Raw genomic sequence first — 110,588 nt, forward strand, 5'->3', positions numbered from 1 at the left:
GCCGGCGCTGCGGCCATGTGCTCGAGCATGCGGTTGATGCCGCCAAAGGATGCATCGTCGATGAGATGGGTGACTGCGCGGATCATGGCGTTGATCTCCTTTTCAGCGGTTTCAGGCGACGCGACGGCCGAGCATGCTGCGTTCGGCGAAGAGGTAGATGCCGGCGCCGAGCACTTTCAGCGTCACCGCCGCTGCGATGGTGATGGTGGTTTTGACCGGCTCCTCAAGAAGCGGGCGGGGTGAGGCCCGCAGCGACTGGCGGCAGAGGCTCCATGCCAGATTGCCATTGCGCATTGAGACCGCGCGGCGGCAGAGATAGCGAAGCTGATAGGCGGTGGCTGCACCGCCATGCCGCTTGATCAGAGCCGGCGCGATGCGGCCGATCTTGTCGCGCATGCGGGTCCAGGTCTCGAACTGGCGCTCGACATTGGCCGACAAGGCGCCGGTGTGGATCCGGTAGAGCGTCAGCAATCCGGGAATGCCCTCGATCTTCCAGTCCTGGGTCAGGGCAAAGCGCAGCCATCCCTCGATATCGTCGGACTGGCGGAAGTTCTCGTCGAACCACCAGTCGCGCTCGGTTTCATAGACGGGCCGGTAGGCAAAACCGTCGAGCGCCTCACGCCGCATGACGGGCGCCGATCCATTGCCGATCGGATTGCGCTTGAAGATATCGGCCGGCTTCAGATTGCGGAGCTTGGGTCGCTGGTCGATACCGATCGGCCTGCTGTTCTGGTCGATCATGCGTGATCCGGAGAAGCTGATGCCGACATCCGGATTGGTGCGAAAATGATCGATGTGGCGCTCCAGCTTCTCCGGCAGCCACAGATCGTCGGCATCGCAGAAGCCGATGAACTCGCCCCTGGATTCATGAATTCCGGTGTTGTGGGCGCCGGCCAGACCGCGATTACGCTGGGTAATCAGCCGAATTCGTGCGTCTTCGAAGCTGCGGACAATTTCGACCGTCCGGTCGTGGGATCCGTCGTCGACGACGACGATCTCGAAATCGGCGAATGTCTGCGCAAGCAGCGATTGGAGTGTTTCGGCAATGGTCGCTTCCACATTATAGGCCGGAACGACGATGCTGGCGGTTGGGTGGGTCTTGGACATGGTAAGCTCCCTTGTCTCGAAGGTCAGTTTGCAAAGGTTCGGTTGTGGACGGCGCGGGGCAGCAGCGGCGCGATCATCGCGGCCGCAGCGGTCAGGGCGCCGCGCCTTGGATCGGAGAAAAAGCCGACGGGACTCTTGGCCAGCGCGGCCGCGACCAGACGCAGCGCGGTCAGCTTTTCGGCCCGAAGGCGCAGCGCGCGGCGGGCGAGATAGCGAAGATGGATCGCCTCGGCAGCGGCAATCTCCGAGCGCTTGAGATTCGGGTGCATCCGCCGCACGAGGGCAAGCGTCTGGCTCCAGCCTTCATGCATCGCGTCCAGGTTGGACGATAACCCATCCTCGCTCGTCCGGTAAAAGACCAGGAGTTCATCGATCCCTTCGATGCGGGCACCCGTTCCGATCAGCCGGATCAGCCATTCGACATCCTCGCCGTAGCGAAGCGAATTGTTGAAGCCACCGCTTTCCTGAAAGGCACTGCGCAGCACCACGATATTCGACATGGTGCAAACGGCGTTCTCCCGGAGAAGATCGCGCGCGGTCAGAGCGCCGGCGCGGACCGTCGACTGGATACGAACATCTTTCGGTGTCTCGCGGAAAAAGCCAATCCGACCATAAATGGCTTCCGGGCTGTCCGGTTCTGCGAAACGCTCCGCCATCAGCGCCAGCTTCTCCGGCGACCAGATATCATCTGCATCGAGGAAAGCGATGTATTTGCCGGTCGCGTGAACGAAGGCCCCGATATTACGGGCACGGCTCGGGCCGCCATTGGTGAGCGCGACCACCCGCATGCGCGGATCGCTCATGGCAAAGGCGTGGGCGATCGTGCGCGAGGCATCGCTGGAGCCGTCGTCGACGATGATCGCCTCGAAATCAGCGAAGATCTGGTTCGACAGGGAGACCAGCGCATCAGCCAGCGTCTCCTCGGCATTGTAGCACGGTACGATAACGGAAAAGAGCGGCATGACGATTACCTTTCCAGTTGCAGTTGCGGTGTGATGAAGGGGCCGCGCAGCACGGCTGTGGAGGCGATGATCTGGGCCGCGATCGAGGCGGCGAGGATGGTCCAGCAGACCGTGGCAAGCCCGTAGGGGGCCGCGATCACGATGCCGGCCGTGATGACTGTGGCGATCACTGCGGAGTAGGTCAGCTCGACCTCGGCACGGTTGGCGGATCGCAGCCACTGGGCGGCGGCTGACCAGATGACCGCCGGAAGCGCCGCGAAGCAGAGGATCGAGACCAACGGTGCCATTTCGGCCCATTTCTCTCCAAAGACGATCGGCACGTAGATCGGCGCCGCGAGAGCCTGCAGGCAGATGATCGGGAAGAGAACACCGATGGCCATGGTCAGGGCGTTGCGCATCGTCTCGCCGCGCTTCTCGCTGTTGCAGAGCTGCGGGAAGAGGACGGTCGAGAACGCGACCGAGAAGGAATTGGCGATACCCAGGCCGGCGTTCACGGCGAAGAAATAGATGCCCAGTACTTCCGGTCCCATCAGCGCGCCGACGATCAACTTGTCAGCCTGCAGCCGCAGAACCTTCAGAAATTCGATACCGAGGATAGAGGAACCGAAGCGCACGAATGGTGCGGAGGACGCGGGCCGGACGCCAGGTCGCGCGCTCCAGGGACGCAGGTGGCGCATGCCGACCAGCCAGATCGGCGCGGTTGCCAGCCGCGATACGGCGACGGAAAGCGGGCTCGGCCAGATGACGACGAGCACGGCGAGAAAGAGATTGGCGGCGACATTCTGCGCTCCTGCGACTGCCGCGGTTCCGCTGAGGCGCCCCTCACGCATGGCCAGTGCGCATTGAACGATACCGGCCGGCATGAAGAGATACTCGCCGGCCATCAGTGCGATGACCACGGGGCCGGCCGTCTGCCCGTTCCAGATAAAGACGCCGTAAGCGATCGCGATCTGGAGCAGAAACAGGCCCACACACCAGAGCGTGAAGATCCGCCGTCCGGTCCGCGCGACCGCCTCCACTTCATCGGCCCGCGCCGCAATGATCTTTTGAACGATACCGTTTTCAGTGAAAGCCTTGAGCAGTTCGGCCACCGCCATGGCGCCGGCGACGAGGCCGACTTCAGCCGGAGATAGCATGCGCGCCAGGGCAATCACTGCGATCAGGCGCGTCGCCTTGGTCGCCAGTTCGGAGGCGCTATAGGCGACGAAGCCGCGAACGAGCGGTGTGCTCGCGGTTTTCTTCCAACTCTGGGCCAATGCCTCGATCATCGTCCTGCGCCTTTGATGGCAGCTGTGCGCTGCTGTGTTCGATGCAGGAGTTGTAGCCGGTCGCCCGGGGCCTGAATGACCGCGAAGGGGCAGAGAAAAACCGAAGAAGGCGAGACCGACTATCCGAACGGATAAGAGGATGCGCCAATGCGCCAAGGTTCATCCCTTCGGCGCACCCCGCCCTGTCCCCGAAATTGCGATCACTCTTCGCAGGAAACGGGGAAGGACATGAAATGACCAACACGAAACAAAAGCGATATGGAAACTGGCTGCGTTCCGGCGTCAGCCTTTGTATAATGGGCTCGCTCTCGACCGGCTGCGCATCCCTGCAAAATGTCGAGAACAGAGAGCAGGTCGTCGAAGGGCTGAGCTATCAGGCGGAATATCGTTCGCCGAGCCGTTCCGACGGCGGCTGGAAACAGAGCGCCCGAAACCAGAATTTGCGCCGTTGTGAGGGCAGCGGTGCGCCGCAGGCTCAGCAGCCCGCTCCTGCCTTGCCGCAGGACGCGATGTTGCTTTCGACCGGCGATCTGCTGACCATCTCGGTCGGCAACGATCCGACGTTCAGCGGCTCATATGAAGTCTCGCAGGACGGCACGGTCCGCCTGCCGCATCTTCCGCCGATTTCCGCCAAAGGCTCATCCGTCGAAGCGATCGAACGCCAGATTGCGAAAGCGCTGGTTTCGGAAGACATCTACACCGCCGCTCCGCCGGTCTCTGTCCGACTGCAGGATTTCGCAGCGGCCCGGGTGTACGTCTCCGGTGCGGTCTTCAATGCCGGTTCAATCAATATTGGCGGACAGTCGGCCAATGATCGCGACAGCCTCCGCCAGGAGGCGAGCGGCGGCACGATTGAGGAGCGCCGCCTGTCGCGGGCGCTTCAGGTTGCGGGCGGCATCCGTCCTGATGCCGATCTTTCACGTGTTCGCGTCATTCGTGGCGGTGCCAGCACTTCCATCGATGCGCGCGGCGCGATGACGGGAGTCCCTTTCAACGACATGCTCCTTCTTTCCGGCGACCGGATCGAGGTGGAAAGCCGCGGCTGCTTCCAGGAAGCGCTCGTCGCGCCCTCGCCTGTTACCACGCCGGGCGTGAAGGTTTTCATGTCCAACCTGACCCAGCCCGCATCGGCAAATGCGCTTTCGGCGGTCGGGAAGGATGCCCGGGAACTGCGCTACGGCACACGCTTTCTGGAAGCCATCGTCGGCATGAACTGCCTCGGCGGCACCAAATGGGTCAACGCAGACCGCACGGCCGCGCTGATTTCGCGTAACCCGATCACCGGCGAGTCCCTTGTCATCGAACGGAAGGTTGAGGAACTCCTCCGCCACCGCGACCGCGACGACTTCAACCCATACATGATGCCGGGCGATGCTCTCGCCTGCTACGACTCAAAGCAGACCAACCTGATCGAGGTGGCAAAAGGCTTTACCGCCGTTACCGGCGCCTTCACCGCTGCGGTGACGGGTTGGGGCGACTAGATCGAGCCTGATGCGGCAGGCCGGGTCTCCTGGCCTGCCGTAACCTCCAGAATCGAAACAGTCTCGTGGGCAAGGTCGTCGACATCGTCCAGCAGTTCGAGGATCGACTCAGTATCACCGTCATGGGCGAGATCCTGGAGATGGCGAAAGACTTCCGACAACGCGACCGCGCCCATCATACCGGATGAGCCTGCGAGGCTGTGAGCGAGCTTCAGGGCCTCCTCGTTCTCTCCGCTACGGCAGAACCTCTCGAAGTCATGACGCATCGTTGTGAGGTCACCGATGAATTTTTGCAGCGATCGCTGGAACTTCTCTTCTTTCATCAGCGATCGCAGCTCTTCCACCACCGAATGATCGACAATGCCTTCGGACGCCTCGTCGATCGTTTGGCCGGGCGATGTCTCACCCTCCAAGGCCGTGGAAAGAATGCGCCTCAGATTCTTTCGCCGGAGAGGCTTGATGAGCCAGTCGGTGACGCCGGCTCCCTCCATTGCGTCCTGCGTCTCGGTCATCGCATGAGCCGTCAGACAGACAATCGGTACATCGCGGGAGGGGCCGGAGCCATGCCGGATGGCTCGTGAAGCCTCGATGCCGTCGAGCCGCGGCATGCTGATATCCATCAAGATGAGATCGAAGCGCTCTTCGGCGGCCTTTTCGACGCCATCCTGGCCATCCACGGCCTCTTCGACGGTACAGTTTTCCTCTTCCAGCATCGCACGCGCCACGAAGCGGTTCGTCTCATTATCTTCCACGAGGAGGATATGAAGGGACGCCCCTGCCGGCAACGCGCCCTCGCGCTCGCTTGAGACGTCATCGTCCTGAAGAGCTGCGGCAAAGCCCTCTGCCTGAGGCACGCTGACAGTAAAACTGCTGCCGACATGCTCTTCGCTGCGAACCGTGATCTTGCCGCCCATCGCGGCGGCGATCCTTCTGCAGATGGCAAGTCCCAACCCATAGCCTTCAGCTGTCCGCTTGAATGAGGGGTCCAGCGTGACGAAATCGTCGAAGATCCGGTGAAGGTCCTTCTGCGCGATCCCGATCCCAGTATCCTTGACTTCGATAACAAGGCGGGGGCGCCCATCGGGGTCGGGCTGCTCCGACACCGTCACGCATATCTCGCCTTTCTCGGTGAACTTGTTCGCATTTCCGACGAGATTGAGCAGGATCTGGCGTAGCCGGTTGCGATCGAGGCAGACAACGGTGTCATCGATCGACACATCGGTGAAGATCCGATTGCCCTTGGGGGCAGCGGCAAGCTGCATGCTGTTCTGCACCTCATCGACCAGTTCGGCTATGTCGAACGCCCTCGGCCGCAGGTCGATGGCGCCTGCCTCGATACGGGTCAGGTCGAGCACATCGTCAATGTGGTGCTGCAGGATTTCACCCGACGTGATCGCGGTCTTCACGAACTTGCCCTGCCGCTCGTCGAGTTGGCTATGGCGTAGCAGATCCAGTGTGGCCAGAACGGCGTTGAGAGGCGTGCGCATCTCATGGCTCATCACGGCGAGGAATTGCGACTTGGCCTTGTCGGCTTCCAGCGCCCGGTCCCGGGCATTCGTCAGTTCGGCCTCGATTTTCTTTCGGCCGGAAATATCGCGCACATATGAAATGAAGAGAGGCTGACCGCCCTGCCCCGCCGCAACGCCGATGGACAATTCGACCGGAAAGATCGAACCGTCCGAATGCAGCGCCTCCAGTTCGATGCGGTCTCCGCCGACGAGTTTGGACTGGCCCGTCCGCAGGTAGCGGCGCATACCCTCACGATGCGCTTGTCGCAGCGCGACGGGAACGATCAGCTCCGCCATCTCCGATCCGATCGCGCGAGCCTTGGAATAGCCGAAGGTCTTTTCGGCGGCCGTGTTGAAGTCGAGAATCTTGCCTTCGCCATTGGCAACGATAATGGCGTCCAGCGATACATCGACCGTATTGGCATAGCGTGAGCGACTTTCACGGATCTGTTCCGACCGCCGCTCGGCGACTTTTCGCTGCCAGAACAGAACGGCAAGTGCGAGAATAAGCGCGATGATGAGGACGAGTCCGACCCCCGCCGTCTGAAAGACAAGGAGGCTGAAATTCCGACGGCGCTCGTCGGAAAGGGACGCAAATTCGCGCACGCCATTCAGCGACAGATTGCGGACGGCAGGCTGCAATGATTCAAAGCGGGTCTCGAGCTGCGGCAGCGCTGCTGAAAGCGCCGCATCATCGCCGTCAATCAGACCGACGCTCTCATTGAGGGCATCCCGTGCGGACGAAAGACCGCCCTGGAATTCATCCAGGGCGGTCAAGCCGTCGAAAGCACGGCTTCCTTCGATCGTTGCGATGCGGCTGTAGAAGATATCGAACCGCGTTCGGACCTCATCGAGAAGCTGCGGCTCCGGTTCTGCCGCCAATTCCGCCGCTCGTAGGGCATTGAGAAATTTCAGAAGCTCGATCTCGATCTGTGCGAGCGTCCACTGCACATTGTCCTGAGGAGCCGAACGCAGGATCGACACCTCCCGGTACATCTGAACCCCCAGCGTCGTGAACAACGCGCCGAGAAGAAGGATGACCAGCGGAATGAAATGAAAGGGACGCCAGCGTTCGAGCCCGATCATGAAAGCATGAGACCTTATTCCACCTCTAACCTGTTCAACTGCCAGACAGAACGCGAGTAGACCTGCTCCGTTCGATAATCAGCGTTCGAATCGTAAGGATACACGATCCAGAGCGGCCCCTTGTCCCGAACGGACATCGGCTTTCCATCCAGCTCGTAAGCGATGATCGGTCCGCCCTCGACTGCATCGCTGACGGGCAATTCGACGGCATAATCATTCAGCGCGATCGCGTTGATCGTATCGCCCTTCGCATCCAGAGCCTCGAACAGGTCGTCGATGGCGACACCCGTGAAACGGCTTTTTCCGGTCGTCCAGATCGTGGTCGTCTCGAATGTGGTCGCCGGCAGTTCTTTCAGCATCTGCATATCGAACGCTGCCAATTCCCCCTCATTCGTGTTGCCAATGCTGCCGGTGACGGTCAGCACCGGTTCGTTCTGGGGCTGACCCAGATCACCGGCATAAGCCATCGGTGCAAAAAACAAGAATGCGAGCGTACCGGCGATACGCAGTGAGATCGTGGGTCGGTTCATCGGCTTTCCTTCATCTCTGAATCCCGCGTGAGACTGAAAGATACAATGACCGGGGAGCGATGGCGGAGCGCGCTCGTATCGTTCCTCTATACCAAAGGATAGGTCAGGCATCTTGAAGGACGCTTAAAATGCTCTGTTGCTTCGCCCCGATCATGGTCGCCGCCTCTAAAAATGAGGTCAATCCCGATGGACGGGACTTCAAGTTGATGGAGGGTTTGATGAAGAGAATTCTTGTAACGGGTGGAGCTGGTTATCTCGGATCGCATATCTGTTATTTGCTCGCCAGGAAGGGCTATCTTCCCGTTGTCTACGATAATCTCAGCACCGGCTACGCTGCCAATGTCCAGTGGGGGCCTCTTCAGATTGGCGACATTCGCGACGAGAAGCGATTGAAAGAGATCGTGTCGCGCCATCAGCCGGCAGCCGTCATCCAGGTGGCCGGTCAACCGGATGGTTCCGCCGACATTGGCGAGGCCGACGCGTTCGACCATCGCTATGGCGATGTCATCAGCCTGCTGTCCACCCTCATCGATCTCGACGTCACCAAACTTGTCCTGGCGGGCTGGCCGACCGAGATGGACCGGTTGGTCGATGAGCAGCTTGCCGGATCGGTCGGCGCCATGTTCGTTCGCCATCTGCTCTCCGAACTCGACCGCATTTCCGGTTTCCGCTCGGTGCTGCTGCGCCATCTGGATGCAGCCGGCTGCAAGCGCGATCATGACTTCGAACGGGGCCGGCACAGCCGCTCCAATGTCATCGGGCGGCTCGCCGACGCGATCTGCGGGAAACGGCCCTGCTTCAGGATTTATGGTGACGACCTGCCGACCACCGACGGCACTTTCGTCGGTGACTACCTGCATGTGATGGACGCGGCAGACGCCTATGTCCGCGCTGTCGATTACCTTCTCGATGGCGGCGCTTCGGCGACACTCGATCTCGGCACAGGCGAAGGCATCAGCACCAGCGAACTGATCGCAGCCGCCCAGCGAATGACCGGTTCCCATTTCGAGGTCGTACCAATGGCCTCGACCAAGGCCGATCCGAGCGAGATCATCATCGACCCGGCGGCGGCGCGCTCGACACTGGGCTGGGCTCCGCAAAGAACACGCCGCGACATGCTGGCCTCCGCATTCCTCTGGTCGATCCGTAGCAGGGGAGCAATCGCAGCCTGACGTGACTTTCCGGCGCGGTGCCACGGGGCGGCATCGCCCGGCAGACGGCAGGAGCATATGAGAGAAAGGAGGACGATCGGTGATCGGGGATGGGCCTTGCCCGTCCCCGCATCTTTTGTGAGCCACGGCAACTCGAAATGCCCGAACGACCCTCGTGCGATCAGCTCAGTTTGAGATCGAAGAGGCCACCACCGAAGAGCCGGTCCCGCGAATGCTCAAGATGTTTGCGCATCGTGCTGCGCGCGGCGTCGGAATCGTGCAACCGAATGGCATTATAAATATCGGTGTGCTCCGCCAGAACATCTTCGAGACCCTTGCGGCCGTCATTCATCAGCGACTCGCCATGCAGCTTCATGCCGACATTGATATGATAGCGTAGCGCGCCGAATGCCGTCTCGAAATAATGATTATTCGAGGCGCGCGCGATACTGCCATGAAACATGAAGTCGGCGTCTTCGCGGTGTTGCAGCGAACCGGTCGCCGCACGCAAAAGGTCGAGCGCCTGCTCTATCTCGCCCAGCAATTCGGCGTTGTGACGTTCGGCAGCAAGAGCGGCAGCCTCGGTCTCCAGATTGATGCGGAATTCGTAACAGCGCTGGACATCGGCGAGGGTCTCGACCTTGGCGAAGCCGATCGGCACGCTCTTCTGGATTTCCTGCACAAAGGTGCCGGCACCCTGCCGCGAGCTGACAACGCCTTCCTCCCGAAGACGCTCCAGCGCGTCCCTCAGCACCGGACGAGAGACGCCGAGTTCTTCCGCCAGTTTCATTTCAGGCGGCAGCTTCTCATTGGCAGGATAGTCGCCATTGATGATGCGCGAATGCAGCGAGTGGTAAACCTTCTCGGCCAACGGCATGCGGGGTCTGGTCTTGCCTGTCGCCATTGAAATTCCTGCTTCGGGTAAGGTCTTCGAACTAGCCAAACTTCAGCAATTTGACAAGTTTTACAAGGGTGTCCGGCATTCCGAACCCACCCGACTTGGTGATAAGTGTCAGGTTCGGCATGCCGACACATCTGGCGATGGGAACGCCCGGCAGAATCTGCCCCCGAACGTCCAGTTGCCCGATTTCCAATCGCGCGAGCAAAGAGGCCGCGCTCTCCCCGCCACACGCAAAAAGCGTGGTCGGCTGCAACTGATCGAAGGCCGCGGCCAGCGTCGCCGCGAAGGCTGCGGAGGCGTTTTCGGAAGACACTTCTTCCTGGCCAGGTGTCATGCGAACCAGCAGCAGGGGCTCTGATGGAAATTGCGAGCATACGCCATTCGGTGCCGCGACCACCGGCACATCCTCCAGCGCGTCAACCTGAGCTGCCGTAACGGGATCGCGAGAGCCGATAGCGAGAAGAGCAGGAAGCGCGGGCTGATAGGCCGGGACGAGAGGAGCCTTGGGCCAGAGCCGATTGGCCAAGGCTTGCGCAAGACCAGCGGCGCCGACATAGACGGCATCGGACGGTGCCTTTCTTATTTGCCGGTCGAGATCCTGCTGCGTCCTGGTCGGCGCGATCGTCGCCGCACGACCGATGCGCTCGGCAATGGCGATCGGAATATCGACGCCTGCGCCACAGACCGCGCCCTCCAGACAATACCGGCCAAGTTCCGGAATGGCCGGATTGACGACGAGACGAGCGGAGGACGGCAAAAGGGCGTCGAGTTCGGCCGCGATATGACCCTTCATCCGGCTATCGATTTTCCTGAAGAGAACCCCTTCGTGTCCGGCGAGATCGCGAGCCACCCCGCCGACAACCTTGCGGGCTTCGTCCTGCGACAATTCCCGTGTGCCCGTCGCCACCGCAACAACATCGGCGGTAGACGCCAGCGCTTCGGGCAAATTGCCTGGGCGGCAGGCGACGCGAACATAGGCGCCGCGCTCGGCGAAGGTCGCCGCGCTGTCCAGAGCGCCAGTCAGATCGTCAGCAACAATGAAGACTCTGTCGCGCCGCATTCCGCTTCACCTTCAGACGGTTCGAACGTCTGCCGCTCAATAAGCGCGACGGTAGAGCGCCTCGATATCGTCGACCGAAAGATCACGGGGGTTCCAGTCGAGCAAACGCCGAATACCGTGCGCTTCCTCTGCCATGGCCCGCAGACTGTCTTCCGTGATGCCATGGGCGCGAAGCTGCATATCGAGGCTGAGGCCTTCACAAAAGGCAGTGGCGCCGCCGAGTATCTTCGCTTCGTCGCCGGTTTCGAAGCCGAGCGCCTGTGCGACAAGGGCGGTCTTTTCGGCACACACCTCCGCATTTGCGGCCAGCACGTGCGGGAAGATGAGCGCGTTAGCGATCCCATGCGGTAGTTTGTAACGCGTGCCGAGCGGATAGCTCAGAGCGTGGCCCGCCGTTGTATTGACCGGACCAAGGCAGATCCCGCCATAGAAAGCCGCGAGCGACAGTCCCGCCCGCGCTTCGGCATCCGTTCCGTCTTCAACGGCGCGACGCAGATAGCGGCCGACCAGTTCGATACCGGTCAGGGCATAATGGTCGATCAGCGGATGCGATCGCTTGGACGTGAAGGCTTCCACGCAATGGGCCATCGCGTCGACCCCCGTGGCCGCGGTGACATGGGGTGGAACCGTCATCGTGAGATCGGGGTCGATGATCGCCATGTCGGCCAGCATGTAAGGGCTTTCCGTCGCAACCTTGCTATTGGTTTCCGGATCCGTGACGAGGGCACGCGTACCAACCTCCGAACCGGTCCCCGCCGTTGTCGGTATCTGAACCAGCCCGACCTTGCGGGCCGGCGCCCTGTTGGGCCCGCTAATGTCGGAAAGCTGAACGGATTGGCCGACCATCACGGCCACCAGTTTGGCCAGATCCATCGCCGAGCCGCCGCCGAAGCCGATGACGAGATCCGCACCCTTTGCCGCTGTGACGGCCTCCTGAAGATTGTCGCTGCCCGGCTCGGGAACAACGCCCCCGAAACAGTTGACCTCGCCAAGTCCGAGCGCGGAGAGCCGCGCCGCATTGACCGGGTCGGCCACAATGAAGGGCGCTTTGAAGCCCGATGCCCCGACCCAGTCCGACAGCTTTGCGAGCGTGCCGCTACCAAAATGGACCAGAGCAGGACGGCGCAATTCGATAGGTGTCGTCAGATCGTTCATCAGGTGTCCCTTGTCGTTCTTATCGACGCCGAGAGGGATGCGGAGCATCGAACCAAGGCGCGCCTAAGCCCGTCACTTGCAACAGAAATTACAACTTGTCAAATAACTCAATGCTGTTAATTCGACATCGAATTGATCGGAGACAAATCCGGAATCATATAATTTTATGTATTTATATCAGTATCTTGTTTATCGAAACTGAATTGCTGACACTCGGACCCGTCGCATCGTCTCCGGGTCATTTATCTGGTTACATAGCGCAGGATTTTTGTCATTGTTGACATATTGTATTCCGACTGACATGTTGCTGCAACTTCGGCGGGAGCGGGAGACGTTGTGAATGAGACTAAGGCAGGCAAAAGCAGATCTCTGGATCGGCTGCGGACTTCTTGTCCTGTGCGGCTTCGCCGGCTGGCGCACAACCTTCATCAAACCGGGTTTCAACCCCGGCGTGACCGGACCGGATTTTCTGCCATGGCTGGTCATCGGACTGATTGGCTTGCTGTCGTTCGCGCTTATTGTGCGGGCACTTCGGGCAGGAGGCGACGCGACGGACGAGACGGTCATGCCCGGCAAGCGAACGTTGCTGGCCATGGGCGCATTTGCGCTGCTGATGGTGGGTTACGCGGCGGCCTTCATGCCGATCGGCTACTTGCCTTCCACATTGGCGACGTTCGTTATCGGCCTTCTTCTGCTCGGTGAGCGCAACTGGCTTCTCGTGGTGCTGTTTCCCGTCGGTATGACCTTCGCCATCTATTACAGCTTTACAAAACTGCTCTCCGTCTGGCTGCCCTAAGCAACCAGACACCAATCGAAAATCCAGGGAGGAACTTATGCTGAAATCAATCTTTATCGGAGCCGCTGTCGCAAGCGCAGCCGCTACAGGGGCACTCGCCGCGGACTTCCCGCAGCGTCCCGTCCAGGTTGTCGTCCCCTATTCCGCGGGCGGATCGACCGACCTTTCCATGCGCGTCGTGGCTGACACATTCGAACGTCTGTTCGATGGCCAGATGGTCGTGCGCAACCAGCCGGGCGGCGGTGGCGCCATTGGATCGGCTGCCGCGGTGAACGCCCGTCCGGATGGCTACACGCTCGGCGCCGGCGCGCAGGGTCCGCTGGTCATCAAGCCGCTGATCGGCGGCACGAACTACCAACTGGACGATGTCGAATTCATCGGCCTCTACGCTCGCTCGCTTCAGGTCATGGTTGCCTGTGCCGACGCTCCTTTCTCCGACTATGATGCCTTTGTCGAATACGCCAAGGACAAGGCGCCGCAGGTCGGCAATTCGGGCGCTGGCGGCGCCAACCAGATTTCGGCAGAGGCCTTTGCCGATGCTGCCGGCATTTCCATTGAATCCGTACCGTTCAACGGTTCGTCCGAAGCCCGTACGGCCTGTATTGGCGGCCATATCGACGCGATGGTCGCGTCCCCGGCCGAAGCGCTTGCCGCTTCAGAAGCCGGCCAGATGACGCCGCTTTTCGTCATGGAAGACGAGCGTATGGACCTCTTCCCCGACACGCCGACGGCGGTCGAAAAGGGCGTCGATTTCACCTGGTCGTCCTGGAAGGGCGTCATCGGACCGAAGGGCATGGACGAGGAGACCCTCGCCTGGCTGCGTGAGGCGGTCGAAAAGGTCGCCAATGACGAAGAGTTCCGCAAGACGCTGACCGATATGGGCGAGTTCGTCGTCTACGAGGACAGCGAAGCTTTCGAAGCGCGCGCCAGAAAGGACATGGAAACGTCCAAGAAGGTGCTCGAGAAGCTCGACATGCTCGGCATGAACAACTGATCTGGCAGATGCCTGACGGCATTTGACAAATCTTACGGGGGCGGCAAGCCCCCGTTCTCTCGACAAGATGGCGGCCACTCAGGGCTGCATGACAAGGCTTCACGGTAGCCATGGATTCCATCGCCTTCCTCACACCGCTCTTCGAGCCGCGAATCCTGATGACGATCGCCGCAGGTACGTTCGGCGGCCTCATCATCGGCGCGCTGCCTGGCCTGACCGCCACAATGGGCGTGGCGCTCCTCATTCCGCTGACCTTCGGCATGGCGCCCATTATGGGGCTGAACATGCTGATCGGCATTTATATCGGCGGCATTTACGGCGGCTGCGTCGCCTCCATTCTGTTGCGGACGCCGGGTACGCCGGCATCGGCCGCAACGGTGCTCGACGGCTATCCCATGGCGCAGAGGGGCGAGGCCGGCCGGGCGCTCGGCATGGCGACAATCGCTTCCACGGTGGGCGGCCTGATTGCCGCCGTCGTGCTGGCAACGCTGGCGCCGGAACTTGCCGGTATCGCGCTGGAATTCGGCGCGTCGGAATATTTCGCGCTGGCGCTTTTCGGTCTGACGATCATCGCTTCGCTATCGGGCGACCTTTTGAAAGGCGCTATCTCTGGCCTTCTCGGCATCCTGATCTCCACCGTTGGCGCCGATCCGATCTCCGGCGTCATGCGCTACACATTCGGCGTTCAGGGCTTCGCATCCGGCTTCGCATTCACGCCGGCCCTGATCGGACTTTTCGCCCTGTCCGAAGTCTTCACCCAGATGGAGCGCATCGCCGCCAAGGAAGAGCCCATCAAGATCGTCTCCGGTCGCTGGCCGAGCCGGACCGAGATGAAGGAAAGCCGGGGCGCGCTGATACGCGGCTCGATCATCGGCACCCTGATCGGCATCGTACCGGGAACCGGTTCGGGCACGGCCTCATGGATTTCCTACAATGAATGCCGCCGGGCTTCGAAAACACCGGAGAAATTCGGCACCGGCTACGCACCCGGCATCGCGGCGACCGAATCCGCCAACAATGCGGTCTGCGCCGCCGCGCTGATCCCGCTTCTCGCGCTCGGTATTCCGGGCGACGTGGTGACGGCCGTCCTGATGGGCGGTCTCCTGATCCAGGGGTTGGCGCCGGGGCCGATGCTGTTCCAGACCAATCCCGACGTGGTGGTCGGCATTTTCGGCGGCACATTCATCGCCACGATCTTCATGTTCATCTTCGGCATGGCACTGATACCGGTGTTCAGCCGCATTCTGATGATCCCGCGGCGGCTCCTCGCCATGTCCATCGTCATCTTCTGTTTCATCGGCTCGTTCGCCATCAACCTGAACCCGGTGGATCTCTACACTATGGTCGGTTTTGGCGTGCTGGGCTGGGGCATGCAGAAATTCGGCTTCAGCCAGGCGGCCCTCTGTATCGCGCTGATCCTTGGTCCGCTTCTGGAATCCAATTTGCGCCGCGGCCTCCTCCAGACCCATGACGATGTCGTCGCTTTCATCTCGACCCCAATCACCCTGCTTTTCCTCGGCCTGACCGTCCTGTCGGCGTGCTGGCCCATGATCGCGAACGCGCTCGCAAAAAGGCGCGCCGCGCGAACACAACTGCACCAGGAGGCTCAATGAGCTCGCAAAAAGAAGCGTTCGTCGCGCTGGTTACCTGTTTCAACGACGATGAAACCATCAACTACGAAGCCACTCGCAACCAGGTGCGCCGTCAGGTCGCGGCCGGCAACAACATCATGTGCGCCGGCACAAACGGTGACTTCTCCGCGCTGACTTTCGACGAGAAGGTCAAACTGACCGGCGAAGTGGTCGATGAGGTCGCCGGCAAAACGAAAGTCATTGTCAATGCCGGCATGCCGGCCACCTTCGAAACAGTTCTTCTGGCCAAGGAATTCGACCGCATCGGTGTCGACGGCATCGCCGTCATCACGCCCTTCTTCATCGCCTGCACGCAGGATGCGCTCGTGCGGCATTTCTCGACCGTTGCCGACGCCGTCGAAACACCCGTCTATCTCTACGATATTCCCGCTCGGACCCAGAACCATATCGAGCCGGAAACCGCCCGTACCCTTGCAAAACACGGCAATATCGCTGGCATCAAGGACTCCGGCGGCGCGCAGGACACGCTTGAGGCCTACATGGCGATTGGCCGTGAAGAGGACGGTTTCGACGTCTATTCCGGCCCCGACCACTTGGTGCACTGGGCCTTCCAGAACGGCGCAAGGGGTGCGATCTCGGGTCTCGGCAATGTCATGCCCGAGGTATTGGCGCAGATCGTCAACTGCTTCAACGCGGGCGACGAAGCCGGCGCGGCGAAGGCGCAAGAGACCTATGGCAGCTTCCGCACAGATCTTTACAAACTCGGTTATCCGCCGGCTCTGGTAAAGCGCGCCCTCTGGGTCATGGATCATTCTGTCGGCGCCTCACGGCAACCGGCGCTACTGCCGGACCCGGAGCAGGACAAGCAGATCGAGACAATCCTGAAGAAATACGAGCTGATCTGATGGCCGTCGTCATCACCACGTCCCCCGGCTTCGGCAAGCATGGCCGGGTCCCGGATCTCATCGCCGATCGCGGATGGGAATTCATCCGCTGCACGGACACGACGAAAGCCGATGGCGGCGTGTCGGCCGAGATTGCCCGCGCCGATGCGCTGGTTGTCGGTCTCGTTCCGGTGACCGCGGAGACGCTGGCAGCAGGCGAAAACCTCAAGCTCGTCGTCAAGCATGGCGTCGGCGTCGACAATATCGACATTGCGGCCTGCACCGCTGCCGGAGTGCCGGTCTGCAACACGCCCGCAGCCAATGCGGATGCCGTCGCCGAACTGGCCGTCGGCCTGATGTTCTCGATGGCCCGCTTCGTACCGCAAGGCCATATTTCCGTGACATCAGGTGGCTGGAACCGGCAGATCGGTACGCAGCTGGGCGGCAAAACACTCGGCATTGTCGGGCTCGGCAATATCGGAAAGCGCCTGGCGAAGCTGGCGCTTGGCCTCGGCATGAAAGTCGTCGCCACCGACAAATTTCCGGATCAAGCCTTTGCCGAGGAGCACGGAATTTCATTTCTTGCACTCGAAGAGCTGCTGGCCGCCTCCGATTATGTTTCGCTGCATGTTTTCGGCGGAGCCGACAATGCGTCCCTGATCGACGAGAAAACGCTTTCGCTGATGAAGCCCGACGCCAGGCTCATCAATCTGGCGCGCGGCGATGTGGTCGATCTCAACGCGGTAGCCAAAGCGTTGGAAAACGACCGCCTCGGCGGCGTCGCTATCGATGCCTACCGCTCCGAGCCACCAGACATCTCCCATCCGGTCTTTCGGCATCCGCGTGCGATCTTCACGCCGCATTCGGGGGCCGATACGCGAGAGGCGCTCGAGAATGTCGGCTTGATGGTCATTGAAAGTCTCGACGCGGTCTTCGCCGGCAATACGCCTCCCTATTGCATCAATGCCAAGGAACTCGGCCTGCGCTGACAGAGCCGTCATCCGATCGCCCTCAGGAGGGACATCATGTCCGAAAAACCGATTGTCATCACCATGGGTGATCCGTCCGGCGTAGGCGCCGAAGTGACGGTCAAGGCCATGGCCGAGCTGGAGCCGCAAGCGCGTGCCCGCTATGCGGTGATCGGCGACCACGACACGCTCGAACGCGCCGTCCGCGCCTGCGATCTCGACCTCTCGCTCCGACCACAGGGCGAAGGCGAAGACGCAGCCGCTCTTCAGGTCATCAACGTACCGGTCGAGGGCCTGCCCGGCCGTTTCGGCGTCCTTTCGGAGGCCTGCGGCGAAGCCTCCTTTCGCTACATCAAGAAGGCGGTCGACCTGACGCAATCAGGAGCAGCCTCCTGTATCGTCACCGCGCCGATCAACAAGGCGGCCCTCAATGCGGCAGGCCATCATTACGATGGCCACACCGGCATGCTCGCCCATCTGACGGGATGCAAGACCTCCTGGATGCTGCTGGCGTCGCCAACGCTGAACGTGCTGCACGTCTCGACACACGTGTCGCTGACCGAGGCAATCGCGAGGGCGACACCCGAACGTATCTACGAGACCATCCGTACCGGTCACGATCATCTGCGTCGCATGGGGCTGGAAAAACCGCGCATCGCAGTCGCCGGCCTCAATCCCCATTGTGGGGAAGGCGGCCTCTTCGGCACCGAGGATGAAGACCGAATCGCACCCGGCGTGGCCGCGGCGCAGAAGGAAGGGATCGACGTCCAGGGACCCATCTCCGCCGATACGGTCTATCACCGCGCCAATACCGGCGCGTTCGATCTGGTGATCGCGCAATATCACGATCAGGGACATATCCCGATCAAGCTCATAGCCTTCGACACGGCCGTGAATGTCTCGCTTGGGCTGCCGATCGACCGTTGCTCCGTCGACCACGGAACTGCATTCGATATCGCCGGCACCGGCAAGGCGAACCACATCAACATGCTCGCCGCGCTCGACTATGCCGGGCAGCTCGACGTGGCGAAGCGGCAGCCGCGCTAAGCCTCATTTATTGCGGCCTTACGAATCCGGCGTCTCTCGCATGAGACGCCGGGCCAGCCTTCGCGCGGACTTCACTCATCCGCTTCGCAATCCATTCAGCTAGCTGAAGACCGACCATTCCATCCGGTTGGAGAGCTCCTCCAGTGCAGCCGTGCCGAGCAGCGAATTACCGTATTCGTCGAGCCCGGGCGACCAGACCGCTATGGATGCCTTGCCGGGCACGATCGCCAGTATGGCGCCACCCACCCCGCTCTTGGCAGGAATACCGACCCGGTAGGCAAATTCCCCGGAGCCATTATAATGCCCGCAGGTCAGCATCAGCGCATTGATGCGCTTGACGCTCGATTGTCGGACCAGATCATCCTTCTTGCCGAAACCGGCGAGGAACCGGCCCGAGCGGGCCAGTTCCTCGCAGCTCATCTCGATGGCGCATTGGTGGAAATAGGTGCCGAGCGTCAGCTCGCAGGAATGGTCCAGATTGCCATAGGCGCTGAGTAGATGGGCCAGCGCCCAGTTCTTGTGGCCGGTCATTTTCTCCGATGCCGCGATATCCCGGTTGATATGGATATCCTCTTCGGATGCGGCGACGCGCAGAAACTGGAGAATGCCGCCCAGCGCCTCGGCCGGCGATGCGCCCTTCAGCACCATATCGGTGGTCACGATGGCGCCGGCATTGACGAACGGATTGGCGGGTATCCCCTTGCGTACCTCCAGCTCCTGGCTGGAATTGAAGGCCTTGGTTGTCGGCTCACGTCCGACTCTGCGCCAGAGAGACTCTCCATAACGGCCAAGAGCAATGGCAAGCGTAAAGACCTTGGAGACGCTCTGGATCGAAAACGGCGTCCGTGAATCGCCGGTGCTCCATTGCTCGCCATTGGGCAGACAAACGGAAATCGCAAATTTCTGCAGATCGGCGGATGCCAGTTCCGGAATGTAGCTGGCAGCTTTCCCGCGATCTTCGGCACACGCCATCTTCTGGCGGATTTCATCGAGAATAGCCGGGATTGAAGTCATTGGGAGAAAATCACTTTGAAAACTGGCGTCGTCGATCAGCGGTTCGCAATCGGTCGATCGGCATCACGAATAAGGCCGTTTCCATGCGGTAGCGACCCTAAATCGCATCCTTTTCGGCTCATTCACATCTAAGGACGCGACTATTGCCATAGCACGACAAATTGATTGAGCTCTGCCGATGGCTGAGCTGCTTGCTGCAATCACGCCCCCGGACTGAGCCTTATGAGACAGATGGTCTTGCTGGAATGACAGCTGTCCCGACGATGACGCATCACCTCAGCGCGGACCTTATAACCTCGATCGTTCGCCTGATCCGTTCCTGATGGCGCTGCGCGTTATGGGTCACGGACCAGATGTCCCGGGTGATAAGCGGTTCGCCCGATCCCACAACCATCAGTTCGTCCCGATTCGCCGCCAGAAAATCGGGAAGCGCGGCGATGCCGCCTCTAGCCAGAACCGCGGCCAGTTGCAGGTCGAGATCATCTGCATAGCAGGAAAACCTTCCGTCAGCGATCCGGTTGAGCGCGACCTGTTGGGGCATGGCGTCGGGAACATCGCCCTGGCCGATATACCGGTAGTCCTCTTCGGAGGTCTGCTCGGCATAATACCGGTGTCCGTAAAGACGAAACGCAATAGAGCCGACCTTGGAAATAGCTAGATCGCCCTTCTGTGGCCGGGAAAGGCGAACCGCAATATCGGCTTCGCCACGCTGCAAAGAAGCGAACCCGATCTCGCCGGTGATCTGAAGCTCCAACTCTGGATATCTGCGCCCGAGCGACAGGAGGGGATCGATCAATCGGGCTTTGGCAAGAGCCGGTGGGGCCGAGATCTTGAGGCGGCCCCGCATACCAGGGCGCATTCCCGCCGCGCATCTGGCCGCCTCGCGGGCGGCTTCCACCATCGGCCGGGTTGCATCGGCGAAATTGTGTCCCGCCGCGGTCAGGGCCAACCGCCCTCCGCATCGGTCGAACAGATCGAGCCCGGTATCGTTTTCGAGCGCCTGCATGCGCCTCGTGACAGTCGTCCGTTCGACGCCCAACTCCCGCGCGGCAGATGCGGTACTACCCGTCTCCACGAACGCCATAAAGAAGCGGATATTTTCCCAATCCATGTCGTCGTGCCTTCGCGATGCGATTACGCATCAAGTAAATGCGACATTTATGCATTCATTTAGGCTGGAATGTCACGGATGTTTTGCCTCGTGGAACCGAAAGAGGCAAAATATGACCAGAGTTGTGGAGCTATCCGCCACCGGCAGTGTGCAGAACCTGTCATTTGTATCCCGCGACCCCGGCCGTCCCGGCCCCGGAGAAATCCGTTTACGCCAGTTTGGCGCGGGCGTGAACTTCATTGATATCTACCAACGAAAGGGAATTTATCCGCTGCCGATGCCTGCCGTGCTTGGCGTGGAGGGGGCCGGCGTTGTCGAAGCTGTCGGCGAAGGCGTTATTCATCTCTCGGTGGGCGATCGCGTAGGATATGCGGGGATTGTAGGCGGATATGCCGAGACGCGCCTCCTGCCCGCCTGGCGCGCGACAAAGCTTCCCGACGATTTTTCCGATGCGCTGGCCGCCAGCGGCCTGCTGCGTGCCTGCACCGCTCATATGTTGCTCCACAAAGTGCATGAGGTGACGCCGGGAACGACAGTCCTGATCCATGCCGGCGCGGGCGGCCTTGCAAGCATCGTCATTCCCTGGGCCAAGCGCCTCGGTGCGCACATCATTGCCACTGCCAGCACCGAAGCGAAGGCAGAACGGGCTCTGGCGCATGGGGCCGAGAAGGTCATCATCGGTCGCGACGCAGCGATCGCCACCGAGGTGCGAGAATGGACGGACGGGCGCGGGGTCGATTTCACGATAGATGGCATCGGCGAACCGACGTTCAGGGCGTCGCTGGAGGCAACGGCCAAGTTCGGCACCTTCGCAAGCGTTGGACAGGCAGGCGGAGAGCTGACGTCCTTGTCGGCGAAAGACTTCGGCCCTCGGACAAGTCTTGCATTCTACACGCCGAGCGTGATGGCTTATCTCGCGGACGCGGCACGCTATGAGGCGGTGGTGAAAGAGGCGATACAAGCGTTGCGAGCCGGGCCGCAAACGCCGCAGGGACCGCATTTCCCGCTCTCCGATGCCAGCGCCGCACAATCCTCGCTGGAAAACGGCACGACCACCGGCACACCACTCCTCGTCATCTGAACGACATCATCGCATCGCACTATCAGAGGGTGGCCTTGTGTAACGCGACAGATCAGATGGCGTAGAGCGGGATCAGGCGGAATTAAGCGGAATTTCGTGGGACTGGTCTTGAATTCTGCGGGTTTGAGACCCGTTTTACGGTCGCGCGGCTGACGGTCATCGCGTCAATTCATCTGGCATTTTCAAGCGAAATCACCGTAAAAAAACGTCAGATCATCTGGCATCAGATCACAGACGGGAAAACGCACCACGTACGCGGCCGACGATGCGGAGGTCGGGAAGATCGTGCTTTGCGACATGGTGGTCGACGTAACCGGCCGCCGCATTATCGCTCTTTAAAAGAACGCTTCCATCGCGCTGGATCTGGAGCCGTTTGACCATAACCGCATCGCCGTAAACCACGGCATAGAGCGCGTCCGCTTTCACCTCGTCGATCGATGTGTCGATCACGACCTTGTCGCCATCGGCCAGGGTCGGGCGCATGCTATCACCTTCGATATCGAGAAGCCTTGCGAAACTTGGATTAATGCCCATCGAACGGAGGAATGCGGCTTCGAATGCGATGTAGCCGGCGACCGCATCATCTTGCGTTTCCGGGATCAGGCCGCCGCCGGCAGATGCGCGCGCTTCCATGGTCGGGACGAGAACCAGTGCATCCTTCTCGATATCCTGCGCGTTCGGCAGCTGCAGCATCGGCAGATCTCCACGTTCCCGTTGCGTTCTCCCTGCACCATGACTCAGAACTGACGCGGAGTCACGCGGACCTTCGCCGGTGGCGAGCCAAGCTAGCGAGACGCCCGTTGTGCTTGCAATCTGGATGACCTTATCCAGCCCAGGCGTTCCGCCGGCGAGATATTGCCGAAGGCTTGTTTCGCCAATTCCGCATCTTCGTGCGAATCCATTCCGGCTTTCTTCGCCGATTAACGCGCGAAGTCTGTCCGCAAACGTCTCCATTTGAAACTCCGAAACCAATTCGGAGTTCTAGAGGCTGCAATTCTATCAAGAATCTACCATTAAAAACATAATGATAGGCTTGATGAACGCAATATAGCGCCTCTGCGAACTCCGAAATACGAAAATTGCTTAATTGCGCTTGATTGGTTCGCGCTATTATGCAAATCTCCGTATCACCAAACGTTACACACACCCCCAAAAAAGCCGGCGGGCGGCCGGTGCATTGAGGAGCTCTCATGACAGCGGAAGAACAACGGCCACCATCGGAATGGAATCGCCATTCGATCAAAACCGAAGTCCATCGGCGCGGCATGTCTCTTTCCGGAATAGCGCGCGACGCCGGACTAGCGGAGAGCGCCTGTCGGCTCGCGCTGATGGGCATGAACCGTAAGGGTGCCGACGCGATCGCCGAAGCCCTCGAAATTCCGTTCGACACGCTCTTTCCGAAGGACATGTTCGTCCGCTCGCGTTCGAGCCACAGCAAACCTAACAGCAAGGCCTCCAAAAAGTCTCGCCAAAAAGGCAGCGGCATCGCTGGCGACGGAGAGGCAGCGGCGTGAGCATCCGGCCAGCGTTAACCAAGACCGCTTCCTCGAGGTCGCCGAGATGACCGCCGGCGAGTTCATTGCAGCCTGTGCCAGCTTTGCCCGCTGTCATCCCAGCGCAGTGCTCGACATGCCGGCCCCTGAACTCGCTATCGATCCGCGCGCCAGTGCTCATCATGTCCGCTCAACTGTGCTGGCGGCACGCCAGCGGATGAAAACCACTGCCAAGCTCGCACTTCGGCAGCAGGCCAGCGATCCGACCGATCTCTTTACACACACGACCGAAGGACAACTTCACGCATGACAGCCATCACTCTCATTAGCATCGAAAAGGTTGACAGCGGAGATCGCCTTCGCGCTCTCGACCCCGACTGGGTGCAACTGCTCGCCGAAGACATCGAGCAAGACGGCATGACGCAGCCGATCCGCGTCGTCGAACGCGGCGACGGATATCGTTTGATCGATGGTGCGCGCCGTCTTGCCGCTCACATCGCTCTCGAACGTACCGAAATCGAAGCACGTATCGAGCCGAGCAAAGCCCTTGCCGACGACGCCGCAATCCGCCTCGCCGAGATCAAGGGCAATTTGCTGCGCGGCGAACTGACGGCGCTGGATCATGCGGTCTATGTGGCGGCGTGGTGCGATCTCTATCAGGGCGTCCACGGCAAGGCCAAGCGTGGTCGGAGGCCGAATGATGGCTCGTTCACCGGCTCCGATGACGCGCTGGAGGAAATGAGTGCCAAGTTGGCACTTAATTGGACCGAGGCCGCACAGAACACCTTGAACATCAGCCGACGCGGCATTTTCCGATCGCTCAAGATCGTCGATATCGATATCAACGTCCGCAAGCGCATCGCCCTGCATCCCGCCTCGAAGGTGCAGCGAGAATTGCTGCTACTCGCCGATCTCACTCCAGTCCGCCAGAACGCCGTCGCCGATATTCTGATGGCTGACGAGCCTCAAGCCGTCACGGTCAATGAAGCGATCGCACTGCTCGACTACGCACCTGCCGCCGTGCCGGTCCCGGCCTATGAGCGGATCTCCGAACGTTTTTCGCGGTTGAAGCCTAAAGAGCAAGAGAAGTTCTTCGAGCTTCATGCCGAGCGGATTGAAGCCTGGATGGCCGAGCGGACCGCGTCGCGCCGGACAAAGGCGGCCTGAACATGACGCGCCGCGACCTCCTCACTCCCGACCTCTTCGACTGGCAGCCCCCCGAACCTTCGGTTGGCTACAGCGAAGACGTTACCGGCAAGGGAACGCTCGACCTCAGGATCGCACGTATCCTAAGCCGCGCCCTGGAGGAAGTGCGGGATGAACGCGGACTTTCGCGCGGCGAGGTCGCTTCAAAAATCGGAGACTATCTCGATCGCGTCATCACTAAGCAGGCGGTCGATGACTGGACGAGCGCCGCGAAACCGGACCGCCGTATCCGCCTCGATGAATTCGCGGCGCTGATCGCGGTCACAGGCAAATACGAGCTGCTCGGCCTTCTTCCCGAGATGTTCGGTTTCGCGGTCGTCTCGGATCGCTACTGCGAGATCATCCGCAATCACGAAATGAACGAGCAGAGAAAGAAGATTGCGGATTATCAGATGCAACTCGATGCGCAGATTGCGGCCTCCGATGCGCGCCTTCGCGGGAAAGGCGGACGGCGATGAAGGAATGGCTGACCGCGCGAGAATTGGCGGGAGAAAACCTGTCAGAAATACCGTCTACAGAAAGGGCGGTTCAATTGCTCGCCGACCGCGAAGGCTGGAACGAAAACCCCGCCTATGCGCGGCGCCGTTCCGGCCGTGGCGGCGGTATGGAGTATCACTACCGCATCCTGCCGACCTTGGCTCGCGTCGCTTATGAGCAGCGCTATCGGCGGGTCGGTGCCGAACCCGTTCAGGCCGACAATGACGAACCGGCACAGGAGGCTCTATCCGCCGCCGCGGCCAAAGAAGGCGCTGCGCGACTTGCTATCACCAACGCTTTCGAAAACTTCAAAGCCGGCTCGACACTTCGTCAGACAGCTGCTCTCCAGATCTTCTGCGACAAGTTCAATGCCCGCTCCCTTCATGTCGAAGACTGGGTGGTCGAGATCGTGCCACGCCTATCGAAGCGGTCTCTGGCGCGATGGCTGTCGAAGAAAAAGAGCGGCGCAACGCTCGGCGTCGACCGCAGCGCCGCGCGTAAGGGCAGCGGCACACTCGACATTGCCGAAGACGGCCGCGTTCGGGATTTCATCATCGGACTCATTGCTCATCAGCCGCATTTGTCGGCTCATCACGTCAGAACGCAGATCAGGGCCGAGTTCGGCGATGGTTTGAAGGTGCTTCGAAGAGGCGTTGAAACGCGCGTGACCGTGCCGCCGATCCGCTCAATTCAGCGCTTCATTGCCACTTTGAAGGAAGAGAACGCCGTCGTTCTCACCAAGTTGATCAATCCGGATGCGTTCCGCTCACACATGAAGCTGCGCGGCACTGGAACGCTACGGCATATCGGGCAACCAAACGAACTTTGGCAGATCGATGCATCGCCCGTCGATGCGCTCTGCACGGATGGACGGCACTCGATCTATGCCTGCATCGATATCGCCACACGGCGCGTCATCATCCTCATGTCGCGAACGCCGAAAGCGTCTGCGGTTGGCCTTCTGATCCGCAAGGCCATCCTGGAATGGGGCGTACCGACCGAAATCAAGATCGACAATGGTTCGGACTTCAAGGCGCGGGCCACGCAACGCCTCTTTGCGTCACTCGGCATCGATGTCGCTTATTCCGATGCCTACAGCCCCGAGCAAAAGGGTCATGTCGAACGCGTCATCAAGACGTTCCAGCACGATGCTGTCGCGCTCGTGCCCGGCTTCGTCGGACATAATGTCACCGACCGGAAGGCCATCGAGAGCCGGAAGAGTTTTGCCAAGCGTCTCGGTGAAGATGATGCGCAGACATTCGCCGTCCAAATGGATGGCGCTCAGATGCAGGCTGTTTTCGACGAATGGGCGCGTCTTCACTATCAGCACAAGCCTCATAGTGGCCTGAAGGGCCGAACGCCATTCGAAGTCGCGGCCACCTCTAATCATACGATCCGATCCGTCGACGCACGCGCGCTCGACATGCTCCTCGCTCCGGTGCCGGATGGTGGCTACCGGACTGTCACCGCTACGGGCGTCCGCGTCGCTAATTTTCACTACCTCAACGGCGAAATCCTGCCCGGAAAACGCGTCTTCGTCCGGCAGGACCCCAACGATATGGGCCGCATCTTCCTCTTCGATAATGAAGAAGGCGAATTTCTCGGCGAGGCGCTCAACGCCGAACTGGCAGGCCTTCCTCCGGAAGCCTTTGTCGCGGCCGAGAAGGCCAAACAGGCCGAGTTGCTGAAGGACATGTCCGCCGAGATCGATCGGCAACGTCGCGCTTTCCGGAAAGGTCCGGCACTCATCGAACGCGCCCGCGACGTCTGGCTGCGCGATCAGCCGAACGTCACGCCTTTGCCGCGACCCAGCGTCGAACACCGGACCGCCGAGATCGAGGCGGCGCTTGAAGCGAGTGAAGGGCCGAAAGCTCCTCAAAGCAAGCTCAGTGATCAGATCAAGGCCATGCGTGAGACGCTGGCGAAGGAAGCGGCCGAAACGCCAGAGCCGACCGCGAAGGTCACCACACTCAACACCCGCAACACCCGTTTTCGGCGCGCCCGGGACCTGGAAGCGCGCATGGCCGCTGGCGAAACGCTGTCCAACGAGGATGCGCTTTGGCTCGGCGGCTACCGCGAGGACCCGGAATATCGGGCCATGGCGGACATGAAGGAAGTTTTCGGGGACCGGATGAAAGTCTGAGCGTACCGGCGCCCCGCAAAAAAAGACCCGGACGAACCGGGCCTTCTCAAAAGTATCGAGGACTGAAGAATGAATGCAGAAACACCATTGGTCAAGGCCACGTCGATCGCGCCGCTCAGCAACGTCGCCGCGATGATGACCCTGATCCAGACACTCAGACAAAGGCCACAGATCAGCTCGGGGTTCGGGACGTTCAGCGGACCGTCCGGCTACGGCAAAACCTATGCCGCCCGCTTTGCGCAGAACCGTACCGACTGCCTCTACATCGAAGTACGATCGTTCTGGACGCGGAAAACCTTTGCACAGTCGATCCTTGCCGAACTGTCGATCGACAAGCCCCGCGGCACGATTGCCGACATGATGGAGCAGATCGCCTATCAGCTCGGGCAAGACCCCGATCGCGTTGTGCTCATCGATGAGGCCGATGTGCTTGTCGACAAGAACATGATCGAGCTTGCGCGCGACATTCAGGAAATGACGGCAGCTCCGGTCATTCTGATCGGGGAAGAGAAACTGACCGAAAAGCTCAAGCGCTTCGAGCGGATCGACAATCGCATTCTCGACCGAGTGCTCGCTCAACCGTCCGACAGCGATGATGCATCCGTTCTGGCGGAGATCATCTGCCCTAAACTGACGGTCTCCGACAAGTTGCTTACCCATATCGTCGAACGCTGCAAGGGGCGGACGCGCCGCATCGCGAACACCCTTCACAGCGTCGCCGCCAGCGCGCGCCGCGCCGGCCTATCCGAGATCTGCATCGACGGCTTCGACGGCACGATCGATACCGGCGAAATTCCCCGGAGGTCAGTACGATGAGTGCGGTTCTGGAATTCGGGAGACCGCCCGAAAAGCCGATTCTGCGCGGCATCGATCATTTCTGGACAGAAATCCGTAAAATCGCGGCCGCAAACGAGGGTTGCTTCACAGTCGTCGAAATCTGGAACACGACGAACCGGACCGACAGGTCGACCGTCAAGGACTATGTGCACCGCCTCGTCAAAGCAGGCTTCGCAGAAGAAACCGGCGAAGTGAGGGATCTGGCGAACGGCAAATCGCTGACGCCTGTCTATCGGCTTTTGCGGTCCCCGAAAAAGACGCCCCGCCTTAATCGTGATGGTTCGTTGGCGCTTCAAGGAGCCGGCCAACAAGCAATGTGGAACGTATTGCGGGGCCCGGAGAGCCGTGCCGGCATCCGCGCTGCCGATCTGGCGCTATGCGCATCGACCGACATCGTGCCGGTCACACAGCAAACGGCTTCGAGCTATCTGAAGCGGCTTGGCGCGGTCGGGATCGTCGATCAACTCAGACGAGGCGTCTGGCGGCTCAACCCCAAGCACAATAGCGGGCCGCTCCCACCACGCATCCTGCGTACACGGATCGTCTACGACCAGAATCGCAAGGCCGCTTTTGCTCCGATCCTCGCAGAGGAGGACGGTCAATGAGCCATTCCGAGAAGATCATGGAGACCTGGTCGTCAGTTCCGCCCGATTGGGTGGCGGAACTCGCCAGGCTGGCCGACGCAAAAGGTTTGGCGGCTACGGCCCGCAGGGTCGGTTACGGCGCGTCGACGATCAGCCAGGTTCTGTCGAACAGCTATCGGGGAACGCTCGGCAATGTCGAAGAACGCGTTCGCGGCGCCCTGATGGGCGAAACGGTCCAGTGCCCCGTCCAGGGACCGATGCCGCGAAACATCTGTCTCGATTGGCAGAAGAAGCGATGGGCCCCGACCAGCGCGCATCGGGTGCAGATGTTCCATGCCTGCCGGGATTGCCCGCTCTCCTACAAAAACAAGAAGGAAGCCACCGATGAGTAACCGTCAGGTGAACACCTATGTCGGGCGAAGCTATCAACTCATTCGCGATGCCAGCGCGCGGGTCGAAGACGTAAGCCGCTCTTTGGCCGAACGATGCACTGCACCTTGCGCGGATCCCGATGGCCAGTTGCAGCTTTCGGTCCTCACAGCCTCATCCCTCCTGAAACAGGCCGCGTCGGTGCTTCAGGAAAATCAGCCGGCGTCAGCAACTGACCAGGAGCGGGTCGGATCGTCCGAAGTGATGAAAAGGCTGCTCACTGCCGAAGAGATCATCAAGGAAGCATGGCGCGACGTCGCCCGCCAACGGGCCGGCGAACCTATCCGGCGCGATCCAGCCGTCACCATCGCCGATGCGATTGGCGAATTGCTGGCAGCGCAAAACATCCAAAGCCAGAGGAGCAAGTAATGGACCAAACGATCCACGAACTTCGCGACCGCCTTTCGCGGTTTCGGCAGCGCTTCGATGATCATCGCGGCAACCAGGTGAGCATCAATCCCGATGGCATGGAATTTCTGCTGGACGAACTCACCGGCATGATCGGCCTCGCCGACCACGCATTATCCGCAGCCGAGCCGAGCGACTTTCCCGAGAGTGTCTTCGGGACGTTGAAGGCGCGAGGCAGCAACGTTGTCGAGTTCCGGCCCGGTGGAGTGCGGTCATGAAGGCTATCCATGTGATCGCCGCGGAAGTCGCGGAGCGACGCGGAATCGATCCAAAGTCGATCATCAATTCGAACGAAGGAGCGGCAAAAGCAGCCCGTGACGAGACCGCCTATCTCGCCAAGCGTCTGACGAGGTTTTCGACCGCCGAAGTTGCCGAAGCGCTCAACCGAACGCCGCCAACGATCTCGGCCGGTCTTGTTCGGGTTCAGGGCTACGTGGAAGCCGATGTCCACTACGCCGTCGAGCTCAAATCATTTCAAACCCAGCTAGAGCCTATCCTGAAACATCTCGATGTCAGTGATGCGATCGAGGCCAGTCTCGATCTGGCGAACTCGAAGTCACTGGATCGTTTCGAGGTCAGCCTCGACCGGCTCGAGCGCCTCATCAAGCGCGTCCCGGAGCCGGTTATCCGCACCGCGAGACCTTTGCCGGTCAGTGAGGCGATCGCTCCGGTCGCCCAAGCCTATCGCGCCTTCAAGAATGCGCAGTTTTCCATCCACGAACGCCGGGCTTTCGACACTCTCGACAAGGCCCTTCAGAACCTATGCGAACAGGAGACAGCCTGATGAACGAACAGGTTAAAACGGTACCGACAGCCGACGATGAAGCACGCTCCGTCCCCCCAGGCGCAGTGGCCGTCAATGGCGAATTTTATCTGCCAGACAGCAAAGGCAACCTCGTTCCGCTCGATATGGTCAAGCCGCAGGACCAATTGGAAGACGAGATGGTTCGGAAGATCTTCGGCTTCGCCACCGACCTTTCTGCTCAGATCAGCCGGTTCAAGGAACATAGCTTCGCCGATATTGGCGACTTCCAGGCCATGCTCGATCAGGACTACGGCGCGAAGAAAGGCGGCAAGAAGGGCAATGTCACCTTCATGTCCTTTGACGGACTGAAGAAGGTGCAGGTTGCGGTCGCCGATCTGATCGAGTTCGGGCCGCAGCTGCAGACCGCGAAGTCGCTGATTGACCAATGCCTCAACGACTGGAGCGCCGATAGCCGTCCCGAGATCCGGACGATCGTCACCCGCGCCTTCAATGTAGACAAGGAAGGTCAGGTCAATCGGGCCGAACTCTATCGGCTGCGCAAGTGGGATATCACCGATGAGCGCTGGCAGCGGGCCATGGACGCCATCACCGACGCCAGTCGTTCGGTCGGGTCGAAGGAGTATCTGCGCTTCTACGAACGCGACAAGCCGGGCGGTGCATGGCAAGCCGTCACGATCGATCTGGCGAGCGCGTGATGGACGCCGTTCAACTCGCCAGCATTCCGCTGCACAAAAAAACCGGTCGTCGCGTCCTCGCGATCAGCGACGACCAGGTCGTGCATATCGGTGTTGCCGCTGACGGATCAGATAGCGCGCTGACGCAGGCGAGCTTCACCCTGATCGAAGCTGCCGCGCTGGCCGAGGCCGTTCTCGCCGGTAACCCCACAGCGATGACCCAGCCCGGAGCCGAGCGCATGCTGGCCGCCGCGCTGATCATTACGCTTCGGCAGATTGGCTCGGACGGATGAACGCGCTCGCAACCATCCATATTGGCAAGAAGGCGCTTGGCCTCGACGATGATGCCTATCGCGACCTGTTAGAACGTGAAACCGGCAAGCGGTCGGCAAAGGGCCTTTCCGAGACCGAGCGCGGACGCGTGATCGACGCCATGCGCCGGGCCGGCTTTAAACCCGCTTCGAAGGGGCTTCGAAACGGTCTTGAGGGCCGCTTTGCAAAGAAGCTGCAGGCGCTGTGGATCGCTGGCTGGAACCTTGGGCTTGTGCGCGACCGCCGCGATTCCGCGCTGACCTCTTTCGTCAAACGCCAAACCGGCCTTGATGCCGTCCGCTTCTGCCACGATGCGGCTGACGCCCGCAAAGCGGTCGAGGCGCTCAAAGCGTGGCTGGCGCGAGACGGCGGGGTGATGTTTGGAAATACGAATGGGCAGGAATGGCTTGCGGGAGACGGCGGCAAGATCGCTTGGGCCCAGTGGCAGAAGCTGACGCCCGGCGCGGAGCTCTACCCCGACCAGAAGGGCTTTGAGCCGTCAGTATTCGAGCTGGTCGGCGATCGCACATTCCAAGGCGGTCTCATAAGCCTTTCACCGGCCGATTGGCGTCTCGTCATGAACGCTTTCGGCGAGCGGATCAGGGCGACCACATGACCCGGCGCCGCGTCCATGTCACTGACCATGCCGTGCTGCGCTATCTGGAGCGCGCACACGGTCTCGACGTGGAAGCGGTCCGAAACCATCTGGCTGGCCTGGCCGGCAATGGAGCTCGGCTCGGCGCGACGGCCGTCATCGTCGAAAAAGTCAAGCTCGTCCTCATCCAGAGCAACGGCACGACGCTTATGCCGACCGTCCTGCGACCGAGATGGCCTGTCCGGAGGCCGCGCGATGGGTGAAGCCCCAAAAAACCGTGCCATTGCCCATCGACGCGTTGAACCAGCGGAATCGAATTACTTCCCGACGCCGCCCTGGGCGACGCGCGCTCTCTTCGTTCATGTCCTCGGCACCAAGGGCTGGCGCGGTCTGACGGTTGAGGAACCGGCCTGCGGCGAAGGGCACATGGCGTATGTGCTGGAAGAGTATTTCGACACGGTCCGCGCCAGCGATATCGAAGATTTCGGTTACGGTGACGTCCGCGATTTCCTGGACGCCGATTCATGGACCGATATCGAGCGCCCGGACTGGATCATCACAAACCCGCCCTTCGGGAATCTGGCCCTGCCATTCATGCAGATCGCTCTTCAGAGGGCACGGACAGGCGTTGCCATGTTCGTCCGGACAACGCAGATCGAAGGGCCTACCCGCTGGCGGAAGATCTATCGCACCAATCCACCCGAGATCGTCGCGCAATATGTCGAGCGCGTCCCGCTCCATAAGGGCCGTTGGGAGCCTGATGGCGAAACGTTCACGGCTTACTGCTGGCTGATCTGGCGGATCGGCCGGGCCAGCAGCGGGACCGAGTTGGTCTGGATCCCGCCTAGTCGGAAGGCGCTGCTGTTCGCCCGTGACATCGAGCGCTTTGGAGCGGGGATGGGCGAATGACGGCACTCCCCGGCATCCTCGGAGAAATTGAAGACGTGGCGGGGTTGGCCGCAGCCTTGGCCGTCGCTCAGGCGGTAGGTGGCACTCGACAATACATTCCGGGATCCGCGCCTGATGGTCACTGGTTGGTCGACACGGTCGGCCGTGACGCTGCCGACAGGATCTGCGCTCATTTCGCTTTGACCGATGCGCATGGCCGCGCGAGCGGCACACTTTATACGATTCCGATGGGGCCGACCGGATCGGCCCGCGAAGCCAGAAGACGGCTTAGGCAGGCTCTTGCCAAAGGTGCAAGCGCCCGCGATGCTGCGCAGATCGCAGGCGTCCATGAGCGCACCGCTTGGCGCGCCAAGGCGAAACTGAAGACCGATGACGGTCAGGATGATCTCTTCGCCAGCTTTCCCGCGCAGGGCGGAGACTCCTCCCGCTGACATTTGTCAGGCTAATCGGATCGACACGCAGGAAACAGAGTCGGCTTCCAAGCTGGAGCCTTCTTATGCGTCCCATCAAAGAGATCATTCTTCATTGCACGGCGACGCCGGAAGGCCGTCCCGTAACCGTGGCCGAGATCGACGCCTGGCACCGCGCGCGGGGCTGGTCGGGCATCGGTTACCATCGCGTGGTTCATCTTGATGGTACCGTCGAGGACGGCAGACCGATCGAAAAGATCGGCGCTCACGTCGCTGGCCACAACACGGGAACGGTCGGCCTCGTCTATGTTGGCGGCGTTACGAAGGATGGCGTGACGCCCAAAGATACGCGGACCAACGCGCAGAAAGCCTCCCTTGAAAAGGACATCATCGCGCTTCGCGATCGGTTCGATATCAAGAAGATCAGCGGGCATAATGAGTATGCCGCGAAGGCCTGCCCGAGCTTCGACGCGTCTGCCGAGTATGACTGGCTTGTCGACGGCCGTTCGCAGGGCTTCGCGCCATCAACCGACCCGATCCTGAATCGCGGCGATCGCGGTCCGGCCGTCGCGCGGTGGATCGAGGCGCTTGCCGCCTGGCGCCGGATGATCGGCCATGCCTGGCCGCCGACCGGCGACGTATTCGACCACACGATCGAAACCATCACCATCGAATTCCAGAAAACACGGGGCATCGTTGCCGACGGCAAGGTCGGCCCGCAGACCGAAGACGAGATGGCGCGAACTCTTGCCGGACAGGCGCCCTACCAGGCCAAGCCTGAGAATAACGACGAGCCGGATGTTGCGGCCGCCGTCGCAAAAATGCGCGCGGCGCTCGCCGACCTCCGCGCAGCGTGATCCCTTCAAACCTCCATCAAAGGATCTTTGTCATGTTCGACCCTATCACACTGCTCGGAGCCGCGTTGATCGTCGCTGCGGCCGGTCTCATCTGTTCGGCTCTGGTGAATGAAAAAACCGAGGCGGCGCATGCGAATGGAGCTCCGGCCGTCCCCTCGCTACCGGTAGGCCGGCTGGGCATCGGGTTTCTGCTCCTTGCACTCGTGGCTCTCCTCTCGACCATCATGCCGGGGACGGCCTTCGCCCAGGACAGCACGGCCATCGATGTCGGGCCGGCAATTTCCCCCTTTATCCAGACGATCGCCGGGTGCTGCTCGCCATCCTGACGGCGCTCGCCGGTTGGGCATTCAAGATCTTCCGGCAAAAGACCGGCTGGCAGATCGTCGCGCTTCTCAACCCGATCGTCGATCAGGCTCTTCGGGCCGGTGTCGACTACGCGGCGAATGAGCTCAAGGAACGGGCCGACAAGGGCATGAGAATCGATGTGAAGAATGACGCGATCTCACTGGCTGCGGGCTATGCGATTGATCACATTCCTGAAACGCTCGCCCATTTCGGCATCAGGAAGGATGGCGACGACAAGTTGATCAAGATGGTCCGGGCTCGCATGGGTGAATGGCTCGGTGAAGAGAAAGCGGGATCTGTCAAACAGCCGACGCCCATCGCTCAGCCTGCCAGATGAACGCAGCCGCGATGCCTGACACCAACGCCTTTCTCATGAACCTTGTCGAACAGGCTGGCCCTGTAGCGGCAGGCATCGCTGTCGTCCTCCTTATCCTTTTCTTCGGCCTGAAATGGTCGGGCGCATTCGCGATGATCGGGTCAGGCAAATCGGTGATCGACAATGAACGCCTCGATCAGCTGGCAACGGGCATAGAGAACATCGGAGAGCGCCTGGGGTCGATCGAAGGCAGAGTGGCGCATGTCGAGCGCGGCCTCGATGATCGTGTCCGCCGCTCGGAGGTTCACGATCTCGACATAGCGCTTGCGCGTATGGAAGGCCGGCTCGACATGATGGCCGCTGCTTCCCAAGCGACCGGCGCGTCGGTCACGCGGATCGAGGATTACCTGCTCCAGCTTTCGCAGAACGCGAAAAACAAGTGAAGAAAGGAAGCGGTGTGGAATCGCACTTCGCCGGATTTCGGGATCACTATGACGGCAATGCCCGCCTCATCATCCTTCGTGCCCTGAATGAGCAGGGGGATGGGCGATTGAATGACAGTCTCCTCCTGAAGACCCTTCAGACATTCGGAATCAACAAGGGGCGTGACTATCTGCGCCAGCAGCTGGCCTGGCTGGAAACCGAGGCCGGCGTGGTTCGGACCACAGATATCGGCACGGCCCAGATTGTTCAGATTCTCGAAGCCGGTGAGGATCATGTGGAGCAACGGCGCGTTCTTCCGGGTATCGCCAAGCCGTCGCGCCCGAGAGCCTGACCATGTCCCGTGAAGGCCGCGGCCGGCTCTCCTCGATCGATCTTTTGCCGCCAGATGCCGACGGCATCGTGCAATGGGCGGTGGCTGAGCTCCAGGCGCGCGAACGAACGCAGCTCGACATTCTCGTAGAGATGAACGGAAAGCTGGAGGAGATCGGCTGCGATCCGATCTCGCCATCGGCCTTCAACCGCTACTCGACACGCCTGGCTTCGACGACAAGACGCCTGCAGGAGACCCGCGATATCGCCTCGGCCGTCACCGAACGTCTCGGACCGGAGAAGGCCGACGATATCACCATCATGCTGGTCGAACTGATCAAGAGCGCCGCGTTTTCGATTCTTGAAACCGGCGAGCTCGATAGCAAAGCCTTTATGGAGCTTTCGAAGGGCCTTCAGCACGCCCTTAGCGCTCAGAAGATCAGCGCGGACGCTCGGCGGGTTCAGCAGCAGGAGATCGAAAAACGGGTCGCTGCTGCGGCCGAGGCCGCTGCAGACGTTGCGGGGGAGAAAGGATTTTCGGCCGATACGGTTGAGGCGATCAAGGCGCGGATCCTTGGGGTGGCGCAATGAAGCCGATGACAGAAGACGAATGGGCTCAGCTCCGCCGCGACTCCGTCGCAGTGATGCCAGAGGTCATCGATGGATTGCCGGACGTCCTTCTCGACTATCAGCAGGAATTGCTGAGCTCGACCGCGAAATACGCGCTAACCGTCACCGACAAATCACGACGCATCGGCGCGACCTGGGGGATTGGTGCCGATGCTGTTTTGACATCCGGCGCCAAGCGATCGGCCGGTGGCATGGACACACTCTATCTCGGCTACAATCTCGATATGGCGCGCGAGTTCATCGATACCTGCGCGATGTGGGCGCGATCATTCAACCAGATCTGTTCGAGCGTCCAGGAGTTCCTCTTTACCGAGGAAGGCGAGAAGGGTGAGGATCGATCGATCGCAGCCTTTCGCATCACCTTTGCATCGGGCTTCGAGATCACGGCGCTATCGAGTAAGCCGCGCTCCCTGCGCGGGCGCCAGGGCTACGTGATCCTTGACGAGTTCGCCTTTCACGACGACGCGGCCGAACTCCTGAAAGCGGCCATGGCGCTCCTGATCTGGGGTGGCAAGGTGCTTGTCATTTCGACGCATAACGGCGTCGACAACCCGTTCAATCAGTTGATTCAGGAAATCCGCGAAGGGCGGCGACCGGGCAATGTCGTTCGTTGCACTTTCGACGACGCGCTTCAACAGGGCCTTTATAAACGTATCTGTCTCATTCGTGGCAAGGAGTGGTCGCCGGAAGCGGAAGCCGAGTTCCGATCGGAGATCCGCGCCTTCTACGCCGATGGCGCGGCCGAGGAGCTCGACTGTATTCCCGCGCAAGGTTCTGGCGTCTATCTCTCCAGTGCGCAGATCACGGCCGTCATGGATCCCGACACGCCGGTCGTCCGGCTGAAATGTCCGGAAGGCTTCGAACTGCGTTCCGACGAAGAGCGGCGCGCCATTGTCGAGGATTGGCTTATCCAGGAGGTCGATCCGCTGCTTGCGAAGCTCGACCGGCGCGAACGGCACAATTACGGCTTCGACTTCGGACGATCGGGGGACTTGTCTGTCCTGGTTCCGCTTGCCGAAAAGCGCGACCTGACGCGGCGCGCGCCTTTTGTGGTGGAACTGCGCAACGTTCCGTTCCGCCAGCAGGAGCAGATCCTGTTTCATATTTGCGACCAGTTGCCGCGCCTCGGCGCCGGGCGGCACGACGCGCGCGGCAACGGCCAGTTCCTCGCGGAATACGCCGTCCAGCGTTACGGCGCGCTGGCGATCGAGGCGGTGATGCTGACGCAAGGCTGGTATCTGGAGCACATGCCGCCGATGAAGGCGGCGATCGAGGACCGAGCGCTGTTCTTTCCGCTCGATGTCGATCTCAAAGGCGATCTTCGGCAAATTCAGATGGTGCGCGGGATTCCGATGGTTCCGAATGACGCCCGCACCAAAGGCGCGGATGGTGGACAGCGGCACGGAGACTTCGCCGTCGCCCTTTGTCTCGCCAATCAGGCCGCAGCCGCCGATATCATTGAATATGGCTACACCCCTGCGACCGCCGACGATCCTTCAAGCTTTCTATCAGGGGGCGATACATATGTCGGGAGGGTGCTGCCATGAGTGATGCGACCGACAGCGCGGGACGCGAGATCGATACCTCGGTTCTGTCGACCGAGATCGCCTTTCCAGAGGTCGCCGGCATGCGCCGGGTCATCGGCGAAGCGGTCGCGTCCGGCCTCAGCCCGCAGCGGCTTGCGGCGATCCTGCAGGAATCGGCAAGTGGTCACACCAGGCAATATCTGACGCTCGCCGAGGAAATGGAGGAGCGTTACGCCCACTATGCCAGCCAGCTGCAAACGCGCCGGCTCGCCATCGAGGGCCTGGCGCCAACCGTCGAGCATGATGACAAGGTGCCTGCAAAGATTGTCGACGCCGTCACCGCACTCGTGGAGGATAGCGATTTCGAAGAGATGACCGGTACGCTGACCGATGCGATCGGTAAGGGCTATTCGGTCAGCGAAATGATGTGGGAGTATCAGGACCGCGCCCTGAAACCGGTCGAGTTTAAATGGCGCGATCCACGCTTCTTCCAGCGCGACGAAGCGACGCGGACCGAGCTGCGCCTCGTCGACCAGGCCGATCCGCGCGATGGTCTGCGATTGCCGCCCGCGAAATTTATCATTCACCAGCCGCGCACCCGCATGGGTCTGCCGGTTCGCCTCGGCCTGGCGCGGCCAGCGGCATGGGCCTTCCTGATCCAGTCCTTTTCGTTGACCGACTGGGCGAGCTTTGCCGAGATCTATGGCGTCCCGCTTCGTGTCGGCAAATATACCGGCAATGCGAGTGAACAGGACAAGCGGACGCTTCTCACCGCTGTCCGATCGATCGCCAATGACGCGGCCGCCATCATTCCGGCCGGAATGGAGGTGGAGTTCCACAAGGTCGAGGGCCAGCACGGCGCGGCCGTGTTTGGTGGCCTGATCGATTATGTCGACAAGCAGGTTTCCAAGCTCGTTCTCGGCCAGACCATGACGAGCGATGACGGTTCGTCTCAAGCCCAAGCCAAGGTTCATAACGAGGTCCGCCTCGACATTCTGCGCGCGGACGGCAAACAGCTGGCGCGAACGCAGAACCGCGACCTCATCGAGAATTTCGTCCGGCTGAACTTCGGGGAACAGGAGAGCTATCCGCGCATCGCCTATCCGGTCGCCGAGCCGGAGGACATTGCGGCACTGACAGGCGCGGTGCAGATGCTCGTGCCGCTCGGTATGCGGGTCAGCCAACGCGAAATGCGCGAACGGATCGGCCTGGGAGAGCCGGAGGATGGTGAAGACCTGCTAAAGGCACCACAGCCAGCACCGGCTTTTCTGCCTCCTGTCGATTCGAAAGCAGATGAGCCGCCCGCCAAGCTCTCGTCTCACAGGCAGGATTGCACATGTGCGGCCTGCGGTCTCGCGGCGCTCGCGGCAACGATGGACAGTCCAGCCGTCGACGAGGTCGAGCAGCTCGCAGACGCGGCGCTCGATGAATGGGAGACGATCGCCGATCCGATCCTTGCGCCTCTTCGCCGCATCCTGGACGAGGAAACCAGCTTCGAAGGCGTTTTGAAGCGGCTTGAAAGCGAGCATCCCGATACGCGCCGCCTGGTCGCCGCGCTCGCGCGATCGACGGCGATCGCCCGCGGCATTGGCGACGCGGAAGACTGATCGATGGCGGAGATCTCGCGCGGCCTTCAAACGCCCGAAGCGGTGACATCCTATTTCGACGGCAAGATCAATCGGCCGGGCTTCTCCTGGCAGGATGTCTGGGCCGAGGAACACGCCTACGCCTTTACCGTCGCCAAAGCCGTCGATGCCGAGTTGCTCGGCACGTTCAAGTCTTCGATCGGCAGGGCGATCGCCGAGAGCCGCAGCTTCGACAATTGGAAACACGACATCGAGGGCGAGTTGCGCAAGCTCGGCTGGTGGCGACCGCGCAAGGTCGCGGATCCCACTGGCGAGCTGCCGGATCGCGTGGTCGATTTCTCTTCGCGGCGGCGGCTCGAGACGATCTTCTGGTCGAATATGCGCAGCGCCCGCGCGGCCGGACAATGGGAGCGGGCGCAGCGGACAAAGGCGGGACTTCCTTTTCTCCTGTATGTCCGGACGGCCAGCGCTGAACCCAGGCCGGAGCATCTGGCGTTTGCCGGAATCATCCTTCCCGTCGACCATCCCTTCTGGCAGACGCATTTCCCCCCGAATGGGTGGGGCTGCAAATGCTCCGTCCGGCAGATCACGCGGCGAGAGGCGGAATCGCTTCTCGCCGAACGCGATGGGGACGGTCGGCCCATCTACACCGACCAGCCGATTGATTTCGGCACGCGCTCTTATCTCAACCGCCGGACGGGCGAAGTGACCGAGGTACCGGTTGGCATCGACCCAGGCTGGCACACCAATCCCGGCCTCTCGCGCAGCCGGACCCTACTGAACAAGCTGCACGGCGAATGGGAAGCGGTAGCGGAGATGGAGGGTGGTCGGCCGGATGCCGTGCGGATCGCGACAGAACTCTGGGCCGATCCGTTTCTGAAGCTTGCACCGAAGCTGCCAGGCAAGACGTGGCTTCCGGCCGGCGTCTCAGCCAATCTCGCGGCCGTCCTCGATGCGAAGAGCCCGATCATATCGATCGAAGCTGCCGATGTTGCCGCACGGCTCGACCGCATCCCGATCGGAGCGTTCTCGAAGCTGCCGACCGTCCTCGATCGCGGCTATGTGATGGCCGATCCGCGTGAGGAAAGGATGGCCGAAGCCGACCGGGTACGGCTGGTCTGGTGGCGAGAGAACAAGACGTGGTGGGAGGCGATCATCGTCCGCTCTGCGACTGGCCATCTAAGGGTACGCAGCTTTCATGAGCGCAATGGTCGTCGCGTTATCCGCGATGTTCTGGCGGCGGGCGGCGGCGCAGCCGAATTGCGAGCGGCGGGCTTTACCGAAGCAGAGATCGAAAAGGCGATGAAAGGACGGCGGGGGGAAGGAAACAACCCCATCGGCTGAAGCCTGCGGTCCATAATTTACGCACCGCCGCGTATTCAAAATAGTACTGCCTTGCCTATCGGTCAACTAATGGCTGAATTTCGCTTCGGGAAAGTAAGTTCTCAATAGGGCGGAGAAGCGTTCGTAGCCTTGTCGATCACCAAGCGCTTCGTGAATTTCAACGCCTGCCGTTGTTAACGCGATAGCTTTGAATTGAAGCCTCCCTCCTGTCAGGGGAGGCCTATTTACTGCTTTTGGAATTTCTACGACCGGAAGTGTTCCCTTGATTGGGCGCATGGAACGTAAGAAAACTCGGCGATCCCCGCCTACCGGGAGGGGACTCAGGATCATGCTTGTTCCTCCCGCCGCGTGTATGACTAGGCCAGCCGCGGTCAACTGCTGCCACTTATCAAGCGACACGGTTACCTCCATTAAGTCTTGGATGATACGGTTCATCGCGATGGCCGAGAATAGAGACTGAAAAAGATCGGCCAAGGATTTATCGAGCTCATCGACTACGCGCATCGTCGCAGGCGAGATGGAGCCAGGTTTTCGAATTTCCTTCGATAGGATTGCACCCCAGCGTTCCTTCAATTCGTCTGTGGTCGCGCCTTCTGCATAGCGCTCCCACCGGTCCATAAAAGCATCGCTGATTTCGGCGGCCTCATCAGCTTCACCTTCATCGGTCGTGCGATTTGAGAGGTCCTCGATCGCTGCCGCAGTGGCGCCCAGAACATTTTCTTTCCTACGGATTTGGGTACCCAAAGCGCTGTTGAGAAACTCAGCAGCGGCTTCCTCATCGTTTTCTAGTTTTGTTTCGAGCGTCCTAACGGCTGCCATTGTTAATTGGTCGAGCGCGTATTTTTCGCGAGCTGCTTGATCAGTCTCTGTGTACGTCTTTCGAAATCGGCCCATAAGCTTACTGGCGCCGATGAAATCAAGGGCGGCAATCGTTCGTGATTTAGCCCCGAAGGAAATTCCACTTTTGGATAGTTGGGCGCCAATGCTGGTTTCATCGGCAGGTAGCCTATCTTTATCCATCAAAATTGATCCTTGAATCGCTCAAACTCGTAGCGGAATGGTGGAGCAGAAAACCTTCTGGGCGGCATCTTCAATGCCAGCCTCTTCCAACAAAGAAACGATTGCCTCTCTGACTTGTAATGGGAATTCAGTCGGGCCGACAATGACTCTATCGACCAATTGAGGAAGTTCCGCGCCGTAGAAACCCTCGTTGGGATAGTCTTTAAAAGGGATTGTATGAACGAACTGGGGAACTCCGCGGACCAACTCGACCGACTTCTTGATTCGATCCGACGAAGCTAATTCAGGGCTGTAGACGATCCGCCATTCGCGTTCTTCTTTGAAGCCTGGATGCTTTGTGCATAGCAAGGCAAAACGGAAAGTGTCGAAAAGATAAGCGTAGATGCCATCCGCACCGAGCTCGCGGAGCATAGGGGCATTTTGGTGCATATTGTCGGCAATCTCACCAAGCCTCTCCGCGAATTCCTCTTCGTGCAGGTAAGCCACCGGAGATGTGTAGGCATGAATCGCATCCGAAGGACGAAGAAAAACGCCGCCGTTCAGTACAATTGCTATGCCCGTCTCCCCGCCATATGCACGCCACATCGACAATCGACCTAGAGTGTCCTCTGAAACGTCATGCTCGGAGAGCGAGGCAAGATAGGTCTTGCTCGAAAACGATGGAAGCCAATGGTTTAAGGTGTTTTCGAGTTGAGCGATGGTCCCTGGCGCTATCTCTTCGACGATGCCTTTGAAGCGTTTTCCGATCTCGCTGTGGTCCCAAGCATAGGTCAGGCAGGTTCTCCCGTGCTCAATTTCTGAAAAATCGTTCATTAAAGCCGCGTTTCTCAGCCATATACCCTTGGTTGCGCGAAGCATGCCCACCATTGCTCCCGCGCTTGTGTAATGAACGAAACGCGTACCTTCGTTGATAGCCTTTACTGTCTTGTGAAATGCGGTCGGAAAGAAAATCTGATAGATGTCGTAATCGCTCATCAAATACCCCACTTCAATTTCGTTAAAGCGTAGCCCCGTCCCATTCCCATTGAAAGAGAACTGACGCGCCGCTGAGCGCGACGAGGCCGGTTGACGGATCGATGCGCGGCGGAACAAGCTGAACGCGCTCCACGGCCTTTGATGGCCCTTCAACGTCGATTTTAAGATTGAGTGTTCGGGTGCGCAACGCACCTGCTGGGAGATACTGACAACTGTCAGTCTCATTGGCTCCTGAAGCCAAGGCCAATGATGCGGCCATGAACACGCTTTCCGCAAGCCCCGATCTGGCCCTTCTCTCCACACTGGCTGTCGGCGACCCCGCAGCGGTCGACGCCGGCAGCGTCGTCGTCGCGCTGGCCGCCACGTCCGAGGGCAGCAAGGGCTGGATCAAGATCATGCCGCGGGGCCGCGTCACCACCCGCGACGGGCGGTCCTACGCCTTCGACCCCGAAATGCTGGCCGCACGGTTTGCCAAAGACGAGGTGCGCGTGCCGGTCGATTTCGAGCATGGCACGGTTCACCTCGCCTCAAAGGGCCAGAAGAGCGACGCCATCGGCTGGATCGAAGAGGTCGAGGCGCGACCGGATGGTCTCTGGGGCCGCGTCGACTGGCTCGACGCCGGACGGGCGGCGCTGACCGCCAGGACGCATCGCTACGTCTCTCCAAGCTTTCCGCATGACAGCGCCGGCAACGCCACCTGGCTGCATTCGGTGTCGCTCGTGACCGCGCCCGCCCTTGCCAACATGCCGGCATTGGCCGGCGCCACTCTCTCAACCAGTGAAGAGGCTTCCATGACAAAGAAGATCGCGGCCGCGCTCGGCCTTGCCGAGACTGCGGACGAGCCCGCCATGCTCGCAGCCATCTCCAAACTGAAGGACGGGACCGCGACGGTGCCGACAGCGATCCGAAACGCACTCGGGCTCGATGACAGCGCCGACGAGCCGGCCACCCTTTCGGCGATCGCCACGCTGCAGAAAAGCGAGGGCGAAACGGTTCCAAAGGCCGTTCACGAACAGGCCATGGCCAATCTTTCCGCCGCCCAGGGCCGGCTCGACAAGATCGAGGGTGAGCGCCGCGACGAGAAGGTCGAGGCGCTTCTCGAAGGCGCGCTCAAAGACACCCGCATCACGCCGGGCGAGAAGGAGCACTACGCCAAGCTCTGCGCGAGTGATGACGGTTTCGAACAGGTCAAGGCGCTCCTCGCCGCGACTCCGAAGCGCTTCACCGGATCGCTTCTCGATGATGTTCCGGTACCGGCTGGCCAGGTCCAGATCGATCCAGCGGCTCTCGGCGCACGCGCCCGCAAGATTCAGGACGATACGGGCAATGATTATCAGTCCTGCTTTGCCCAGGCGCAGACCGAACTTCAGGAAGGCAAGAAATGAGCTACGCCCTTAATCGCGACATTCGATCGTTTCCGGCCCTGACCGCGCTGACCGGCTACCGCATCGCGGCCGCCGCTGCCACGCTCGGTGCGCTCCGTGATGCCAGCGCGCCCAGCGACAGTCTCGTCGGGGTGATCGAAAGGGTCGGCGCCGAACCCGGCCAGATGGGCGACGTCACCGTCGCCGGTGAAACCGAAGTCGAAGCCGGTGGCGATCTCGACTTTAACGATCCGATTACCGCCGATGCCGACGGCAGGGCGGTCAAGGCCGTAGCCGGGGCCGCAGGCTCCACCGTTCATATCATTGGCTGGATGCGCTCACCCGAAGCGGTCGCCGGCGACATCGTCCGGATCCACGTCAGCCCGTCCATCATCGTCACGCCAGCGGCCTAAGGGGCCGCTCACCACGCTTTTCGAAACACAGGAACGATCATGGCACCGAACCGCCCCTTTCCCGTCGATCCGGCCCTGACGGCCTTTGCAATCGGCTACCGCAACCCGTCCTACATGTTCATCGCCGATGACGTGCTGCCCCGCGTTCCCGTCATGGGTGAGCGTTTTTCCTGGACCGAATATCCGCTGAAAGAGGGCTTTCGGGCACCTGACAACCGTGTCGGCCGGACGGGACGCATCAACCGCGTCGAATTCTCGGGTGAACGCCGCGAAAGTGCGGTCGAGGATTTCGGTCTGGAAGCGCCGATACCGCTTTCGGATATCAACGAAGCCGCGCGGATGCGGGCGCAGGGTCTCGGCAATTTCGATCCCCGCCAGCGTGCCGTGATGGGGATCGAGGACTACAACCAGATCAATCGCGAGATCCGCGTCGCAAAACTCGTTCAGGATCCGGCGTCCTACCCGACCAGCCAGAAGATGGCGCTGTCGGGTACCGACCAGCTTTCTGATTACGACAATTCCGATCCGATCGGTCTTTTCCGGCACATTCTGGATTCGACGCTTGTCTTCCGGCCGAACCAGCTGACGATGGGCCATGAGGCCTGGACCACGCTGTCGGGCCATCCGAAGCTGATCAACGCCGTGAAGGGCGGCCTGACCACCGAAGGCATGATCACGCGCCAGCAGCTCGCTGATTTGCTGGAACTACCACGAGGCATCAAAGTCGGTTCGGCCTATATGGACGCCGCTCGCCTCGGCCAAGACGCCGATATCCAACGTGTCTGGGGCCGCAGCATGGTCTTCCAGTTCATCAATGCCACGGCCGACGCCAATGCCGGCACGATCACGCACGGCTTCACCGCGACCTATGGCAGCAAGATTTCCGGCAGCCTGCCCGACCCCAATGTCGGTCTGGAAGGCGGCGAAACCGTCCGCTCCGGCGAGCGGGTCAAGGAACTGATCTGCGCCCCCGGCGTCAGCTTCCTCCTGCAGGACGCCGTCGCGCCGCGCATCTGATCTACAGCCGGCGGCAAAAGTCGCCGGTCCTCCCCGCTACCATGAGGATTGAAACATGGACGATCTGACCAGGATCAAAGGCATCGGCGCCGCCACCGCCAAGAAGCTCGGAACAGCAGGGCTCGGCACATTCGCCGCGCTCGCAGCCGTCACCGACCTTTCGACGCTCAAGGATATCAGTTCGGGCGATGAACAGTCGCGCGCGTGGATCGGAGAAGCGGCCAAACTGCAAGCGGCGGCCGAAACAACTGCCACAAGCCCGTCGCCGACAGGAGTGACACCGCCCGCCGCCGAACCCCCGCGAAAGGAAACCACGATCACTGCTACCGCGCCCGTCACCGAGACGGTCGACGCGTCGGTCACGCCGGACGGTGAGGTCCGTTCCGCCGAACTGCGCGCCGAGACCGTGAGGCCCGTCGATCCGGCCGTCACCGCGGCGCTTCGGGAACGGCGTGCCCGCCGCGATTATGCCGGCTCCCTGCCGGCAACGTCCCGCGTCCTGCCCGATGGTGAAGAGGTCGAACTCGGCTCGGCAAACGAGGACGGGCAAGAACGTCGGTTCACCGCGTCCGTGCGCATCATGCGCAGCAAGAAGCTCTATGAACCCGGTGCGCCGGTACCGCTCACCTATCGCGAATTTGTCGTCAAACGCGACGGCCGTTCGATCGTCGAAACCGACTGGGCCGACGGCCTCGAGATCGCCTGAATACCAGCGCGTCCGGGCGCGGGTTGGTTCTTCGTCCCGCGAAGGCCCCGAGCGGAAATGGGACAACACCGAAAGACCCGCCGCAAAGCCATCGTCGTCCCGGAGACGGTGGACGTTCTTTTCTGATCCGTCGCGACCCCTCCCGGCGACGGTAAACCGTGCGGTCCCGATAGGTCCCATCGGGGCCGCACACCAAAGGGAGGATCAGGAGGGAAAAACCATGAAGGCTTTGCGATGACCGCGCTTGTCACCCTTGCCGATCTGGAAGAGCGCCACCCGGCCGAGCTCCTGACGCTTGCCGCCGACGAGACGACCGGCTTTCGCGACGATGACCGTATCGATGCGGCGATCGCGGACGCCACGGCGCAGATCCGGGGCATGTTGAAGGCGCGCTATTCCGTCGCCGACCTCAACCGGCTTGACGAGGAAAGCCGTTCGACCCTTCGGATCGACGCGATCGACATCACGCTTTACCGCGTCGCACTCTCCTTCGCCCGCTCATCCGAACGGATCGAGGAGCGCTACAAGGCCGCAATCAAGCGACTGGAAGCCATCGTCACCGGCAAGGCCGCGCTGAGTTTTGCTGGCGATGATGGCGAGACGCGGGACGCCGACGCCTCACCCGCCGATATCCGCATCGATGCGCCCGAGCGCCGCTTTACGCGCCGCACCATGAACGGGCTTTGAGATGACAAGCGGGATCGCGCTCACGCTCAGTCTTTCGGACTTCGATTCCGCTCTCGCGCGGATCGGCGATGTGATCGAGCTCGACACCGGCGCTCTGGCAGCTGAAGTCGCCGCGCTTGGCGAAAGCCAGACGCGACGCCGCATCGACAGTGAAAAGAGCGCACCGGACGGTACTCCCTGGCCGCCAAACCGGGCCGGCACACCAACCCTCAAACAAACCGGCCGCAATCTTCTCGACAGTGTCGCCTCTGTCTCCGGCGCCGATTACGCCGAATGGGGTGCGACATGGGAATACGCCCACGTCCACCAGGAAGGCGCCGTGATCGAACCGAAGACCGCAAAAGTGCTCGTCTTCCAGGGACCGAACGGCAAGACATTCGCCAGGCGCGTCACGATCCCGGCACGGCCCTTCGTCGGCCTCTCTGACGACAACCGGGCGGAAATCTCCGACCTCGTCAGCGACTTCCTTTCCCGTAGCGGCGGGGTTGCACGATGAGCCTTTCAGAACTTGCTGCCGCATCGCCGATCGAGACCCTGCGCGCCGCGATCATCGCCGAACTGAAGCCACGTCTTCCCGGCGTCGAGATTACCAGCCACCCCGGCAAGCTCGATATCAACGACGTGGTCGCAAAGGCTGTCGTCGCCGCGCCTGGCGTCGCTCTTGGCTGGTCGCGCTTCCGGTCCGAGCGGCTCCTGGACGGACGCTTCGACGGCGTGATGGAATTTGCCGCTTACATCGTCACCGAGGATTACGCGGATATGGCCGCCCAGCGCCGTATTCCCCGCGATGCGCTCGCGCACGGGATTGGCTCCCGTATTCTTGAGCTCCTGGCCGACCCTGACGTCTCTGCATGGGAGCAAGCCGGCATCGACCGGCCGATGGCCGATCCCGCCCCGGCGCTAACGCCCATGTTCACGTCCCGGAGCTGGGACGCCGGCACCGCCTATTACGCGGTCACATGGAGCCAACGCCTCCATGGTCTCGGCACATCCTTCTTCGATCGGCCGGGCCTTTCGGGCCGGATCGACGAAGACGGTAACGGCGTCGTCGCACTTGGCGAAGACAGGGAACTGCCTGTCGAGCTCGCCGCCTTCCTCAAGGACGAGGAGGCTGGGCAATGATGGATGGCACATCGCCCATCGGTTCAGCCTTTCGCCGCCAGGCCCGCCAGATCGAGCGGCTCAACCGCCGCATCGCGCAGGCCGACATTCCAGGCAAGGTGCTTGCTAGCAGCCAGGACTACGAAACGCGGACGCTCCGCCTTGATCTTGGCCGCTCGGCCGATGGCCGCGTGATCAAGAGCCCGCCCGTCGCCTGGCCGCAGCAGGGCGCGGGCAAGGCGCGGCTTCATACGCCGCCGAAGGATGGCGAGCAGATGCGGCTTCGCTCTCCGTCTGGCGCTGTCGGCACCGGCAGCCTCGCCGATTGGGGCACCTATGACCAGGACACGGCGCCGCCGTCCGACAATGGCGACGAGGCGGTGATCGCCTTCGGCGACGACACGCTGATCCGGCTTACGGCCGATGCGATCGAACTCAATGTCGGCGGCAAGGGCTTCCGCCTGACAAGGGAAGAACTCGCCATGTCGACGGTCTTCCGAGCCAAGGGCGGCAGCCGCCCCGCTCACTTCCAGGGCGGTGTCGACAGCGCCGGCGATGCGGCCTTGAGCGGCAATGACAACGTGTTGATCTGAACAGGAGACAATCATGGCAAGACGCCCAACGACGACAAAGGACGAGACCGATCAGGCCGAAGGCACGCCGACCGCAGAGGTTCCCGTGCTCGAAACGAGCGACGTCTCCGTGCAGCCGGACCCGACCGAAGTTTCGCCTGAAACGGAGACGGAGCCGGACGAAAAGAAAGCCTACCGGGTCACTGAAACGGCGCCGCCGCGTGTTGCAGGTCGCCGCGTCAAGGCAGGCGACACGGTGCAGCTGACACCCGCGGAAGCCCTTTCGGAAGAGCTTCAAGGCTCCGTCGAAGCTGTTTCGAAGGCCGATTGAAGCCATGGGCACGATCATCCGATATCGCAGCGGCATGGATCGCCGGACGGGCCGTCTCCTTCAGGGGAAGGCCCATCTGGCGCAGTCGCTCGCCTTTATCTGGATGACGCGCCGCGACAGTGTCATCATGGCACTCAATCTCGGTTCCAATCTTCGCAGCGTCCTGGCCGAAGATATCGAGCCCGGCATTGCGCTTCTTCTCTATGATGAACTGATCACGAGCGCGCATGAGGTCGAGCCGGAATACCGCATCGACAATCTGCAATTCGTGTCACTCAGCCGCGACGGCGGTCTCGGCATCCGCCATGACGGCACTTATTACCCGGAAGGCCGCTTCGGAAACTACGCGATCGCCGAACCGTTCGGGCAGACCGCACCCTTTATCGCCCGCGAAACGATCACGCGCGCCACGGCGATCAGCGGGGCGGCGCCATGAGTTCGGCCGACACGCTCGATCTGTCCCGTCTGGACGCCGCCCCGCTGGTGGCGACCGATTTTTCAGAGACGCTTGCAACGCGCCTTGCAGCCTTCGCGGCGCTTTACGAACAGGTGCAGACGGCCAATCCGGGACTGCCTCCGCTCGATACGCTGACGATTCCGACCGAGCCGGTTCACATTCTGAACCGCCACTTCGCCGCCGCCGAAATGCTGATCGCTTCGAAGATCAACGCGGCAGCCGGGCAGCTTCGCCTGGCGAGCGCGGCCGGGCCCGCGCTGGATCATCTGGCGGCGACCTACCACCGCACCACACGCTTGCCCGGCGAAAGCGACGAAGAGCTGCGCGGCCGAGCGCAGCTTGCGCCGGAAGCGCTTGCCGAAATGGGTATGACGCCAGGTGGCTACATCTACAAAATCCGCACCGCCTTCGGCGACCGGATCAAGGATGTCCGGCCGATTAATCGCGGCGACGGCCATGTCGAGCTGCGCCTGCTCGGCCGGACCGGCAGCGGCGCGGTCGATAGCGAGACCCTCGCCGCAATCATCCGCGCTTTCCAGCCGGATGAGGCCGAACAGTCGACCGATATTGTCAGCGTCCTCTCCGCGAACATCATCACGCCGAGCGTCGATCTTGTTCTGGTCGCGCCACGTGGACCGGACCCGGCTGCCCTGATCGAAGCTGCGCGCCGTTCGGTCGCGACCTACGCTGCGGGTCTCCATCGGATCGGCAGTGCTCTCTACGTCCAGGCGCTGGGCGCCGCCGCCCATGTCGCACCCGTCACAACCGTGCGTGTTCGCTCTCCGCTTGCCGATCTCGTGATCCGTCCGGAACAGGCAGTCTATCTTGCGCCGGACGCGGTTTCGATTTCGGTCGAGGTGCAGTCATGATGACCGACCTCCTGTCAGGGACGATCGGCCCGGTCGAAGAGATCATGGCCGCCGTCACCGAAGCGCAGCTGTCGGAGCGTGCGGACGAAGCACTGAAGCTTCTCACGCTCTGGAACGCCTGGGACTGCCCGGCCGCAGAACTGCCTCTGCTTGCCTGGGCCCTGTCGGTCGAGGTGTGGGACGATGGATGGCCGCTCGACAAGAAGCGCCGCGTCGTGGCGGAAAGCCTCGCCCTGCATCGCCAGAAGACGACGATCGCGGCCGACCGCAAGGTCATCTCCTATATCGATGCGGAGCTGCTGACCTATCATCTGCCGCGCGACGGCTTTGCCATCGGCTCCGAAGTCGCCGGAGAAGACCGCCAGAAGTGGCTTCTGTCGCTGCCAGAGGTCCGTATCTATCCGCTACCGCCACGCCGCACGGACATCAGCGGACTGCCGGTTGTGGGCGATGAGCCGCTCCCCGGCACCTCCGAAATCGCGAAAGCGCGCCGTGCGGAATTGATCGGCAGGAATGAGACGATTCCGCTGATGTGCTCCGGCACGCGCCTTCGGCCCGACAACGTCCCCACCTCGGAGATTGAGCGCGTCACCATTCCAAAGCCTTTTCAGGCATCGTGCCAGGTCGGCACCGCCCCTTTCGACGCAGAGGTCGCGCCGGCGCCGGGTTTCGAAGCGATCTTCACCTTCGATTATCGCCGGCCCGGCGGCGCGATCGAGGCCGGGCGGCCATCGCTGAACCCGGCTGAGGTGACGCCGAAAATCGTTCCCATGCTGCGGGAGCCGGAAGACGCGATCGAGGACGGCGGAACGATCGACGCACCCCTTTCGCCCATGCCTGGGCCTGGCGGCTATTACCTCTCGATCCGGATCAATGATGGATCGGCCCCCGCCATCGAGGGCATCACCGGCTCTGCGATCGGCTACGGGCGTCTCGGCCGCAAACCCTTCACGAAGGAGCTTGGCGTTCTGATGCTTCGTGCCGATGAGCCCGCCATGCCCTTCGACGGGCCTTTGACGGACGATCCCGCCGACAGGGTCACAGCGCTTTATCAGGCGATCGGCGGCGTCCAGGCGCTGCGCGACACGGTCCATGTCGATCTCAACATGATCGAAGAACTGACCGTCGATGACGCCGACGACATCACCGAACAAACCCGCATCGACACAGCGCGGATCAAGCCAAGGAGATAAGCCATGTATTCACGTGTCACCATGGAAACGGGCCATCACGTTCGGCCGGTCGACATCGCCAATTTCGGCGCTTTTCCCCAGCAGGGCCTGGAAAGCGTCCTTCAGGACTTCCTCGAACGCGTCAATTCCTATGCCGGCTTCGCCACCACGATCGACGGGCTGACCCGTGTCCAGGTCGATCGCGGCCACGCCATGATCGGCGGACGGTTCTACCTTCGCGGCGAGGCCGGCCCCGTCGAACTGACCAGCGCCGTGCCCCTCAATGCCGGCAAGAGCGCCAAGGTCTGGATCGCGGCGCAGGGTGTCGATGACCGGAGCGATCCGACCGTGACGCGCGACCGGACGGTTGCCGTCGACGATGGCAATGGCGGATCGGTCAAGCAGGTCCAGACGGTCGATGCGGTTCCGAGCGTGACGAATATTGCCGAACTGACCGCGCTTGTCGGACCGTCTGGCGCGACCGGGTCGCCGCTTGCCGACCCGGCGGTGCCGACCAATACCGTGCCCTTCGTCGAGATCGTCCTCGATGGTGCGACAGGCGGCATCGTCGCGGGGTCTCTGCGGTCCTTGCCGCAGTTCCGGGCCGCCAACCTTCGCGACGTCTACATTTCGGTCCAGGCGCTGATGGCCCGTGATGCCGCATTCGCTGCCGAAATTCAGGCGCTCCGCAACGAAATGGTCGGCCTTCAGAAACAGCTTTCCGCGACGGCTTCGCCCACGGCGATTACCGGGCTCCTGGAGGATGTCGCGCATCTGAAGGACCTTGCCGACATTGAAGACGTCAATTCCGATGCGGGTTATGACCGCTTCCTGGATGAAGGCGAAAGCGCGACCGGCCATGTGGACTTCGCCGCCCGTGTCGAGGAAGGCGCACGCGCGCCCTACGCCAATGAGAACCGGGCGGCACTGGCCCTGAAGAGCCCGAACGATCAGCGGCTCATGCACGCCAATGCGGGGCTCGTCTTCCCGGCCTACGATCCGGTCATCGGCTTCTCGGTTCATGGTTCCGGTTCGACGCCGCTTGGCGGCACCGTCACCAATTCGATCCAGATCAAGGAAGGCATCCGGACGCGAAGCCGGGTCCGCTACGGTCAGGTTTTCAAGGTGTGCACCAACAGCAATTGGTGGCAGTCCGGCCGCTATAATCCGCTGACCGGCATCTTCACCCGCGCCGGCGAGCAGTACGAATATATTTCCGGCGACTACACGCGCAACCACCGCGGCATCCGCCTCAAGCAGGTGTTTCTCGATACCTGGCAGGAGCCTTACGTCTATCCCGAAGAGGTGACGCAAACGCTCACCGGCGTCATCAAATGCCAGACCTTTCAGCAGGGTCAGGATCGCTACGTGCCGGCGATCCGGCTCGGCCTTCTCTCCTGGGAGCCTGGCGCGGAGATCACGGCGACATTCATCGAGACCGATGAACGCGGTCCGCGGCCCGACCGGGCGCTGGGTTCGGTCACCGTGGCGGCCGAAGCGTTCAGGCAGTACGTCAATGGCGACCCGGCCACCATGACGCGCTTTGCCCTGCCGGTGCCGGTCTTTGCGAAGCGTGGCACCTATGGCGTGATCTTCACGGTCTCGGGCAATGTCACCGCAGCGCTGTCATCCATTGAAGACGGCACCTATCTCGGCGGCGACTATTACGAGAGCACGAGCGGCCAGCTGCTTGTCGGGTCGATCGACAGGGATCTCGCCATCGCGGTCGAATATTGCCACTTCCGCGCCACCACGCTCAACGTGCCACTCGCCAACCTCAATTTGGACGGCGGCATCGGCGGCGCGTCGATCATCTGCGGCGTCACGCGTCCGGAAAACACCGGCTATGCCTATCGCGCCTTCTCGGCGGGCGGCTGGAAGACGCTCGCCGCCATCCCCACAACGGCCTATGACGAGGCCATCTTCGGTAACGGCCTGCAGGCGACCTACGATTTCGAGGTACTGTTGACCGGCAATGAATGGGTCATGCCGGTGCTCGACCTGACGCAATCCGAGGTCGAACTGTTCCGGCCCGGAACCGAGATGCACCACGTCTCGGTCCCGCGCATCCTGCGCAACGGCATCGCCTATTCGAAACTCACGGTCCGGGCGCAATTCTCAAACTTTGACGAAGCCCGGCATACGCTCGGCTGCTACATCCGTGACGGCGCGGCGCTCGACAACCGGATCGATCCGATCGGGGCGCCGATCGTGAGCTATCTCAAGAACATTGATCGCCACCGCGTCGAATGGGTCTTCCCCGTCGATCCGGCCGACGGACAGTTCGAACTTCACCTGACCACCGAAACCGACAATGCAAACGTCCCGGTCTTCCCGGAATATTCGTATTACGAGGCGATGCCGGCCTGATCCGGCAGGGAGAGAAAGCGCATGGCGGATCCAGCACTCGACCCCGCGCGGCATCTGGCGCGGGGTGACGCCCCACTGATCGACGCCTTTCGGAAAGGCCTGCGCGAGCTGCACGAGCGGCTTCTGGTCACGACGGCGATTGTGGCCAAGCTCGACAGCCAGGAGCGGGCGGAGATCGACGCTCTGGTGCAGCGCTTCGCGGCGCAGTTCGGCACCGTTCTTCAGGACGCCGAAACCGTCATTCAGGCGATCCAGAGCGGCCAGTTCACAAGAGCCGCCGTGGTGGAAAGCGTGAGCTTCATGCCGACCGCGGAGCTGACGGTCACTCTCGACGCGCTCGATCCGCTCACCTTCGCCGTGACGCCCGTGGTGATGCTCGGCCGAACCGAGACCACGGAGGATTACGCGATTGCCCGCGTCATGGATTACAGCCCGGCGACGCGTCTTCTGACGGTTCAGATTCTTTCGGCCGAAGGCCAGGCCGGCCCGCATGATGACGTTCATGTCGAGGTCGGCGCGCTCTCCACATTGGCGCAGGCGGCGCAGCTGATCTCCGTCGAGGCGAAACGGGCGGAAGTGTCGGTGAACACGGTCGCAGTCGCGGCAGCGAAGACGGTCGTTCTGCAAGCCCGCGATGCGGTCCTCGACGCCTATGACCGCTTCGACGACCGTTATCTCGGCGAATTTGCCGCCGCACCATCGACCGACAATGATGGCGACCCGCTTCTCGGCGGAGCGCTCTATTTCGACACCACGGTCGAAGCAATGCAGGTCTTCACGGGATCGGCCTGGGTGGCGGCTTACGTCGCCGGTGGCATCTATGCGACCGAAGCCGAGCTGAACGCTCACACGGGCCGCGACGACAACCCGCATGGCGTGACGAAGGCGCAGATCGGGCTTGAGAACGTCGCGAACAAATCCGAAGCGGAGATGGTGGCTGCCGGCCCGGTAGCCGAAGCCATTGCCGCCAAACTGAATGGGCAACCGACTGAACTGGATGCGACCGGCGCGACCGCCTATGACTACAATGCACCGATGTTCATGGAGAGTGGTCGCTGGATGCAGGCTGGCGATGCTGGCGCAGCTGCTACCGCCAACCCACCCGCATTCTTAGCGCACTCTCTGGAGACAATCGCGACAGACGAAAAGGTTGTGCAGATCGCATACCTTCTCGCGAATGGGAGGCTTTCATCCAGGACTCTCAAAGATGGCGTGTGGTCAAAATGGGGACTTGGCCTAACCACAGATTCCATGTCCAGTGCCCCCGACTTCTCCGTCTCGCCTGAGGCGCCCGCCAAACGCAGCGCCATTAAAGCGTTCGTTGAAGAAACGCTCGAGGCTGGTATTGGGGCCAAGGCGCTCGGTGAGGGGCAAGCTTGGCAGAATAAGCAGGGCTCTCGAACTTACAACACCAGCTACCAGAACACCTCCGGCCGCTCGATCGAAGTCGTGATGTCCTATTCTAGCGGTGGGAGTAGCGGGCGAACTGTTCAGACGTCGAGTGACGGCGTCACCTGGATTGAAGTCGCTCAAGTCTCTAGTAGTAGCAGCGTTCTTGCGGGTACATCTTTTGCCGTACCGAACGGCCACTATTACCGGATCAATGGCAGCGTCTCTATCTTTTCGTGGGCGGAGTTGAGGTAATGAGTGAGCATTGTTTTTACCATCCAGATCGGGGTTGCTGGCAGACCACGGATCAACCATCCGCAGATACCCTCGCAGGGTACCCGGAGGGCACTTTCGAGATTCCCCTGAAGCCGGGACCGGATTTTGACTATGAAGGATCGGGATGGGTTGAGAGGCCAGCGCAGCCCCCAAGCTGGGAAGACGTTAACGCTTCACGGGATCGGCACATCGCCGAAGGAAAAGAATTCACGATCTTGGGATACGGGGCGCCTATCCATCTGACCGGCCGAACCCGCGACCTGGTGATCTATCAGAGCCGGCTTTCCTCAGCCGAGAAAATGCTCGCTGCAGGAGATACCGCCTCGACGCTGGTCATCCGCGATGGCGGCAACATCAACCGGCATCTGACAGCGGGCCAGACAGTCGAACTCATTACGAAGGCAATGAATTGGGTGGAGGCGGTGATGAAGATGTCGTGGGATATGAAGGATGGCCATGGCGACTTCCCCTATGGCATTCCGCCGGACTATGCCGAGCGCTGGCCATAATCGACGCCTGACCTCACCAGTACGTTTACTTTGTCAATAGGCTAACAGTCAGGGCAGCCGCAGAGTGAAGGTCTGACCACTCCAGCACGATCGAAGTTTAAATTCTTTTCCAATTCGCCGTAACAGCTGTATTAGGCTGCCGCATCGAAGTTCGACAGTTGCAGGGGAGGTCGGCAGCGGATGCGACCAGACAGAAACGAGATAGTTCTGGCCGATTTTAAGGGGACCGAATGTTCGATCATAAGCGATGGTCTGCCAGATAGGCTTTGGATGAATGTCGAAGGACCGACGTCGCGAACGCAAGATTGGGCAGCAATTGCAATGGTCTATCCTGCCATGTTTCGTCGGCAGGCGCTGAAGATCGAGGGAGCGATCTCAGAGACGCTTCTACGTTATCTCCGAGATGATATTCAAACAGTTCTGAAGGCCTACGATCCTCGGCTAGCTCGAGTGCCTGTTAATGTCGAAGAGACTCATCGAAATCGCGAAATTACATCGCGAACAGCGACGGGGTTTTCCGCAGGAGTCGACAGCTTTTTCACCCTAGGAACCCATCCCGAGATTACCGATCTCACAGTCTTCAATGTCGGAGCCATGGGTAAGGGCCGACCTAAAATCTTCGAGCGATATTTGCGTCGCACTCATGACTATGCGGCAAGGAAAGGTTTAGGCGCGATCACCGTAGATAGCAACTTGGATAAGATTTTTTCAGCCGCGACATGCAAAAAGGTAAATTTTCAAAAGACACATTCGTTACGCAATGCGGCAGCTGCCATGGCATCGGGAATAAGCAACTACCTTTACTCTTCCGGCGTGGATTACAACGCAGTTGCCATCCAACCGCATCGAGATACTGCCTATCTCGATGCAGTTCTACTTCCCTTGTTAAGTACGGAGTCGCTCAGAATTCATTCTGCCGGGTCGTCCTATACAAGAGTTGAGAAAACGCTTTTTGTTTCCGAGCTGCAAGATGCATGCGAAATGCTGGATGTCTGCGCCGGCAACCCAACGACAAGGTTTGGATTGAGCAAGCCTAATTGCTCGAAATGTTGGAAATGCGTCGAGACGCTGCTAACGCTCGAGGCGGCCGATAGGTTGGAGTTATTCGAGCCAGTGTTCGACATTGATTTCTATAAATCGAATCGAGACGAACTCCTGCTAGATCTGCTCATCGGCAAACACAGGCATGATCGCGCCGCAATCGAGACGTTTGATTTCGCCCGAAAAAGGGGGGTTCACCTACCGAATAACATACAAGTCACTCTATGGCGGCTTCGAAGACACCTTCGACGGAAAGCAGCAACAGGCTGAGTACGCCGTTGAAAGCCGCTTTGAAGAGCACTAGCGTTCGCGACGTGCTCGCCGGATTAAAGCGCTGACAGCTGTCAGCCTCTCTCGCCTCCACTCCTCCCGCCTAATGTGCCTCCGAGAGCAACACGCCCCGGAGCATTTCGTTCATGGCCAGCACTTCCGCCAATGTCGGCGTTCGCGTCCTATCCGACCTGCGCAGCACCACGGCCGCGATCGACACGCGCGATTCCACCGCGATCGGCCTTTGCCTGCCTCTGCCGAACATTCCCGACACCAACGCCATTCCATTCGACGAGCCTGTCCGGATCGCAACCGATGATCCGGTTCAGCTGGCGGCTCTCGGTCCGGGCCTCGCCTATGATGCGATCCGCCAGATCAAGGGCGAAGGGATCGAGACCGACATCGTCTTTGTCCGCGCCCAGGACGGCGCTGATCTGGAAACGCAGATCGGCCACATCTCCGGCGACGCCAATGCCCATACCGGCGTCTGGGCGCTGGCCGAAGCACTCTCCCACCTTCAGATCGAACCTGGCCTGATCATCGCACCCGGCTATGACAGCCAGCGGCTCGACAATGCGGCCAATCCGGTGGCGACGGCGATCGATGCCGTCTGCGATCGGATCATCGACTGCATGGGCGTCGTCAACACACCCGAAACGTCGCGCGAAGCGGCCGCCGAATATGCGAACGACTTCGCCACCTCCCTCAACATGATCGCGATGTATCCGCAGGGGCGCTATTTCTTCGACGGCGCGACCGTTTCGCGGCCTCTGAGCCCGGCGGTCGCCGCCGCGACGGTCCGGCGCGACAAGGAAGCCGGCAGTCCTTACAAAGCGGCCTGGAACAGGCCGCTCAAGGGCGTCACCGGCATGTCGCAGATCGTCACCTATCAGGACGGCCGTTCCGACCACGACGCCAACTATCTCGTCCAGCGCGGGGTCGGCACCGTCATCGAGGGCAAGCTCCTCTGGGCACCCTTCTCGACGGCCACCGATCCGACCACGGTCGGCTATCGCTCGATCAAGCGCATCCGGACGCGCCGCGCCATCGAAAAGGCGATGCTGCGGCCGCTGCGCCTCTACCTCTCCGAGGACATCACGCCCCATGCGGTGACCCTTCTCTTCCAGTCGCTCTCCGAAGCTCTGGAAGAGCGCATCTATGCCGGCGCGATCATTCCCGGCTCGGAAGTCATCTTCGACAAGGGTCTGAACCCGACCAACCTGCTGCGCGCTGGCGGCATGCGCGTGAAGCTGCGTTTCGAGGAGACGCCGGACCTCACGGACCTCGGCATCCATTCAGAGCCGCAGCCGGAGGCGTTTGACGTCCTTTCCGACAACATCCGTGTCGCCCTGGAGCGCATGAGCGCGGCCGGCATCCGCTACGTCGCCTGACCGGCCAGCCCAAGAGGACCTTCCATGGACAGCATCATTCACGGCGCCAACTGGTACATTGGCGAGATCAACCAGAAGAAGCGGCTGGAAGCCTGCGCGGTGCCGAACCTTCAGATGGCGCGCGAGCGGCTCAATTTCGGCTGGTTCGGTTTCGAACTGCCGACCGATATCGAACCGCCAACCTTCGAGTTCAGCCTCTACGGAACGCATCCCGACGTGATGAGCCGTTTCGGCCGGGAAGCCGGCGACTGGACCACCTTCACCTATTACGAGCGGCTGCGCGATATCGAGGCGGGCCGCAATCTCGGCCGCGTCGTCATCATCAAGGCGCTGCTGACCTCGATCAGCCAGCCGCGCGTGATCGGCAAGCGCGCCGACGCAACCCGTTATGGCGGCGGCGGTGTGTGGTTCTATCACGACATCTATAACGGCCAGACGGTTCACAAATTCTCGGTCCCGAACCAGACCCTCGTCATCGATGGCGTCGACTATTCGGCGGAATCGAACCGGCTTCTGGCGGTCTGATCATGAAGCCCGACACGGAAACCGAAACGACCGATCTTGCCGTCGATGCGTCCGAAATCCCGCTGCCGCCCGAAGAGCTCTCGCGCGACTGGGATGCCGAGCCGGAAGCGGCAGAGGCCGAAAAGGCCAAGGTCGAAGACACACCGCCTGCCGAAATCGCCGAACTCGACTTTCTTGAGGAGCCATCGGTCACGGTGACGCTTCGCTACCCGTTCCGCTTCGACGGCCGCGAGGTCCGCACGGTCACCATCCGTCCTCTCAGCGTTGCGGAGACGGGCGGCGTCATCCAGGCCAATCGCGATGCGAGTGTCCACGATTTTTACGCGGTGATGACCGGCCTGCCCGCAGCTGTGATCCGCGCCTTGCCGGGCGAGGACGGCGAGGCGGTGACGGGGGCCGCCTTCGATTTTTTGCCCCGCTTCATGAGGGGCGGCGGCTGAACGCCGATCCGCGCCGCTGGCGGCGCATGGCGCTCGCCTTTTGCCGCTTTTCCATGACGCCCCTGCCCGCCGTCCTTTCCATGGTCTGGGGCGATTTTCTCGCCTGGTCGGACGAAGCCGGCCTGATGGCAAAGGCTGAGAGGGAAACGCCCGATGGCTGATTTCGACGTCTCCCTGCGTTTCGGCATCGATTTCCGGAAGGAAGAGGGTCGCGCCGTCTCCGGCGCGCTCGACGACATCCGCAAGCAGCTCGACCAGCTCGGCCGTCAAAGCGGCGTTCGGCTTCAGGCCGATGCGCTGAACGATCTTGAGCGGGCAGCAGAGAAGGCGCGCCGCGCCTATCGCGGTGTCGGAGATGCCGAGGACCGGTTGAAGCGGCCGGATGGCACCGAAGCGCTTCTGCGAGAGACCCGCCGTCTTGGGGCCGAACTCGACCGGAACACCAGCCGGACACGCGAATTGCGTTCGACGGTCGAGGGCCTGAAGAGCGCCCGCGGCGCCGAAGCGATCGCCGGCGACATCACGCGGATGCGCCGGGCATCCGACCAGGCCGAAAGCCGCCTGCGCGTGCTTGGCCTCGCGGCGAAGGAGCTCGGAGACGCGCCGGGCGCACGCAAACTCCGCGAAGAGATGGACCGGCTGGGCCTTGCCGGTGAAGAGGCGCGTCGCGAGATCGGCCTTGTCGACGACGAGGTAAGGAAGCTTGGCCGGTCGACCGGCGCCGAAAGGCTGGAGCGGGATCTGAAGGGCGCCGGGCGGGAAGCGGGCGAACTGGAACGCCGGCTGGAGCGGGTCGATCGCGCCGGGCGGCGGCTTGGCGGGAGCCGAGGTGTCGGTGTTGGGCGGGCTATCGAGTCCGCTGCCGACCGCTCCGGCATCGGCATGGTCGCCGGCGTGCCCGCAGCCTTCATGGGCGGAACTGCTGTCGCTGTCGGCGCTGCGGCGGGTGGGGCGATCTATGGCGGCACCTTATCGACCCGGCGCGCGATCAGCGTTGAATCGGCAATGGCAAGCGTCAAGCGTGCCATGAAAAACCCGTCGCCCGATCAGCTGGCCATTATCGAAGGGGCGATCCGCACGACATCACAGGAGACAGGCCAGCCGATCGAAGAGATTGCTGCGCTCGTCGCCGAAGCCGCGAAGTCCGGCACGGCCTATGACGGCCTTCTCGATGTCACGCGCCTTGGCGGACGCTACGCGATCGCCGCCGAAATGTCGCCGGCCGGTGCCGGCAAGACGCTGGCCGAACTGCGCAATCAGTTCGGTCTGAACACGGCGGGCATGACGGCGCTGGCGGACTCGATCAACTACGTTGCCGACAATTCGAACACCACCGAAGCGGTTATCGGCGACTTCGTTCGCAAGGCGGGCACGGAAGGCGCCAGCCGCTTCGCGCCGGAAGACCTCGTTGCCTTCGGAGCGATAACCGGCGGCGTGGGGCAGAACCCCGCAGAAGCCGGCAATGCGTTCGGCAAGACCGTGCAGCGGCTGATGAATGCGCCGGCGCTTCGCGACCGGGATATGAACCGCGCGCTCGGGCGCCTCGGTTTTTCGGCGCGCTCTGTCCAGAAAGGCATGGTGGACGATCCGACGAGCACGATGATGTCGATCCTGGAAGGGCTTTCGAAGCTGGAGCCGGCGCAACGCTCCATGGCCCTCGAAGGGATTGGCGGCATGGAATATGGCGGCAAGCTGGGCGTGTTGGTTGACCAGTTGCCGGCCCTGCGGCAAGCCCTTTCCGATTCCAGAAGTCCAGAGGCGCAAGGTTCGGTCGACGCCACCTTCAAGATATTCAATGAAACAAGCGAACAGCGCATCGCCCAGGCACTGGCTTCGATTGGTGATCTCGGCAGCGAGATCGGCAAGAGCTTCGTGCCAGCGGTCAACGATTTCGCCATGTGGGTCTCGCGCCTCGTCGGCGGCTGGGCCGAAGAGATGCGCGACGCCGATGCGGTCGACCGCGCTCTGAGTGCCGCCGAGGAGGGCCGGCCGATCGATCCCGTTGATCGCCAGCGTTTCGCTGGCAGGGTAAGCGCCGACCGGGAGCGTCGCGCCAGGACGCTCCGTGCCGTGCGGCGGGGTAAGGCGGCCGCCTCAGAGGATGTCGGCACCGTGGTCTCCGACGAGATCGAAAATCTTGAAGGACAGATCGCCGACCTCCAGGCGCAGCTCGACGGCCGAAGCGCCAATCTTCGTGAACTTCCAGGCGGCGTGGCGCCGGTGGACCCCGCTGCGGATAATCTGCGCGACGAGATCATGCGTCTTCGCATGGCGATCGAGGATCTTCGAAAGGGCTTTGAAGCGGCTCCAAAAGCAGAGGGGATCAGCTTCGAGGGTGGCTCTGGTGGCGCCCGCATGTGGTACGCGAACGCACGGACGTCCTCGTCCGGTAGCGGTGGCGCTCGCCTCTGGAAGGCGTCCTATGGCGGCGAGAATTTCTCGGCCGGTGGTTCAGGCACGGCGGCCGCCTATACCGGTCCGGCAAGCTATGGCGGCACCGCGCCCGGCGATCTTTCCGGTTCGGCCATCGGCCCGGCACCACAGATGCGCGCCAGGCTAATGCGTGATCTCGTTGGCAGCTACGCGCTCACACCTGAACAGGCCGCCGGCATTGTCGGCAATCTCGATCATGAGAGCGGCGGCTTCACCAGCTTGCAGGAGAAATCCCCGGTCGCCGGGCGTGGCGGAGCAGGTCTGCCCATGTGGACGGGACCGCGCCGCCGCGCTTTCGAGAAATTCGCGGCCGCCAACGGTCTCGACCCCTCATCCTATGAGGCGAACTGGCGTTTCATGACGGAAGGCGAACCGGACGAATGGAACCGCGCCCTGGACGCCGTGCGCGGCCAGACGAGCACGGACGGGGCCATGCGCGCCTTTGAGCGGACTTACGAACGCGCCGGCGTGAAGAACTACAGAAGCCGGGGTGACCGCGCCGCCGCCGCGCTTTCAGCCTATCAGCAGGCAGAAACCCACGAAGCTGGCGTCGGACGTCTCGCACCACTCAGCTACACGAACACAGGGGCGATCCGGTCACAGAAGGTAACGCCGGAGCTGGAGGAACAGATCCGGCGCGGCGTCCAGGCCGTCTATGGCGATGGGTACAGCGTTGAGGTCTATTCGGGCGGCCAGCCGAAGAAGGGGTCGGGTCTCGCCCGCATCGGATCGACCCGCCATGATGGCGGCCGGGCGGCCGATCTCTACGTGGTCGGTCCGGATGGCAAGCGCGTCACCGGGGACCAGCTCGCTCGCCTGGGTCAGCACTGGGCCGCTTCCGGACACGGCGGCGTTGGTCTCGAAATGCGTGGCGGCGGCATCCATCTCGATAATCATCGCGACCGTGCAAAACACTGGAACTACGCAAATGAGCGGGGGCGTTACACGGCCGGGCAAGCCGCCGCGATGCGTGATGGCCTCGCCGGCATTCCCCCCGCCTATGCCGACCCCGACGCGCTCGATCCCGCCCGCTACGCCGAAGATGGCTGGGCGAAGAGCGGACGTCCGGTTCCCTTGCCGAAGGCCCGCCCCGAGCGCGCCCCGGCTGCGCGCGGCGCCACAACGACAGTTCACAATTATCACGGCGTCGATCCGCAGGTGATGGCGCTCCGCGCCCAGCGCCGCCAGCGTCGCGATATCGCCATGGCCGAAGCGCGGGCCATGCACGATACCGCCGTTCCGGCCGCATAAGGACCGAAGCGATGGCCACACGAACCCACTGCTCAATCGGCAAGGCCCAGCTGAAAGTGATCGGCCTCAATCCCGAGATCATCAATCTGGAATCCGAAGCGCGCTTGCCCGGTGCGCCGACCTGGCGCGGGATGGACTATCAGGCGACCGGCATGGGTGAACGCCGCATTCTGATCCGCGCCCGTACCGCGCCGCATCTGGTCGGCGGCCTCGATGCGCTCGATTGGCTGTTCGTCCACCAGGAGCGCCAGGAGGCGGTCAATTTCCTGCGCCTCGGCACCAATTACATGGCGCGCCGGATCGGCACGGTTGGCGTGCGCTTCGTCGGTGTCGAGGAAACCAAACTCCACCCGCTGGACGGGCGCGGCCGCATCGTGGAGGTGGAGATCGACCTCGTGGTGCTCGGAGGGCGCGCGCGATGAGACGGGCCGTGACGGATGCACCGATCCGCCTCGACAGGCTCGCCAAAAGCCTTTTCGGCAGCGAGCAGAGCGGCACGGTCGAGGCGCTGCTGGCCGCCAACCCACTTCTGGCTCTCTCCCTGCAGGTCGATTTCGTCGTGCCGGCCGGGACCGTGCTCTCCATTCCGGAAACGGTCGAGACGCCCGCCGACCGACTGACCCGGCCGTGGGAGTAAGCAACCATGCGGACCCCTGAAATCGTCATCACAGGGCCGGACGGCCGCAATCTTGCCGAACGCCTGGCCGACCTCTTCATCGGCGTCCGGATCAGCGATCTTGCCATGGGCGAAGCGGATGAACTGCAGATCCGCTTTCGCCGCCAGCGGCCCTATCTGCAGCCGCCCGCCGCCGACACCGAATTTCGCGCCGCGATCGGCTGGAAGGGTGGCCCTTTGAGCGAATTCGGCACCTTTCGCTATCAGAGAACGCTTTATACGGGCGAACCGGAGAGCGGCCAGGAGATGGTGCTGGTTTGCCGGGCGGTGGAAATGAGCGATGGCTGGAAGGGCGTCGACTCCGAGCATTTCGACGAGGAGAACGGCCACCGGACCTATGGCGACGTGCTGCGGACGCTCGCCAGGCGCGAGGGATTGCCAGCCGCGATCGACCCGGCAATCGACGCACTGGAGCTGCCGGGCGGCTATCTTCTGCGCTGGCGGCAATCGGCGGTCGGACTGGCCTCGGAAATCGGCGAGGATCTCGGCGCGATCGTCAAGCTGCAGGCCGGAAAACTGACGGTTCGGCGGCGCGGGACATCACAGACGCCATCGGGATCGAGCCTGCCGCCGATCGTCATCCCTTTCGATCCAAACCGCTCCTTTCAGGTCGATATCGAGCCGCGTTACGGCGTCGCTTCTGTCGCGGGGGGCTGGTTCGATGCGTCGGCCGGGCGTCCAAAGGAAGCACTGGCGCAGCTCGGCCGTGGCTCCGCCCGGATCGGCCTGCCGCATCTTTTCGGCTCCGAACAGCTTGCTGCGGCGGTTGCCGGCGCCGCGGCCGCGCGCATGGAAGCGGAGACAGCCAAGGCGATCTTCGAGATGGAGGGCGATGCCCGCGCCGTCGCCGACGCGCCGGTCCGCCCGCAAGGCTTCGGGCCGGACATCGACAATATCAACTGGATTGCGCTGGCCTGTTATCACGAAGCGGGACCGGAAGCCGGATGGTCGACGATCGTCGAAGCGGAAATGGGCTGGTTCTGATGGCGTCAGTCGGCTTGCGGAAAGGTGCGGCATCTGACGAGGCGGGGATCGTCGAGCTCCTCGATCCAAAGGCTCATGCCGGGGATGGCCACCCGCGCCTCGCGGTAACCCGAACTGTTTTTCTTCGCGACCGCCTCCTCCAGAAGACGCCGTCCCATCTCGGGGTTGAGGTCGTTCCGCCACATGCGCATGGCGGCAATGCAGGCAGCGTCCAGATCGGCCGGATCGGCGGCGTAGGAAAGCGCCACCTCGATGCCTTTCGGATTGACCCGGAATTGAAGCCCTGCCGCTTCGCCTATGCAGTTGCTCTCGGAGCATTCGAAATTCGTCGCAATGCCGCCTTCCTGCAAAAGCCTTTCGGAGAACATCCGACCGAAAGCCGATTTGATCGCGGCATCCTTCAGGCGGTCCTGTTCGGTGTAGACATACTCGTCTTCATTCTCTGCAGTTTCAGCAACAGAGGGCGAAGCGATAAGGCTGATCGCAATCGCCGCGACAAATCGTCTCATCCGATGCCTCCATAATCCGGGCGTCCGGAGCGAACGCTCCGATGACGGGCCTAGATTGGCGTCCCGACCCGTCAGACAGCACAAAGAGATAACTGCCCCGCCCGGCTCGCTTTCGCAAGCCGCCGGAAGGTGGACAGAAGTCGTTAGAGAACCATGAAGAAGGACATCCGCTGCGTTTCGTGCCAGGCGCTGCTTTTCAAAATTGCATCAACCAGGGGGCAGACGCCCGCTCGTCTGCCGGGTATAGAAATCAAGTGCCGCCGATGCGGCGCACTCAACGCTTTCAGGGCCGACGAGCCCGATTGAACCGATCGCCACAGAGCGCCTCTTTCGAAAGGATGCTTATGTGGCTTCACATACCACCCAGCTTCACGGGATTGCCCTCTGCGCCGGCGTCGGCGGAATGGAGCTCGGTCTCCACGTCGCAGAACCCGGATACCGAACTGTTTGTTACGTCGAGCGGGAAGCCTTCGCTGCGTCGGTGCTCGTGGCGCGGATGGCAGACGCGGCCCTGGATCACGCACCTGTCTGGGATGACGTTACCACCTTCGACGGCCGCGCTTGGCGCGGCAAGGTTCATATCCTCACTGCCGGCTATCCCTGCCAGCCATTTTCATTCGCCGGCCGGCGAAACGGGGCTGACGATCCCCGGCACCTGTGGCCCCATGTCGAGCGGATCGCACGGGAGGCCCGACCCGAATGGCTGTTCTTCGAAAACGTCGAAGGTCATCTCACTTTGGGAGCCGCCGAAGTCTTCGACGCAATACGGGCCATGGACTACACGCCTAAAGCAGGCCTGTTCTCAGCGCTCGAAACGGGTGCGAGCCATCTTCGGCGACGGCTCTTCGTTGTGGCCCACGCCAACGAAATCCCTCTACTGCAACAGGGCGGAGATCGAGTTTGCGAGTCACGGCCTGCGCTTCAGGAACGATCCGACGCAGGTCGGCAAGCAACTGGCCCTCGGCAAGGTAGCACGCACCTGGACGCTGATGTGGCTCATGGCGAAGGCAATGGGAATGCGGCCCCAAACGAATGGCGACTTCCGACTTTCGCGCCCCCTCCACATCACTTTGCGGACTGGGGCGCGATACTCGGCCGGCGACCTGAACTTCAACCCGAACTTTTCGGACTGGATGATGGGATGGCCGATCGGATGGACCGATCCGATGCGGCCGGTAACGGAGTGGTCAGTCTGGCTGCGGCATATGCGTGGCGAACTCTCAAGGCTGCCCATCTGAGGGCCAGACCTTAGCCGTCACGCTTGGCGCAGGGCCTCCATAATCCTGCGTTTGGCCTCGGCATCATGCTCGGGCGGCAGAAGCTCCTCGATTGAGTAGAAGACCCGCTTGGCGACATCCTCCGGGGTCGCCGGCTTCTTCTCTTTCTGCCGCTCCTTGATAGCCTTCATTTCGGTTTCTTTTCGTAGGGTACGGCCTTCTGCGCCTCTCCGATCAGGCGTTCGGCTGTCCTTTGGCGGCGTGTGTCGGCGCATTCGGCGATCGTCATCTCGATGTGGTAGGTCAGAACGTCGGCATCGGCCGCGATTGCCATTTCGCGGAGCTGCAGGAGCATTCCGTGGATATAGGCGAGATTATCGCACGGCCGTTCAACCATATCGCCCCCCTCTGCTCTGGCTTGACAATGCTGTGGGGAGGGGCAGAATCTTTCGTGAAGTGACACCCGTTTCAAAAAATCGAGCCAGGCTTGAATCAAATTCGAGTCGTAGGGTTTCCGATTTGAAGACAGTACTGGCCAAAATGCCATGAGAGACGAGTGGAGCGAGCTCCCGGCATCGACGAAACCCTCCCCGGATGCGGTACCTAAAGGACCACTTCGTGTCATTGAGGGTGGGCAGTCCATGGAAGGGTTCGAACGCGTGCGTTCCATCATCGCCACGCAGAGCGTGCCGGATCCTGTGGTCGGCAATCTGGTGCACAAGTTTTTCTACGCGCTTGGAGACGAGAACGAGGCGGTCACAACGGCCTATCGTTCCTATAAAGCGTTCGAGCGGGCGCTGATCCAGGAGCAGCCTTCCGGGGAGATCGAACCTTTGCGCCAAAAGGCGCTGGATGATCTCGATATCGCCGATCACCTGGCGCGCCACTAGCCCGCCTCCTTCCTGCCTGACGTCGCGATCTGCGGCGCCGAGAATTGGTCCATCAGCGCGGGCGGCAGCGTAACGTCAAAGAAGCTGCGCATTCGGGAGAGGGTGCGCTCGCTGATGGTCAGGAGAAGGGGCACGACCTTCGCCCCGCCGAACTCTGTCTCGCGGGCCAGCACGTCGACCTCGATGCCGACGTCCCAGAGATAGGGAATGACGTCTGGCGTGATCTGGAGGGAGAACTGGTTGTAACCGGACGCATAGGCCCACTCCACAACGCCGAGATAAAGCCATTGAGCCGCCACGCTGTAAGCCTCGATCCCCTCTTTACGAAGATCCGGCAGAACGGTCCCTCTGGACCATTCGGCGATATGCGGGCCTCGCGGCACTTTCGCGCCACGCAGGAGCTGTGGGTAGGCATCGGAAAGGAGATGCGGATAAATCGTCGATCGCGTCCGGCAATAGGCGACCAGGCGGCGATCGATCACGACGGCAAAATGAGTCGTGTGTTCATCGTCGAACGGGTCGAACTCGCGTTTGTCCTTTCGCGCCAGATCAGTCCAGCCGAGATAATCCACGAAGACGGCATGGCGGTATCGATAGAGACCGTCCAAGATCAGACGTTCATCGATGTTCGATCCATGACCCTGAACGATCCGCAGCATATATCATCTCTCCCTTTAGAAAGATGATCCCCTTGGCCCTCCGACCTGTAATGTCCGTAAAAATACCTAATCGATAAAGTTGTGCCGGAGGGCTGTAGCCACCGCCTGAACTCGGGTGTTCGCCGACAGTTTCGCCATTGCACGTTTGAAATGGGTATCGACGGTCCGTGTCGAAAGGTTGTGAAGTTGAGCGATGTCCGCGGTCGTCAATCCATCGGACGACCAGGCAAGGCAGTCACGCTCTCGTGTGCTGAGTGCAACAAGATCCCTCTCCAGGGTGGACGAACGCGGGGCGCTCGACGATAGCCTCTGCGCGGCCTCGTAGGCATAGAGCGCGAACAGGCGGATCGCGGCGATATCTTCCGGCGATGGCTCAAATGGATCGGGCCCGGCAAAGGACATGCCGGATATCGTATGGGGCTGGTCGCGCACCGGCACGATCAGGCCGTGGCCGAGACCTCTCGCATCGGCGACCTCCCGGAACATCCCCGTTTCCTGCATGGGCGGAATCTTCTTCCACGCCTCAGCGTTGAGGAATGGCTCCGATTCCTGTGTCATCATGCGGATCGTCGGATCGACCTGCCAGTAACGACGGCTCTGATACTCGGTGAGCCATCCCTTCGGCCATCCATCCATAAGAACGAAGGTCTCGCCGCGTGGTGCGCGCAGATGGATGCCACCCATCAGAAAATGACGCAAACCGAGATGTTCAATGAAGGCGTCGATATGAAACCGGAGCTCGTCGAGCGTCTGGCATTCCGCGCTCTCTCTGACGAAGTTGAAAGCGTCATCCTGCAACCGTCCCACCGCGCCCCTCCCAGCGAAATTTACCCGGCGGAAGGGAAGCGTCTTTTAAGAATTTAATCAAGTTTTTATAGCTTCGGACGGGCTCGAAGGCGACGGGAGCGAAGGACGAGATGGACCTGATGAGCCGATATCGTCCACGCCGGGGCGACTCATGAGATGATGGTGACCTGGAACAGGAGGCCGCAATGTCGCCATCGATCACTATTCGAACCATCGCCGATTACCATCTCCACGATCACGCCCTGACGGCCTATTGCCGTCGATGTAACCGGTTCGCCGATCTGGACATTCCGGAGCTGGCGAAGAAGTATGGCGACTGGACCCCGGAGCGGCTGGCCCTTCGCATGGTCTGCAAGGATGAAACCTGCCGGGCGCGCGATGTGGGCTTTCTGGTGAGCGGCCATCGGAAAAACAGGGTTTGAGGCATCATGGGCGGCTGGGACAAACATCCGGATTATGGTGGGCCCCGGCCGACACGCCTCGGCACTCTTGCCCTCGTTCTCGTGATAGCCGCTATCATTGTCGGCGTGACCACCTGTTCCCTGCGCGCCGATCCGATCATGGGAAAGGCCAACGCGGTGATCGACGGCGACGGCCTCGTTGTGGACGGTGTCGAAATTCGCCTGTGCGGGATCGATGCGCCGGAGTTCCAGCGCCCGGGCGGCCGCGAGGCAACCGACTACCTTCGACGGTTGGTCGCCGGCCGTGAAGTGATCTGCATTCGTGTTGGAGAAGGATCGGTCTGCGACGGTCGCTCGCGGCCGAGGAGCTATGACCGTGTGGTCGCGCAGTGCTTCATCGGCCAGACCGATCTGGCCGGTCAGATGGTCCGCGCCGGCCACGCGGTCGATTGGCCACGCTTTAGCGGCGGCGCCTATCGATAATCGAGTTTCAATGCCGCTTCGAAAAGCCTTCGGAACGCGTGAAACTTGCTGCCACCTGAAGTGGCGCGCAATGCCAAATGAACTGGCGCGCTACACCTTGTCCCGCCTCGCGGATCGCACACCCGAGGAGTAGGGGAGCCTGTATGCGACGGATGGTGATCGACAAAAATGGCGGAGAGGGGGGGATTCGAACCCCCGATACCCGTGAAGGTATGCCGCATTTCGAGTGCGGTGCATTCGACCACTCTGCCACCTCTCCGCAGCTTGCCGGTCCACGAACCGGCGGTCGAACGCGCACTGCATAATCAGGGCATCGCCGCTTCACAAGCCCAAAATATGCAAATCTGCGTCAGCGACCCCGTCAGAACTTGACCTTCCGCCAACAATTCAATAGGGGAACGCCAGCCTGCGGGAGCCTTGCACTCCGGCGGGCTTTTCCGTTCGCTATCGTTGCGAATGGGCGAAACGCCGCAAAACGCGGCCAAAACTGACAAAAAGACGGACGGTACTGCGCTCTCTGAACAGCCAGGCCAGATCCGGATGAACAAGGATGAAGAAAATGTTCGCAGTCATCAAGACAGGCGGCAAGCAGTATCGCGTTGCTGCCGACGATAAGATCACCATTGAACGCCTCGCAGGCGAAGTCGGTGACACCATCACTTTCGACAGCGTTCTGATGATCGGCAATGGCGACGATATCCAGATCGGCGCGCCGCTTCTGGACGGCCTGACCGTTTCCGGCGAGATCGTCGATCAGCATCGCGGCAAGAAGGTCATCAGCTTCAAGAAGCGTCGCCGCCAGAACTCGCGCCGCAAGAAGGGCCATCGCCAGCTTCTGTCGACCGTCCGCATCACCGAGATCGCCGGCGACAATGACGGCGCCAAGAAATCGGCCAGCAAGGCCAAGAAGCAGGACGCCCCGAAGACGGAAGCCGCAGCCAAGCCGGCAGAGACCAAGAAGGCCGCCAAGTCGGAAGGCGCCGACGATCTGAAGACGATCAAGGGCATCGGCCCGAAGGCCGCCGAGCAGCTCAACGATGCCGGCATCACCACCTACGCTCAGCTTGCAGAGCTGACCGATGAAAAGATCGAAGAGCTGGACGCCAACATGCCGTTCTCGGCAGCGCAGTTGAAAGACTGGCGCGAGCAGGCCCAGGGCCTCGCTGGCTAAGACCGCTTTGACCGGAGGCGCACCCGCCTCCATAGTGAACAATCGAGTGCGCGTCGGCTGATCCGGCGCATAGGAGAGAAAAGATGGCACATAAGAAAGCAGGCGGCTCGTCCCGCAACGGTCGCGATTCCGCCGGCCGCCGTCTCGGCGTCAAGAAGTTCGGTGGCGAAAAGGTCATTCCGGGCAACATCATCGTGCGCCAGCGCGGCACCAAGTGGCACCCGGGCGACAATGTCGGCCTCGGCAAGGATCACACGATCTTCGCCCTCGTCGAAGGCAATGTCTCTTTCCGCACCCGCGCGGGCGGCAAGGTCTATGTCTCGGTGGACGAGCTGCAGCAGGCCGCCGAGTAAATCGGCCGACGTTTCATGATGAAGGCGCGGGTTCGGCGACCGGACCCGCGCTTTTTTCATTGTTGCAGACCATGCGTATCGTCCAGTTCCTTTCAGCGACTTGTCTTCTGCTGACGCTCCTGGCCCTGCCGGCCAGCGCCGCGGACCGGCCGTTCGATCTTTTCAGCTTCTTCGATGGCACAGCACGGTCCGAAGGCATTATCGAGCCACTGATCGGCGACACGAAAGACTTCACGGCGCGCTTTCAGGGCGAAGCTGACGGGACCCGCCTACGGCTCGTGGAAACCTTCGACTTTCCTGAAGGCCGTTTCGAGCAGATCTGGAAGTTGCGCCGCGAGGGAAACCGCCTCTCCGGCACGGTACGGACCGAGGGAGAGGATGGTACGCTTGCCGAGCCTGTCCCGGTCAGAGGAGAGTTGCTGCCCGGCGGCGCGGTACTTTCCTATGACGGTTACGCACCGGGTGGAAGCGAGACGCGCTTCGGCTTCACTCACCGCATGACAGCGCAGGAGAACGGTGCCGTGGAAAACCGCGTGACCATCACCAAATTCCTGCTGCCGGTGGCTCGCTCCATCGTCACCTTTCATCCCGCCGGCTCCTGAGCGGCCTCTCGCTATTTCAGTGCGGTTCCGATAGGAAACCGCAATCTTCAAACCGCACAGCGCGTGCGCACCAACCGTTCGAAACCATCATGAAATTTCTCGATCAGGCCCGCATCTTCATCAAATCCGGCCCAGGCGGCGCCGGCGCGGTCTCCTTTCGCCGCGAGAAATATATCGAATTCGGCGGCCCGGATGGCGGCGATGGTGGCAAAGGCGGCGATGTCTGGGTCGAGGCGGTCGAGAACCTCAACACACTGATCGACTATCGCTACCAGCAGCACTTCAAGGCCGAGATCGGCATGCATGGCATGGGCCGCAACCGGACAGGGCGCCAGGGCGAGGACGTCGTTCTCAAGGTGCCGGTCGGCACGCAGATCTTCGAAGAAGACAATGAAACGCTGATCGCCGATCTCACCGAACCGGGCGAGAGGGTGCGTCTGGCGCGAGGCGGCAATGGCGGCTTCGGCAATGCCCATTTCAAGAGTTCTACCAATCAGGCCCCCCGTCATGCCAATCCCGGCCAGGATGCCGAAGAACGCACCATCTGGCTGCGCCTCAAGCTGATAGCCGATGCGGGCCTTGTCGGCCTTCCGAATGCCGGCAAGAGTACTTTTCTGGCCACTGTTACCCGTGCCAAGCCCAAAATCGCGGACTACCCCTTTACCACGCTGACGCCCAATCTCGGCGTTGCGCGGATCGACAATCGCGAATTCGTCATCGCCGACATTCCCGGCCTGATCGAGGGCGCTCATGAAGGCGTCGGCATCGGCGATCGCTTCCTCGGCCATGTCGAACGGACCCGCGTCCTACTGCATCTGGTGTCCGCGCAGGAAGACGATGTCGCCGAGGCCTATCAAACCGTGAGGACCGAGATCGACGCCTATGGTGACGGCATCCTCGCCGACAAGCCGGAAGTGCTGGCGCTGAGCCAGATCGACACGGTGGACGAGGAAACAGTTCGCGAAAAGAGCGATGCGCTCGAAGCAATCGCGGGCCACAAGCCCATCCGTCTCTCCTCCGCCACGCACCACAATCTCGATCTGGTACAGCGCGCCCTGATGGATGAGATCGCCGATCAGCGTGAAGCCGAAAACCCGTCCCAGCCGGATAATCGCTGGCAATCTGGAGAGACGTGATGGGCGACTGGCGACCAGCCGATCCGCCAGGTGCGAAAACGGAATAAAGACACAGTGACACGCAAGCTCGAACCGTATCGCCGCATTGCCATCAAGGTCGGTTCTGCCCTTTTGGTCGACCGGCAAACGGGATTGCGGGCCGAATGGCTGGCCGCGCTCTGCGCCGACATCGCGCAATTGCGGGCCAACGGCACCGAGGTGCTGGTCATATCGTCCGGCGCCATCGCTCTTGGTCGCACGCTCCTCGATCTGCCGCCCGGCTCTCTGAAGCTGGAGGAAAATCAGGCCGCGGCCGCCATGGGCCAGATCACGCTGGCCTCAGCCTGGTCCAACGCACTTGCCACGCACGACATCCGTGCCGGCCAGATCCTGATCACCCTTTCCGATACCGAAGCCAGACGCCGCTACCTGAATGCACGCGCCACGATCGGGACGCTGCTCAAGCACGGTGCGGTGCCGGTCATCAACGAAAACGACACGGTGGCGACCGAAGAGATCCGCTATGGCGACAATGACCGCCTCGCCGCACGGGTCGCGACTATGGTCGGCGCCGATCTCCTAATCCTGCTTTCCGATATTGACGGACTCTACACGGCCCCGCCGGCGAACAACCCCGGCGCAAAGCTGATCCCCGAGGTGTCGCGCATCACGCCGCAGATCGAAGCCATGGCAGGCGACGCCGGCTCGGAACTGTCACGCGGCGGTATGCGAACCAAAATCGAGGCGGGCAAGATCGCGACCGGCGCCGGCTGCGCCATGATCATCGCGTCGGGAAAACCTCTGTCACCGATCACCGCCATCGGCGCCGGTGCGCCGCATACGCTGTTTGCCGCGACTGGTGCGGCCACCGCTCGAAAGGGCTGGATCGTCGGCTCGATTGAATGCGCGGGCCGCATCTATGTCGATGCCGGCGCGGAGGAGGCGTTTCGGGCTGGCAAAAGTCTTCTGCCGGCTGGCGTAAAGCAGGTGGAGGGCACCTTTCGACGCGGCGACCCGGTGTCGATCCACCGCCACGATGGCGGCGTGGAAATCGCCCGGGGGCTTGCCGGCTACGACAGCAACGAAGCGATGATGATCGCCGGCCACCGCAATGCCGAAATCGAAGCCATTTTGAACCAGCCGCCACGAAGCGCCATGGTCCACCGCGACGATCTGGTAATCTTGTAGCGAAGCGGCAACTTTCGCCCGCGACTGCGCATTCATCCTGCAAAAGACAGACGCAGGAGCATGCCCCTATGGCTTACGATCCGACCCACTCTGAAACACGCCTGGCTACGTCGTCCGGCAATCATTGGGGATGGCAACTCGCTTTCGGCATCATTCTTCTGATCGGCGGGTTGATCGCTTTGCTCAATCCTTTCGCGGCGTCCATGGCTGCCACGACCATCGCCGCCATCGTCTTTCTGTTCGTCGGCATTATGCAGATTGTCATGGCGGTCCGAGATATCCACGGAACCGCCAGCCGCGTGGCCACCGGCATCCTCGGCGCATTGCTCATTCTGTTTGCGATCCTTCTTATGTTCGACCCGATCGGCGGGATCATTTCGCTGACCTTGATGATCGGCTTCTTCTTCATCGCGATGGGTGCCGCGCGCCTCTGGATTGCGATGCGCATGCGTGAGCGCAGGGGCTGGGGCTGGCTCGCCGCAGCAGGCGTCATCACCATCGTTCTGGGAATCGCCACGCTGTTTTTCGCAACCGCCGGTGATCTGGCCCTTCTCGGGCTCTTCCTCGCCGTCGACCTGCTGTTCGCGGGCGGCGCCGCCATTGCTCAGGCCATGATGGGCCGGACGCAGGGCTGAGCCTTAGCCGCGATAATCGGGTTGCGGCCACAACCCACGGCCACTACAAGCCTTTGCCTATATGCCGAACCGTCAGATCGCCGGTTCGGCACCGAAAAAATGGCGAGGACGACATCATGCTCGATCGGAGCGAGGACAATGGCAGCGAAATCCGCACCCTGATGGCCGGCATCGGCCTGCGCGCCCGGGCTGCTTCTGCGCCACTCGCCATTGCGACGACCGAGGCGAAGAATGCGGCCCTCCGCGCCATGGCCGATGAGGTCGAGGCCGCGACGGACGATATTCTGCGCGCCAATGAGAAGGACATGGAGGCGGGCCGCGCGCGCAACCTCGCAGGCTCCTTCCTCGACAGGCTGGAACTGACCGCCGAACGCATTGCAGCCATCGCCGCTAGCGTCCGCGCCATCGCCGAACTGCCCGACCCTGTCGGCGCCATCACGAGCGAATGGGACCGGCCCAACGGCCTTCACATCGAGCGGGTACGGACGCCGCTTGGTGTGATCGGCGTCATCTATGAAAGCCGGCCCAACGTTACGGCGGATGCCGGCGCGCTCTGCCTGAAGAGCGGTAACGCCGTCATCTTGCGCGGCGGCTCCGACAGCGCTCATTCGTCGCGAGCCATCCATGCGGCCCTGATCGAGGGACTGCGCGAAGCCGGTTTGCCGGAAGACGCCATTCAGCTCGTTCCCACGACGGATAGGTCTGCCGTCGGCGAGTTGCTGACCGGCCTCAGCGGGACGGTCGACGTCATCGTGCCGCGCGGCGGAAAAAGCCTCGTCGCCCGCGTCGAGGCCGATGCGCGCGTACCGGTCTTCGCGCATCTCGAGGGGCTCTGCCATATCTATGTCGACAAGTCGGCCGATCTGGACATGGCCGTCGAGATCGTGGCCAATGCCAAACTCCGCCGGACGGGCATATGCGGAGCGGTCGAAACCTTGCTGATCGATCGCGCCGCGCTGGAAACCCACCTTAAGCCGATCCTCGACAAATTATCCGAAGGTGGCTGCGAAATCCGCGCCGACGAGACGATCTTTGCGGCTTGGCCCGGCGCGATCGGAGCTGAGGACGCCGACTGGGCGACGGAATATCTCGATGCCATTGTCTCCGTTGCAGCGGTGGACGGCATTTCGGGCGCGATCCAGCATATCAATCGGTGGTCGTCGCGGCATACCGAAGCGATCATTGCCGAGGATACGGAGGCCGTTGCCCGCTTCTTTTCCGAGATCGACAGCGCGATCCTGCTCCATAATGCCTCCACGCAATTCGCCGACGGCGGCGAATTTGGCATGGGCGCCGAAATCGGCATCGCCACCGGCAAGATGCATGCGCGCGGACCGGTCGGTCTCGAGCAGCTATGCTCCTTCAAATACCGCGTACGCGGTACGGGCCAGACACGGCCTTGAAGCTCACCGTCCTGTCTGAACGGAAGCGAAGATCATGCGCCTGATCGGCACGGCCCGTGATCGACCGAGCGTCGATCTTGACGATATCGACGCTCGCTATCTGCGCATGCCTGTCGTGCCGCGCGGCTTGGCCGTGGGCCTCTTCGGCGGATCGTTCAATCCAGCGCATGAGGGCCACGTTCTAGTTGCCGAAACCGCTCTGCGCCGCCTTAAACTGGACCGGCTCTGGTGGATGGTCACGCCGGGCAACCCGCTGAAGAACCGGAACGAGCTGGCGCCGCTCGCCGAACGGATCGCCCAGTCCGAAACGCTTGCCCGCGATCCGCGCATCGACGTCACCGCATTCGAAGCCGTAATCGGAGCCGGCTTTACCGCCGATACGCTGGCTCATATTCGCCGCCGCAATCCCGCGGTCCATTTCGTCTGGATCATGGGTGCCGACAGCCTCGCCGGCTTTCACCGCTGGCAGCGCTGGCGTGAAATCGCGGAAACCTATCCGATCGCGATCATAGACCGTCCGGGCTCCACCTTGGCCTTTCTGTCATCCCGCATGGCAAAAACCTTCGATCATGCGCGCATCGACGAGAACGATGCAGCGCTTCTGCCTCGCATCTCTCCCCCAGCATGGACCTTCATCCATGGCCCACGCTCGTCCCTTTCCTCGACGGAAATCAGGCAAGAGCGGCGGGTGCCTCAATAGGCCGTGCCATCCTTGCGGGTAAAAGCCCACCCGTCATCCGTCATCACGGCTTTCAGATCGTCTTCCGGATAAGTGCCTTCATCGCCCGCCGTCCGGTCGCCGATCTCAAGATAGACGGCCTGTTTCTCGGTACGATTGATGAGGTGATGCGCCGAACCGCCGGCCGGAAAGCCTGCGCAATCGCCGGGCGACAGATCCCATTCTCCCTCTTCGGTCCGCAAAGTCGGATGCCCGTCCAGAACATAGATGAACTCATCCTGGCGCGAATGGCGATGCAGGAGCGCTGATTCGCCGCCCGGCTCCAGCGTCGTAAGATTGACGCCGAAATTCGTCAGCGCGAAAGAATCACCAAGCGGCCGCTTGGTCCGCTTTGCCACGCGCTCGGCGAAAACCGGCGGATAGTTCGACTTCTTGATGCGCGGCGGCTGCGATGGCGCATGGATAAAAGCGGGCTTGGTATCGTCCTTCACGGTCATCTCCCATCGTTGAAATTCAGTCACTTCAAGCTCTTTCGAATATGACGGCATGGCAAGCTTCGTGCCAGCTTTCACGCGCCACGTCTTGAAATTGTCGTCTACCACTGCCAACTTTGGATTCGTGCCGCCTCTCGAAGGCGACGGCAGCAACAGAAAGGAACGACGCTGGCACAGCACGCTCAGGCCCTTGCGGCCCATACATCGACCGATCGCAACGCGGAGCCGGGACAGACGACAGACCCGGCCCAGAGCATCGCCGAACGGACGCGGAACGCAGTCCTCGCATCTTTGGATGATTCAAAGGCCGAGGACATTCTCTCCATCGACATTCGAGGCAAATCGAGCCTTGGCGACTTCATGGTCATTGCCTCCGGGCGATCGCACCGTCATGTCGCTGCCATTGCCGAGCACCTGAAACAGGCGCTCAAGGACAATGGGTATGGCGTGGCCCGTGTGGAGGGAGACGGTTCGGCCGACTGGATCCTGATTGATCAGGGTGACGTGATCGTCCACATTTTCCGCCCGGAGGTCCGGGAATTCTACAATCTGGAAAAGATGTGGCAGTTGCCCGATCTGGAGGACGGCACCGTTCATTGAACGGGAGGCGCCGGCCCTGTAAGGCGGGTGCATGCGTATTGTGATCCATGCCGTGGGCCGGATGAAGGCCGGCCCCGAAGCCGAGTTGTGCGATCGATACCTCGATCGCTTTCGACGCGCCGGAGGTTCGCTCGGCCTGCAATTTGGCGGCGTCCTCGAACCGGTGGAAAGCCGGGCTTCCTCGGTTGCGCTGCGAAAACGCGAGGAAGCCGGTAAACTCCTTTCCCATCTGGACGCGTCCAGCGCGCTCATCCTTCTGGATGAGCGTGGGAAAGACATGACCTCTCCGGCGTTTGCAGATCGGCTCGGCCGGTTTCGGGATGATGGCCTGTCATCCCTCGTGCTCGCGATCGGCGGGCCGGATGGGCACGATGCCGAACTGCGCGAGAAGGCGGATATGGTCCTCTCTTTCGGTCAGGCGACCTTCCCCCATCAGATCGTTCGGATCTTGCTGGCTGAACAGCTCTACCGTGCAACCACCATTCTTTCGGGCCATCCCTACCACCGGGCATGAACGGGCGGGTGAATGGCCAGCCTCCCCCAAGGCGGCGGTCATATTCTCTCCACCGTTGCATCCTATAAGGCCGGCTCGTCGGAGGGGCGCCCGATATGGTTTATCAAATCTTAAAATCTGCACGGATAGGGTAGGCGCATGATTGCGCGCCGTCTCCCACTTCTGCGTGCCCTGTTCGGCGGCCTTGCCCTCTCGGCCGCGGGATACGCCATGGCGCACGCAGCCGACGAAACGGCGGCGACCGACAAGACCATCACGACCAAGTCCTTTGAAGCCGATTACAGCGAAGCCCGCCGAATTGCGGTGCGGCGTGATGAAAAGCGCAGCGACTACCAGTCGCTGGCGCGCGAACTGGCGGAAAGTGCATCGCGCCGCGCCGCGCTGCAGGCGGAAATTGCGGCGCTCGGCGTCGATGCTCGTGCCATCGGCGCCGCGCTGATCCAGGCAGCAAAGACCGAGCGAAAGCTGACCGAGGACATTGCCTCGATCGAGAGTCGCCTTGTCGGTTTGCGCGAACGCCAGTCCGGTCTCCAGATATCCCTGACGGCGCGGCGTGCCCTTCTTGCGGAAGTGCTGGCTTCGCTTCAGCGTATGGGCCTCAACCCACCACCGGCACTGCTCGTTACGCCGGACGATGCCTTGTCGGCCGTTCGAAGCGCCATCCTTCTCGGTGCTGTGGTGCCGGAATTGCGCGAAGAGACAACGGCCCTGCTTCAGGATCTGTCGGACCTCAGAAACGTCGCCGCGCATATTACCGAGCAGAAGGAATCTCTGGCGGAAACGCAACGGGATCAGGCCGCCGAGCGTGAGCGCCTGTCGCTTCTGCTCGACGCCAAGAATGCCGCCCGCCAGAAAAGCCAGGCGCAGATCGAAGCGGAACAGGCGCGAGCCTCCGAACTCGCCAAACGCGCTTCCAGCCTCGCTGAACTGATCGAAACGCTCGAAGATGAGCGTCAGAAGGCCGAGGAAGAAGCCCGGCAGGAAGCCGACCGCAAGGCCGAGGAAGCAGCGGAGGCGGCGCGCCTCGCCGCGCTGGAAGCCGAGCGGCAGAGAACGGCCGAAGCGGAAGCCAAGGCGAAGGCAGCCCAGGAACTGGCCGATCGCCTCGCCAGACTGCGCGACCCCGACGAGAAGGATGCCGACCATCGGCTGTCCGCCAACCTGCCCTTCTCCAGCCGCAGAGGCGATCTTGTTCTGCCCGTGGCCGGGCGTCTCGAAAGCCGCTTCGGCGAAACCGACGAAACGGGCGAGAAGAGGCTTGGAGACACCGTTCGGTCACAATCAGGCTCCATCGTAACCTCTCCAGCCGGGGGTACGGTTCTGTTTGCGGGGCGGTTTCGTAGTTTCGGACAAACGATCATTCTCGATGCTGGCGAAGGTTATGCGATCGTCATGGGCGGCATGCATGCCATCAACGTGACCCGCGGCCAGAGCGTTCTTGCCGGCGAGCCGATCGGAGAAATGGGCGAAACGCGGCTTGCCGCTTTGGCGCCTTTGGAGGATGCGCTTTCGGAGCCGATGCTTTACATCGAGTTCTGGAAGGACAAGAAACCCGTAGATCCGGCCGCGTGGTGGTCGAATCACAGTCTTGGAAGGACGAGGAATGATCCGTAAGCTTTCGCTGCTCTGCGCTGGTGCCCTGATGGGCGCGACAGCCATGACCGTGGTGACCAACGGTTTGGACCTTCAGGCGAAGGCCGCCAGCAGCGAGACCTATCGGCAGCTCGCCATCTTTGGCGATGTGCTGGAGAGGGTTCGCAGTCAGTATGTGACCGAGCCGGACGAGAAGGAGCTGATTCAGAGCGCCATCAAGGGCATGCTCGCTTCGCTCGACCCGCACTCTGCCTATCTCGACCCGGATGAAGCCTCGGACATGAGTGTCCAGACGCGCGGCGAATTCGGCGGGCTCGGGATCGAAGTCACCATGCAGGATGATCTCGTCAAGGTCATCACGCCGATGGACGACACCCCTGCCATGAAGGCCGGTGTTCTGGCAGGCGACCTCATTGCAAGGATCGACGGCGACGAAGTGCGCGGCCTCACCCTGTCCGAAGCGGTCGAAAAGATGCGCGGCGCGCGGGGCGAGCCGATCATGCTGACGATTCTGCGTGAAGGCGCCGACGCGCCTATCGAGATCGAGGTCATTCGCGACATCATCAAGGTCAAGGCGGTCAAGGTCCGCACCGAAGGCGATGTCGGCTATCTCAAGGTTACCTCCTTCACCGAAAAGACCTTTGCCGACCTGGAAAAGGGCTTCAAGACGATCCAGAAGGAAATCCCCGAAGACGAGTTGAAGGGCTACGTGCTCGACCTTCGTCTTAATCCGGGCGGCGTCCTGACCCAGGCGATCGCGGTTTCCGATGCCTTCCTCGATCGCGGTAAGATCCTGTCGACACGCGGTCGCGACGATCGCGAATACAAACGCTACGACGCCACACCGGGCGATCTCGCCGAAGGCAAGCCCGTCATCGTTCTCATCAATGGTGGCTCGGCTTCCGCTTCCGAGATTGTCGCCGGCGCCCTGCAGGATCTGCGACGCGCCACGGTTCTGGGCACACGCTCCTTCGGCAAGGGTTCGGTCCAGACCGTTCTGCCACTGGCCGAGAATGGCGCCCTGAAACTGACCACCGCACTTTATTATCTGCCTTCGGACGCCTCCATCCAGGGCAAGGGCATCACGCCGGACATCATCGTCAAGCAGCCCCTCCCCGACGACATGAAGGGCCGTGAGGAAGATATGAAGAGAGGCGAGTCTTCGCTCCGCGGTCACATCACCGGCGACAGCGAAGATGATGAGGGTTCGGGTTCGTCGGCCTACGTTCCGCCGGAAGCCGAAGACGACCTTCAGCTTCAGGCGGCATTGCGCCTCCTGCGGGGCGAGGACAAGGACCCTGCCTTCCCGCCTTCGCAGGACCGGGCCGATGCCGGAACGGCGCAGCAATAAGTGAAATGGCGGCGGCTCCCTGCGATCCGCCGCTTTCTTTTCCTTCGTCGCCTGGATCCGATCCACTGCCATGAGCCTGCCGAGCGAGACCGACGCGACGAGAGGGCCTATCGACCGTCCGCTTGGCATGAACCGTCCCGATCCGAAAACAGCGTCGGGACGCGGTTTCAGGCCGTTCAGCCACGGTGCGCCCCTCCTTCTTTCCCTGATCCTGCTGGGTGGTTCCATCTGGACGGCACGCCATCAGGACCCTCTCCGCAAGGCAAGCGAGCTGGAAGAAACAGCCTTGGCGAGGGCACCGGAGCCCGAACAGCAGATTGATCCTGCCGTGACCGAGCCGAAGGCAGAGCCTAACAATCCTGCGACGACGCGCATTCAGTCGCCCATCCAGCGTAGTGGCAGCGGTAGCGGTCCCGCCATCATTCGCGTGGCGCCCGATAGCGACACCCTGCCTGATCTCGCTGATGGCGAAAATCCAGCGGATTCCGGCGGTGCGATCATTATTCGGGATGCGGCGGCGCTCTCCGCACCGATGCGGCTTTCATCGCGTCCTGAACCGTCCCTCATTGAACAAACCCCACAAGGACCGCTTCCGACCATAGGCCCCGATGGCAAACGCCCATTTGATGCTTACCGGCGTCCTGTCGAACCTGTCGATGGTCCGGCCATCGCCCTTATCGTAGGCGGGCTCGGCCTGTCGCAGACTGGTACGCAATATGCCATCGAACGTCTGCCGGGCGAGGTCACACTGGCATTCGCTCCGAGCGGCAATAGTCTGCAGCGCTGGCAACAGGCGGCACGCGAAGGCGGCCACGAGCTGCTTTTGCAATTGCCGATGGAGCCGTTCGGCTATCCCAATGTCAGCCCCGGCCCCGGAACCTTGCTGGCCGACGCCTCGCCCGAAGAGACGCAGCGGCTGACGCGCGAGGCAATGTCGCGCATCACCACCTATGCCGGAGTGGTGAACTATATGGGCGGGCGTTTCCTGACCCAGGAAAACGCGATCGGCTCCGTCATCGATGAGGCCGCCGATCGCGGTCTGATGTTTGTCGATGATGGAACAGTGCCCGGCTCACGAGCCGCTCAGCTCGCAACGAAGCGAGGCGTTCCCTATGCCAGAGCGGGCGATGCACTCGACAATAATCGCGATCCGGAGACGATCCGCCGCGCCCTGACGGCGTTGGAGGCCAAGGCCATGGCTGGCGGCCCGGTCATCGCAACGGCATCCGCATTCCGCGCGACTGTCGAGGAGATCTCGGCCTGGATCGACGAGGCAAAGTCGCGCGGCATCCATTTTGTTCCCGTCAGCGCATTGGCTCAGGATAGCCGCTGAGCCGCCAGCCGAATGAGAGTTAGAAATGCCCAACCCGAATCCGGACGACCTGCCCTACCGGCCCTGCGTCGGCGTGATGCTCCTGAACAGGGACGGACTGGTCTGGACAGGCCACCGCAAGACCAAGCCAAACTCGGAAGAGCACGGTTCCGGTCATCTTTGGCAAATGCCGCAAGGCGGGATCGACAAAGGCGAGGAACCCGAAGCGGCTGCGTTGCGCGAGCTCTACGAAGAAACCGGCATCCGTTCCGTCCACCTTCTTGCTGAGACGTCGGACTGGCTGACCTACGATCTGCCCTCCCACCTGATCGGAAAAGCTCTCAAGGGCAAATACCGTGGCCAGAAGCAGCGCTGGTTTGCCTACCGATTCGAGGGTGACGACAGCGAAATCCGGATCGATCCGCCACCCGAGGGGCACACAGCCGAATTCGATGCCTGGGACTGGAAGCCGATGAAAGAGCTGCCGGGACTGATCGTCCCCTTCAAGCGCTCTCTATACGAACAGGTCGTCACCTCATTCCGACACCTATCCGGCTCGGACTAGTCCGCCTTCAGGATTTCGCCGGCCACGTCGATCAGTTCTTCGCCTGTCAGATCTGCCGGTTCCATGACCGATGGATAGTGCTGCCCGCGGCCGACGAAGGCCGTTTTCATGCCGGCGCATTTTGCGCCGTGCAGATCCCAGGCATGGCAGGCGATCATGCAGTGCGCTTCCGGCGGTAGCCCCGTCACGGCGAAGGCCTGCTCATAGACCGATATGTGCGGCTTGAAACGTCCGACGCTCTCGACACTCAGTATCTCTTGCACATGGCTGCAGAGGCCGGCCCCATCGAGCAGGGAACGGGTTCTTTCCGCCGGGCCATTGGAAAGAGCGACAATGGTGATGCCGCCGTCGCGTAGTCGGTCGAAGCAGGCGCGCGCGTCGTCATGCGCCGGCATTTTGGCGAAGGCGTTCAGCACATCCTCACGTGCTTCTGGCCGGACCTGGATCTGACGGATCGCCAGCAACTCATCGAGAGCGTCAGCCAGAATTTCTGGAAAGGGCCTCGCCCGATGCGTGACGTCGAGTGCGAAGGCATCGCGCAATCCGAAAGCGAACCATGTCTCCAGATCGCGTCCGTCCAACCCGCATGCGGCCATAGCCCGCCGCACCGGCTTCAGCGAGAACACGGTTTCGATAATGTCGAAGACGGCGACCTTGATCTTTTCAGCCATCGGCGCTCCTCCCTTTACCGGAAAAACATAGCGCGCCGGATCATCCTGTCAGGCAAAAAGAAACGGGCCCGAAGTCGGGCCCGTCATGAAAGACTGCGCTACGATCGCTGATCAGGCCGGCAGGATGTGCTCGTGCAAGGTCGTGAGCGAACCGAGCACTTCCTCCAGCTCGCTCCGCTCCTCGTCATCCGACGTTTCGCCAAGGCGCGTCCGCGCTTCCTCGATACGGGATGTGAGAATGTCGCGATCGAACTCGCCGGGTGCTGCTGCAGTCTCGGCAAGGATGGTGCAGCTATCGGGCTGAACATCGGCAAAGCCGCCCAGAACGACATACTGTTCCTTGCTGCCGCCCGCCTCGACCGTGACCATGCCGGCGCGAAGCGAGGACATGGTGGGCGCATGGTTCGGCATCGCGGTGAAATCGCCATCGGCGCCGGGGACGACGACCGAATCGACTTCGCGCGAGACCAGAAGGCTTTCCGGCGAGACCAGTTCGAATGTGAATGCCATGGAAATCTAGGCTCCGGCGGCTCGGATCGGATGGTGAGGCTTGCCCGCACATCCGGCGGGCAAGCGATCGGGTGAAATCAGGCGGCTTCTTCGGCCAGCTTCTGCGCTTTTGCGACGGCTTCTTCCATCGTGCCGACCATATAGAAGGCAACTTCCGGAAGGTGGTCGTATTCGCCGTTGCAGAGGCCCTTGAAGCCCTTGATCGTGTCTTCGAGCGCGACGAGCTTGCCCGGCGAACCGGTGAAGACTTCGGCGACGAAGAAGGGCTGCGACAGGAAGCGCTCGATCTTGCGGGCACGGGCCACGCTGAGCTTATCTTCTTCCGACAGTTCGTCCATGCCGAGAATGGCGATGATGTCCTGCAGGCTCTTGTAGCGCTGAAGGATCGACTGAACCTGACGCGCAACCTCGTAGTGCTCTTCGCCGACGATCTGCGGGTCAAGCATACGCGAAGTGGAGTCCAGCGGGTCCACGGCCGGATAGATGCCCTTCTCGGCGATCGAACGCGACAGAACGGTCGTGGCGTCCAGGTGCGCGAAGGACGTGGCCGGCGCCGGGTCGGTCAAGTCATCGGCTGGCACGTAGATGGCCTGCACCGACGTAATCGAACCCGTGGTCGTCGTCGTGATGCGCTCCTGCAGGGCGCCCATATCCGTCGCCAGCGTCGGCTGATAGCCCACGGCGGAGGGAATGCGGCCAAGAAGCGCCGAGACCTCGGAGCCCGCCTGCGTGAAGCGGAAGATGTTGTCGACGAAGAACAGAACGTCCTGTCCCTGATCGCGGAAATGTTCGGCCACGGTCAGGCCGGTCAGAGCAACGCGGGCGCGGGCACCGGGCGGCTCGTTCATCTGGCCGTAGACGAGAGCGGCCTTGGAGCCTTCGCCGCCGCCTTCCTTGTTCACGTTGGACTCGATCATCTCCCAGTAAAGGTCATTGCCTTCACGGGTACGCTCACCGACACCGGCGAACACCGAGTAACCACCATGCGCCTTGGCGATGTTGTTGATCAGCTCCATGATCAGAACGGTCTTGCCGACGCCGGCACCGCCGAACAGGCCGATCTTGCCGCCTCGGGCGTAGGGCGCCAGAAGGTCGACGACCTTGATGCCGGTCTCGAGAATTTGCGCCTCGGTGGACTGCTCCACATATTCCGGAGCGGACTGGTGAATGGCGCGGAGGCCGTCATTCGGGATCGGGCCGGCTTCATCCACCGGCTGTCCGATCACGTTCATGATGCGACCGAGCGTTCCGTCACCGACCGGCACCGAAATCGGCGAACCGGTATCGACAACGGCCTGTCCGCGAACCACACCTTCGGTGGAGTCCATGGCGATCGTGCGAACGATGTTCTGGCCAAGATGCTGCGCCACCTCAAGAACGAGGCGGGTACCGTTATTGCTGGCTTCCAGCGCGTTCAGGATCGGCGGCAGATGGTCTTCGAAAGCGACGTCGATAACGGCGCCGACCACTGCATGCACTTTGCCCTTCGGCCCTTCGGGCAGCGTATAAGCCGCGTTGGTGTTTTCTTCGGCCATGAATGCCTCCTAGGTCGTCAGAGCGCTTCCGCGCCCGCAATGATTTCGATCAGTTCTGTCGTGATCTTGGCCTGGCGCTGGCGGTTATAGTCCAGTGTCAGCCTGTCGATCATATCGTTGGCGTTGCGCGTCGCATTGTCCATCGCGCTCATCCGGGCACCCTGTTCCGAGGCCGCATTTTCCAGCAGAGCGCGGAAAATCTGCACGGAAATATTCCGCGGAATGAGCGTGCGCAGAATATCGGCTTCGCTCGGCTCGTAATCGTAGAGAACATCAGAGCCAGCTACAGCCTTGTCGTCGGAGACGACTTCCGGCTTGGCCGGAATGATCTGCTGCGCTTTCGGGGTCTGCGTGACGACGTTTTCGAATTCGGAATAGAACAGCGAGCAGACATCGAACTGACCGTCCTCGAAAAGGCCGATCACCTTCTTGCCGATCGCATCCGCGTCCGAGAATCCGAGGCGTTTTACATTGCGCAGATCAACACGGTCGATGATCTTGTCGCCGAATTCACGGCGAAGGATATCGAAGCCCTTCTTGCCGACGCAGATGAACTTGACCGTCTTGCCATTGGCAAGCAGCCGCCGCGCATGGTCACGAGCAAGACGTGCGATCGACGAATTGAAGCCGCCGCAAAGGCCCCGTTCCGCCGTGCAGACGACGAGCAGATGAACATCGTCCTTGCCGGTGCCGGTCATCAGCTTCGGCGCATCGGTCGGCTCGCCGCCACCGGCAAGATTCGCCAGCACGCCGCTCATCCGCTGCGAATAGGGGCGAGCAGCTTCGGCAGCTTCCTGCGCACGGCGCAGCTTCGCCGCGGCCACCATCTGCATCGCCTTGGTGATCTTGGCAGTCGACTTCACCGAAGCGATACGTACGCGAAGCTCTTTCAGATTGGCCATGGAATGGTCCTCTTCAGAGCGCGATCAGGAGAAGGTCTTGGCGAAGGAATCAACTTCCGCCTTCAACTTTTCCTTGATCTCATCCGTCAGCGCCTTTTCACGGGCGATGGCCTCAAGGACCTCCTTGCCCTCATTGCGCATATGGCTGAGAAGGCCCGCTTCAAAACGCGTCACCTGGTTGACGGCGATCTTGTCGAGATAGCCGTTCACACCGGCGAAGATCACCGCGACCTGCTCTTCTGTCTTGAGCGGGCTGAACTGCGGCTGCTTCAGCAGCTCGGTCAGGCGCTCACCACGGTTGAGAAGGCGCTGCGTCGCGGCATCGAGGTCGGAACCGAACTGCGCGAAGGCAGCCATCTCGCGATACTGTGCGAGCTCGCCCTTAATCGAACCGGCCACCTGCTTCATCGCCTTGATCTGCGCCGAAGAACCCACGCGGGACACCGACAGACCGACATTCACCGCCGGACGGATACCCTGGAAGAACAGGTCGGTCTCAAGGAAGATCTGACCGTCGGTGATCGAGATCACGTTGGTCGGAATGAAGGCCGAGACGTCGCCGCCCTGGGTTTCAATGACCGGCAAAGCCGTCAGCGAACCAGCGCCATTATCGTCGTTCAGCTTGGCAGCACGCTCCAGAAGGCGCGAATGCAGATAGAAGACGTCGCCCGGATAGGCCTCGCGGCCCGGCGGGCGGCGCAGCAGAAGCGACATCTGACGGTAGGACACGGCCTGCTTGGACAGATCGTCATAACCGATAAGGGCGTGCTGACCATTGTCGCGGAAATACTCACCCATGGTGCAGCCGGTGAACGGCGCGAGGTACTGCATGGGCGCAGGATCGGATGCCGTTGCGGCGATGACGATCGAGTACGGCAGGGCGCCGCGCTCTTCGAGCACCTTCACGAACTGGGCAACCGTCGAGCGCTTCTGGCCGACAGCGACATAGACGCAGAAGAGCTTGTCATTCTCGCGATCTTCATCGTGAGCCGGCTTCTGGTTGAGGAAGCTGTCCAGGATGATTGCGGTCTTGCCGGTCTGGCGGTCGCCAATCACGAGTTCGCGCTGGCCACGACCGATCGGGATAAGCGCATCGATCGCCTTCAGGCCGGTCGCCATCGGCTCGTGCACCGACTTACGCGGGATGATGCCCGGCGCTTTGACGTCGACCTGTTTGGTCTGCGAAGCGCCGATCGGGCCCTTGCCGTCGATCGGGTTGCCGAGTGCGTCAACGACGCGGCCGAGCAGCTCCGGGCCGACCGGGACGGAAACAATGTCGCCGGTCCGCTTGGCGGTGTCGCCTTCCTTGATCTGACGGTCGTCGCCGAACAGCACGACACCGACATTGTCGGCCTCAAGGTTCAGCGCCATGCCGCGCAGGCCGCCCGGGAACTCGACCATCTCACCGGCCTGAACATTGTCGAGGCCATAGATGCGAGCGATACCGTCACCAACGGACAGCACCTGGCCGACTTCGGAAACCTCAGCCTCCTGGCCAAAGTTCTTGATCTGGTTTTTCAGGATTTCGGAGATTTCCGACGCGCGGATATCCATCAGCCGACCTCTTTCAGTGCAAGCTTCATCGAATTCAATTTGGTTTTGAGAGACGTATCGATCTGGCGGCTGCCGATCTGGACGACCAACCCACCCAGCAGGGACGGATCGACCGAAAGATCGATAGCGACATCCTTGCCGGCCACGTCCTTCAACGTCTCGGACAGCTCGGCCCGCTGCTGATCGGTCAGATCATGCGCAGCAACCACCTTGGCAGTCACCTCGCCGCGAGCGTCGGCTGCAATTTCCTTGTAGGCCGCGATCATGCCAGGCAGCACGAAAAGGCGGCGATTGGATGCCACGACCCTCAGAAAATTCTTCGTCAGGGGCGCCATCGCAGCCTTATCGGCAATCGCGACAAGAGCGGCCTCCTGTTCGTCGGCGGCGAAGACCGGCGACTTGATGAGACGGGACAGATCGTCAGATTCAGCGATCAGCTGGCCGAGACCGACCAGATCCTGCTCCACCTGATCGGCATTGCCCTCGTTCTGCGCCAGCTCAAAAAGTGACGACGCATAGCGAAGAGCGACACCGGAAATAGGGGATGTGGTTTGCGACACGGGCGATCAATCTCTCGTTCGACCGAGATCAAGGAACCTGGCATCGAAAAGGACAGCCGAGGCGAAACCTTTGATCTCGCTGGAAACAGTCGACAAAAACAGACCTGTGAAAGGCGCGCTCCCGCCGATTTCGTGGCCGCTATAGCAGAGGCCTCGTAAGGGTGCAACACGCCTTTGGCGCTTCTGTGACAAGCGGGGATACCGACTTTCGAAGGGGCGGTTCGCCCTTCAAATCAGGCTGAGAGGGCCCGCTACGGCACCGAACATCAGCAGGACTTCTATGATGAAAAGAATGGCATTTCGCCCGCGCGCCGGTGCATCCAGCAAAACGGAGAGAAGCCGTCCGAGCGCCGCGAAAAGCCATGCAACGCCAAGCGCCAGAAATAGCAGCGGCTGCCACAGCAAGACAGCTGCGAGTCCGAGACCGAGGTGAAACCCCCCTGCCCTGGCCCGTGCGATTCCCGAGGCCGGCATGCCGATAAATTCGGAATCCATATGGCGTAGACCCAGCGCCCGTCTGGGAACGAGCATCATGTAGAGACCAAGCACGGCCGTGACGAGAGACGAAGCAAGGGCCAGCCAATCGCCGGCATTGGCGGGAACGGGAAGCGATAATTCCATAAAAGGTTCAGCCTTCGCTGTTACTGGCTCTAAAACGACCCGAAAATGCGCTTATCCGCAGCTGCCGACGAAGCCGACCTGGGTGTCGGCTGTTCCGCGACTGACCGTGATCGCGCCACGATAGAGAAGGCGCGGCGGCTTGTGCCAGGCTTTCAGCCTCTTGTCCGCATCAGTCATGATCCGCTGCATGTCGAGCCGGACGCTAAGCGGTGTGCCGCCGAGCGTTTCATAATGTCGTGCTTCACCGCTTTCCATTTCGTCGACGCTTCTAAGGGCCAGTTCACGCATCAAGCCACCGATCCGCATATAGGCCCGTTCGATGGCCGCCCGGCCGTCATAGTGGCGCTCGGTCACGAAAAGCAGGTCTTCCGGCGCCTTGTTTTCCACAGAACCCGCCTCGTCTTCCACAGCCTGTGGAGCCTCATCCAGTGCGTCCACCTGACCGCTCAATGTTGCATCGCGGGAATCCGCGGCGGAGGCCAGTTCGAGCGGCTCAGGGAGATCGCCTTCGACAAATCCGCAGTAAAGGGCGTCGGGCACCCAACGGACCGTGCCGATCTGCGGCGCTTCATCCGGGCTGGCTTCAAGGGTGATCTTCTGCCCCTCCGGCAAACCGGCCTGCGCCTCGTCGGGGTCAGGCAGGCCAAGCGGCGGCATTTCAGCAGTCGGCGCTTCGGACGCGTAGGAACTGACGGGAGCAGCCTCTTCGCTGGGCCCATCGGCGGTGCCGTTTTCGGGGGGCGCATCAGAGACTGGCTCATTCGCATCATCGGTTTCGGAGGCAGCTCCATCGACCTCCGCCTGAGCCAGCTGGATACCGGATGTCGCTGCGCTTTCTTCAGCCGCCACCGCTGCTGGGGCGCGGTCATCCACCGTGGGCCAGCCTTCGACCGCAGCATAAACGGCCACGCCGCCGGCAAGAAAAGCGATACTGGATGCGAGTAGAAAGCGCATGAAGTTACTGTCCATGAATAGTTGCCGGACGCTCGATAGCGTAGAGCTATGGCAAAAGAACGATATGCAAAGGGCAACAGGAAGACACGAATGGAAAGGATCGTGACCGTCGAAGCGTTCTATGACCGCGACCCGGACGTACTCTTCGGCGAAGCTCTGGATCTCGCGGAGCTGAAACGCGCGATGGAAGGACTGGCCACCTATGAGGGACTTCCCGATCGCCCCCTTGTCGAGGGCGACCGCTTCAAGACCACCGTTACCCTGTTCGGCTTTCTGAAGAACGACGATCATATCATGCAGGTGGAGGTGGTCGACCATCGGCGAAAAATGGTGCGTAGCCGCGAATCCAGCCCCTCATTTCAGCGTTGGGATCACACCCTCACCATCGAGCCGCACCGCCAGGGCGCCCTCTGGCGCGACCGGGTTATCGTCGACACGGGCTGGACAACGCCGATCAGCGCTCGGATCTGCCGTCATCTTTATCGCTATCGCCATAGGCGGCGGCAGGCTCTGCGGATCGACAGTTCAATCGAACGCGCCCCTTAAAGAAAGCTCTGCGGATCAATGTCGACCTGCACCTTCAAACTCCCGCGTGGCTTTGGTCCGGCAGCGATCATCTCGCGGATATAGCTCTGCAGATCGCTTCTGCGGTCGCCGTGGACGAGCAGGCGGAAACGGTAGCGCCCGCGGATCAGGGCAAGCGGCGCTTCGGCCGGTCCCAACACGTCGATCTCGTTGGATGCGGGTGCATTGGCGCGCAGCGCCCTCGCATGTTTCTCGGCATCCGCCTTGTCCTCGCCGGAAATGATGATCGCCGCGAGACGCCCGAACGGCGGCAGGCCGGCCCGTTGGCGCTCGCCGATCTCGCGTTCGTAGAATTGCTCCCGGTCGCCGGAAACAAGGGCGGCCATGACCGGATGCTCCGGCTGATACGTCTGGATAAGACCCAGAGACTTTTCGCCCGTGCGCCCGGCGCGGCCCGTCACCTGATGGAGAAGCTGAAAGGTACGTTCGGCGGCCCGCGGATCGCCATTGGTGAGGCCGATATCCGCATCGACAACGCCCACGACCGTCATTTTGGGAAAGTGGTGTCCCTTGGCCACGAGTTGCGTGCCGATGACGATATCGGCCTCTCCCTTTGCAATGGCATCGAGCTCCATACGAAGTCTTTTGGCCCCGCCCGGCATGTCCGACGACAGCATTACGGTGCGCGCCTCGGGAAAGTGATGCACCACTTCCTCGACCAGCCGTTCCACGCCCGGTCCGCACGCGGCCAGATGATCCAACGTACCGCAATGCGGACAGGCCTCTGGCACCGGCTCGGCATGGCCGCAATGATGGCACTGCATCTGCGCCCGGAAGCGGTGTTCGACCAGCCAGGCCGAACAGTTCGGGCACTGGAAACGGTGGCCACAAACCCGGCATAGGGTCAGCGGCGCATAGCCCCGCCGGTTGAGAAAGAGGAGCGCCTGTTCACCACGCTCGATCGCTCTTCCAACGGCCTTCAACAGAACCGGTGACAGAAAACCGCCCCGCGCCGGAGGATTTTTCCGCATGTCGACCGTGCGAAGGTCCGGCAGCGCAGCTTCGCCGAAGCGGCTTGCCAGCCGCACCGCTCCGTAGCGGCCAGAGGCCGCATTCACCCGGCTCTCGATGGATGGCGTCGCCGAAGCGAGCACGATGGGCAAATCCCCGAGATGAGCCCGGACGACCGCCATATCGCGCGCATTGTAAAAGACACGCTCATCCTGCTTGTAGGCCTGGTCGTGCTCCTCATCGATCACGATCAGCCCCAATTCCTTGAAAGGCAGGAAAAGCGCCGAACGTGCGCCGGCCACCACCTGCACACGCCCTTCCGCGACCTGTCGCCAGACCTTTTCGCGCATTTTCGGCGCCATGTCGGAATGCCATTCTGCCGGCCGCGCACCGAAACGGTCATGAAACCGCTCCAGAAAGCTGGCCGTGAGCGCAATCTCCGGCAGCAGGATAAGCGCCTGCTTCTTCTTTTCCAGCGCAGCCGCCACCGCCTCGAAATAGACTTCGGTCTTGCCGGACCCCGTCACGCCGTCGATCAGCGTGGCGGAAAATCCGTTTTTGGCGACAGCGTCCCGCAGCGTGGCCGCAGCCGCGGCCTGGTCCCCTGCCAGTTCCATACGACGCCTCCCGGTATCCGGCTCCGGGACAACGGGCGGCGGGGGAAGCATCACATTTTCGAACGTGCCAGCCTTGGCTAGCCCCTCGATTACCGAGTTTGAGACGCCCGCCGCGTGCGCAAGGCCGCTTTTGGTCCACGCACCCGGATTGTCCTCGACCAGTTCCAGAACACGCTTTCGCGCCGGCGTCAGCCTTTCGGGCTTCACATCGAGAACGGGTCTCAGGGCAGGCACCCAGGGTTCCGGGTCGAAGGCAGCCGGCACCCGCAACACCATGCGCGCCACCAGCCCCGGCGGCGTCAGCGTCCATGCTGCGACCCAATCGATGAAACGCCGCATCACGGCGTCGACTGGCGGGCAGTCGAAATCGCGCGTGATCGCCCGCAGTTTCGACGGATCGACAGCGCCCGCGTGGCCATTCTCATCCCAAACCAGACCGGGGACCTGGCGCGGGCCGACCGGCACCTGCACGATTGAACCGGGCTCAACGCTCATGCCTTCCGGCACCGCATAGCTATAGGGCCCCGGCACGGGAAGCGGCACCAGAACGGGAACCACCCGCGCCCCGCTCATTCGTTCAAGCTTTTTCGAATCACTCAGCATTGCCCCGTGACCTTTGCCGCTTTCCACGATATGGGGAACGGCAAATCCGCACGGAATACAAACGGGCGTCCGCCAGACCCCAAGGGAGCTGCTGCTATGAAATTTTTCGTCGATACCGCTGATGTGAACGAGATCCGCACGCTGAACGACCTCGGAATGCTGGATGGTGTGACCACCAACCCCTCCCTGATCGCCAAAGCCGGCCGCGACATCAAGGAAGTGACGAAAGAGATATGCGACATCGTCTCCGGTCCGGTCTCAGCCGAAGTGACTGCTCTCGATCATGAAACGATGATGAAGGAAGCCGATGTTCTGGCGAAGATCGCGGACAATATCGCCATCAAGGTGCCGCTTACCTTCGACGGTCTGAAGACCTGCAAGGCGCTGACCGACAACGGCCAGATGGTCAATGTGACGCTCTGCTTTTCCGCCACCCAGGCCCTGCTCGCCGCCAAGGCGGGCGCCACCTTCATCAGCCCCTTCATCGGCCGCCTCGACGATATGGGCATCAATGGAATGGAGCTGATCGGCGAAATCCGCACCATTTACGATAATTACGGCTTCGAGACCGAGATTCTCGCCGCCTCGATCCGCACGATCAACCACGTCAAGGAAGCTGCCATGATCGGCGCCGATGTATCGACCGTGCCGCCTTCGACACTGCATGCGCTCGTCAAGCACCCGCTGACCGACAAGGGTCTCGATGCCTTCACGGCCGACTGGAAGAAGACCGGCCAGAGCATTCTTTGACCGCGGCGCGTTCGGCGCTCTGGCAGGATGGGTGAGGCACCCAAACGCGCGCTTTTTGTCCTGCCCCACTTCGGCGGCGGCGGGGCAGAGAGGGCGATCACCCGTTATTCCAAGATTTTGCACGATGCTGGCTACGAGATCGTCGTTATCACGCTGTCGGACCGTAAGAATTTCGTCGTTCCGGACTTTATCCGGCATATCGTTCTGCCACAGATCGAGTCCGGTCTTTTTCAGCGTCGGAGAAGGGTCCAGGCGCTCTGGGACACCATCACCGAACTTGGCGGGCCGGAGAGTTTCTCCATCAAGGTCTCCTGCCTTCTGCCTGCCGACAAGGTCGTCGCCAGACTGCCCGAATGTGGGTTCATTTACCGCATTGCCGGCAATCATTTCACCGAGCTTCTCGAGGGCGGGCGGATTCGCCATTTGCCGAGACGCAGACGCATTCAGCGTCTCTATGGCGACAAGCCGCTACTCTGTGTATCCAGTGCGATGGAAGAGTCCGCGCGCCGCCTGTTCAAAAGAAGCGACCGCCAGATCCGTACGATCTACAATCCGTTCGACTTCGAGGCGATCCGGACTTTATCGACCCAGCCGGATCCGGACATTCCGGGCGAAGACTATATCATCCATGTGGGCCGCAGCGCCGAGCCGAAGCGCCACGACATTCTGCTGAGGGCTTACAAGGCGAGCGGCGTTGACCGCAAACTCGTTCTCCTTGGCAAGGTAAAGGATCATGTCAGGGATGATATCCGAGCCCTCGGGCTTGAAAACGATGTCATCTGCATACCCTACCGGGACAACCCCTACCCTCTGATCCGTGGCGCCGACGCACTTATTCTCTCGTCCGATCGCGAGGGCCTGCCGGGTGTTCTGATCGAGGCGCTTATCGTTGGAACATCCGTCGTGAGCACGGACTGTCCCTTCGGCCCATCGGAGATATTGCAGGGCGAGCAGCGCGCCTTTCTGGTTCCCAACAAGGATATTGATGCGCTCGCAAACGGAATCCGGCAGATTATCGCCGAACCGCCGCATCTTCGGGGCGATGAAATAGCCAAATTCAGAGACGATCGCTTTCTGACAGAGATAGTGAGTTTCGTCGGCGATCTCTCCTGAGGCGTCACCGAGTTCCGAGAGGGAGTATGAGTGGATCAGAAGAAATGACGGTTGCAGTCACGCTCTGCACCCGCAGGCGGCCCCAGATGCTGAAACGCTGTCTGGAGAGTCTTCTTCCCCAGTTGAGTTCCCGACCGGGGAACTCCGTTCTGGTGGTCGAGAACGATGATGCCGAAAAAGTCCGGCCTCTTGTTGAAGGAATCGCCGGCCAGTATCCGGATGTCGCAGTCCGATATCTGTTCGAGCCCCGTCTGGGCATCCCCCATGCGCGCAATTGCGCCCTCGAAAATGCGTTGGGGACGGATGTCGACTGGATCGGCTTTATCGATGACGACGAGACAATTGAACCGGGCTGGTATGACGCGATGGTATCAGCAGCCGCGGCGCTACCCGAAGCCGACGTGCTGAACGGTCCCGTGCTCTACAAGGCAAACGACCCCATGCCGCCGTGGAAACCGAAGCGACGAGCGAACGGCCGGCAGACGGGAGATGTCATCAAGGGCTTCGTCGCGACCAACAACACACTTCTCCGCCGTCAATGGATCGTTCAGAACGCCCCCGAGCTCCGCTTCGACGAGCGATTGAAATTCAGTGGCAGTGAGGACAAAGCGTTCTTCATGACGGCCACATCAATGGGCTGTAAGATACGCTATGTGGCCGAGGCTTGTGTTACAGAATGGGTCCTGAGCGATAGGCTGACACTCGAATGGCTTCTTGCCGACAAGTCGCGGGTGGCTTCAAACGACGTTATGCGCCATCGGCTTGCGCATGGCTGGGGGTCGGCCGCGTTCCGCTTCGGTCCGAAAGCTGCGGGCCTCTATGCGGAGGGTCTCTGGCACGGCATGCTTGGCACCGAAAAGAATGGCGTTAAGGGCCTCAAGGGAAAGATACGGCGCGCTCGGGCGGCCGGCTTCGCTCGCTCGCTATTCGGTCTTCCGGAAGAATTTTATAAGAACATCTCCGGTCACTAAGTTGGGCACCTCGTGATGAGGGCCGCCATGATGCGCACGGCGATTGAAAGACCATTTATCATCGTCAGGAGGTGCCGCCGCGCGCAAAGTTGTTTCGTGGCTAGAACAGAACAGTGCCGACGGCGTGCGGCAAGGAGTTGCGGTTGAAACTGATCCACTGGATATCGAAGCGCGGCAATTTCGGCGACGATCTCAACCCTTGGCTGTGGGATCGGATTTTGCCGGGCTGGCGTACGATCTCGCCCGAGACGATTTTCTTCGGTGTGGGTACGCTGCTCCATGAACGAAGGATGAGCGGCTTTCGGGTACAGAAAACACTGATTCTTGGATCAGGTGTTGGTTACGGCGACGTTCCCACCATACCTCCGAATTTGAATTGGGACATTCGAGCGCTGCGCGGCCCTGTAAGCGCTTCGCTGCTCGGGCTGGATGAGTCTCTCGGCATGATCGACCCTGCCTATTTGATAGGCGATTTTGACGAATATCGGTTACAACGGTCTCGTCAGAGAAACGTGTGCTTTGTTCCTCATTATTCGACGATCCAGGACTACGGCTTGGAGGATCAGTTCGCAGCGAGCGATATACGTTTGGTCAGCCCTTCCGACGATTTCTTGAATGTTATTGAAAACATATATAGCGCATCACTTGTCGTGACCGAATCTCTTCACGGAGCGATAGTAGCTGATTGTTTTTCAATACCATGGATTCCGGTGCAGATACATGAGCGATTCAATGCATCGAAATGGAATGACTTCACATCATATTGCGAAGAAAAGAATATCATTAAGTTCGAGACCTTTATTCGTCATCTTCCGCGACGTTTAGGGCCTGTCTCAACACGGAAATTTCGACATCGCGCCATTGTCGGACATGAAAGAAGATTGATCCGACCTTTCATAGAAGAATGTGCGAAACTCGACGGACGATTGGCTGAGAGAAAAGTGATAGACGAAAAAAAGAGACGATTTGAAGAAACCGTCAGAAAAGTGAAATTGGATTACAGAATTAATTGACATGGTTGATGGTCGCCAAACCCGCCCTGTCCGTCTGGCCAGGCTGAAGAAAATCACGAAGAAAGCCCCGACACTTGATCCTCGCCGCCCTCTGGCCCGTCTTTGCCCTGATTGCCATCGGCTTCGTCCTGCGCCGCGCCGGTTTTCCCGATCCGGCATTCTGGCCGGCAGCCGAGAAATTGAACTACTTCATTCTTTTTCCGGCCCTTTTGATCCGGAGCCTTTCGCGCGCGCCTCTGGATGATCCGGCCATTTTGAGCCTCGGCGGTGCCATTCTAGCCGTCATCGTGATCGTGACGGTGCTACTGGCCGGAATGTCTCGCCTGAGGGGATGGGAGGCCAGCCGGCACGGCCCGCTTCTTCAGGGATTGATCCGGTTCAACACCTATCTCGGCCTCGCCGTGGTGGGATCGATAGGCGGCGCGGATGCCGTGGCCCGCGCCGCCGTTCTCCTCGCCATCGCGGTGCCGACCGTCAATATTTTCTCGGTTCTCGCCCTGGCGGGTGGGCGTGACGTCGGACTGGCCATGCTTCTTCGCCCGGTCCTCTCAAACCCGCTCATCATAGCGTGCATTATCGGCATCGTGCTCTCCCTCACGGGAATAGGGCTACCGCCCGGCAGTGCGGAGATCATAGGATTTCTGGCGCAGGCAAGCCTGCCGCTCGGCCTGCTTTGCGTCGGGGCTGCCTTGAAGCCCAGCATGGCACGGGGGGAATCGGCCACCCTTCTGACCAATTGCGCAGGCCGGCTGCTGGCGATGCCGTGCCTGGCCTTTGTGATCGGCTACCTCTGGGGGCTCGGCCAGACGGAGATGCTCGTTCTGATCACCTTTACCGCCATCCCGACCGCGCCGACGGCCTATGTTCTGACCACGCAGATGAAAGGTGATGGCCCGCTCATGGCCGGTCTCACGACAGCGCAGACCGCGCTCGCGGCGCTGACGCTGCCGCTGGTTCTCTATATGATTCAGTGACGGCAAGCGCCTGGGCAGACTTGTTTTACTTTACGACGATCTGAGGCGCCACATAAGTCTTCAGCTTGCCATTGATCGCCAATACAACAATGCGCGCCAGTTCGCGGGCTGCATCCTCCTCGGCATCTTCCTGGGCTGCCCGAAGGGCATAGAGCTGCGTCGACCGGTCATACTGCGCGAAAGCCCGCCGTCGACCGGAAGTGATGACCTCATCGGTTTCGACATTGACGAGTTCGTAGTTCGCCCGCAGTTCGACTTGCCCGGCAAAGGTGCGGTTGATTTCGCCATCGGCCACCGGTGCGGTGTTCGAGACCCGGTTTTTCCTCTCCAGCACGATATCGAGGCGGAACGGAGCGCCGACAGGCTGGCTTCGACCACCATTGATGAGGAAGACCAGTTCGTCGCGCAGCATGAAGGCAGGGCGATCGGGACCGGAAACGTCAGCGACCTCGATCGGCAGACGATTCATCGTCGCACTGCCCGACGTTCCATAGAGCGGCTGAACCGAGCATGCGGCAAGTGTCAGAAGCGCACAGATTCCGGCCAGTCTGGAAAGAACGGAGCTCGCGCGATCAGACAACCACATTGACGATTCTCCCCGGCACCACGATCACCTTCTTCGGCGCGCCACCATCCAGCATCTTCTGAACGGCGTCGAGACCCAAGGCGGCCGCTTCCACGTCCGCCTTGTCCGCATTTTTGGCGACTGTGACATCCGCGCGCTTTTTGCCGTTCACCTGAACCGGCAGCGTGATGGTATCATCCTCGATCAGCGCTTCATCGTAATCGGGCCAGTCGGTTTCGGCCACCATCGTGTCATGGCCCAGCATCTGCCAGCACTCTTCGGCCAGATGCGGCATCATGGGCGCGAGCATGGCGATGAGCTTGTCCGCCGCATCGGCAAGGGCCGCGACGGTCGGCTCGTCCGCCTCACCCTTGGCCGCTGCCTGCAGCGGATTCGACAGAATATTGACCAGTTCGTAGAGACGAGCGACAGCCTTGTTGAAGGCGAGCTTCTCGATATCCTCGCCGACAGCCTTCACGGTGCGGTGCGTCGCCTTGGAGATCGCGGCGGCGTCTCCCTCATTGGCGGCCGCTCCGGCCACCGGCTTAAGCACCGGGGCCGCTTCCGACAGGAGGCGCCAGACGCGCTGCACAAAGCGATGCGCGCCTTCCACGCCGCCTTCGGTCCAGATGACGTCGCGCTCCGGCGGGCTGTCCGAAAGCATGAAAAAGCGCGCCGTATCGGCACCATATGACGCCAGTATCTCGTCAGGATCCACCACGTTCTTCTTCGACTTCGACATCTTCTCGATGCCGCCGATGGTTACTTCCTCGCCAGAAGACAGGAGAACGGCCCGGCGTTGCTCCGCCTCGCCCTCGATGCGCACCTCTGCGGGCGTCACATATCCGCCGGCCGACTTGTACGTCTCGTGCACGACCATGCCCTGCGTGAAAAGGCCCCTGAAGGGCTCCTTCAGATCGAGATGGCCCGTCAATTTCATGGCGCGCGTGAAGAAGCGCGAATAGAGCAGATGCAGGATCGCGTGCTCGATCCCGCCAATATACTGGTCGACAGGCAGCCAGCGATTGGCCACATCGGGTTCGGTCGGTGCATCGGCATGCGGCGCGGTGAAACGGGCGAAATACCACGATGAGTCCACGAACGTATCCATCGTGTCGGTTTCGCGCTGAGCCGGCCCGCCGCATTTCGGGCAGGCGACCGCGCGCCATGTCGCATGACGGTCAAGCGGGTTGCCCGGCTTGTCGAAAGAAACGTCGTCCGGAAGTTTGACCGGCAGATCTTCCTTCTTCAGCGCCACCGTGCCGCAGCTCTCGCAATGGACGACCGGGATCGGGCAGCCCCAATAGCGCTGGCGCGAAATGCCCCAGTCGCGCAGCCGGAACTGGGTCTTCGCTTCGCCCCAGCCCTTCTCGACATAGAGCGCAAGCGTCTTCTCCATCGCCTGCTCGCAACTCTGCACCGTTCCAGGCTCGCCGTGCCAATGCACATAGCGAACCGTTTCGGTTTTCGCTGGCGTGTACGCTTCTGTTCCGATCTCGAAATCATCCGCCTCGACCGGTTGAAAGACGATCGTGACCGGCAGGTCATATTTGCGCGCAAAATCAAGATCGCGCTGATCGTGCGCAGGGCAGCCGATAACGGCGCCCGTGCCGTAATCCATCAGGACGAAATTGGCGATCCAGAGCGGAAGCGTGAAATTCGGATCGGCAGGATGGGTGACGCGAAGACCGGTATCGTAGCCGAGTTTTTCTGCTGTCTCGATCGCTTCCGCCGATGTTCCGATCTGGCGGCATTTCGCAGTGAAGGCCGCCACCTTCGGATCGTCCTGCTCCATTGCTTTTGCCAGCGGATGGTCGGGCGAGATCGCGGCGAAGGTCGGTCCCCACATCGTATCCGCGCGAGTGGTGAAAACAGGCAGGCTTGGAAACCCGTAGGGCGAATCCGGCAGACCGAATTCGAACGACAGCCCCTCGGACTTGCCAATCCAGTTCTTCTGCATCGTCCGGACTTTTTCGGGCCAGTTGGGCAATTCATCGAGCGACGCCAGCAGGTCGTCCGAGAAATCGGAAATCTTGAAGAACCACTGCACCAGTTCGCGCTGTTCGACCTCGGCGCCCGAGCGCCAGCCCTTGCCGTCGATCACCTGTTCGTTGGCCAGAACCGTCATGTCGACCGGGTCCCAGTTGACCCGGCTTTTCTTGCGGGTGACGAGCCCGGCTTCCAGCATGTCGAGGAACAGCATCTGCTGGCGATGGTAGTAATCGACGTCACAGGTTGCGAATTCGCGGGACCAGTCTAGCGACAGGCCCATGCTTTTCAGCTGGCTGCGCATCGTGTCGATATTGGCGTAGGTCCACGTTCCCGGATGTGTCTTGTTGGCCATGGCCGCGTTTTCCGCCGGCATGCCGAACGCATCCCACCCCATCGGATGAAGCACTGCAAACCCTTTGGCCCGCTTGTAGCGCGCCACGACATCACCCATCGTGTAGTTGCGCACATGGCCCATATGGATGCGGCCGGAGGGATAGGGAAACATCTCCAGCACGTAGTAGGTTTCGCGCGGATCGTTCTTGTCGGTCTCGAAGAGCTTGTTCTCGTCCCAGGCGGTCTGCCATTTCGGCTCGACGGTACGGGGATTGTAGCGCTCGGTTGCCATGGTCAGGGCTTTTCTATCTGTTCATTGCGGGCGGATAATCGGCGGATGCTTGACCATGCTTTGCGAAAAGGGTCAACCGCCGCGTCAAGGTTGAGCGGAAGGAAGCGCAATGGACGGCAGTCTGGAAAATTTCAACGAGGTTGTACGCTCCATCCAGCAGGCGGCAGAAGAAGCTGGCCGCCCCGCCTCCGATATCACGCTGATTGCCGTATCGAAAACGCATGATGCGGACACCATCCGCCCGGTGGTCGAAGCTGGCCAGCGCGTCTTCGGCGAAAACCGGGTGCAGGAAGCGCAGGGCAAATGGCCAGCACTTCGCCAGGACTACCCCGACATCGAACTGCACCTGATCGGACCGCTGCAAAGCAACAAGGCTGCCGACGCCGTTGCCTTGTTCGACGTCATCGAGACCGTCGACCGCGAAAAGATCGCCAGGGAACTGGCGAAGGAGATCGAAAAACAGGGCAAGGCCCCTCGCCTGCTCGTGCAGGTCAATACGGGCAAGGAAGAGCAGAAAGCCGGCATCATGCCTGAGGATGCAGTCGCCTTTGTCGCCCGATGTCGCGATGAGTACGGGCTGGTGATCGACGGGCTGATGTGCATCCCGCCCGTCGATGAAAATCCCGGCCCGCATTTCGCCCTTCTGGAAAAGCTGGCAGGAGAAGCCGGCGTCTCGACGCTTTCCATGGGCATGAGCTCCGACTACCAGACCGCGATCGCATTCGGCGCGACCCATATCCGCGTAGGCTCCGCCATCTTCGGCGCGCGGGACGACGGACAGAAATAATCCCCTGCGGTTTGTGGTGAACCGCAACACGCGGATAAGAAGGCCGTCGACCTTTTTTCAGCGCCCGCACGATATTTCCCAAATCACTTTCCCCCTTGACCAAGATTGGGCGCACAGCTACAGCCATAATTGTTATGTTATAACATAACTATTGAATGGAGCGTAGGAATGAATAGCAATTCATGGAAACACACGGCACTCGTGGCCATCGCGGCACTGCTTCTTGGCGGACCGGCGCAGGCGGAAGACAGGAAAGGCGATAACTCGTCAGCCCATGCGCATGGCCACTCCCATAGCGACGCTGAGCCGAAGAACGATATTGGCAAAGGCTATTTCGAAGACAGCCAGATCAAGGACCGGACACTGGCCGACTGGCAGGGCGACTGGCAGTCCGTATACCCCTATCTGCAGGCCGGCACGCTTGACCCCGTCATGGCGCACAAGGCCGAGGCGGGCGAGAAGACCGCCTATGAATACAAAGCCTATTACGAGACCGGGTACCGGACGGATGTGAACCGCATCGTGATCGATGGCGACAGCTTCACCTTCTATAAGGATGGAGAGACGTTGGCGGGCCGATATGCCGATGATGGCCACGAGACCCTGACCTACAAGAAGGGCAATCGCGGTGTGCGATACATCTTCAAGAAGGTCTCGGGCGACGATGGCGCTCCCCGGTTCGTCCAGTTCAGCGACCACGCCATCGCGCCGGTCGATGCCGGTCACTTCCATCTCTACTGGGGCGACGACCGAGCCGCTCTGCTGGAAGAAGTGACCAACTGGCCGACCTACTATCCCGCCTCATTAAGCGGCGCACAGATCGTCGACGAGATGATGGCGCATTGATCGGGCCCTGACTGCATTTGGCGATGCAACGGCTGGCGGCTTCACAGAACTGCCAGTCGTTTCTCATGGCTCATTCAATAGCGGCTGAGACACATTCCACGCCTCACTTGTCGTGCGAGCGACCGGCACTCACCGAATGTCGAATTGGAGAGTCCTTCCGTCCGCGCTAAGTGTGGTGCCGGAAAGAGGGCGCCATGCGCCTGTCAGATCATGCGTGGCGGCCCCCGCCACCGCATATGGAGGGAGGATGAATCATGAGTGACGTACAATTGCATCCGGTTCAGGACGCGTGGAAGGAGCGCGCACTGATCGACAAGGCCCAGTACGATGAAATGTACAAGCGGTCGATCGACGATCCGGAGGGTTTCTGGAAAGAGCACATGCAGCGGCTCGACTGGATCAAGGAACCCACCCGGATCAAGGCGGTCAATTTCGAATATCCCGACATTTCGATCAAATGGTTCGAGGATGGCGAACTGAACGTCAGTGCCAATTGCATCGACCGCCATTTAAAGGACAAGGGCGAGCAGACGGCGATCATCTGGGAGGCCGACAGCCCCGACGATGAAGCGCAGCATATCAGCTACCAACAGCTTCACGCTCATGTCTGCAAATTCGCAAATGTGCTGAAGGAGATGGGCGTCTCCAAGGGTGATCGGGTCGTGATCTATCTGCCGATGATCCCGCAGGCCGCCTATGCGATGCTGGCCTGTGCACGGATCGGCGCGGTTCACTCCATCGTTTTCGCGGGCTTTTCGCCCGATGCCCTCGCCGACCGCATCAACGATTGCGACGCGAAAGTCCTCATTACGGCCGATCATGCGCCGCGCGGCGGCAAGAAGACGCCGCTCAAGGCCAATGCCGACAAGGCTCTGAAGAAATGCGGCGATGACGTCAAATGCCTCACCGTCAAGCGTGTCGGCGATGATGTCGACATGCAGGACGGGCGCGATTTCTGGCTGCACGAAATGGAAGAGACGGTCGGAAACGACTGCGATCCCGTGGCGATGAATGCCGAGGATCCGCTCTTCATCCTCTACACATCCGGCTCGACCGGAAAGCCGAAGGGCGTCGTCCATACGTCGGGCGGCTATCTGGTCTGGACCTCGATGACCCATGAGCTGGTCTTCGATTATCATCCCGGCGACATCTACTGGTGCGGCGCCGATATCGGCTGGGTCACCGGCCACAGCTACATCGTCTACGGCCCGCTTGCGAACGGCGCGACGACGCTGATGTTCGAGGGCGTGCCGACCTATCCGGACGCGTCACGCTTCTGGAAGGTGATCGAAAAGCACAAGGTCAACCAGTTCTATACGGCGCCGACTGCCATTCGCGCGCTGATGGGCAAAGGCGACAGCTTCGTCGAGGGTCATGACCTGTCTTCGTTGAAAGTGCTTGGCACCGTGGGCGAGCCCATCAATCCTGAAGCCTGGGAGTGGTATTTCCACAAAATCGGCAAGGGCAAGACGCCGATTGTCGACACATGGTGGCAGACCGAGACCGGCGGCCATCTCATCACCCCGCTTCCAGGCGCGACCGACCTGAAACCCGGCTCGGCCACCAATCCGTTCTTTGGCGTCAAACCGGTCATGCTGGAGGCGGAAAGCGGCAAGGTGATCGAAGCGACGGAAGCGGAGGGCGTCCTTGCCATTGCCGATAGCTGGCCGGGGCAGATGCGGACTGTCTATGGCGATCACGAGCGCTTCGCCAACACCTATTTCCAGCAATATCAGGGCTATTACTTCTCCGGCGACGGCGCGCGCCGCGATGCCGATGGCTATTACTGGATCACCGGACGTGTCGATGACGTCATCAACGTCTCCGGCCACCGCATGGGCACGGCCGAGGTCGAAAGCGCCCTTGTCTCCCACCCCAAGGTCTCAGAGGCAGCGGTTGTCGGTTACCCGCACGATGTGAAGGGTCAGGGCATCTACTGCTATGTGACCCTGATGGCCGGAGAGGAGCCCTCGGAGGAACTGCGCAACGAACTTCGCAACCATGTTCGCGAGGAGATCGGGCCGATCGCCTCACCCGATCTGATCCAGTTCGCGCCGGGTCTGCCGAAAACCCGGTCGGGCAAGATCATGCGCCGCATCCTGCGCAAGATCGCCGAGGACCAGTATGACAGTCTGGGCGACACCTCGACCCTGGCCGAACCGGAGGTAGTCGACGATCTGATCGTCAACCACAAAGACCTCAAGGGCTGACCGGTCACACCTATGAAATAAAGGAGGCGGGCTACGGCCCGCCTTTCTTTTGTCTGCCAACGGATCGATCAGGCGGCACGGCGTTTGAGGTTTCGCCCGCCCATACGACCCGTCAGCCGCAATCCGTCCCGCATATTAAGGCTGAGCAGTGCGATATTAAGAGCGCCTGCCAGCAATTCGATGGCTTGAACCGCATAGAAGACAGCGTCCAGCTGACCACCTCCCGCTTTCCACGCCAGAAAAAACGCCGAGGGCACGAGAACCAGGACGCCATTCGGCGCGATGATGCGCATTCGTTTCACTTTGGCATGGGCCAGCCCGAATGTATTCAGTGCCCGCCCCGATCCACCGGCCACGGCAAGGGCGGGAATCAACACGAGAAATCCCCAGGGTATCGCCTCCTTGACGAATACGGTCATCTCCGTCGATCCGAACAGCTCGACAAAGACGGTGGAGAGCCAGAAAGTGAGAATCGTCAGCAATGCCAGAGTGCCAGCGATCGGATGGACAATGCGGGTCATAACGACTACCTCATTAAATAGCTTGCTATCTATAATATTTAATAGCGTGCTATTCAATAAGAAAGAGACGCATGTTCGATAAGAGATTTTCCGCAGGCTATCTCGCGAACCACATGGCGCGCCTTTTCTTTCATGCGCTGCAACGCAATATCGCGGCACTGGATCTGGCCCCGGCGCAGTTCATGACCCTTCTCGAACTATGGGAAGAAGACGGTCTGACGCAGGCCGAGCTGGTCGAACGCCTCGATGTCGAACAGGCGACGATGGCCAACACGCTCAAAAGGATGGAACGTGACGGCCTGATTGAGCGAAAGCCCCATCCTGTCGATCGCCGATCACGGAAAAACTGCCTCACGGAACGCGGTCGGAACCTGCAAAAGCCGGCCACCGAAGCAGCGACCTCTGTCAATGAGATTGCCCTTCAGGGATTGAACCCTTGGGAGCGCACCGCCCTGATCGAACTCATGCGCAACACGATCTCCAATCTGCAGAAAGCGGAGCGATTTTGAGCGCCCGCTATCCCGAAACGCCCGATGGCCGCTATTTCGTCGCCAAAGGCCGGCTGTGGCGAAAGAGCGATCCATCGCTTTCCGATAATGAACGTCAGGATACCGTAGACGATTTGATGGCGGCGCGCCGTGAGGTTCGCGATGCACCGGACGACGAATCCAGAAAGGCCGCCCGGAGACGCGTCGACGCCGCAAAAAAGCGCCTTGGCGAGCGCGGGCCGGTCTGGTGGACCGATGGCGCACCGGACGAGACGCGCAAGGCGCCCTGGAACACCCGCTACGCCGATTGGTGGGCCGGCCTCGGCGACGAAGAGAAAGCGCGTGGAAATCCGGACTAGTGACGGAAGTGGCGCATGCCCGTCATCACCATGGCGATCCCGTGCTCATCCGCCGCGGCGATCACCTCATCGTCGCGCATTGAACCGCCCGGCTGGATCACCGCCGTCGCACCAGCTTCCACCGCTGAAAGCAGGCCGTCCGCAAAGGGGAAGAAGGCGTCGGAAGCCACGACGGAGCCTTTCGACAAGGGTTCGGAGATACCTGCTGCTTCGGCAGCATCGGCGCTTTTGCGCGCTGCGATACGGGCGCTGTCGACACGGCTCATCTGTCCAGCGCCAACGCCGACGGTCGCGCCTTCCTTGACGTAGACGATGGCATTGCTCTTCACATGCTTGGCGACCCGGAAGGCGAAACGCAGATCGGCCATCTCCTGATCGCTGGGCGCGCGCTTGGTCACAACCTTCAGATCGAGATCGTCGATCCGACCGAAATCGCGATCCTGCACGAGAAGGCCGCCGGCAACGCTCTTGACGGTCGCGCCCCGCGCCGCCGGGTCGGGCAGTCCGCCCGTCAGCAGCAGCCGCAGGTTCTTCTTGGCAGCGATAATCGCCTTGGCTTCATCGCTGGCATCCGGCGCAATGATAACCTCCGTGAAGACCTTGACGATCTCCTCGGCCGCTTCCGCATCCAGTGCGCGGTTGAGAGCGACGATCCCGCCGAATGCCGAAACCGGATCGCAGCGGAGAGCCTTGCGGTACGCATCGACGAGCGACGCGCCCTCGGCGACGCCGCAGGGGTTGGCGTGCTTGATGATGGCGACGGCGGCCGTCCGCTCCGGATCGAATTCGGCCGCCAGTTCGAAGGCGGCGTCGGTATCGTTGATATTGTTGTAGGACAGCGTCTTGCCCTGCACCTGCGTCGCGGTCGCGACGCCAGGCCGATTCGTGCCATCGGTGTAGAAGCCGGCGCTCTGATGCGGGTTTTCCCCATAACGCATCACCGCCGCCAGCTTACCGCCAAAAGCACGGTAATCCGGCGCTTCGACATCCAGCGTTTCGGCGAACCAGTTCGAGATGGCGGCATCATAGGCGGCCGTGCGGGCAAAGGCTTTCGCGGAAAGCCGCTGGCGGAACGCATAATTGGTCCCGCCATCGTTTTCAGCGATCTGCGCCAGAAGCGGCGCATAATCGGACGGGTCTACGATCGTCGCGACATAGGCGTGATTTTTCGCCGAGGCGCGCACCATGGCAGGCCCGCCAATATCGATATTTTCGACGGTCAGTGCGTATTCACCACCCGCGGCGCGCACCTCTTCGAACGGGTAGAGATTGATGACCGCCAGATCGATGGCGCCGATGTCATGCTCTTCCATCGCGGCCTTGTGGTCGGCATCGTCGCGGATCGACAGAAGGCCGCCATGGACTTTCGGATGAAGTGTCTTGACGCGTCCATCCATGATCTCGGGAAAGCCGGTAATGTCTGACACGTCCTTGACGGCCAACCCGGCTTCGCGGATCGCCTTCGCAGTGCCGCCGGTCGAAAGCAGCTCCACGTCGCGTTCGGCCAGGGCGCGCGCCAGATCGATAAGACCGGTCTTGTCGGAAACGGAGAGGAGTGCGCGCCGGATCGTGATGCGGTCGGGCGGAGTGATGGATTTTGCGGCAACGGCCATGGATCGGATCCTGTCTCGGGGAGCATCCGCCCTCTGTCGGGCGGTCATGGGAGTTAGCAGGCCCCTAGCACGATGATTCGTCCATGGCGAGATTGCGGCGCCTGCCGTCACCAGTTTCCGCGCCCTGCCATACCTATTAGTCCTCTGCGACCAGGCCCCATTCGATCGTCAGCGGCGCGTTCGATATCGGCGGCGTGATCTCGATCTGCCGTGTCGCGGCAGGTTCGCCAGCCCGACCGAGATAGAGACTGTCGGTCATCGCCGCACGGTGACCATCGACGACGAAGCGCCAACGCCGCCCACCCTTCGTCGTCAACCTGATCGAGCCGTCGCGCTCACGCCAGCAATCGATCGTTGGATGGAGATGAAACCGGAGCGTCACCGGCATGTCTATCACGATCTCCCGATCGTCCGGCTCGGCATAGAGCCGGTCGATACCGGCAAGGGATTGACCGTTTTCGGCAAGAATCAGCGTCCGCTCGTGGCGCAATCCGAAAGGCTCGACATAGCCATCATGAGCCGCCGTCGCCGCGTGTGTTCCGTCGCGCCGCAGCGCCACGTGAACCGGGCCGATCAGCGGTCGCCCCAGCCATTTCATCAAGCGCCCGGCCCGTGCAAATTGCGCGGAAGAGCGATCGGCCACAGCCAGTGTGGAATGCGCGGCAGTCACACGGGAGAGTCCGAACACCGTCGATTTCGGATCGCGGGCAGCGCCGCAATTGACGACAATCGGCTCGCCGCCCGACGAGAACTCGAACGACAGCATGCCGGCATGCGCATGGCCGGCGAAGGAAAGCGGAGGCGGTCCGCCCACATCCGCAATGGCCACGCTATCGCCGGCCTCCAATCGCAGATAATGGGAAGCCGCCGCCAAGCCAGCCGGCCGACCCTCCGTTTCATCGCGGGCCAGAAGCGTCTGGATCAGGAGTGGATCGACCCAACCGCCACCGTTGAAACGCGCCAGACGGCCCGCTCCGAGATCGAAGAAGCGGAGCAGAACGAAAAGCCGGTCGATGGCCTCGGTAAAGGGTTGGGGTGGCGCACGACCGAGATGGCCATAGGCCTGGCGAAGCAGCAGCAGGTCTTCCAGAATGGTCGGCAGCACCGACGGATCGCGGCTGGCGTGACCGCCATCGGCGAGCAATTGCCGGTCAAGTTCGCTCAGGAGGTTCTTCTCGGCCTTCTCCACGCGCTTTTGTCCGTCGGATAGGCAGAGCGCCAGTCCGAGCAGCGCAACCCTTCCGCGAAGGCGGTCGAGTGGCTCGGGCGAGGCCGGAATCGCGCGGCGAAGCCACCGACAATGGCGCACGAAGGCGCGGCCCAGCATCGGGCCGAAATGCGAATCGGCATTGCGGAGCAAAAGCGGCGAGGCCTTGAGCCATTGCAATACCCGCTCCGTCGCAATTCCGACATTGGCGCTCGTCCTGGTCGCAAGGACAGGCCGCGAGAGATAATCCTCGACCAGATACCGCGCTTGCGCAGCGGCAAGATCGCTCTGGGCGGCCTGAAAGTCGGCCAGCCAGACGAACCGCTCCAGCTCCCTGCACCAACTTTCCGGCACATCGTTCTGGGCGAACGGACCACCTGGCCCGACCGAAACGGTATGCCCCGCGAGGCGCCATTCACCGGAGTAATAGGCTCTGGCCCGTTCAGGGTCGCCTTCCATGAGGCGCTGCGGCGCAAAGACGATATGCGGCGGATTGGAAACGAGGCGCAGCGCACGAAGCCGGGCCAGCCGTCCGGTTTGAAAGGGACGAACCAGTTGCCGCTTGGCGGCTTCGACAAGAAGGCGAAACAATGCGCTCGGATATTCGCCTATCGTGATGGCCCCGGTTGGAGTGTTCTTCTTATCCGACAACTCTATGCGTGAGTGTTGCCGCGCATCAAACGCTATCGGTGGATAAGTCGTTCAAATCCGCCGAAATCGCGCGGCAAAAAAACCGTCGACGCCGCCGATCTCGGCCCAGTTCGCCGGCGTGGTTCGAACCCAGCCCTCTCCGGTGATCGCAGTTTCGAAGCCGGGTATCTCGGCCTGGCTGACCGGAAGCGGCTCGATCGCCTCCAGCGCCTCGAACGCCCTGGCCACCGCTTCACCCTCACGCCGGTCCAGCGAACAGTTTGCAAATACGATCGTTCCACCCGGCCTGACAAGATCAACGCAACGCTGAAGAAGGACCGCCTGTAGGGCCGCCATCCGTTCCACCACGGCATCCGATTTCGTCCACAGCACGTCCGGATGGCGACGTGCGGTGCCTGTGGACGAGCACGGCGCGTCGAGAAGAACGGCATCGAAGGCTTCGTCCGGCGCCCATTTCCGAAGGTCAGCGGCGACCGTCTTTGCGGAAAGGTCAAGCCGGCGAAGATTGTCCTCAAGCCGGCGGAGGCGGGAAGCCGAAAGGTCGAGCGCCGTCACGGCCGCGCCCGACAAGGCGATTTGCGCGGTCTTGCCCCCTGGCGCAGCGCAGAGGTCCGCAACCTTCATCGAGGGCGTCGCACCGATCAGCCGAGCCGGGATCGTCGCGGCGGCATCCTGCACCCACCAGGCGCCTTCCTCGAATCCCGGGAGAGCCGGGATAGGCGGCGTCGAAGCGGGAAGGCGCAACGAGCCATTCGGCAGAATGC

The 110,588-nt window shown here is 61.4% G+C and carries 124 protein-coding genes, 1 tRNA gene and 2 pseudogenes (2 of these 127 running past the window's edge); 90 read left to right on the forward strand and 37 right to left on the reverse strand.

Annotated elements, in window-relative coordinates:
* The 4 genes in view from D8780_RS12150 to D8780_RS12165 are tightly spaced (at most 25 nt apart) and all read right to left on the reverse strand, a layout consistent with a single transcriptional unit that may run on beyond the window.
* Positions 1-86: the 5' portion of a glycosyltransferase family 4 protein gene (locus D8780_RS12150; RefSeq protein ID WP_121645831.1), read on the reverse strand. 931 nt of this gene lie to the left of the window's left edge; the window shows 86 of its 1,017 coding nt (coding positions 1-86); it begins with the start codon at positions 84-86; its stop codon lies off the left edge, out of view.
* 25 nt (positions 87-111) lie between these two features.
* Positions 112-1,107, reverse strand: coding sequence for a glycosyltransferase family 2 protein (locus D8780_RS12155; RefSeq protein WP_121645832.1), 996 nt, complete (start codon positions 1,105-1,107; stop codon positions 112-114).
* 23 nt (positions 1,108-1,130) lie between these two features.
* Positions 1,131-2,069 carry a glycosyltransferase family 2 protein gene (locus D8780_RS12160; protein ID WP_121645833.1) on the reverse strand — a complete coding sequence of 313 codons (939 nt, stop codon included), beginning with the start codon at positions 2,067-2,069 and terminating at the stop codon, positions 1,131-1,133.
* Between the two features lie 5 nt (positions 2,070-2,074).
* Positions 2,075-3,337, reverse strand: a complete 1,263-nt coding sequence (locus tag D8780_RS12165) for an oligosaccharide flippase family protein (RefSeq protein ID WP_121645834.1) — start codon at positions 3,335-3,337, stop codon at positions 2,075-2,077.
* A gap of 233 nt (positions 3,338-3,570) precedes the next feature.
* Between D8780_RS12165 and D8780_RS12170 the strand changes: the two genes are divergently transcribed.
* Positions 3,571-4,818: a polysaccharide biosynthesis/export family protein gene (locus D8780_RS12170; protein ID WP_199699601.1), complete on the forward strand. Its 1,248-nt coding sequence runs from the start codon at positions 3,571-3,573 to the stop codon at positions 4,816-4,818.
* Here D8780_RS12170 and D8780_RS12175 read toward each other — a convergent pair.
* Entirely contained in the window at positions 4,815-7,412 is a 2,598-nt protein-coding gene (locus tag D8780_RS12175) for a hybrid sensor histidine kinase/response regulator (RefSeq protein ID WP_121645835.1), read from the reverse strand. The two genes, D8780_RS12170 and D8780_RS12175, sit on opposite strands and share 4 nt — an antisense overlap.
* Positions 7,413-7,426: 14 nt before the next feature.
* Positions 7,427-7,942 (reverse strand): putative pterin-binding protein, encoded by a 516-nt coding sequence (locus tag D8780_RS12180; RefSeq protein WP_121645836.1) that lies wholly within the window; start codon positions 7,940-7,942, stop codon positions 7,427-7,429.
* Positions 7,943-8,160: 218 nt separating this feature from the next.
* On the opposite strand from D8780_RS12180, the gene D8780_RS12185 reads away from it, so the two are divergent.
* Positions 8,161-9,114 carry a GDP-mannose 4,6-dehydratase gene (locus D8780_RS12185; RefSeq protein WP_158598504.1) on the forward strand — a complete coding sequence of 318 codons (954 nt, stop codon included), beginning with the start codon at positions 8,161-8,163 and terminating at the stop codon, positions 9,112-9,114.
* A gap of 160 nt (positions 9,115-9,274) precedes the next feature.
* On the opposite strand, the gene D8780_RS12190 is transcribed toward D8780_RS12185, so the two are convergent.
* Genes D8780_RS12190 through D8780_RS12200 form a run of 3 tightly spaced genes read right to left on the reverse strand, consistent with a single transcriptional unit; the run spans position 9,275 to position 12,209 of the window.
* Positions 9,275-9,997 (reverse strand): FadR/GntR family transcriptional regulator, encoded by a 723-nt coding sequence (locus D8780_RS12190; RefSeq protein ID WP_199699602.1) that lies wholly within the window; start codon positions 9,995-9,997, stop codon positions 9,275-9,277.
* A 31-nt stretch (positions 9,998-10,028) separates the two neighbouring features.
* The gene (locus tag D8780_RS12195) at positions 10,029-11,054 is read right to left on the reverse strand and encodes a four-carbon acid sugar kinase family protein (protein ID WP_121645838.1); all 1,026 of its coding nucleotides are present in this window, start codon (positions 11,052-11,054) and stop codon (positions 10,029-10,031) included.
* Positions 11,055-11,090: 36 nt separating this feature from the next.
* Positions 11,091-12,209 carry an iron-containing alcohol dehydrogenase family protein gene (locus tag D8780_RS12200; RefSeq protein ID WP_199699603.1) on the reverse strand — a complete coding sequence of 373 codons (1,119 nt, stop codon included), beginning with the start codon at positions 12,207-12,209 and terminating at the stop codon, positions 11,091-11,093.
* A 340-nt stretch (positions 12,210-12,549) separates the two neighbouring features.
* On the opposite strand from D8780_RS12200, the gene D8780_RS12205 reads away from it, so the two are divergent.
* The 6 genes from D8780_RS12205 to pdxA all read left to right on the forward strand — a co-directional run bounded on the left by D8780_RS12205 (position 12,550) and on the right by pdxA (position 18,490).
* The gene (locus D8780_RS12205) at positions 12,550-13,005 is read left to right on the forward strand and encodes a tripartite tricarboxylate transporter TctB family protein (protein WP_121645839.1); all 456 of its coding nucleotides are present in this window, start codon (positions 12,550-12,552) and stop codon (positions 13,003-13,005) included.
* A gap of 37 nt (positions 13,006-13,042) precedes the next feature.
* Positions 13,043-13,999, forward strand: coding sequence for a tripartite tricarboxylate transporter substrate binding protein (locus D8780_RS12210; RefSeq protein WP_121645840.1), 957 nt, complete (start codon positions 13,043-13,045; stop codon positions 13,997-13,999).
* A gap of 110 nt (positions 14,000-14,109) precedes the next feature.
* Entirely contained in the window at positions 14,110-15,612 is a 1,503-nt protein-coding gene (locus tag D8780_RS12215; protein ID WP_121645841.1) for a tripartite tricarboxylate transporter permease, read from the forward strand.
* Entirely contained in the window at positions 15,609-16,496 is an 888-nt protein-coding gene (locus D8780_RS12220) for a dihydrodipicolinate synthase family protein (protein WP_121645842.1), read from the forward strand. Before D8780_RS12215 ends, D8780_RS12220 begins: the two co-directional genes overlap by 4 nt.
* Positions 16,496-17,464 (forward strand): phosphoglycerate dehydrogenase, encoded by a 969-nt coding sequence (locus D8780_RS12225; RefSeq protein ID WP_121645843.1) that lies wholly within the window; start codon positions 16,496-16,498, stop codon positions 17,462-17,464. The genes D8780_RS12220 and D8780_RS12225 overlap by 1 nt, the downstream gene beginning before the upstream one ends.
* A gap of 36 nt (positions 17,465-17,500) precedes the next feature.
* A complete protein-coding gene (gene pdxA, locus D8780_RS12230; protein ID WP_121645844.1) occupies positions 17,501-18,490 on the forward strand; it encodes a 4-hydroxythreonine-4-phosphate dehydrogenase PdxA in 990 nt (329 codons plus the stop codon).
* Between the two features lie 99 nt (positions 18,491-18,589).
* Here pdxA and D8780_RS12235 read toward each other — a convergent pair whose 3' ends face one another.
* Both D8780_RS12235 and D8780_RS12240 read right to left on the reverse strand, forming a co-directional pair.
* Positions 18,590-19,504 carry a glutaminase gene (locus D8780_RS12235; RefSeq protein WP_121645845.1) on the reverse strand — a complete coding sequence of 305 codons (915 nt, stop codon included), beginning with the start codon at positions 19,502-19,504 and terminating at the stop codon, positions 18,590-18,592.
* Positions 19,505-19,775: 271 nt separating this feature from the next.
* Positions 19,776-20,615, reverse strand: a complete 840-nt coding sequence (locus D8780_RS12240) for a LysR family transcriptional regulator (RefSeq protein WP_121645846.1) — start codon at positions 20,613-20,615, stop codon at positions 19,776-19,778.
* A gap of 112 nt (positions 20,616-20,727) precedes the next feature.
* On the opposite strand from D8780_RS12240, the gene D8780_RS12245 reads away from it, so the two are divergent.
* Entirely contained in the window at positions 20,728-21,696 is a 969-nt protein-coding gene (locus D8780_RS12245) for a quinone oxidoreductase family protein (protein WP_121645847.1), read from the forward strand.
* Positions 21,697-21,924: 228 nt separating this feature from the next.
* On the opposite strand, the gene D8780_RS15935 is transcribed toward D8780_RS12245, so the two are convergent.
* Together D8780_RS15935 and D8780_RS16060 are read right to left on the reverse strand one after the other, a co-directional pair.
* Positions 21,925-22,389, reverse strand: coding sequence for a S24 family peptidase (locus tag D8780_RS15935; RefSeq protein ID WP_245412338.1), 465 nt, complete (start codon positions 22,387-22,389; stop codon positions 21,925-21,927).
* Between the two features lie 78 nt (positions 22,390-22,467).
* Positions 22,468-22,650, reverse strand: a pseudogene (locus D8780_RS16060) (helix-turn-helix domain-containing protein); the annotation flags it as partial.
* A 236-nt stretch (positions 22,651-22,886) separates the two neighbouring features.
* On the opposite strand from D8780_RS16060, the gene D8780_RS12255 reads away from it, so the two are divergent.
* From D8780_RS12255 to D8780_RS12380, 26 genes are all read left to right on the forward strand, one after another.
* On the forward strand, positions 22,887-23,210 hold the full coding sequence (locus D8780_RS12255; RefSeq protein ID WP_121645849.1) for a helix-turn-helix domain-containing protein: 324 nt from the start codon (positions 22,887-22,889) through the stop codon (positions 23,208-23,210).
* Between the two features lie 46 nt (positions 23,211-23,256).
* Positions 23,257-23,499, forward strand: a complete 243-nt coding sequence (locus D8780_RS12260; RefSeq protein WP_121645850.1) for a hypothetical protein — start codon at positions 23,257-23,259, stop codon at positions 23,497-23,499.
* Positions 23,496-24,356 (forward strand): ParB/RepB/Spo0J family partition protein, encoded by an 861-nt coding sequence (locus D8780_RS12265; RefSeq protein ID WP_121645851.1) that lies wholly within the window; start codon positions 23,496-23,498, stop codon positions 24,354-24,356. The genes D8780_RS12260 and D8780_RS12265 overlap by 4 nt, the downstream gene beginning before the upstream one ends.
* A 2-nt stretch (positions 24,357-24,358) precedes the next feature.
* Positions 24,359-24,853 carry a hypothetical protein gene (locus D8780_RS12270; RefSeq protein WP_121645852.1) on the forward strand — a complete coding sequence of 165 codons (495 nt, stop codon included), beginning with the start codon at positions 24,359-24,361 and terminating at the stop codon, positions 24,851-24,853.
* Complete coding sequence (locus D8780_RS12275; RefSeq protein WP_121645853.1) at positions 24,850-27,015, forward strand: DDE-type integrase/transposase/recombinase; 2,166 nt, start codon at positions 24,850-24,852, stop codon at positions 27,013-27,015. Before D8780_RS12270 ends, D8780_RS12275 begins: the two co-directional genes overlap by 4 nt.
* Positions 27,016-27,084: 69 nt before the next feature.
* Complete coding sequence (locus D8780_RS12280) at positions 27,085-27,831, forward strand: AAA family ATPase (RefSeq protein WP_121645854.1); 747 nt, start codon at positions 27,085-27,087, stop codon at positions 27,829-27,831.
* The gene (locus D8780_RS12285) at positions 27,828-28,457 is read left to right on the forward strand and encodes a helix-turn-helix domain-containing protein (RefSeq protein WP_121645855.1); all 630 of its coding nucleotides are present in this window, start codon (positions 27,828-27,830) and stop codon (positions 28,455-28,457) included. Before D8780_RS12280 ends, D8780_RS12285 begins: the two co-directional genes overlap by 4 nt.
* On the forward strand, positions 28,454-28,828 hold the full coding sequence (locus tag D8780_RS12290; RefSeq protein WP_121645856.1) for a transcriptional regulator: 375 nt from the start codon (positions 28,454-28,456) through the stop codon (positions 28,826-28,828). The genes D8780_RS12285 and D8780_RS12290 overlap by 4 nt, the downstream gene beginning before the upstream one ends.
* Positions 28,821-29,234, forward strand: a complete 414-nt coding sequence (locus tag D8780_RS12295) for a hypothetical protein (RefSeq protein ID WP_121645857.1) — start codon at positions 28,821-28,823, stop codon at positions 29,232-29,234. The genes D8780_RS12290 and D8780_RS12295 overlap by 8 nt, the downstream gene beginning before the upstream one ends.
* Positions 29,234-29,491 carry a hypothetical protein gene (locus D8780_RS12300; RefSeq protein ID WP_121645858.1) on the forward strand — a complete coding sequence of 86 codons (258 nt, stop codon included), beginning with the start codon at positions 29,234-29,236 and terminating at the stop codon, positions 29,489-29,491. Before D8780_RS12295 ends, D8780_RS12300 begins: the two co-directional genes overlap by 1 nt.
* Positions 29,488-30,057 (forward strand): hypothetical protein, encoded by a 570-nt coding sequence (locus D8780_RS12305; protein WP_121645859.1) that lies wholly within the window; start codon positions 29,488-29,490, stop codon positions 30,055-30,057. The genes D8780_RS12300 and D8780_RS12305 overlap by 4 nt, the downstream gene beginning before the upstream one ends.
* A complete protein-coding gene (locus D8780_RS12310; RefSeq protein ID WP_121645860.1) occupies positions 30,057-30,734 on the forward strand; it encodes a DUF3164 family protein in 678 nt (225 codons plus the stop codon). Before D8780_RS12305 ends, D8780_RS12310 begins: the two co-directional genes overlap by 1 nt.
* Positions 30,734-31,006 carry a hypothetical protein gene (locus D8780_RS12315; protein ID WP_121645861.1) on the forward strand — a complete coding sequence of 91 codons (273 nt, stop codon included), beginning with the start codon at positions 30,734-30,736 and terminating at the stop codon, positions 31,004-31,006. Before D8780_RS12310 ends, D8780_RS12315 begins: the two co-directional genes overlap by 1 nt.
* Positions 31,003-31,641 carry a regulatory protein GemA gene (locus tag D8780_RS12320; RefSeq protein WP_121645862.1) on the forward strand — a complete coding sequence of 213 codons (639 nt, stop codon included), beginning with the start codon at positions 31,003-31,005 and terminating at the stop codon, positions 31,639-31,641. The genes D8780_RS12315 and D8780_RS12320 overlap by 4 nt, the downstream gene beginning before the upstream one ends.
* Entirely contained in the window at positions 31,638-31,883 is a 246-nt protein-coding gene (locus D8780_RS12325) for a hypothetical protein (protein ID WP_121645863.1), read from the forward strand. The genes D8780_RS12320 and D8780_RS12325 overlap by 4 nt, the downstream gene beginning before the upstream one ends.
* Entirely contained in the window at positions 31,876-32,529 is a 654-nt protein-coding gene (locus D8780_RS12330; protein ID WP_121645864.1) for a hypothetical protein, read from the forward strand. The genes D8780_RS12325 and D8780_RS12330 overlap by 8 nt, the downstream gene beginning before the upstream one ends.
* Positions 32,526-32,960, forward strand: coding sequence for a hypothetical protein (locus D8780_RS12335; protein WP_121645865.1), 435 nt, complete (start codon positions 32,526-32,528; stop codon positions 32,958-32,960). Before D8780_RS12330 ends, D8780_RS12335 begins: the two co-directional genes overlap by 4 nt.
* 65 nt (positions 32,961-33,025) lie before the next feature.
* Positions 33,026-33,796: a peptidoglycan recognition protein family protein gene (locus tag D8780_RS12340; protein WP_121645866.1), complete on the forward strand. Its 771-nt coding sequence runs from the start codon at positions 33,026-33,028 to the stop codon at positions 33,794-33,796.
* A gap of 32 nt (positions 33,797-33,828) precedes the next feature.
* Positions 33,829-34,122 (forward strand): hypothetical protein, encoded by a 294-nt coding sequence (locus D8780_RS12345; RefSeq protein ID WP_121645867.1) that lies wholly within the window; start codon positions 33,829-33,831, stop codon positions 34,120-34,122.
* Positions 34,104-34,478, forward strand: a complete 375-nt coding sequence (locus D8780_RS12350; protein ID WP_121645868.1) for a hypothetical protein — start codon at positions 34,104-34,106, stop codon at positions 34,476-34,478. The genes D8780_RS12345 and D8780_RS12350 overlap by 19 nt, the downstream gene beginning before the upstream one ends.
* 11 nt (positions 34,479-34,489) lie before the next feature.
* Positions 34,490-34,900 (forward strand): hypothetical protein, encoded by a 411-nt coding sequence (locus tag D8780_RS12355; protein ID WP_147440315.1) that lies wholly within the window; start codon positions 34,490-34,492, stop codon positions 34,898-34,900.
* Positions 34,897-35,232 carry a VpaChn25_0724 family phage protein gene (locus tag D8780_RS12360; RefSeq protein ID WP_245412339.1) on the forward strand — a complete coding sequence of 112 codons (336 nt, stop codon included), beginning with the start codon at positions 34,897-34,899 and terminating at the stop codon, positions 35,230-35,232. The genes D8780_RS12355 and D8780_RS12360 overlap by 4 nt, the downstream gene beginning before the upstream one ends.
* 2 nt (positions 35,233-35,234) lie before the next feature.
* Positions 35,235-35,801 (forward strand): DUF3486 family protein, encoded by a 567-nt coding sequence (locus tag D8780_RS12365; protein ID WP_121645870.1) that lies wholly within the window; start codon positions 35,235-35,237, stop codon positions 35,799-35,801.
* Positions 35,798-37,387 (forward strand): terminase large subunit domain-containing protein, encoded by a 1,590-nt coding sequence (locus D8780_RS12370; protein ID WP_199699604.1) that lies wholly within the window; start codon positions 35,798-35,800, stop codon positions 37,385-37,387. Before D8780_RS12365 ends, D8780_RS12370 begins: the two co-directional genes overlap by 4 nt.
* Entirely contained in the window at positions 37,384-38,973 is a 1,590-nt protein-coding gene (locus D8780_RS12375) for a DUF935 domain-containing protein (protein ID WP_121645871.1), read from the forward strand. Before D8780_RS12370 ends, D8780_RS12375 begins: the two co-directional genes overlap by 4 nt.
* Positions 38,974-38,976: 3 nt before the next feature.
* The gene (locus D8780_RS12380; protein WP_121645872.1) at positions 38,977-40,296 is read left to right on the forward strand and encodes a phage head morphogenesis protein; all 1,320 of its coding nucleotides are present in this window, start codon (positions 38,977-38,979) and stop codon (positions 40,294-40,296) included.
* Between the two features lie 66 nt (positions 40,297-40,362).
* On the opposite strand, the gene D8780_RS12385 is transcribed toward D8780_RS12380, so the two are convergent.
* Together D8780_RS12385 and D8780_RS12390 are read right to left on the reverse strand one after the other, a co-directional pair.
* Complete coding sequence (locus tag D8780_RS12385; RefSeq protein WP_121645873.1) at positions 40,363-41,316, reverse strand: DUF2806 domain-containing protein; 954 nt, start codon at positions 41,314-41,316, stop codon at positions 40,363-40,365.
* Positions 41,317-41,337: 21 nt separating this feature from the next.
* On the reverse strand, positions 41,338-42,408 hold the full coding sequence (locus tag D8780_RS12390) for a DUF2971 domain-containing protein (RefSeq protein ID WP_210209463.1): 1,071 nt from the start codon (positions 42,406-42,408) through the stop codon (positions 41,338-41,340).
* A 140-nt stretch (positions 42,409-42,548) separates the two neighbouring features.
* On the opposite strand from D8780_RS12390, the gene D8780_RS12395 reads away from it, so the two are divergent.
* The 24 genes from D8780_RS12395 (at position 42,549) to D8780_RS12505 (ending at position 64,535) form a co-directional block, all read left to right on the forward strand.
* Positions 42,549-43,676 carry a phage protease gene (locus tag D8780_RS12395; RefSeq protein WP_147440316.1) on the forward strand — a complete coding sequence of 376 codons (1,128 nt, stop codon included), beginning with the start codon at positions 42,549-42,551 and terminating at the stop codon, positions 43,674-43,676.
* On the forward strand, positions 43,673-44,068 hold the full coding sequence (locus D8780_RS12400; RefSeq protein WP_121645876.1) for a hypothetical protein: 396 nt from the start codon (positions 43,673-43,675) through the stop codon (positions 44,066-44,068). Before D8780_RS12395 ends, D8780_RS12400 begins: the two co-directional genes overlap by 4 nt.
* Positions 44,069-44,107: 39 nt before the next feature.
* The gene (locus D8780_RS12405; protein WP_121645877.1) at positions 44,108-45,085 is read left to right on the forward strand and encodes a capsid protein; all 978 of its coding nucleotides are present in this window, start codon (positions 44,108-44,110) and stop codon (positions 45,083-45,085) included.
* A gap of 55 nt (positions 45,086-45,140) precedes the next feature.
* Positions 45,141-45,791 carry a helix-hairpin-helix domain-containing protein gene (locus D8780_RS12410; protein ID WP_121645878.1) on the forward strand — a complete coding sequence of 217 codons (651 nt, stop codon included), beginning with the start codon at positions 45,141-45,143 and terminating at the stop codon, positions 45,789-45,791.
* 234 nt (positions 45,792-46,025) lie between these two features.
* On the forward strand, positions 46,026-46,478 hold the full coding sequence (locus D8780_RS12415; protein WP_121645879.1) for a phage protein Gp36 family protein: 453 nt from the start codon (positions 46,026-46,028) through the stop codon (positions 46,476-46,478).
* A gap of 1 nt (position 46,479) precedes the next feature.
* Positions 46,480-46,974 (forward strand): phage virion morphogenesis protein, encoded by a 495-nt coding sequence (locus D8780_RS12420; protein WP_121645880.1) that lies wholly within the window; start codon positions 46,480-46,482, stop codon positions 46,972-46,974.
* A complete protein-coding gene (locus tag D8780_RS12425) occupies positions 46,971-47,600 on the forward strand; it encodes a hypothetical protein (protein ID WP_121645881.1) in 630 nt (209 codons plus the stop codon). The genes D8780_RS12420 and D8780_RS12425 overlap by 4 nt, the downstream gene beginning before the upstream one ends.
* Entirely contained in the window at positions 47,597-48,172 is a 576-nt protein-coding gene (locus D8780_RS12430; protein WP_121645882.1) for a phage baseplate assembly protein V, read from the forward strand. Before D8780_RS12425 ends, D8780_RS12430 begins: the two co-directional genes overlap by 4 nt.
* Before the next feature lie 13 nt (positions 48,173-48,185).
* On the forward strand, positions 48,186-48,482 hold the full coding sequence (locus tag D8780_RS12435) for a hypothetical protein (protein WP_121645883.1): 297 nt from the start codon (positions 48,186-48,188) through the stop codon (positions 48,480-48,482).
* 4 nt (positions 48,483-48,486) lie between these two features.
* Positions 48,487-48,918 (forward strand): integrase, encoded by a 432-nt coding sequence (locus tag D8780_RS12440; RefSeq protein ID WP_121645884.1) that lies wholly within the window; start codon positions 48,487-48,489, stop codon positions 48,916-48,918.
* Entirely contained in the window at positions 48,915-49,808 is an 894-nt protein-coding gene (locus D8780_RS12445; protein WP_121645885.1) for a baseplate J/gp47 family protein, read from the forward strand. The genes D8780_RS12440 and D8780_RS12445 overlap by 4 nt, the downstream gene beginning before the upstream one ends.
* Complete coding sequence (locus tag D8780_RS12450; RefSeq protein ID WP_121645886.1) at positions 49,805-51,001, forward strand: phage tail protein I; 1,197 nt, start codon at positions 49,805-49,807, stop codon at positions 50,999-51,001. Before D8780_RS12445 ends, D8780_RS12450 begins: the two co-directional genes overlap by 4 nt.
* Positions 51,002-51,004: 3 nt before the next feature.
* Positions 51,005-53,350 carry a hypothetical protein gene (locus D8780_RS12455; protein WP_121645887.1) on the forward strand — a complete coding sequence of 782 codons (2,346 nt, stop codon included), beginning with the start codon at positions 51,005-51,007 and terminating at the stop codon, positions 53,348-53,350.
* Positions 53,351-53,371: 21 nt separating this feature from the next.
* The gene (locus tag D8780_RS12460; RefSeq protein WP_121645888.1) at positions 53,372-54,994 is read left to right on the forward strand and encodes a pyocin knob domain-containing protein; all 1,623 of its coding nucleotides are present in this window, start codon (positions 53,372-53,374) and stop codon (positions 54,992-54,994) included.
* Positions 54,994-55,524: a DUF4376 domain-containing protein gene (locus D8780_RS15845; protein WP_210209464.1), complete on the forward strand. Its 531-nt coding sequence runs from the start codon at positions 54,994-54,996 to the stop codon at positions 55,522-55,524. Before D8780_RS12460 ends, D8780_RS15845 begins: the two co-directional genes overlap by 1 nt.
* Positions 55,525-55,794: 270 nt before the next feature.
* A complete protein-coding gene (locus D8780_RS12470) occupies positions 55,795-56,835 on the forward strand; it encodes a hypothetical protein (protein ID WP_147440317.1) in 1,041 nt (346 codons plus the stop codon).
* A 146-nt stretch (positions 56,836-56,981) separates the two neighbouring features.
* Positions 56,982-58,226 carry a phage tail sheath protein gene (locus tag D8780_RS12475; protein WP_121645891.1) on the forward strand — a complete coding sequence of 415 codons (1,245 nt, stop codon included), beginning with the start codon at positions 56,982-56,984 and terminating at the stop codon, positions 58,224-58,226.
* Between the two features lie 24 nt (positions 58,227-58,250).
* Positions 58,251-58,751, forward strand: a complete 501-nt coding sequence (locus D8780_RS12480; RefSeq protein WP_121645892.1) for a phage major tail tube protein — start codon at positions 58,251-58,253, stop codon at positions 58,749-58,751.
* A gap of 2 nt (positions 58,752-58,753) precedes the next feature.
* The gene (locus tag D8780_RS12485) at positions 58,754-59,191 is read left to right on the forward strand and encodes a phage tail assembly protein (RefSeq protein ID WP_121645893.1); all 438 of its coding nucleotides are present in this window, start codon (positions 58,754-58,756) and stop codon (positions 59,189-59,191) included.
* Between the two features lie 26 nt (positions 59,192-59,217).
* Positions 59,218-59,352 (forward strand): hypothetical protein, encoded by a 135-nt coding sequence (locus D8780_RS16015; RefSeq protein ID WP_281004570.1) that lies wholly within the window; start codon positions 59,218-59,220, stop codon positions 59,350-59,352.
* Positions 59,345-62,875 carry a phage tail tape measure protein gene (locus D8780_RS12490; protein WP_121645894.1) on the forward strand — a complete coding sequence of 1,177 codons (3,531 nt, stop codon included), beginning with the start codon at positions 59,345-59,347 and terminating at the stop codon, positions 62,873-62,875. Before D8780_RS16015 ends, D8780_RS12490 begins: the two co-directional genes overlap by 8 nt.
* A gap of 11 nt (positions 62,876-62,886) precedes the next feature.
* Positions 62,887-63,297 carry a hypothetical protein gene (locus D8780_RS12495; RefSeq protein WP_121645895.1) on the forward strand — a complete coding sequence of 137 codons (411 nt, stop codon included), beginning with the start codon at positions 62,887-62,889 and terminating at the stop codon, positions 63,295-63,297.
* On the forward strand, positions 63,294-63,512 hold the full coding sequence (locus tag D8780_RS12500; RefSeq protein WP_121645896.1) for a tail protein X: 219 nt from the start codon (positions 63,294-63,296) through the stop codon (positions 63,510-63,512). Before D8780_RS12495 ends, D8780_RS12500 begins: the two co-directional genes overlap by 4 nt.
* A gap of 6 nt (positions 63,513-63,518) precedes the next feature.
* Complete coding sequence (locus D8780_RS12505; protein WP_121645897.1) at positions 63,519-64,535, forward strand: hypothetical protein; 1,017 nt, start codon at positions 63,519-63,521, stop codon at positions 64,533-64,535.
* Between the two features lie 5 nt (positions 64,536-64,540).
* Here D8780_RS12505 and D8780_RS12510 read toward each other — a convergent pair whose 3' ends face one another.
* The gene (locus tag D8780_RS12510; RefSeq protein WP_121645898.1) at positions 64,541-65,044 is read right to left on the reverse strand and encodes a hypothetical protein; all 504 of its coding nucleotides are present in this window, start codon (positions 65,042-65,044) and stop codon (positions 64,541-64,543) included.
* 153 nt (positions 65,045-65,197) lie between these two features.
* Between D8780_RS12510 and D8780_RS16065 the strand changes: the two genes are divergently transcribed.
* From D8780_RS16065 to D8780_RS15945, 3 genes and pseudogenes are all read left to right on the forward strand, one after another.
* Positions 65,198-65,350: a Com family DNA-binding transcriptional regulator gene (locus D8780_RS16065; RefSeq protein WP_121645899.1), complete on the forward strand. Its 153-nt coding sequence runs from the start codon at positions 65,198-65,200 to the stop codon at positions 65,348-65,350.
* 97 nt (positions 65,351-65,447) lie between these two features.
* Positions 65,448-65,858 (forward strand): annotated as a pseudogene (locus D8780_RS15940) (DNA cytosine methyltransferase); the annotation flags it as partial.
* A gap of 34 nt (positions 65,859-65,892) precedes the next feature.
* Complete coding sequence (locus D8780_RS15945; protein WP_245412420.1) at positions 65,893-66,282, forward strand: hypothetical protein; 390 nt, start codon at positions 65,893-65,895, stop codon at positions 66,280-66,282.
* 17 nt (positions 66,283-66,299) lie between these two features.
* On the opposite strand, the gene D8780_RS15770 is transcribed toward D8780_RS15945, so the two are convergent.
* Together D8780_RS15770 and D8780_RS12525 are read right to left on the reverse strand one after the other, a co-directional pair.
* Positions 66,300-66,452 carry a hypothetical protein gene (locus tag D8780_RS15770; protein WP_158598505.1) on the reverse strand — a complete coding sequence of 51 codons (153 nt, stop codon included), beginning with the start codon at positions 66,450-66,452 and terminating at the stop codon, positions 66,300-66,302.
* Positions 66,449-66,658: a hypothetical protein gene (locus D8780_RS12525; RefSeq protein ID WP_121645900.1), complete on the reverse strand. Its 210-nt coding sequence runs from the start codon at positions 66,656-66,658 to the stop codon at positions 66,449-66,451. Before D8780_RS12525 ends, D8780_RS15770 begins: the two co-directional genes overlap by 4 nt.
* A 244-nt stretch (positions 66,659-66,902) precedes the next feature.
* Between D8780_RS12525 and D8780_RS12530 the strand changes: the two genes are divergently transcribed.
* Entirely contained in the window at positions 66,903-67,151 is a 249-nt protein-coding gene (locus tag D8780_RS12530; protein ID WP_121645901.1) for a hypothetical protein, read from the forward strand.
* On the opposite strand, the gene D8780_RS12535 is transcribed toward D8780_RS12530, so the two are convergent.
* Together D8780_RS12535 and D8780_RS12540 are read right to left on the reverse strand one after the other, a co-directional pair.
* On the reverse strand, positions 67,148-67,810 hold the full coding sequence (locus D8780_RS12535) for an acyl-homoserine-lactone synthase (protein ID WP_121645902.1): 663 nt from the start codon (positions 67,808-67,810) through the stop codon (positions 67,148-67,150). The two genes, D8780_RS12530 and D8780_RS12535, sit on opposite strands and share 4 nt — an antisense overlap.
* Positions 67,811-67,876: 66 nt before the next feature.
* Positions 67,877-68,617 (reverse strand): helix-turn-helix transcriptional regulator, encoded by a 741-nt coding sequence (locus D8780_RS12540; RefSeq protein ID WP_121645903.1) that lies wholly within the window; start codon positions 68,615-68,617, stop codon positions 67,877-67,879.
* A 185-nt stretch (positions 68,618-68,802) separates the two neighbouring features.
* Here D8780_RS12540 and D8780_RS12545 point away from each other — a divergent pair, with 185 nt between their 5' ends.
* Together D8780_RS12545 and D8780_RS12550 are read left to right on the forward strand one after the other, a co-directional pair.
* Complete coding sequence (locus D8780_RS12545) at positions 68,803-69,039, forward strand: hypothetical protein (RefSeq protein ID WP_121645904.1); 237 nt, start codon at positions 68,803-68,805, stop codon at positions 69,037-69,039.
* A 6-nt stretch (positions 69,040-69,045) separates the two neighbouring features.
* The gene (locus D8780_RS12550; protein WP_121645905.1) at positions 69,046-69,501 is read left to right on the forward strand and encodes a thermonuclease family protein; all 456 of its coding nucleotides are present in this window, start codon (positions 69,046-69,048) and stop codon (positions 69,499-69,501) included.
* 169 nt (positions 69,502-69,670) lie between these two features.
* Here the strand turns inward: D8780_RS12550 and D8780_RS12555 are convergent.
* A tRNA-Ser gene (locus D8780_RS12555) sits at positions 69,671-69,760 on the reverse strand.
* Between the two features lie 300 nt (positions 69,761-70,060).
* Between D8780_RS12555 and D8780_RS12560 the strand changes: the two genes are divergently transcribed.
* The 8 genes from D8780_RS12560 (at position 70,061) to D8780_RS12595 (ending at position 76,668) form a co-directional block, all read left to right on the forward strand.
* Positions 70,061-70,672, forward strand: coding sequence for a 50S ribosomal protein L21 (locus D8780_RS12560; RefSeq protein ID WP_121646554.1), 612 nt, complete (start codon positions 70,061-70,063; stop codon positions 70,670-70,672).
* 83 nt (positions 70,673-70,755) lie between these two features.
* Positions 70,756-71,025, forward strand: coding sequence for a 50S ribosomal protein L27 (gene rpmA / locus D8780_RS12565; protein WP_121645906.1), 270 nt, complete (start codon positions 70,756-70,758; stop codon positions 71,023-71,025).
* Positions 71,026-71,096: 71 nt separating this feature from the next.
* Complete coding sequence (locus tag D8780_RS12570; protein WP_147440318.1) at positions 71,097-71,627, forward strand: DUF3833 family protein; 531 nt, start codon at positions 71,097-71,099, stop codon at positions 71,625-71,627.
* Between the two features lie 89 nt (positions 71,628-71,716).
* A complete protein-coding gene (gene obgE / locus D8780_RS12575; protein WP_121645908.1) occupies positions 71,717-72,763 on the forward strand; it encodes a GTPase ObgE in 1,047 nt (348 codons plus the stop codon).
* A 30-nt stretch (positions 72,764-72,793) separates the two neighbouring features.
* Entirely contained in the window at positions 72,794-73,930 is a 1,137-nt protein-coding gene (gene proB / locus D8780_RS12580) for a glutamate 5-kinase (protein ID WP_425373631.1), read from the forward strand.
* 68 nt (positions 73,931-73,998) lie between these two features.
* Positions 73,999-74,565 carry an HdeD family acid-resistance protein gene (locus D8780_RS12585; protein WP_121645910.1) on the forward strand — a complete coding sequence of 189 codons (567 nt, stop codon included), beginning with the start codon at positions 73,999-74,001 and terminating at the stop codon, positions 74,563-74,565.
* Positions 74,566-74,681: 116 nt separating this feature from the next.
* Positions 74,682-75,968, forward strand: a complete 1,287-nt coding sequence (locus D8780_RS12590) for a glutamate-5-semialdehyde dehydrogenase (RefSeq protein WP_121645911.1) — start codon at positions 74,682-74,684, stop codon at positions 75,966-75,968.
* Positions 75,969-76,002: 34 nt separating this feature from the next.
* Positions 76,003-76,668 carry a nicotinate-nucleotide adenylyltransferase gene (locus tag D8780_RS12595; protein WP_121645912.1) on the forward strand — a complete coding sequence of 222 codons (666 nt, stop codon included), beginning with the start codon at positions 76,003-76,005 and terminating at the stop codon, positions 76,666-76,668.
* On the opposite strand, the gene D8780_RS12600 is transcribed toward D8780_RS12595, so the two are convergent.
* A complete protein-coding gene (locus tag D8780_RS12600) occupies positions 76,662-77,144 on the reverse strand; it encodes a cupin domain-containing protein (protein WP_121646555.1) in 483 nt (160 codons plus the stop codon). The two genes, D8780_RS12595 and D8780_RS12600, sit on opposite strands and share 7 nt — an antisense overlap.
* Before the next feature lie 252 nt (positions 77,145-77,396).
* Between D8780_RS12600 and rsfS the strand changes: the two genes are divergently transcribed.
* The 6 genes from rsfS to D8780_RS12630 all read left to right on the forward strand — a co-directional run bounded on the left by rsfS (position 77,397) and on the right by D8780_RS12630 (position 83,076).
* Positions 77,397-77,741: a ribosome silencing factor gene (gene rsfS, locus D8780_RS12605; RefSeq protein ID WP_245412413.1), complete on the forward strand. Its 345-nt coding sequence runs from the start codon at positions 77,397-77,399 to the stop codon at positions 77,739-77,741.
* A gap of 31 nt (positions 77,742-77,772) precedes the next feature.
* The gene (gene rlmH / locus D8780_RS12610) at positions 77,773-78,255 is read left to right on the forward strand and encodes a 23S rRNA (pseudouridine(1915)-N(3))-methyltransferase RlmH (RefSeq protein WP_121645914.1); all 483 of its coding nucleotides are present in this window, start codon (positions 77,773-77,775) and stop codon (positions 78,253-78,255) included.
* A gap of 138 nt (positions 78,256-78,393) precedes the next feature.
* Positions 78,394-79,869, forward strand: a complete 1,476-nt coding sequence (locus D8780_RS12615; protein WP_121645915.1) for a murein hydrolase activator EnvC family protein — start codon at positions 78,394-78,396, stop codon at positions 79,867-79,869.
* Positions 79,859-81,199: a S41 family peptidase gene (locus D8780_RS12620; RefSeq protein WP_121645916.1), complete on the forward strand. Its 1,341-nt coding sequence runs from the start codon at positions 79,859-79,861 to the stop codon at positions 81,197-81,199. Before D8780_RS12615 ends, D8780_RS12620 begins: the two co-directional genes overlap by 11 nt.
* A 70-nt stretch (positions 81,200-81,269) precedes the next feature.
* Entirely contained in the window at positions 81,270-82,532 is a 1,263-nt protein-coding gene (locus D8780_RS12625) for a divergent polysaccharide deacetylase family protein (RefSeq protein WP_121645917.1), read from the forward strand.
* 25 nt (positions 82,533-82,557) lie between these two features.
* Positions 82,558-83,076, forward strand: coding sequence for an RNA pyrophosphohydrolase (locus tag D8780_RS12630; protein WP_121645918.1), 519 nt, complete (start codon positions 82,558-82,560; stop codon positions 83,074-83,076).
* Here the strand turns inward: D8780_RS12630 and D8780_RS12635 are convergent.
* The 8 genes from D8780_RS12635 to D8780_RS12670 all read right to left on the reverse strand — a co-directional run bounded on the left by D8780_RS12635 (position 83,073) and on the right by D8780_RS12670 (position 90,383).
* The gene (locus tag D8780_RS12635) at positions 83,073-83,747 is read right to left on the reverse strand and encodes a haloacid dehalogenase type II (protein WP_121645919.1); all 675 of its coding nucleotides are present in this window, start codon (positions 83,745-83,747) and stop codon (positions 83,073-83,075) included. The two genes, D8780_RS12630 and D8780_RS12635, sit on opposite strands and share 4 nt — an antisense overlap.
* A gap of 111 nt (positions 83,748-83,858) precedes the next feature.
* Complete coding sequence (locus D8780_RS12640; RefSeq protein ID WP_425373632.1) at positions 83,859-84,257, reverse strand: F0F1 ATP synthase subunit epsilon; 399 nt, start codon at positions 84,255-84,257, stop codon at positions 83,859-83,861.
* Between the two features lie 77 nt (positions 84,258-84,334).
* Complete coding sequence (gene atpD / locus D8780_RS12645; RefSeq protein ID WP_121645921.1) at positions 84,335-85,792, reverse strand: F0F1 ATP synthase subunit beta; 1,458 nt, start codon at positions 85,790-85,792, stop codon at positions 84,335-84,337.
* 17 nt (positions 85,793-85,809) lie between these two features.
* A complete protein-coding gene (locus tag D8780_RS12650) occupies positions 85,810-86,694 on the reverse strand; it encodes a F0F1 ATP synthase subunit gamma (RefSeq protein ID WP_121645922.1) in 885 nt (294 codons plus the stop codon).
* 24 nt (positions 86,695-86,718) lie between these two features.
* Positions 86,719-88,248 (reverse strand): F0F1 ATP synthase subunit alpha, encoded by a 1,530-nt coding sequence (gene atpA / locus D8780_RS12655; protein ID WP_121645923.1) that lies wholly within the window; start codon positions 88,246-88,248, stop codon positions 86,719-86,721.
* Entirely contained in the window at positions 88,248-88,808 is a 561-nt protein-coding gene (locus D8780_RS12660; RefSeq protein WP_121645924.1) for a F0F1 ATP synthase subunit delta, read from the reverse strand. Before D8780_RS12660 ends, atpA begins: the two co-directional genes overlap by 1 nt.
* 228 nt (positions 88,809-89,036) lie before the next feature.
* The gene (locus D8780_RS12665) at positions 89,037-89,429 is read right to left on the reverse strand and encodes a DUF4345 domain-containing protein (protein ID WP_121645925.1); all 393 of its coding nucleotides are present in this window, start codon (positions 89,427-89,429) and stop codon (positions 89,037-89,039) included.
* Between the two features lie 51 nt (positions 89,430-89,480).
* On the reverse strand, positions 89,481-90,383 hold the full coding sequence (locus D8780_RS12670) for a hypothetical protein (RefSeq protein ID WP_121645926.1): 903 nt from the start codon (positions 90,381-90,383) through the stop codon (positions 89,481-89,483).
* Between the two features lie 90 nt (positions 90,384-90,473).
* Between D8780_RS12670 and D8780_RS12675 the strand changes: the two genes are divergently transcribed.
* Positions 90,474-90,929 (forward strand): hypothetical protein, encoded by a 456-nt coding sequence (locus tag D8780_RS12675; protein ID WP_121645927.1) that lies wholly within the window; start codon positions 90,474-90,476, stop codon positions 90,927-90,929.
* Here D8780_RS12675 and D8780_RS12680 read toward each other — a convergent pair.
* Positions 90,926-93,139 carry a primosomal protein N' gene (locus tag D8780_RS12680; protein ID WP_121645928.1) on the reverse strand — a complete coding sequence of 738 codons (2,214 nt, stop codon included), beginning with the start codon at positions 93,137-93,139 and terminating at the stop codon, positions 90,926-90,928. The two genes, D8780_RS12675 and D8780_RS12680, sit on opposite strands and share 4 nt — an antisense overlap.
* Positions 93,140-93,235: 96 nt before the next feature.
* On the opposite strand from D8780_RS12680, the gene fsa reads away from it, so the two are divergent.
* The 5 genes from fsa (at position 93,236) to D8780_RS12705 (ending at position 97,960) form a co-directional block, all read left to right on the forward strand.
* On the forward strand, positions 93,236-93,889 hold the full coding sequence (fsa, locus tag D8780_RS12685; RefSeq protein ID WP_121645929.1) for a fructose-6-phosphate aldolase: 654 nt from the start codon (positions 93,236-93,238) through the stop codon (positions 93,887-93,889).
* Between the two features lie 27 nt (positions 93,890-93,916).
* Positions 93,917-95,002 carry a glycosyltransferase gene (locus tag D8780_RS12690; protein ID WP_121645930.1) on the forward strand — a complete coding sequence of 362 codons (1,086 nt, stop codon included), beginning with the start codon at positions 93,917-93,919 and terminating at the stop codon, positions 95,000-95,002.
* A gap of 44 nt (positions 95,003-95,046) precedes the next feature.
* Positions 95,047-95,973 (forward strand): glycosyltransferase family 2 protein, encoded by a 927-nt coding sequence (locus tag D8780_RS12695; RefSeq protein ID WP_158598506.1) that lies wholly within the window; start codon positions 95,047-95,049, stop codon positions 95,971-95,973.
* Between the two features lie 143 nt (positions 95,974-96,116).
* Positions 96,117-96,986 (forward strand): polysaccharide pyruvyl transferase family protein, encoded by an 870-nt coding sequence (locus tag D8780_RS12700; protein ID WP_121645932.1) that lies wholly within the window; start codon positions 96,117-96,119, stop codon positions 96,984-96,986.
* A gap of 74 nt (positions 96,987-97,060) precedes the next feature.
* Positions 97,061-97,960 (forward strand): AEC family transporter, encoded by a 900-nt coding sequence (locus D8780_RS12705; protein ID WP_121645933.1) that lies wholly within the window; start codon positions 97,061-97,063, stop codon positions 97,958-97,960.
* A gap of 25 nt (positions 97,961-97,985) precedes the next feature.
* On the opposite strand, the gene lptE is transcribed toward D8780_RS12705, so the two are convergent.
* Positions 97,986-98,546, reverse strand: a complete 561-nt coding sequence (gene lptE / locus D8780_RS12710; RefSeq protein ID WP_121645934.1) for an LPS assembly lipoprotein LptE — start codon at positions 98,544-98,546, stop codon at positions 97,986-97,988.
* Entirely contained in the window at positions 98,533-101,142 is a 2,610-nt protein-coding gene (gene leuS, locus D8780_RS12715; protein WP_121645935.1) for a leucine--tRNA ligase, read from the reverse strand. The genes lptE and leuS overlap by 14 nt, the downstream gene beginning before the upstream one ends.
* A gap of 109 nt (positions 101,143-101,251) precedes the next feature.
* Here leuS and D8780_RS12720 point away from each other — a divergent pair, with 109 nt between their 5' ends.
* The 3 genes from D8780_RS12720 (at position 101,252) to acs (ending at position 104,985) form a co-directional block, all read left to right on the forward strand.
* On the forward strand, positions 101,252-101,929 hold the full coding sequence (locus D8780_RS12720) for a YggS family pyridoxal phosphate-dependent enzyme (protein WP_121645936.1): 678 nt from the start codon (positions 101,252-101,254) through the stop codon (positions 101,927-101,929).
* 168 nt (positions 101,930-102,097) lie between these two features.
* Positions 102,098-102,775, forward strand: coding sequence for a ZinT family metal-binding protein (locus D8780_RS12725; RefSeq protein ID WP_121645937.1), 678 nt, complete (start codon positions 102,098-102,100; stop codon positions 102,773-102,775).
* A gap of 254 nt (positions 102,776-103,029) precedes the next feature.
* Complete coding sequence (gene acs / locus D8780_RS12730; protein WP_121645938.1) at positions 103,030-104,985, forward strand: acetate--CoA ligase; 1,956 nt, start codon at positions 103,030-103,032, stop codon at positions 104,983-104,985.
* A 68-nt stretch (positions 104,986-105,053) separates the two neighbouring features.
* Here acs and D8780_RS12735 read toward each other — a convergent pair whose 3' ends face one another.
* Entirely contained in the window at positions 105,054-105,506 is a 453-nt protein-coding gene (locus D8780_RS12735; protein WP_121645939.1) for a hypothetical protein, read from the reverse strand.
* 71 nt (positions 105,507-105,577) lie between these two features.
* Between D8780_RS12735 and D8780_RS12740 the strand changes: the two genes are divergently transcribed.
* Both D8780_RS12740 and D8780_RS12745 read left to right on the forward strand, forming a co-directional pair.
* On the forward strand, positions 105,578-106,015 hold the full coding sequence (locus tag D8780_RS12740; RefSeq protein WP_121645940.1) for a MarR family winged helix-turn-helix transcriptional regulator: 438 nt from the start codon (positions 105,578-105,580) through the stop codon (positions 106,013-106,015).
* Positions 106,009-106,353: a hypothetical protein gene (locus D8780_RS12745; protein WP_199699649.1), complete on the forward strand. Its 345-nt coding sequence runs from the start codon at positions 106,009-106,011 to the stop codon at positions 106,351-106,353. Before D8780_RS12740 ends, D8780_RS12745 begins: the two co-directional genes overlap by 7 nt.
* Here D8780_RS12745 and purH read toward each other — a convergent pair.
* The 3 genes from purH to D8780_RS12760 form a co-directional block, all read right to left on the reverse strand.
* On the reverse strand, positions 106,350-107,966 hold the full coding sequence (purH, locus tag D8780_RS12750) for a bifunctional phosphoribosylaminoimidazolecarboxamide formyltransferase/IMP cyclohydrolase (protein WP_121645942.1): 1,617 nt from the start codon (positions 107,964-107,966) through the stop codon (positions 106,350-106,352). The genes D8780_RS12745 and purH overlap by 4 nt on opposite strands.
* A gap of 136 nt (positions 107,967-108,102) precedes the next feature.
* Positions 108,103-109,824, reverse strand: coding sequence for a heparinase II/III family protein (locus tag D8780_RS12755; protein ID WP_121645943.1), 1,722 nt, complete (start codon positions 109,822-109,824; stop codon positions 108,103-108,105).
* A gap of 51 nt (positions 109,825-109,875) precedes the next feature.
* Positions 109,876-110,588, reverse strand: the 3' portion of a protein-coding gene (locus D8780_RS12760) for an RsmB/NOP family class I SAM-dependent RNA methyltransferase (protein WP_121645944.1). It continues 664 nt past the right edge of the window; 713 of the gene's 1,377 nt are visible here — the last part of the coding sequence; its start codon lies beyond the right edge, outside the window; it ends in the stop codon at positions 109,876-109,878.

It is taken from the genome of Notoacmeibacter ruber, assembly GCF_003668555.1.
In the GTDB taxonomy this organism is placed as follows: Bacteria; Pseudomonadota; Alphaproteobacteria; order Rhizobiales; family Rhizobiaceae; genus Notoacmeibacter; species Notoacmeibacter ruber.

Coding starts and splice junctions, on each gene's coding strand:
- D8780_RS12155 (WP_121645832.1), bottom strand. CDS start 1,107: ATGTCCAAGACCCACCCAACCGCCAGCATCGTCGTTCCGGCCTATAAT.
- D8780_RS12160 (WP_121645833.1), bottom strand. CDS start 2,069: ATGCCGCTCTTTTCCGTTATCGTACCGTGCTACAATGCCGAGGAGACG.
- D8780_RS12165 (WP_121645834.1), bottom strand. CDS start 3,337: ATGATCGAGGCATTGGCCCAGAGTTGGAAGAAAACCGCGAGCACACCG.
- D8780_RS12170 (WP_199699601.1), top strand. CDS start 3,571: ATGACCAACACGAAACAAAAGCGATATGGAAACTGGCTGCGTTCCGGC.
- D8780_RS12175 (WP_121645835.1), bottom strand. CDS start 7,412: ATGATCGGGCTCGAACGCTGGCGTCCCTTTCATTTCATTCCGCTGGTC.
- D8780_RS12180 (WP_121645836.1), bottom strand. CDS start 7,942: ATGAACCGACCCACGATCTCACTGCGTATCGCCGGTACGCTCGCATTC.
- D8780_RS12185 (WP_158598504.1), top strand. CDS start 8,161: ATGAAGAGAATTCTTGTAACGGGTGGAGCTGGTTATCTCGGATCGCAT.
- D8780_RS12190 (WP_199699602.1), bottom strand. CDS start 9,997: ATGGCGACAGGCAAGACCAGACCCCGCATGCCGTTGGCCGAGAAGGTT.
- D8780_RS12195 (WP_121645838.1), bottom strand. CDS start 11,054: ATGCGGCGCGACAGAGTCTTCATTGTTGCTGACGATCTGACTGGCGCT.
- D8780_RS12200 (WP_199699603.1), bottom strand. CDS start 12,209: ATGAACGATCTGACGACACCTATCGAATTGCGCCGTCCTGCTCTGGTC.
- D8780_RS12205 (WP_121645839.1), top strand. CDS start 12,550: ATGAGACTAAGGCAGGCAAAAGCAGATCTCTGGATCGGCTGCGGACTT.
- D8780_RS12210 (WP_121645840.1), top strand. CDS start 13,043: ATGCTGAAATCAATCTTTATCGGAGCCGCTGTCGCAAGCGCAGCCGCT.
- D8780_RS12215 (WP_121645841.1), top strand. CDS start 14,110: ATGGATTCCATCGCCTTCCTCACACCGCTCTTCGAGCCGCGAATCCTG.
- D8780_RS12220 (WP_121645842.1), top strand. CDS start 15,609: ATGAGCTCGCAAAAAGAAGCGTTCGTCGCGCTGGTTACCTGTTTCAAC.
- D8780_RS12225 (WP_121645843.1), top strand. CDS start 16,496: ATGGCCGTCGTCATCACCACGTCCCCCGGCTTCGGCAAGCATGGCCGG.
- pdxA (WP_121645844.1), top strand. CDS start 17,501: ATGTCCGAAAAACCGATTGTCATCACCATGGGTGATCCGTCCGGCGTA.
- D8780_RS12235 (WP_121645845.1), bottom strand. CDS start 19,504: ATGACTTCAATCCCGGCTATTCTCGATGAAATCCGCCAGAAGATGGCG.
- D8780_RS12240 (WP_121645846.1), bottom strand. CDS start 20,615: ATGGATTGGGAAAATATCCGCTTCTTTATGGCGTTCGTGGAGACGGGT.
- D8780_RS12245 (WP_121645847.1), top strand. CDS start 20,728: ATGACCAGAGTTGTGGAGCTATCCGCCACCGGCAGTGTGCAGAACCTG.
- D8780_RS15935 (WP_245412338.1), bottom strand. CDS start 22,389: ATGCTGCAGCTGCCGAACGCGCAGGATATCGAGAAGGATGCACTGGTT.
- D8780_RS12255 (WP_121645849.1), top strand. CDS start 22,887: ATGACAGCGGAAGAACAACGGCCACCATCGGAATGGAATCGCCATTCG.
- D8780_RS12260 (WP_121645850.1), top strand. CDS start 23,257: ATGACCGCCGGCGAGTTCATTGCAGCCTGTGCCAGCTTTGCCCGCTGT.
- D8780_RS12265 (WP_121645851.1), top strand. CDS start 23,496: ATGACAGCCATCACTCTCATTAGCATCGAAAAGGTTGACAGCGGAGAT.
- D8780_RS12270 (WP_121645852.1), top strand. CDS start 24,359: ATGACGCGCCGCGACCTCCTCACTCCCGACCTCTTCGACTGGCAGCCC.
- D8780_RS12275 (WP_121645853.1), top strand. CDS start 24,850: ATGAAGGAATGGCTGACCGCGCGAGAATTGGCGGGAGAAAACCTGTCA.
- D8780_RS12280 (WP_121645854.1), top strand. CDS start 27,085: ATGAATGCAGAAACACCATTGGTCAAGGCCACGTCGATCGCGCCGCTC.
- D8780_RS12285 (WP_121645855.1), top strand. CDS start 27,828: ATGAGTGCGGTTCTGGAATTCGGGAGACCGCCCGAAAAGCCGATTCTG.
- D8780_RS12290 (WP_121645856.1), top strand. CDS start 28,454: ATGAGCCATTCCGAGAAGATCATGGAGACCTGGTCGTCAGTTCCGCCC.
- D8780_RS12295 (WP_121645857.1), top strand. CDS start 28,821: ATGAGTAACCGTCAGGTGAACACCTATGTCGGGCGAAGCTATCAACTC.
- D8780_RS12300 (WP_121645858.1), top strand. CDS start 29,234: ATGGACCAAACGATCCACGAACTTCGCGACCGCCTTTCGCGGTTTCGG.
- D8780_RS12305 (WP_121645859.1), top strand. CDS start 29,488: ATGAAGGCTATCCATGTGATCGCCGCGGAAGTCGCGGAGCGACGCGGA.
- D8780_RS12310 (WP_121645860.1), top strand. CDS start 30,057: ATGAACGAACAGGTTAAAACGGTACCGACAGCCGACGATGAAGCACGC.
- D8780_RS12315 (WP_121645861.1), top strand. CDS start 30,734: ATGGACGCCGTTCAACTCGCCAGCATTCCGCTGCACAAAAAAACCGGT.
- D8780_RS12320 (WP_121645862.1), top strand. CDS start 31,003: ATGAACGCGCTCGCAACCATCCATATTGGCAAGAAGGCGCTTGGCCTC.
- D8780_RS12325 (WP_121645863.1), top strand. CDS start 31,638: ATGACCCGGCGCCGCGTCCATGTCACTGACCATGCCGTGCTGCGCTAT.
- D8780_RS12330 (WP_121645864.1), top strand. CDS start 31,876: ATGGGTGAAGCCCCAAAAAACCGTGCCATTGCCCATCGACGCGTTGAA.
- D8780_RS12335 (WP_121645865.1), top strand. CDS start 32,526: ATGACGGCACTCCCCGGCATCCTCGGAGAAATTGAAGACGTGGCGGGG.
- D8780_RS12340 (WP_121645866.1), top strand. CDS start 33,026: ATGCGTCCCATCAAAGAGATCATTCTTCATTGCACGGCGACGCCGGAA.
- D8780_RS12345 (WP_121645867.1), top strand. CDS start 33,829: ATGTTCGACCCTATCACACTGCTCGGAGCCGCGTTGATCGTCGCTGCG.
- D8780_RS12355 (WP_147440315.1), top strand. CDS start 34,490: ATGCCTGACACCAACGCCTTTCTCATGAACCTTGTCGAACAGGCTGGC.
- D8780_RS12365 (WP_121645870.1), top strand. CDS start 35,235: ATGTCCCGTGAAGGCCGCGGCCGGCTCTCCTCGATCGATCTTTTGCCG.
- D8780_RS12370 (WP_199699604.1), top strand. CDS start 35,798: ATGAAGCCGATGACAGAAGACGAATGGGCTCAGCTCCGCCGCGACTCC.
- D8780_RS12375 (WP_121645871.1), top strand. CDS start 37,384: ATGAGTGATGCGACCGACAGCGCGGGACGCGAGATCGATACCTCGGTT.
- D8780_RS12380 (WP_121645872.1), top strand. CDS start 38,977: ATGGCGGAGATCTCGCGCGGCCTTCAAACGCCCGAAGCGGTGACATCC.
- D8780_RS12385 (WP_121645873.1), bottom strand. CDS start 41,316: ATGGATAAAGATAGGCTACCTGCCGATGAAACCAGCATTGGCGCCCAA.
- D8780_RS12395 (WP_147440316.1), top strand. CDS start 42,549: ATGAACACGCTTTCCGCAAGCCCCGATCTGGCCCTTCTCTCCACACTG.
- D8780_RS12400 (WP_121645876.1), top strand. CDS start 43,673: ATGAGCTACGCCCTTAATCGCGACATTCGATCGTTTCCGGCCCTGACC.
- D8780_RS12405 (WP_121645877.1), top strand. CDS start 44,108: ATGGCACCGAACCGCCCCTTTCCCGTCGATCCGGCCCTGACGGCCTTT.
- D8780_RS12410 (WP_121645878.1), top strand. CDS start 45,141: ATGGACGATCTGACCAGGATCAAAGGCATCGGCGCCGCCACCGCCAAG.
- D8780_RS12415 (WP_121645879.1), top strand. CDS start 46,026: ATGACCGCGCTTGTCACCCTTGCCGATCTGGAAGAGCGCCACCCGGCC.
- D8780_RS12420 (WP_121645880.1), top strand. CDS start 46,480: ATGACAAGCGGGATCGCGCTCACGCTCAGTCTTTCGGACTTCGATTCC.
- D8780_RS12425 (WP_121645881.1), top strand. CDS start 46,971: ATGAGCCTTTCAGAACTTGCTGCCGCATCGCCGATCGAGACCCTGCGC.
- D8780_RS12430 (WP_121645882.1), top strand. CDS start 47,597: ATGATGGATGGCACATCGCCCATCGGTTCAGCCTTTCGCCGCCAGGCC.
- D8780_RS12435 (WP_121645883.1), top strand. CDS start 48,186: ATGGCAAGACGCCCAACGACGACAAAGGACGAGACCGATCAGGCCGAA.
- D8780_RS12440 (WP_121645884.1), top strand. CDS start 48,487: ATGGGCACGATCATCCGATATCGCAGCGGCATGGATCGCCGGACGGGC.
- D8780_RS12445 (WP_121645885.1), top strand. CDS start 48,915: ATGAGTTCGGCCGACACGCTCGATCTGTCCCGTCTGGACGCCGCCCCG.
- D8780_RS12450 (WP_121645886.1), top strand. CDS start 49,805: ATGATGACCGACCTCCTGTCAGGGACGATCGGCCCGGTCGAAGAGATC.
- D8780_RS12455 (WP_121645887.1), top strand. CDS start 51,005: ATGTATTCACGTGTCACCATGGAAACGGGCCATCACGTTCGGCCGGTC.
- D8780_RS12460 (WP_121645888.1), top strand. CDS start 53,372: ATGGCGGATCCAGCACTCGACCCCGCGCGGCATCTGGCGCGGGGTGAC.
- D8780_RS15845 (WP_210209464.1), top strand. CDS start 54,994: ATGAGTGAGCATTGTTTTTACCATCCAGATCGGGGTTGCTGGCAGACC.
- D8780_RS12470 (WP_147440317.1), top strand. CDS start 55,795: ATGAATGTCGAAGGACCGACGTCGCGAACGCAAGATTGGGCAGCAATT.
- D8780_RS12475 (WP_121645891.1), top strand. CDS start 56,982: ATGGCCAGCACTTCCGCCAATGTCGGCGTTCGCGTCCTATCCGACCTG.
- D8780_RS12480 (WP_121645892.1), top strand. CDS start 58,251: ATGGACAGCATCATTCACGGCGCCAACTGGTACATTGGCGAGATCAAC.
- D8780_RS12485 (WP_121645893.1), top strand. CDS start 58,754: ATGAAGCCCGACACGGAAACCGAAACGACCGATCTTGCCGTCGATGCG.
- D8780_RS16015 (WP_281004570.1), top strand. CDS start 59,218: ATGGCGCTCGCCTTTTGCCGCTTTTCCATGACGCCCCTGCCCGCCGTC.
- D8780_RS12490 (WP_121645894.1), top strand. CDS start 59,345: ATGGCTGATTTCGACGTCTCCCTGCGTTTCGGCATCGATTTCCGGAAG.
- D8780_RS12495 (WP_121645895.1), top strand. CDS start 62,887: ATGGCCACACGAACCCACTGCTCAATCGGCAAGGCCCAGCTGAAAGTG.
- D8780_RS12500 (WP_121645896.1), top strand. CDS start 63,294: ATGAGACGGGCCGTGACGGATGCACCGATCCGCCTCGACAGGCTCGCC.
- D8780_RS12505 (WP_121645897.1), top strand. CDS start 63,519: ATGCGGACCCCTGAAATCGTCATCACAGGGCCGGACGGCCGCAATCTT.
- D8780_RS12510 (WP_121645898.1), bottom strand. CDS start 65,044: ATGAGACGATTTGTCGCGGCGATTGCGATCAGCCTTATCGCTTCGCCC.
- D8780_RS16065 (WP_121645899.1), top strand. CDS start 65,198: ATGAAGAAGGACATCCGCTGCGTTTCGTGCCAGGCGCTGCTTTTCAAA.
- D8780_RS15770 (WP_158598505.1), bottom strand. CDS start 66,452: ATGAAGGCTATCAAGGAGCGGCAGAAAGAGAAGAAGCCGGCGACCCCG.
- D8780_RS12525 (WP_121645900.1), bottom strand. CDS start 66,658: ATGGTTGAACGGCCGTGCGATAATCTCGCCTATATCCACGGAATGCTC.
- D8780_RS12530 (WP_121645901.1), top strand. CDS start 66,903: ATGGAAGGGTTCGAACGCGTGCGTTCCATCATCGCCACGCAGAGCGTG.
- D8780_RS12535 (WP_121645902.1), bottom strand. CDS start 67,810: ATGCTGCGGATCGTTCAGGGTCATGGATCGAACATCGATGAACGTCTG.
- D8780_RS12545 (WP_121645904.1), top strand. CDS start 68,803: ATGTCGCCATCGATCACTATTCGAACCATCGCCGATTACCATCTCCAC.
- D8780_RS12550 (WP_121645905.1), top strand. CDS start 69,046: ATGGGCGGCTGGGACAAACATCCGGATTATGGTGGGCCCCGGCCGACA.
- D8780_RS12560 (WP_121646554.1), top strand. CDS start 70,061: ATGTTCGCAGTCATCAAGACAGGCGGCAAGCAGTATCGCGTTGCTGCC.
- rpmA (WP_121645906.1), top strand. CDS start 70,756: ATGGCACATAAGAAAGCAGGCGGCTCGTCCCGCAACGGTCGCGATTCC.
- D8780_RS12570 (WP_147440318.1), top strand. CDS start 71,097: ATGCGTATCGTCCAGTTCCTTTCAGCGACTTGTCTTCTGCTGACGCTC.
- obgE (WP_121645908.1), top strand. CDS start 71,717: ATGAAATTTCTCGATCAGGCCCGCATCTTCATCAAATCCGGCCCAGGC.
- D8780_RS12585 (WP_121645910.1), top strand. CDS start 73,999: ATGGCTTACGATCCGACCCACTCTGAAACACGCCTGGCTACGTCGTCC.
- D8780_RS12590 (WP_121645911.1), top strand. CDS start 74,682: ATGCTCGATCGGAGCGAGGACAATGGCAGCGAAATCCGCACCCTGATG.
- D8780_RS12595 (WP_121645912.1), top strand. CDS start 76,003: ATGCGCCTGATCGGCACGGCCCGTGATCGACCGAGCGTCGATCTTGAC.
- D8780_RS12600 (WP_121646555.1), bottom strand. CDS start 77,144: ATGACCGTGAAGGACGATACCAAGCCCGCTTTTATCCATGCGCCATCG.
- rlmH (WP_121645914.1), top strand. CDS start 77,773: ATGCGTATTGTGATCCATGCCGTGGGCCGGATGAAGGCCGGCCCCGAA.
- D8780_RS12615 (WP_121645915.1), top strand. CDS start 78,394: ATGATTGCGCGCCGTCTCCCACTTCTGCGTGCCCTGTTCGGCGGCCTT.
- D8780_RS12620 (WP_121645916.1), top strand. CDS start 79,859: ATGATCCGTAAGCTTTCGCTGCTCTGCGCTGGTGCCCTGATGGGCGCG.
- D8780_RS12625 (WP_121645917.1), top strand. CDS start 81,270: ATGAGCCTGCCGAGCGAGACCGACGCGACGAGAGGGCCTATCGACCGT.
- D8780_RS12630 (WP_121645918.1), top strand. CDS start 82,558: ATGCCCAACCCGAATCCGGACGACCTGCCCTACCGGCCCTGCGTCGGC.
- D8780_RS12635 (WP_121645919.1), bottom strand. CDS start 83,747: ATGGCTGAAAAGATCAAGGTCGCCGTCTTCGACATTATCGAAACCGTG.
- D8780_RS12640 (WP_425373632.1), bottom strand. CDS start 84,257: ATGGCATTCACATTCGAACTGGTCTCGCCGGAAAGCCTTCTGGTCTCG.
- atpD (WP_121645921.1), bottom strand. CDS start 85,792: ATGGCCGAAGAAAACACCAACGCGGCTTATACGCTGCCCGAAGGGCCG.
- D8780_RS12650 (WP_121645922.1), bottom strand. CDS start 86,694: ATGGCCAATCTGAAAGAGCTTCGCGTACGTATCGCTTCGGTGAAGTCG.
- atpA (WP_121645923.1), bottom strand. CDS start 88,248: ATGGATATCCGCGCGTCGGAAATCTCCGAAATCCTGAAAAACCAGATC.
- D8780_RS12665 (WP_121645925.1), bottom strand. CDS start 89,429: ATGGAATTATCGCTTCCCGTTCCCGCCAATGCCGGCGATTGGCTGGCC.
- D8780_RS12670 (WP_121645926.1), bottom strand. CDS start 90,383: ATGCGCTTTCTACTCGCATCCAGTATCGCTTTTCTTGCCGGCGGCGTG.
- D8780_RS12675 (WP_121645927.1), top strand. CDS start 90,474: ATGGAAAGGATCGTGACCGTCGAAGCGTTCTATGACCGCGACCCGGAC.
- D8780_RS12680 (WP_121645928.1), bottom strand. CDS start 93,139: ATGCTGAGTGATTCGAAAAAGCTTGAACGAATGAGCGGGGCGCGGGTG.
- fsa (WP_121645929.1), top strand. CDS start 93,236: ATGAAATTTTTCGTCGATACCGCTGATGTGAACGAGATCCGCACGCTG.
- D8780_RS12690 (WP_121645930.1), top strand. CDS start 93,917: ATGGGTGAGGCACCCAAACGCGCGCTTTTTGTCCTGCCCCACTTCGGC.
- D8780_RS12695 (WP_158598506.1), top strand. CDS start 95,047: ATGACGGTTGCAGTCACGCTCTGCACCCGCAGGCGGCCCCAGATGCTG.
- lptE (WP_121645934.1), bottom strand. CDS start 98,546: ATGTGGTTGTCTGATCGCGCGAGCTCCGTTCTTTCCAGACTGGCCGGA.
- leuS (WP_121645935.1), bottom strand. CDS start 101,142: ATGGCAACCGAGCGCTACAATCCCCGTACCGTCGAGCCGAAATGGCAG.
- D8780_RS12720 (WP_121645936.1), top strand. CDS start 101,252: ATGGACGGCAGTCTGGAAAATTTCAACGAGGTTGTACGCTCCATCCAG.
- D8780_RS12725 (WP_121645937.1), top strand. CDS start 102,098: ATGAATAGCAATTCATGGAAACACACGGCACTCGTGGCCATCGCGGCA.
- acs (WP_121645938.1), top strand. CDS start 103,030: ATGAGTGACGTACAATTGCATCCGGTTCAGGACGCGTGGAAGGAGCGC.
- D8780_RS12735 (WP_121645939.1), bottom strand. CDS start 105,506: ATGACCCGCATTGTCCATCCGATCGCTGGCACTCTGGCATTGCTGACG.
- D8780_RS12740 (WP_121645940.1), top strand. CDS start 105,578: ATGTTCGATAAGAGATTTTCCGCAGGCTATCTCGCGAACCACATGGCG.
- purH (WP_121645942.1), bottom strand. CDS start 107,966: ATGGCCGTTGCCGCAAAATCCATCACTCCGCCCGACCGCATCACGATC.